Origin of the sequence: Meridianimarinicoccus zhengii, from assembly GCF_003254465.1 — a bacterium.
Taxonomy (GTDB): domain Bacteria; phylum Pseudomonadota; class Alphaproteobacteria; order Rhodobacterales; family Rhodobacteraceae; genus Meridianimarinicoccus; species Meridianimarinicoccus zhengii.
In genome coordinates this window covers 1-112,636 of sequence record NZ_QDFI01000003.1, presented here as the reverse complement: position 1 = coordinate 112,636, position 112,636 = coordinate 1, and the positions used below count along the sequence as shown (strand labels likewise).

Sequence of the window (112,636 nt, the reverse complement as noted above, 5' to 3'; positions counted from 1 at the left end):
AGGGGTTCTCGACCCAGCGGGCGACCACAGCCTCGTCGGACAGCCGGTAGGCATGCTGGAGATACAGCAGCCCCGCAACCAGCCGCGGCGACGTTGCGGGCCGCCCGCGGTGCGACGGGAAGAATCCGGCCCACTCCCGCTCGAAGAAGTCCCAGTCGATCAGCGCCGCCAGCTTCGCCAGCTCGTGGCGCATGTCGATCATGTCGGTCAGACGCGGGCGCAAGAGATCATCCTGCTCTTCCTGGCGGGGATGGGGCTTCATCGGGGGCTCCGGAAATCTGCAAGGTTTCGAATTCCATGATACGAAACCTTGCAATTCAGCACCAGCGCTCCAGCGTGATCTGCGCTGAGAATCAGTAGGTTAGGAATTGTTCAGGGCGAACTCTTTCGCCGACAGCGGCGTCGTCCCGCAGGTCGGGCGTTGCCCCGCTCAAAACTGGAAGGGCTGTGCGATCATCATCTGGACGCGGACGCCCTCGTCCGAAAAGGCGGTGTCGGCGCGCACGACGAAGCCCTTGACCCATGCGCGCAGGCCCGCCCCGGCGTTCCATTTCATGTCGGTATGGAGTTCCGCCAGATCGTAGCTGTCATGGACGCGGCCAACCTCCAGAAACGGGACCACCTGTATCCATTCCACCCCCAGCAAGTTCTGCGCCGCGGGCCATGCGTCGAACGGGTTCCAGCGCGGGGTCAGGCGCATCTCGGCGGAATAGTAGATGGCCGAGCGGTCGTTGAAGCGCTGCGCCGGGTAGCCGCGCATCCGCCACAGCCCGCCCAGCGTGGCGCCGGTATAGGCGGGGGCGCGGTTGCGGATCGTGCCGCCGTCGTCCGTCCAAGAAGGGGTGTCGGCGGTCCACAGATCGAAGGCGAGGATGCGGTTGCGGAAGCGCCCGGTGCTGCCGAAATCGTGGTAGGCGTCCACCTCGGCCTGGACGACCGTCCAGGAATCGGAGCTGTCGAAGAAGCCAAAATCGCGGGAGACCTGGAGCCGGACGCCGTTGCCATCGGACGGGTTGTAGGGGAAATCGCGGTTGTCCCAGAAGAAGATGAGATCGACGCCGTTGGTGCGGATGTCGCCGGTGAAGTCGTCGCTGTCGATGTCGAGGGACCGCTGGAAGGGGCGGATGGCGACGAAGCTGCGCCCGCTTTCGAGCGGGTTGAGCGACGTGCCCCCGGTGGCCCCGGACACGAGCAGGCCGTCGCGGACCTCGTATTCGGGGATGACCTGGTCGCGCCCGTGGCCGATGGGCAGCAGGTAGCGGAAGCGCACGCGGGAGAAGGTGTCGTCCACGTTGCCGGTGACGAAATTGTCGCTGTCGGAGGTGTTGGTGCCTGCGCGCTGGCCCGCGAAGGCGGGGTTGCCGTCGATATAGGCGTCGGCGGAGCCGTAGCGGCCGAGCGAGAGCATGGGGTCGATGAAGAGCCGGTCCATGCCGGGGATGCGCAGGTCCTGCGCCATCACGAAGCCGAGTTGCGAGCCTTCGGAGCCCGCCATGACGGTGCCGAGGATGCGGGCCTGCGGCTGGGGGTAGCCGACGCGGCCTTCCACCCAGCCCCCGGTGAGGCCGAAGGTTTCGTTGTAGAAGGCGTAGGGCAGGCTGAGGCGCAGGCCGCCATAGGGTTCGGCCCCGTCGGACTGGGCGTGCGGGGCGGCGGGCGGCAGGCACAGCAGCAGGCACAGCACGAGGCGGCGGGCGATGGCGGTGCAGGTGCGGGCCGCCAGTGGCTGGCCGGTGTGCGGCCTCACGAGATGTCCGTCCACATTCGTCCCGGTATCCTCCGGCGCGTCACCCCGCGGCAGGGCGACGGTAGCACCGGAATGCGCCGGTGCCAAAGGACAACGCGCCTGCCCCTGCGGCAGCCGGGGCCGCGTGGAGCCCGCTTCGGTCTTGCAGGGCGTGGCGCGGGACGGCGTGCTTCGTCCACGGCCCGCGGCGGTCGGTTGCGCGCTTGCGGGGCGCGGCGGGCGCGCGGGCATGGACAGGGCGGGCCGCCGTTCACGCCGCATTGATCCATGTCAGATATCGAGGGGCCGGTTTCGGCTAGAATCGGGATGGCAAGCGATCAGGCCCGGCCCGTGGAACCGAGCCGCACCCGAAGGAGGCTGACATGGCGACACCACCCGACCCGGATATCGATGCCGCCTTCTGGGCCGCGCTCGGGCTTGAACTGGAGGCCCGTGTGGAACGGGACGACCCCGTGATCGAATTCGTGGCCATGGAAGGTAGCGACCACGTGTTCCATGCCGCCCCGCCGGACCCGGACGCGGTGGACGAACCCGAACCCCTGCCGGTCTGGGGCGAGGTCTTCACCTGGTAGCCCGCACCCGGCGGGGCCGTCTCGGCCGCCCCGGTGGCATAATACGACGCCTGTGATACCGCGCGGGGGCCGTTGCAACGGTCCGGGTCCAGCGCCGCCCCCCTGCCCGACAAGTCGAAGTGCAGCACCGCCGAGACGCCCGACGGGTCGGGGCTGCCGGCCGGCTATTCGGCCGCGGGCTTCAGGCTTGCGATGAGGTGATGGAATTTCTCGCCCTGCACGGCCACGTGGTCGCGCAGCAGCGCCGCGGCGCGGTCCGGTGCGGCATCGGTCAGCGCCTGCACGATCGCCTCGTGTTCGGCCATGGACTGGGCCAGCCGCCCGCGCACCTGCAATTGCACCCGCCGGAAGGGTTTCAGCCGCCGGTGCAGGCGCGCGGTTTCGCCTTCGAGGAACGCGTTGCCGGACTGGCGGTAGATGATGTGGTGGAACCGCTCGTTCTCACGGTAATAACCGTCGGCGTCGCCTGCATCCACCGCTGCCCGGCAGCTTGTGTTCGCCGCGCGCAACTGGTCCAGCGCCGTGTCGCTGATCCGCGCGGCGGCGAGCCGCCCGCAGATGCTTTCGAACTCGGCCATCACCTCGAACATGTCCATCAGTTCGACCGGGCCGGGCTGGCGCACGAAGACGCCGCGGCGCGGGATAGCCTCCACCAGCCCCGACAGGGCGAGCCGGGCGAAGGCTTCGCGGATGGGCGTGCGCGACACGCCGAACCGTTCCGCCAACCGGATTTCGTCGAGCCGGTCGCCATCGCCGAAGGCGCCGCTGAAGATCAGCCCCTCAAGCTCTTCGGCAATCTGGTCGGCGCGGCGGGGTTCCATGCAAACTGTATATGGCTGCGCAAGACGCCATGCAAGCGCGCCGTTTCTGTATACAAAAACCTTGACATCCCATGCAAAGCGGGCTTTCGTGCCTGCAAGCGCCCGCCAGAGGCGCCGACATCATTCCAGGGAGGACGACCCAATGACCCATCGCTTTCTGTCCGCGGCCGCCGGGCTGGCCATCATCGCCGGTCTCGGCAGCGCCGAGGCCGCCGAACTGCGCCTGTCGCACCAGTTTTCCAACCAGGACGTGCGCAACGAAGTCGCGCAGATCGTCGCCGACGAGGTCGCGGCGGCAGACGTGGATCTGGAGATCCGCATCTTCGGCTCGCAGTCGCTGTTCAAGGCGCGCGAACAGTACACGCCGCTGTCGCGCGGGCAGCTCGACATGACGGTTCTGCCGCTCAGCTATGCCGGTGGCCAGCGGCCGGAATACAATCTCACGCTGATGCCGGGCCTCATCAAGAACCACGACCATGCCGCGCGCATGAACGAAAGCCCGTTCATGCAACGGATCGAGGACATCCTTGCCGAGGATGACGTGATGGTCCTGGTGCACGGCTATCTTGCGGGCGGTTTCGCGGCCACGGACGGCTGCATCACCGCGCCCGAGCACGTCAACGGCAAGCAGATGCGCGCCGCGGGCCGGGCGTTCGAGCAGATGCTGGCGGGGGCCGGCGCGTCGATCGCGTCGATGGCCAGTTCCGAGGTCTACAACGCCATGCAGAGCGGCGTTCTGGACGCGGTGAACACCTCGTCCTCGTCCTTCGTCAGCTTCCGGCTCTATGAACAGGTGGCGTGCTACACCCCGCCGGGCGATTACGCGCTGTGGTTCATGTACCAGCCGCTCTTGATGAACAAGTCGACCTTTGACGGGCTGACGGCGGAACAGCAGGAGGCGCTTCTGGCGGCCGCGGAAAAGGCCGAGGCCTATTACCTCGAAGAGGCCAAGATGGAAGACGCGGCCTCGCGGCAGGTGTTCACCGACAACGGCGTGGAGATCGCCGACATGACCGAGGCGGAGTTCGACGCCTGGCGCGCGCTGGCGCAAGAAACCTCCTATGCGTCCTTCGTGGACGAGGTGACAGGCGGGCAGGAGCTTCTGGATCTTGCCTTCGCGGTGGAATGATCCGCGCCGCGTGACCTGACCGACCGGCGGCGGGGGGCATGTTCCCCCGCCCTGCCGGACCCGATTTCCGACCTGACGAGAGGCCGCATCATGGCGACCCAATCTTCGGCCCGCGCCGCGGCGACCGGGCACAATCCCTTTCTGCGCGCGGTGGCGGCGATATCGACGCTTGCGGGCTGGTGTTCGGCGGCGATGATCGTGGCCGCGGTGGCGATCACCTGCCAGATGATCGTGATCCGCTTCGTGCTGAACGGATCCACCGTCTGGCAGACGGAGGCGGTGGTCTACCTGATGATCGCGGCGACGCTGGTGGGGCTGCCTTACGTCCAGCGCCTGCGCGGCCATGTGAATGTCGACCTTGTTCCGCTGATGCTGCCGCTGCCCGCGCGCCGCGTGCTGGCGGTGCTGACACTGGCGCTGTCCATCGCGATCATCGGCACGATGCTCTATTACGCCTACGAGGTCTGGCATGTCGCGTTCGAACGCGGCTGGCGGTCCGACACGGTCTGGGGGCCGCCGCTGTGGATCCCCTATCTGTCGCTGCCCCTCGGCCTTGGCCTGCTGTTGCTGCAACTGCTGGCCGACCTGATCGCGGTGGTGCTGCGCATCGATACGCCCTTCGGGCTGGAGGAAAGCTGATGGATCCGCTGACACTGGGCGGGCTGGTCGCGCTCGCCACGATCCTTGTGCTGTTTTCCGGCGTGTCCGTGGCCATCGGCCTGCTGATCGTGTCCGCCGGGTTCCTGCTGGTGTTCGACGGGATGCGGTCGCTGGAATTGATGCCCGAGATCCTGTTCGGCAAGCTCGACAATTTCGCGCTGCTGTCGATCCCGATGTTCATCATCATGGGCGCCTCCATCGCGTCCACCCGCGCGGGGGCGGACCTGTACGAGGCGCTGGAACGCTGGCTGACGCGCATTCCCGGCGGGCTGGTGATTTCCAACCTCGGGGCCTGCGCGCTGTTCTCGGCCATGTCGGGATCGAGCCCCGCGACCTGTGCCGCCATCGGCAAGATGGGCATCCCCGAGATGCGCAAGCGCGGCTATCCGGACGGGATCGCGGCGGGGTCCATCGCCGCGGGTGGCACGCTGGGCATCCTGATCCCGCCTTCGGTGACGATGATCGTCTACGGGATTGCCACGGAAACCTCCATCGGACGGCTGTTCCTGGCGGGTGTCGTGCCGGGGCTGCTGCTGGTGGGGCTGTTCATGGCATGGTCGCTGTACGCGACGTGGAAATCGGGCAATGCCGCCGTGCTGTCGCCGCGCAGCTATTCCTGGCGCGAACGGGTGGAGATCCTGCCGCGCGTGCTGCCCTTCCTCGTCATCATCATCGGGGTGCTCTACGCGATGTATGGCGGCATCGCCACGCCGTCGGAAACCGCAGCCGTGGGCGCGCTGATGTGCCTGCTGATCGCCATGGTGATCTACCGGCTGTGGTCGCCCGCCAAGCTGTGGGACGTGCTGCGCGACAGCACGCGCGAGTCGGTGATGATCCTGTTCATCATCGGGGCGGCGGGCGTGTTTTCCTACATGCTGTCGTCGCTTTTCATCACGCAGAGCATCGCGGCGTGGATCGGCGAGCTGGAGGCGAACCGCTGGGTCATCATGTTCGCCATCAACATCTTCCTGCTCGTGGCCGGGTTCTTCCTGCCCCCGGTGGCGGTGATCCTGATGGCGGCCCCCATCCTGCTGCCCATCATCACGTCGGTGGGGTTCGATCCGATCTGGTTCGCGGTGATCCTGACGATCAACATGGAGATCGGCTTGATTTCGCCGCCCGTGGGGTTGAACCTCTATGTCATCAACGGAATCGCACCGGACATCTCGTTGCGCACCATCCTTGTCGGGTCGCTCCCCTTCGTGGCCTGCATGGTGCTGGCGATCGTGATCCTGTGCGTGTTCCCGGGCATCGCCACTTGGCTGCCCGACCTGGTGATGGGGCCCGCGCTGTGACCATGTTCGCCGATATCCTGTCCTCGGTCTTCGAGCGGCGCCAGTGGATCTGGGATCGCGGCGCGCGCAGCGGGCAGCGGGCCGAGGATCTGGCCCGCGCGCTGCTGGGCAACCGGGGCGAGGCGACGGGCATGGCCATCGCGCGGGATCTGCTCCAGACCTATGCCGAGGCGGACGCGGGCGCGCGGCGGGCGTTCTTCGACCTGCTGGCGCGCGAGCTGGACATCGACGGCGACGCGGCGCGCGCGGCGCTGGAGGCCTATGTGACAGGGCGGGACCGGGCCAGCTATGCCGCCTATGTCGCCGCGACCGAACCGCGGCGGCAGGAGCTGATCCGGCGGCTCAACCAGGTGCCGGGGGGCACGGCGCGGCTGGTGGCGATGCGCGCCGACCTGCTGGGGCTGTTGCGCGAGGCCCCGGAACTGGCGCCGGTGGATCTGGATTTCCAGCATCTTTTCGCGTCGTGGTTCAACCGCGGGTTCCTTGTGCTGCGGCCGATCAACTGGGAAACGCCGGCGCATCTGCTTGAAAAGATCATCGAATACGAAGCCGTGCACGCCATCGGCAGCTGGGATGCCCTGCGCGCGCGGCTGAAGCCCGCCGACCGGCGCTGCTACGCGTTCTTCCACCCGGCGATGCCGGACGAGCCGCTGATCTTCGTGGAGGTCGCGCTGACCCGCGGCGTGGCCGGGTCGGTCGACGACCTGCTGTCGGGCGACCGCGCGGCCCTTGGCGCGGGCGACGCCGATACGGCGGTGTTCTATTCCATCTCGAATTGCCAGCCGGGGCTGCGCGGCGTGTCCTTCGGCCATTCGCTCATCAAGCAGGTGGTGGAGGATCTGTCGCGCGACCTGCCCGGTCTGAAGACCTTCGTGACGCTGTCGCCGGTGCCGGGGCTGGCGGGCTGGGCGCAGGAGACCGGCATCACGCTCGACCCCGATGCCCCCGACCCGCTGCGGCAGGCCACCGCGCGATACCTGCTGGAGGCGAAATCGGCGGGCGGCCAGCCGCGCGACCCGGTGGCGCGGTTCCATCTGGGCAACGGCGCGATCCTGCACGCGGTCCATGCCCGTGCCGACCTGTCCGCCAAGGGCCGCGCGCAATCCGGCGGCGCGATGGTGAATTACCTCTATGACCTGCGCCGGCTGGCCGAGAACCACGACCGCTTCGCCCGCGACGGCACCATCGCCGCCAGCAACGAGGTGCGCGCGCTCGCCCGCGCCGCCGCCCGCAAGACAGACGCCTGAGGTTTCCATGGCCAATCCCTTGTTCGACACCCTGTTCGGCGCCCATGCCGGGCGCGCCACGCCCTTCCTGCACCTTGCCGACGGGCGCACGATCACCCATGACGGCTTCCTGCGGCGCACGGCGCAATTCGCCAACCTGATCGCGGGCATGGACGTGGCCCCCGGCGACCGGCTGGCGGCACAGGTGGCGAAATCCCCCGATGCACTGGCGCTTTATGCCGCCTGCGTTCAGGCGGGCGTGGTGTTCCTGCCGCTCAACACCGCCTACACCCCGTCCGAGATCAGCTATTTCGTGGAAAATTCCGGCGCGGCGCTGTTCGTCTGCGACCCGGCGAAGGCCGGCGCGCTGACACCGGTGGCCCATGCGGCGGGCACGCGGCTGGAGACCCTGAACGACCGCCTGGGCGGCAGCCTGGGCGAGGAGGCCAACCACCAGCCCGAAACCTTCGCCACGGTCGCGCGCGACGAAGGCGACCTGGCCGCGTTCCTTTACACCTCGGGCACGACGGGGCGGTCCAAGGGCGCGATGCTGACGCAGGGCAATCTTCTGTCCAACGCGCAGGTGCTGACAGACCACTGGCACTTCACGGCCGATGACGTGCTGCTGCACGCGCTGCCGATCTTCCACACCCACGGGCTGTTCGTGGCGACCAACATCATGGCGCTGTCGGGCGGGGCGATGATCTTCCTGCCCGGTTTCGATCTGGATGCGATGATCGACCTGATGCCTGAGGCCACGGCGATGATGGGGGTGCCCACATTCTATACCCGCCTGCTGGACGATCCGCGGTTCACCCGTGAGCTGACCGCGCATATGCGGCTGTTCGTGTCGGGCTCCGCCCCGCTGCTGGCCGATACCCATGTGCAGTTCGAAGCGCGCACCGGGCACCGCATCCTCGAACGCTACGGGATGACGGAAACCAACATGAACACTTCCAACCCCTATGACGGGGACCGGCGCGCGGGCACCGTGGGTTTCCCGCTGCCGGGGGTGGAGGTGAAGGTCACCGACCCGGCCACGGGCGAAACGGTCCCGCCGGGGGATATCGGCCAGATCGAGGTGCGCGGCCCCAACGTGTTCAAGGGCTATTGGCAGATGCCGGACAAGACCGCGGCGGAACTGCGTGCCGACGGGTTCTTCATCACCGGCGACCTGGGGAAATTCGACGATGACGGCTATCTGCAGATTGTGGGGCGGAATAAGGATCTCATCATCTCGGGCGGCTACAACATCTATCCCAAGGAAATCGAGATGCTGCTCGACGACCAGCCCGGCGTGCGCGAAAGCGCCGTCGTCGGCGTGCCCCATCCCGATTTCGGCGAGGCGGTGGTGGCCGTGATCGTGCCCGATGGCGACGCGGCCCCCGATATCGACGCCCTGCGCGCCGCCTGCGCGCGCGACATGGCGCGCTACAAGCAGCCCAAGCGGTACGAAATCCGCGCCGAACTGCCGCGCAACACCATGGGCAAGGTGCAGAAGAACGTCCTGCGCGACGATTACGCGGACGCCTTCGCGCCCGCCTGACCCTTGACCGCCGCCACCAGCGCCCGGAACAGCGCGCGCTGGCGGCGGGCGTAGATCAGGTGTTCGGGGTGCCACTGGACGCCCAGCATGAACCGGCCCTCGGCCCGCTCCACCGCCTGCACCATGCCGCCCCGGTCGCGCGCGGCCACCCGCAGCCCGTCGCCCAGCCGGTCCACGGCCTGACTGTGCAGCGCGTTCACCCGCATGGGCGTCTCCCCCGCGATGGCGGCGAAGCGCGTGCCCGGTTCCACGCAGACGGTCTTGCGCGGCAGCACCGTGCGCTTGCGGTCGCTGTCGGTATAGACGCCGTAGGCATCTTGGTGCAGCGTACCGCCAAGGGCGATGTTGATCATCTGCGCGCCGCGGCACACGCCCAGCACCGGCATGTCGCGCGCGACCGCCCCTTCGACAAGCCGGCGTTCCATGGCATCGCGGTCCGGGTCCACCCGCGCGGTGGACACGAGTTCGCCGCCGTAGATCTCGGGCTGGATGTCGTCGCCGCCGCCGATCACCAGCCCCTCCACGTCATCGAGGTGATGGGGCCGCGCCGCCGTCCAGCGCACGGCGCGCCCGCCCGCCAGCCAAACATTGAGCGCGAACATCGGGAAGATGCGCCAGGACGACCGGCGCGACGTGGTGACCGCGATGCGCGGGCGGTCCGACCTGCGGCGGAACAGGATCACGAGAGGACCAGCCATTCGCTCGCGGCCAGTGGCCAGTCGCGGCCGCGCCCGGCATCGGCCATCGCCAGATAGGCTTCCGCCATCCGCCCCAGCAGCGCGCGGTCCGCCGCCAGCCGTTCCACCACCACCCAGCGGTTCCATTCCAGACACAGCGACCAGTCCTGTTCGCCCAGATTGGCGTCGGGCAGCCGGTAATGCCATGTCGGGCGCGCCTTGATCCGTCCGTCCTGCAGCACCGCGCGCACGCGGTCCGCATCCAGATGGGCAAAGAGCGGCAGGCAATCGAGTTCGCGGTTCCGCGTGGGGTTCGCGTCGAGATAGTCCTGGATCAGCTCCGCGCGGTCGGGCCAGTAATCCCCGGCCAGCACCCGGGCCACGTAGGGTTTCGGGAACGGATCGGCGAAGGCGACGGCGCGCCGCGTCAGGTCCAGCCCCATCACCCCGCGCAGCCAGCCCGACAGCAGCAGATACGCCTTAAGCGTCGCGGTCATCCCGTCCGTGTCGCCCGTGTCGGCCAGTTCCGGGTTCAGTTGCGCGCCGAAGGCATAGAACGGGCTGGCGCGCGTTCCCACCGCACCGGCATCGGTCAGCGCTTGCACCAGCCCGTCGATCCGCCCGATCGCGTCCCAGGGGATGGGGGGGCAGACGATCTCGCAGGGCATGACGAGCGAGCTGATCTCGCCGAACAGCCGCCGCATCTCGGCCTGGAAATCCGACATCTCGCCCGCGACGCCATAGGGCTTGTGCGCGTGCTGGGTGTCCAGTTCGCAGGTGAAATCGCCGAACGCGGTGCCCTCGATGTGAAAGCGGTGCGGGTCTTCCTGCGTGATCGTGCCGCCGAACAGGTCGCGCACGATCTGCGCGCCGTCCTCAGCGGTGACCGTGGCGAATTCGATCTCGATGCCGACGCGGCGGGTGTCTCCGTCGCGCGTCCGCTCTTCGGGCGGGGCCCGCAGGTCTGTCAGGAAATTCATCGCATCCTCCGGCTTTGGCCGCAGACTACCCGCGCGCGGCCGGGCTGCAAGCGGCTACCAGACAAGGCTCGTGCCCGGGGCTGCGGCGAAGGCCGGGTCGCAAGTGACGAGACCGAGATCGAGCACCCGCGCAGTGGCCGCGATGAGCCGGTCGAACGGGTCGCGGTGGTCCCAGTCAAGGCTTGCGGCATCGAGCGCGATGGCGGGCGTGAAGGGCGCGGCCACACCGCCCTGCCTCGCCAGCAGGTCGGGCAGATCCGACAGGTGCGGCGCCATCTCGGGCCATTTGCCCACGCGCACCTTCTGGCCGATCTCGAAGAAGCTGATCGGGCTGACCTGCACCGACGCGGCACCGGTGATGGCGCGCGCGGCGCGCGGCGACAGCCGGTCGGGATCGGCGAAGGACCAGACCCAGGCATGGGTATCGAGCAGGACCGGGCGGCTCACGCGCCTTCCCAGGCCTCCAGCTCGGCCGGGTCAATCGGGGCGGCGAAATCGGGCAGCGTGCCCAGCTGCCCCGCCATCAGCCCGAGCTGGAATCTCCCCTGCGGGATCGCCACCAGCCGCACCACCGGGCGCGCGCCCTTGGCGATGATGACCTCTTCGCCCGCAAGCGCGGCATCGATCAGCTTGGAAAGCTGGGTCTTGGCGGTATGCACATTGATCTGCATGGGCTGGCTCCGATGACATGGCCAACTTAGCCAACATGGCGCGCGAAATCAATCCCGCACCCGGCGCCATCGCCGATGACAGGCGCAGCAGGCTTGCCTATCGTATGCCCAGCCGCCCACCAGACGCGGCACACACAACAAGGGAGGAACGACCATGGCCGCTTACCTGATCGCCATCGTCAAGGTCACCGACGATGCTTGGGTGCCCGACTACGCCGCGACGGTCCACGACATCGCCGCGAAGCATGGCGGGGAATACCTGTCGCGCAGCGGCAATATCGACACGATCGAGGGCGACCCGCTGGAAGCCGACCTGATCGCGCTCATCAAGTTCCCGGACAAGGCAGCACTTCGGGCCTTCGTGGACGATCCGGACTATGCGCCCTTCGCCAAGGCGCGGCAGGACGGTGCGATCAACGGCTTTTACGCCATCGACGACACGGATCTCGCGGGCGGGGTGCCCTATCTGCCCGCGGGCTGACCGCACGCACGCAAAAGGGGCCGGACGGCGCCATGCCATCCGGCCCCCGATCATCGCGCCGTCAGGCCATCAGTTCGGTGCAAGCCGGTGGATCACGCCTTCGTCCACGGCGGTATAGAGCGCGCCGTCAGGACCCAGCACGACCGACCGGAACCGGGCCGAGTCCATCGGCAGGGTCATCTCGGTCACGTCCTCCACGGCGGTGCCCTCGTCGTTGAACTGGATGACATCGATGCGCTGCCCGATGGGCGTGCCGCCGAAGCCGATCCCCATGATACCCACGACCATCGCGCCGTCCCAGTCGCCCCAGGCTTCGCCCGTCAGGAACGCGGCCGATCCAGTCCCCTGGGACCAGCCGTTATTCGTCCAGACCGGCGGCATCGCGTCGGGATAGGTGTCGAAATCGGTCATCGGCATGAAGGACGCCCGCTCGTAGCGGTTCATGCCCTCCATCTGGTTCGGGCTGTAGCCGCAATAGTCGTCGGGGCAGTCGCCGCGTCCGGCCATGTTCGGGCGAGGATCCCACCCCGCATTGCCGCCGTTCTCCAGAATGGTGATCTCGTCGGAATGCCACGGGCCGTGTTCCGCCGTGATCGTCGCGCCGGTTTCGGGATGAAAGGCGATCCCCTGCACGTTGCGGTGCCCGTAGGTATAGGTGCGCGGGTCGAACCCCTCGGGCGGGGCGTTGTCGGGATGCGCGTTCCCGTCCGTGTCCAACCGCAGAACCTTGGACCCCATCATGGTCGGGCTTTGCGGGATTTCCTCGTTGTGGTTGTCGCCGGTGGTCAGCCAAAGCGCGCCATCCGGCCCGAACCGCACGCGCCCGCCGTTATGGGCGCCGGGGCCGCCGAACGGGTGATCCGACGCCGCCATCTTGTAGGGCACGTCGTCCACGATATCGGTCCGATCCGACACGCCGGTGAAATCCTCGTTCACGACAAGCCGCATCAGCCGGTTGGTATGCGGGTCCGACATGTTCGAGGTGGAATAGACATAGATCCGCCGGTTCTCGGCAAAGTCCGGGTCGATGGCCACGCCCTGCATGCCCGCCTACCCTTCGCAGAACAGATCGTCCGCCTGGCTGGCATAGCCGTCCACGCCGGTCATGCCCAGCAGCGCGTTGACCTCGCCCGAGGGCATCCGGACCGACAGGCCGCGGCATTTCTCGGTGAAGAACATGGTGCCATCATCGAGGAACGCCATGTCCCAAGGGTTTTCGAGACCGTCGAGCACGACGCTGTGCTGCAACGCGGTCGTGTTCATGCCCGATTGCGCGGCCGCGGGCATGGCCAGCGCCGCGGCAAGAAGTGCTGCCAGCGACAGCGTGGCAGGCCTGTAAAGGCTAGTGTTCATGGTTGGTCCTCCCTTTGTGATGGACGGACCTGGCCGATCTCGCGCCGGCCTGCCGTCCTGTCCGCGCCGCGGGGGGCATCCCCGTGGCGGTCTTGGTGGCGGGGCAGTCGCGTGGCACGCTTGGTGCCGTGCAGGCCCGCGCCGGTCCCTACAAGCTGGCGATGAAGGCCGCCAGGTTCGCAATGTCCGCATCCGACAGGTCCGCCGCGTTGGGCTGCATCAGCGCCGAATTCGGGCCGACGCGTTCGCCCGCGCGATACTGTTCCAGCCTGCCGGCCAGGTACGCGGCATCCTGCCCGGTCAGCTTGGGAAAACTGGCCATGCCTTGCGCGCGCGGCCCGTGGCAGTTGCGGCACGACTCGCCATACAACTCTTCGCCCGTCTCCAGGTCCTGCGCGCCTGCCGCCCCGCCAAGCGCCAGAGCGGCCCCCAGCACCACGATCCTGAATGATTGCATGCGTGTCGTCCCCTCCCCAAGGTTCCTTTAAAGATGCATCTAACCTCATCTTTTTCAAGCTCCTTCGCAGGCTGCAACCCACAAACGGAAACGGCCGCGCTGTTGCCAGCGCGGCCCTGTACCGGGGACGGGGAAGGCCCCGGACATGACGGCTCAGAAGAACCCGAGCTTGTTGGGGTTGTAGCTGACCAGCATGTTCTTGGTCTGCTGGTAGTGGTCCAGCATCATCTTGTGGTTCTCGCGCCCGATGCCCGACTGCTTGTAGCCTCCGAACGCCGCATGCGCGGGATAGAGGTGGTAGCAGTTGGTCCAGACCCGGCCCGCCTGAATACCGCGGCCGAAGCGGTAGCAGGTGTTGGCATCGCGCGACCACACCCCGGCACCAAGACCATAAAGCGTGTCGTTGGCGATCTCCATGGCTTCGGCCTGATCCTTGAAGGTGGTCACGGACACGACCGGGCCGAAGATCTCTTCCTGGAAGACCCGCATCTTGTTGTGGCCCTTCAGGACGGTCGGCTTGATGTAATAGCCGCCCGCCATGTCGCCCGACATGGTCGCCGCCTCGCCGCCCGTCAGCACCTCGGCGCCTTCCTGGCGGCCGATGTCGAAATAGGACAGGATCTTGTCGAACTGCTCGGACGACGCCTGTGCCCCGATCATCGTGGCCATGTCGCGAGGGTCGCCCTGCACGATGGCGTTCACGCGCTCGAGCGCGCGCTCCATGAAGGCGTCGTAGATGTCTTCCTGGATCAGGGCGCGCGACGGGCAGGTGCAGACCTCGCCCTGGTTCAGCGCGAACATCGCGAAACCTTCGAGGCACTTGTCGAAATAGGCGTCGTCCTCGCGCATCACGTCCGAGAAGAAGATGTTCGGCGACTTGCCGCCCAGTTCCAGTGTCACCGGGATGATCGATTCCGACGCGTATTGCGAAATCAGCCGGCCCGTCGTGGTCTCACCCGTGAAGGCGATCTTGGCGATGCGGCTCGACGACGCCAGCGGCTTGCCCGCTTCCAGCCCGAAGCCGTTGACGATATTCAGAACGCCCGCGGGCAGGATGTCGGCGATCATCTCGGCCAGCATCATGATCGTGGCGGGGGTCTGTTCGGCGGGCTTCAGAACCACGCAGTTGCCCGCGGCCAGCGCCGGGGCCAGCTTCCAGACCGCCATCAGCACGGGGAAGTTCCACGGGATGATCTGGCCCACGACGCCCAGCGGTTCGTGGAAGTGATAGGCGACGGTGTCGTTGTCCAGCTCGCCCATCGTGCCTTCCTGCGCGCGGATGACCGACGCGAAGTAGCGGAAATGGTCGATCCCCAGCGCCATGTCGGCAAGCGTCGTCTCGCGGATCGGCTTGCCGTTGTCCCATGTCTCGGCCAGCGCGAGCGTGCCGATATTGTCTTCCATGGTCTGCGCGATCTTCATCAGCATGTTCGCGCGGTCGGTGACGGAGGTCTTGCCCCATGCATCCTTGGCCGCGTGCGCCGCGTCCAGTGCATCCTCGATATCCGATGCGTCGGACCGTGCCACTTCGCCGATGGGCCCGCCTGTGATGGGCGAGATGTTCTCGAAATAGCGGCCCGCATTGGGCGCCTTGAACCGGCCGCCGATGAAGTTGTTGTAGCGGGCCTTCAGCGGGCAGCCGGCTGCGGCGGCGTCGCTGACGTCAAGCTGGTCTTTGGGCATGGTGTCCTCCTCGGAATGATGAAGTCCTCGCTTCGCGTGCCAGACTGTCGCCTTCGGCCCCGTCCGCACACCCGGACCTTAGTCGGAGAGCCGCCGTCCGCCACATCGCCCGCCCGCCGCTGGCCGCACGGAAAACGGCCCACCCCCGCCGGGATGGGCCGTCCAAGCGATCCGCCGGTGGCGCGGTGTCAGGCCGCGGTCTTCGCCTTGCGCCCGCGCAGCAGGCCAAGCCCGCCCAATGCGCCCGCCAGAAGCGGCAGCGCGGCTGGCACCGGGATCGGCGCGGTCACGACGCGCACCCAGTCGCCCGGTTCGGTCACGACCATGCCCAGGGTCAGCACGTTGCCCGCGACGCTGTAGCCTTCGCCGCCGATCCCCGTGCCGTTGTTGCTCTCCAGCCCCCGGGCGGTGAACGGCGCCGCCGCCCCCGTGCCCGCGCCCGGCGTCGTGTAGTTGGTGCCCGGAGCGCCGAGGAAGGACGAGGACGCGGCCTCGAGCGTTCCGCCGCTGTCGGACATCACGCCGAGGATCCTGCCCGAGAACGTCCAGTCCACATCGTAATGCGATATCCGCGTGGACCCGAGGCTGTTGAGAAAGATCATGTGGCTGTCCACGCGCGTTCCGGCGGCGATGGTGCCGCCATCCACCGACAGCGGCGCCGTCAGCAACACGTTCTGGGCCTCGTCGAAGCCTTCCATCCCGGTGTTGGTCACCAGGTCCTCAAGAATATCCGACGGGGCCCCGATAATCGCGGGCCCGGTCCCGCCGGAACTGGCCGGTCCGCTGACGGAAACGATCGCTGCCACGGCGGAAGAGGCGGAAAATGCGCCGATCACAGCGGCGCCGATAATGGTAAACATGTTCATGGCTACCTCCCTTGGAATGCCAAGGACATTATATCTCGTGAAGCGGGTACACGCTAAGGTTTTCTTAATCTTTGGGCGGTTCGTGAAAAATATTGTTGCGCCGCCGCCCGATGATGCAACCTTGAATTGATATCATGGGGTGACGCTAAACCCCTGCGTGCACGGCGCTCCGGGGCCGGACCCGTGGGCATGCCGCAGGGCGAATCATCCGGCATAGCCGGACTCGCCACTACCGCTCCGGCGGCAGATGCGTCAGCCCGTAGCGTTCATAGATGCCCGCGATGCGGCCGTCCTGCAGCGCGTAGCTGATCGCGTCGTCCACCATGTAGCCCAGCGGCTTGTAGGCGAAATGGATCGCCGTCCCCAGCGTCCATTCCGACCGGGCCAGCCCCACCAGCGGCGGGCGGTGGATCGCCACGCCGTCCGCCCGCCCGTGTTCGAGCTGCGCGAGCGGCCCCATCGCCGCCATCACCTCCCCCGCCGCAAGCGCCGCCATCGCGGCCCCCATGTCGGGAAAGCGGCGGACATTACCCACCATCTGCCCGCCCGCCATGCCCGACAGGTAGAAATCGGAAATCGAATCGTTCTCCACCGCCACGGTGTCATAGCGGAAATAGGCGGGGGTCGGCCCGCCATCGGGATAGTCAGCCACGCGATAGGCGATGGCCAGCGCCTCGGCCGCGTACTGCCCGGTGAATGTCACCTGATCGACCCGGCAGCGGAACTGGCTGTCATAAGGCACGCGCATCATCACGTTGGACACGGACCCGCCGATCAGCGGCCCCTGCCAGATGTTGAACCGCAGGTCCGAATCCAGGTTCTCGCCCGCCGCGACCCAGCGGAACCGCGGCTCCACGCCGATATCTTCGGCGATGATCCGCGCGATCTCGACATCCACACCGCGCGCCTCCGATCCCTCGCGCCAGCTATAGGGCGGGTTGTCGTCATAGACCGCGAAGGTCATGAAGCCCCGTTCCCAGATCTGGTCGATATCCTGCCCCACAATGTCGCGGCTGGCGTTCTGCGGCTTGGGCTGCGGCACCCAGTCCGCACAGGGATCGGCCGCATGCGCGGTCCCGCCCAGACCCACCACCAGCGCCAGCGTCGCCAGAAATCGCCCCTTCACGGCGCGCCTCGCTGCGCGGCCGAGACGCCGACGGTGAGGATGCTGCAGCGCCACGTCGCCATGGGCCAGCGCCGCGGCGGCACAGACCCCCGCAAGCACCAGGACGGACAGGAAGCGCGGGGTCGCAGCGCGGGGCGTGAACGGCATCGGGTGGCCTCCTCGGGGCGTGTCCTTGGCTTGCCGCGACAGTACCGGCGCGGCCCGACCGCGGCCTATGCGACTTTGGTTGGGGCCGCGCCGCGGGCCGCACCCCGCCGCGGCCCAGGGATTCAACGCCTGCCCGCTCACGGCGCCGCGCGCGGACCCGCACCTGCCCGACCTTGGTCCAATGGCGTGACCCGGACCCGCCGGTAACGTCGGCTGCGGGAGGACGGACATGCGACTTATCTTTTCCGGCGCGCTCGCGCTCGGCCTGACCGCCGCGGGAACGGCGCAGGCGAATATCGACATCCCCGTGACCTATCTGCGGGCCGAACAGGTCGCGCCGCCGGTCCTGTCGAACCTCGACCCGGACCCGGACGATCTCGGGATCGCCGGCGCGCGCACGGCACTGGCGGACAACCTGACCACCGGGCAGTTCATGGGCCACCGCTATGCGCTCGACGTGGTGTCGGTCGAACCCGATGGCGACGTGCTGTCGACCGCCCGCGCCGCGCTTGCCGCGTCGCCCTTCCTGATCCTCGACGCCCCCGCCGACACGCTTCTGGCCATCGCGGACCTGCCCGAAGCCGCGGGCGCGCTGATCTTCAACTCCACCGCACCCGACGTGACCCTGCGCGACGCCGACTGCCGCGCCAACGTGCTGCACACCATCGCCAGCACCGCCATGCGCACCGACGCGCTGATGCAGGTGCTGATGCAGAAACGCTGGACCGACATCGTCGCCATCGTGGGCACCCACCCGGACGATCTGGCCTATGAAGCCGCGCTCGACCGCTCCGCCACCAAGTTTGGGCTGGAGATCCGCGCCCGCGAGACATGGGCCTTCGACGCCGACATGCGCCGCTCCGCCGCGACCGAGGTGCCGCTCTTCACCCAAGGCTTCGGCGATTACGACGTGCTGGTCGTCGCTGACGAGATCGGGGATTTCGGCGAATACATCCTCTACAACACGTGGGAACCGCGCCCCGTTGCGGGCAGCGTCGGCATGTCGCCCCGCACATGGTCCCCCGTGCTCGAACAATGGGCCGCCGTGCAGTTGCAGAACCGGTTCGAGGATATGCAGGGCCGGTCCATGCGCGACGAAGACTACGGCGCCTGGACCGCCCTGCGCAGCATCGGCGAGGCCGTGACCCGCACCAACAGCGCCGACCCGGCGACCCTGCGCGCCTTCCTGCTGTCGGACGATTTCCGGCTCGACGGGTTCAAGGGCCGCGCGCTCAGCTTCCGCCACTGGAACGGCCAGTTGCGCCAGCCGGTCCCGGTGGTGCATCCCCGCGCGCTCGTCACCCTCGCCCCGGTCGAAGGCTTCCTGCACCGCGTGACCGAGCTTGACACGCTGGGCGTGGACGAACCGGAAACCGCCTGCACCGCCTTCGCCGACTGATCCCATCCCACAGGAGACCGCCCCATGACGATCCCCCTCAAGGGCCCACTGACCGCGCTCACCCTCATCCTCGCCGCCACCCCGTCGCTTGCGGCCGAGATCTGGGTGACCAACGAAAAGGACGACAGCATCAGCGTGATCGACGTGGACACGCTGGAGGTCACGCGCACCATCCCCACCGGCGAACGCCCGCGCGGCATCATCTTCAGCCACGATTACAGCGTGGTCTACATCTGCGCCTCCGACAGCGACGCGGTGCAGGTGATGGACCCCGACACCGGCGAAATCATGCACGACCTGCCCTCGGGCGAAGACCCGGAACAGTTCGCGCTCGCGCCCGACAACCGGCACCTCTACATCGCCAACGAAGACGACGCGATCACCACCGTGGTGGATACCGAAACCCGCACCGTGGTCGCGCAGATCAACGTCGGCATCGAACCCGAAGGCATGGCCGTCAGCCCCGATGGCAAGGTGGCGATCACCACGTCGGAAACCACCAACATGGCGCACTGGATCGACACCGAAACCCAGTCGCTCTTCGCCAACACGCTGGTGGACAGCCGCCCGCGCCACGCCGAATTCGTCAAGGACGGCACCGAGATGTGGGTCAGTTCCGAAATCGGCGGCACGATCACCGTGTTCGACGCCGCGACCCAGGCCGAGAAGGCCAAGATCGGGTTCGAGATCGACGGCATCCACCCCGACCGCGTGCAACCCGTGGGCTTCAAGTTCACCAAGGGCGACACCCATGCCTTCGTGGCGCTGGGGCCGGCCAACCACGTCGCCGTGGTCAACGCCGACACCTACGAGGTGGAGGACTACCTGCTCGTCGGCCGCCGCGTCTGGCACATGGCGTTCTCGCCCGACAAGGACCTGCTGTTCACCACCAACGGCGTGTCCGGCGACGTGACCGTCATCGACGTGGCGTCACGCGAACCCGTCAAGTCGATCAAGGTGGGCCGCTTCCCATGGGGCGCCGCGATGCGGCCGTGACGGGCCCCGATCTGCCCAAACGACTCATATGAAAGTCATATGATTTTCATATGCGATTCATACACGCCAAATACCGGAGAATACGATGAAAACGACCCTCGCCGCTGCCGCCCTGCTGGCCGCCCTCCCCGCCCTCGCGCTCGCCGACGGATCGCCCCGCGACACGTGGGGCCGGGCCGGGATCCTGTCCTCGGAAAACCGTGCCGAACTGCCCCCCATCACACTGTCGTCGGGCATGCCGCTTGCCGACGCGCCATGGGTGCTGACGTCAGGTACATATTATTCCTTTGAAATCCAAGGGGATGGCAGCGCGGAACTGGCGCTCGAAGGGGCCGGGTTCTTCCACGCCATCTGGATCAACGAGATCGTCGTGAACGATCTGGAAATCCGGCCCATCGGGCTGAACAGCATCGAATTCGACGACGCCGGGACCATGGAAGTCAGCTTCGTCGCCATCAAGCCGGGCGAGTATTTCCTGCGCATCCCGAACTCCACCGGCGAAACCCAGCGCATCGCCATCACCATCCAGTGACGGGCAATGCAGCCGGTCTAAGCGTCCGGAATCTCTCGTTTTCCTACGGACCCAGGCGGGCGTTGCAGGACGTATCCTTCACGCTTGCGGCGGGCAGCTTCGGGGCACTTCTGGGGCCGAACGGGGCTGGGAAATCTACGCTCTTCGGCCTGCTCACGCGGCTCTTCACCACCCGCGACGGGACCATCACCGTCGCGGGGCATGACCTCGCCCACACCCCCCGCGCGGCATTGGCGCAGATGGGCGTGGTGTTCCAGCAGACCACGCTGGACCTCGACCTCAGCGTGCGCCAGAACCTGCGCTATTTCAGCGCCTTGCACGGGATTTCGGGGCGCGATGCCGACGCCCGGATCGATGCGGCACTCGACCGGATGGCGATGCGGGAACGCGCCCATGAACGGGCGCGCAACCTCAACGGCGGGCACCGGCGCCGCACGGAAATCGCCCGCGCTTTGCTCCATAGCCCCCGCGTTCTGCTGCTCGATGAACCGACCGTGGGGCTGGATGCCGCGACCCGCGCGGGGATCACCGACCATGTCCATCGGCTCTGCGCCGACGACGGTCTGACGGTGCTCTGGGCCACGCACCTGACGGACGAAGTGCGGTCCGAGGACCGGCTCGTGATCCTGCACCAAGGCCGCATCCTTGGCGACGGTTTCGCACGCGAAACGATGGCGGGCGGCGATCTCAAGACCGCCTTCCTGACCCTGACCGGAGCGCCGCGCGATGCCGATCCCGCGCTCTGACGCCTATCTCATCGCGCTGCGCGCCATCGTCTGGCGCGAGGCGCTGCGCTTCGTGCACCAGCGCGAACGGTTCATCGCTGCCCTTGTCCGCCCGCTGGTGTGGCTGCTGGTCTTCGCCGCCGGGTTCCGCGCGGCGCTGGGGCTGTCGATCACGCCGCCCTACCAAACCTACATGACCTACGAGACGTATATCGTGCCAGGCCTTTGCGGCATGATCCTGCTGTTCAACGGCATGCAATCGTCGCTCAGCCTCGTCTATGACCGGGAAATGGGGTCCATGCGGCTTCTGCTCACGGCGCCCCTGCCACGCTGGTGGCTGCTCTTTTGCAAACTCGCCGGGTCCACCGTGATCTCGGTGCTGCAGGTCTATGCGTTCCTGATCATCGCGGGGCTGTTCGGGTTCCGCGTCGCGTGGCCGGGATACATCACGCTCCTGCCCGCGCTTGTGGTCGCGGGGCTGATGCTCGGCGCGCTCGGGCTGGCGCTGTCGAGCCTCATCAGGCAGCTGGAAAACTTCGCGGGCGTGATGAACTTCGTGATCTTTCCGATGTTCTTCCTGTCTTCCGCGCTCTACCCGCTGTGGAAGATGGCCGAAGCCTCGCGCCTGCTGCACGACATCTGCGCCGCGAACCCCTTCACCCACGCGGTCGAACTGATCCGCTTCGCGCTCTACCGCGAGTTCAACGGCCCTGCCTTGCTGTGGGTGCTGCTGGCCGGGATGGCGTTCATGGGCCTTGCCCTTTGGGGCTACGACCCCGCGCGCGGGCTGATCAGGCGCAAGGGGTGATCTACGACCATGGTCGGCCCCACGGCACGCAGCGATCTGCTAGACTGCACCGAACGGAGGACCGACATGCGACCCATCCTGATCCTTTGCGTGGCACTGACTGCCGTCCCGGCGCTCGCCGAAGACGACCCCCACGGCACGCTGAACCCCGACGAGATGACGTGGCAATCCATGCTCGACCGCGCCGAACGGGGCGAAACGGGCATGGTGCTGTGTTCGACCGGTTACATGCTGACCAAGTCCGGCGACCATGACAAGGCGCGGACGCTGTTCGAAAACTGCGCCGAGGCGGGCTGGACCGGAGCGATGACATGGATGAGCCAGCTCGACGCCAACGGGTTGGGGGGCGATTACAACCCCGATGCGGCCGCCGAATGGAACCGCCGCGCGGCGGAGCTTGGCGACCCGGTGGGCAAGTTCAACCGCGGGCTGGACCTGATCCGCGGCCACGGCGTGGCGCAGGACACCGCGGCAGGCCGCGCGCTGGTGGATGAGGCCGCCCGCGACGGGCTGCCTGTCGCGCAGCGGCTGCAATCGGCCGGCTACGACCTGGACGAGGTCACGCCGGATGCCGACACCTGGAAATACGCCCCGCTCTTCTGACCCCTGCCCGGCGGCTGGTTCGCCGGTCGCCGCGACAGCCGCCGCACCCGGCACCGACGGGGCAGGATCGACACGGTATGGACGCATGGCCGCTGCCGCTCCGTGGGGCGGCGGCTTCGCACGGCCATGACGGTCGCCGCCGGCGCCCTTCGATTCCGATTGAATGCCAAACCCTTGCGCGATCCGAGGACAGAAAATCGCGCCCGTCAACGACGCCATGGTCTTACGACCTTTGGCGCGTTGCGGGCTCGGCGCGGGCCTCCGTATGGTCAGCGGCATGAACCGGGCGTGGGTACGTTCACGCCGGAGCCATGTTCTGGGAGGAACATATGAACCGCTTTGTCGCCGCCGCCGTGCTGGGGCTTCTGGCCTCGTCCCCGGCCTTCGCCCAGGTCACCGAGGAAGACCTTGCCAACGACCAGATGACCACCCACCAGGTCGTCACCAACGGCATGGGCCGCCACCTGCAGCGCTACAGCCCGCTGGACATGCTGAACAAGGACAACGTGGCCAATCTCGTGCCCGCCTGGGCGTTCAGCCTCGGTGGTGAAAAGCAGCGCGGGCAGGAAACGCAGCCGCTGGTCTATGACGGGATCATGTACATCACCGGCTCCTACAGCCGCGTCTATGCCATCGACATCGCCACGGGCCGCGAAATCTGGCAATACGACGCCCGCCTGCCCGAAGGCATCCTGCCCTGCTGCGACGTGGTGAACCGGGGCGGCGCGATCTATGGCGACAAGTTCTTCTTCGGCACGCTCGACGCCCGCATCGTCGCGCTGGACCTTAAGACCGGCGACGTGGTGTGGCGCGACAAGATCGCCGAGTACAAGGAAGGCTACAGTTACACCGCCGCGCCCATCGTCGTGAACGGGCTGGTCATCACCGGCAACTCGGGCGGCGAATTCGGCATCGTGGGCGAAGTGCAGGCGCGTGACGCGGAAACGGGCGAACTGGTCTGGACCCGCCCGATGATCGAAGGCCACATGGGCACCTACAAGGGCGAGCCGTCCACGATGACCGGCACGCTGAACGCGACCTGGCCGGGTGACATGTGGAAGACCGGCGGCGGGGCGACCTGGCTCGGCGGTTCCTATGACGCCGACACGGACACGCTGATCTTCGGCGCGGGCAACCCGGCGCCCTGGAACAGCCACCTGCGTGGCGCGGGCGAACCGAAGCCGGACAATTCCGGCGACAACCTCTATGCCGCGTCGCGCGTGGCGCTCGACCCGGCGACGGGCGAGATCAAGTGGCATTTCCAGACGACCCCGCGCGAGGGCTGGGATTTCGACGGCGTGAACGAGGTCGTGGCCTTCACCGACCAAGACGGCAACCGCAAGTTCGCCACTGCCGACCGCAACGGTTTCTTCTACGTCCTGAACCGCGAAGACGGGGCCTTCATCGATGCCTGGCCTTTCGTGCGCGACATCACCTGGGCCGAAGGGATCGACGACACCGGCCGCCCGATCTTCATCGAGGAAGCCCGCCCGGGGAACCCCGCCGCGGCGGCCGATGGCGCCAAGGGCGAAACGGTCTGGTCCGCGCCGTCCTTCCTTGGCGGCAAGAACTGGCAGCCGATGGCCTTCAGCCAGCGCACGGGCCTGTTCTACGTGCCCTCGAACGAATGGGGCATGGATATCTGGAACGAGCCGATCACCTACAAGAAGGGCGCGGCTTATCTTGGCGCGGGTTTCACCATCAAGCCGGTGTTCGAAGACTTCATCGGCAGCCTGAAGGCAATCGATCCCGTCACCGGCGAATGGAAATGGGAGTACCAGAACCCCGCGCCACTCTGGGGTGGTGTGATGACCACGGCGGGGGGGCTGGTGTTCTTCGGCACGCCCGAGGGAGAGTTCGTCGCGCTCGACGACGAGACGGGCGAGAAGCTGTGGTCTTTCCAGACCGGCTCCGGCATCGTCGGCCAGCCCATCACCTGGGAACAGGACGGCGAGCAGTATGTCTCGGTCATCTCGGGCTGGGGCGGGGCCGTGCCGCTTTGGGGCGGGGAGGTCGCGTCGAAGGTGAACTACCTCAACCAGGGCGGCCTGCTGTGGACCTTCCGCCTGCCCAAGGAACTTGCCTCGGCGAACTGACAGAACGGCGTCAGACAAATCTGACAGGCGCCCCCGCACATGCGGGGGGCGTTTACGTGCCGAAAGGACGTGTAACTTTCCTTTGACAGCAGATGTCTAATAAATCTTACAAGCTCCTATTTTCGTTCACTTTTTAAGCGGAGTCGGTATAGGCTGGGCGCTGTCGGGTCCGGCTCGGCATACGATGGCGCACAAGGGCAGGAGGCCAAGGCCCGCGCCGACACCACCGCCGGGAAGTCACATGCGAACTGGGGAGCGCGCAATGGCATTCGAAAACACCGATAACCTGTTCGACACAAACGGCTTCGAGAGAATGAGCCGCGGCTTCGCCCAGCTTGGTGGGCGACTGCCGGAGAGCGCGCTGCAAGTGCTCGCCCGCGAGGTGATCGCGCGCATGGCGGAGCGCCGCAAGCTCTTGCGCGATTCGCTGCGGCCCCTGCCCGACCCGGTGATCGAACGGCTCTGCGTGACGCTGGCCGGAACAGACCCGACCGCCGCCGTGTCCGAGGTCATGGCGCTGCGCGCGCAGGGCATCGGGGTGGAGCAGATTTACCTCGGGGCGCTGGCGCCCGCGGCGCGGCGGCTGGGCGACTGGTGGGACGAGGATCGCGCCACCTTCGCCGAGGTCACGATCGCCATCGCGCGCGTCTACGGGATCATGTACGGCCTGCGCGCGGAGTTTCCCATCTCGCTCGATCCGCAGCGGAGGCACGCGGTCTTCGCGCCGGTACCGGGGGAGGACCACACGCTGGGCGTGTCCATGGCAGCGGACCTGTTCCGCACCCATGGCTGGGATATCGACCTCAAGATCGGTCTGAACCACGACGCACTGATCTCGGCGCTGGCCCATGCCGACGCGCCGATCATCGGGCTGTCGCTGGGCCAGGAGGAACAGCTTGAACCGATGGTGCGGCTGATCGTGGCGCTGCGGGTGACCAATCCACGGTCCTATATCCTGGTGGCGGGGCAGTTCGTCGGCCGCCATGCCGACACGCTGACCCTGACCGGCGCCGATGCCGCCGCGTCCGAAGTGCCCGAGGCGCTCGAAGCGATGGAAGCGCTTTGGGCGGCGGTACAGACCGACGCCACGGCGCTCGGCGTCAGCCGGTAGATACCCGCGGCTGACCGGCCCGGTCCGCGCCGCCGGCACAGCGGACCGCGGCAGGTTCCCGCGCGCACCGACCTAAGTCGCATGGGCGCACGGCGCGGTCCCGCGATAGGGTTCGGCCATGTGGAAACCCCGTTTCATCGCCTGTCTTCGGGCCATGCTGGCCGCCCTCAGCCTTGCCACGGTCGCGGGGGCGGAGCCGCTGCCACGCGACGCCATCGCGCGGATGGTCGCCGCCCCCTTCGCGCTCGGGGATCCCGTCAACGACCGCGGCGTCTATGCCCTGCTGAATTCGGGCGGCGGCCATGCCGGCTATGTGTTCGAGACCGAACCGATGGCCCCCCTGCCCGGCTTTTCCGGCGCACCGATCAACATGCTGGTGACGCTGGACCCGGACGGAACCTTCATCGATGTGCGCCTGATCTCGCACAATGAACCGATCTTCGTGTCCGGGCTGGGCGAAGGCCCGTTCCATGCGTTCGTCGAACAGTATGGCGGGCTGTCGATCTCGGACAGCCTCGTGGTGGGCACGCCCTATGGCAAGGGCGGCGCGGGCAGCGATCTTGTCTATCTCGACGGCGTGACCAAGGCGACGGCAAGCGTGCGCATCGCCCATGAAAGCCTGATGGCCGCCGCGTTGCAGGTCGCGCGGGAAAAGATGAACGGCATCGCCGCGGGGCCCGCCGCCGAACCGGACCCGACCGTGGACGAGCCGCTCGACTGGGCCGCACTGGTCGCGCAAGGGCTGGTTGGTCACCTGCGCCTGACCAATGCCGAGGCCGATGCGCTCTTCGCAGGTACCGTCTGGCACGACGACGACCCGGAGGCGCGCGCCGATCCCGACGGGCTTTTCCTCGACCTGTGGCTCGTGGATATCGGGCCGCCATCCATCGCCCGCGCCGTGCTGGACGCCGAGAGCCTTGGCGAGTTGCAACGGTTCCGCGCGGTGGCGCCCGATGACGAACCCTTTCTCGTGATCGACACAGCGCGGCACGGGCTGGTGTCGGATGAATTCGTGCGCAACACGGCCCCCGACCGTCTGAGCGCCGCGCAGGGCGGCTTTCCGGTCGCGCTGCGCGACGCGGACATGTTCGTGACGCTGGCCCAGGACACTCCGCGCGAGATCCGCAACGGCACGGCGATGGTCCTGCGCACCGACCGGCGGCTGGGGTTCGACCCGTCCGCCCCGTGGGAGCTGCACGCCCAGGTCGTGCGCGCGCATGGCATGTTCCAGCCCGAGATCGGCGTGCGGAACGCCACGCTGACCCATGCGACGGACGCGCGCTTCTTCACCCGGCCCGGCGTGGTTCAACCCCTGCCCGCCTGGCAGGAGGCCCTGCTGAACCGCCGGACGGATATGGCCGTTCTAGGCGGGGGGCTGGCCGCGCTGCTGCTGGTGCAGGGCGCGGGGTTGAAGCGCTTCGCGGCGATGCGCGGCTACGTTCCGGTCCGGCTCGCGGTGCTGGGCTTCATGCTGGTCTTCGTCGGCTGGTGGGGACAGGGGCAGTTGTCCATCGTCACCGTGCTCGGCGTCATCCGCACCGCATGGGAGGGCGGCAGCTTCGGCTTCCTGCTGTACGACCCGTTCTCGCTCGCGCTCTGGGGCGCGGCGATCATCGGGTTCGTGGCCTGGGGGCGGGGGCTTTTCTGCGGCTGGCTGTGCCCGTTCGGCGCGCTGCAGGAATTCGCCCATTACCTTGGCCGGCTGCTGCGCCTGCCGGGGATCGAGCCGTCGGACCGCTGGGACGCTCGGCTGAAATCGATGAAATATGTGCTGCTGGCGGGCCTCGTGGCCACCGTCTTCGTCGCCCCCGGCGCCGTGGACACCGCCGCTGAGGTGGAACCCTTCAAGACATCCATCACCACGTTCTTCGTGCGGGAATGGTATTATGTCGCCTATGCCGTGTTCTGGCTGGTGCTGGGCACGGTGCTGTTCAAGGGCTTCTGCCGCTATGTCTGCCCCTTGGGCGCGGTCATGGCCATCGGGGGGCTGCTGCGCGGGCGCGACTGGATCGCGCGGCGCGTGGAATGCGGCACGCCCTGCCAGCTCTGCCGGGTGAAGTGCAGCTATGGCGCCATCGACCGGGCCGGGCGTGTCAACTATTCCGAATGCTTCCAGTGTCTCGATTGCGTGACGATCTATGAGGACCCCAAGACCTGCGTGCCGCGGGTTCTGGCGGCGCGCCGGGCCGGGCGGTCCGCCGATCCAAGGATGCCGCGACCCGCCACTCCCGGCCCGGTGCCCGCCGAATGACCCAGACCCGCCGCCGTTTCCTTGCCATCCTGGGCGCTGCCGCCGCCCTGCCCGGCACCGCGCAGGCCACTGCCCCCGCCTGGACCGGAATCGCATTGGGCGCGGAAGCCACGATCACGCTGGACGGCCCCGCCGCCCTTACCGCCCCCGCCCTGGCCGAGGCCGTGGCGGCCCTGCGGCGGGTGGAGCGGTTGTTCAGCCTCTATGACGCGGGATCGGATCTGTCGCGGCTCAATGCCTCCGGCAGACTTGACCGTCCCGGCGCGGACTGGGCGGCGTTGCTGCGTATCGCGGACAGGGTGCACCACGCGACCGAAGGGCGCTTCGACCCGACCGTGCAACCGCTCTGGCGCGCGCTGGCGGCAGGCCGCGATCCCGGACCTGCCCGCGCGGCCATCGGCTGGCACCGCATCCGGCACGGTGCGGAGGCGATCACGCTCGATACGGGGCAGGCGCTGACGCTCAACGGGATCGCGCAGGGCTATGCGACCGACGCCGTACGCGCGGTCCTGCGCCGCCATGGCTTCACCCGGTCGCTGGTGAATATCGGCGAATTCGCGGGCGATGGCGGGCCGTGGCGCCTGGGCTTGGCCGATCCCGCGCAGGGCATCGTGCTGGAAAGGACCCTTGCCGACGGCGCCATGGCCACGTCGAGCCCCGGTGCCATGACGCTCGGGCCGCACGGACATATCCTGCCAACGGCCGGTCACGCGCCTGTCTGGTCCACTGTCAGCGTGGAGGCCGACAGCGCCACGCTGGCCGACGCCGCGTCCACCGCGCTGTGCATGGCGGACCGGGCGGTCATCGCAGGGATAGCGCGCGCGCTGCCGGGGCTGCGCCGGATCACCGTCATCGACACGGACGGCAACATCGCCACGTTCTGACCGTCCGGTTACCGCGCGATCCGCCGAGCCAGGGTCTCTGCCAGCTGACCCAGCGTGGCCGATTGTGCGGCGGCCAGCGTCTGCGGGCTGTCGTCGGCCAGCGGCACCGCGATGTCGAACCGCCCGTCGCGGTCGGCAAGGTCGCTTGCCACAGGGGCGATGGCATAGCTGCCGCGCAGCACGAAGCGGCCCGGCGTGCCCTCCGCCCCCGCCTGCCCCAGCGCATCGGTCACCCGCACGGTCACGCTGGCCGAGGGCGGTTCGGCGAAGGGCCACGGCTCCACCGCGACCCGCGCCCCGGTGATCCTTTCCAGCGCATCGGCCAGCCGCAGGGTCAAGGCGCGCTCGGGCGTATCGGCCCAGACGGTGCCGGGCAGCGTACCGATCCCCCCATCCAGCCCCGCCCGCGCCACATCGTCGGCAGCGGCATAGCGCGGCAGCGACAGGTCCCGCAGTTCAAGCGAGGCGATGACCGGGCGCAGACGCAGGTCGGTCTGCACGGGCGGCACGGCGACCTGGGTCACCGGCCCGGCACAGGCCACGAGCGCAAGGCAGGCCGCGGCCAGCGCCGCGCGAAGGGTCAATCGTTCCATCATCTTCCGATCAGCAAGGCGTTGGGTTTGCGTTCGATGGTCCGGGCGAGCGCCGTCACGGCACGGGCCGTGTCGCGCAGGTCGCGCAGGGTCGCCAGCGTCTGGGCGTTGAATTCCGACCGGCCGCCATAGGCGGCGATCAGCGCCTCGGACTGGGCGATCACGTCGTCCAGACGGGCGGCAAGCAGCGGCAGGCTTTCAGCCGCCGCCGCCACCGCATCCGCCGCCTGCGCCGCCGAGGCGAGCGTGGCGTTGGTGTTGTCGACCACGCCGCCCTCGCGCAATTCCGCAAGCGTTCCCTCGATCTCCGAAAGCGCTCCCGAAAGGGCCGCGGGAAGCTGCGCGGTGTCGGGCCCGCCGACCAGCGTTTCGGCGGACCGCACCAACGCCTCGGACGCCGCCACGAGATCGGCGAGCGGCAGCGATTCCGCCTGCTGCGCCACCGCGTCGATCCGTTCCAGCAGCGCGGGTAGCCCGGCGGCGGTCGCATCCACGGATTGCGCGATGCTGTCGGCGCGCGCCAGTGCCGATGTCAGTGCCGCCACCGCGTCGCTTTCGGCCAGCTGCCCGGTGATCGCCTCCACGTCCCGGACCGCGCCCGAGAGGTCGGTCAGAACCGCACCGGCGCGGGCGGGCAGCGCGCGGGTGTCCGGATCGGCAAGGATCGCGCCCGCCCCGTCCAGCACCGTGCCCGCCTGTACCGCAAGCTGGTCGAGCGGCAGCGTGTTCGCCTGCGCCACCAGCGCATCGATACGCGCCAGCAGGTCCGGCAGGTCCGCCGCCGCGCTGTCGACGCTTGCCGCGATGCTGCCGGTGCGTTCCAGCGCAGCCACCAGTTGCGGCACCGCGTCGCCATTGCGAAGCTGCCCGGTGACGGCCCGCACATCGCTGAGCGCCGCATCGAGGTCGGCCAGAACCGCCGACAGCGCATCCGGCGCACCCTGCACACCGTCGCTTTCGACGATGGCGCGCCCCGCGGCCAGAAGCCCGGCGGCCTCCGCCGTCAGTTGTTCGAGCGGCAGACCGGCGGCCTCGGCCGCAAGCGTCGTCATCCGTTCGGCCAGTCCGGGCAGATCCTCCGCCGTGGCCTGTATCGCGGCGGCGATGGCGTCGCTGCGTTCGAGGGCCGCCAGAAGATTGGCGATGGCATCGCCCTCTTCCACCCGCGTCAGGATCGCGTCGAGCGTATCGAGCCCCGCCGCGGCGCTGTCCACCGCCCCAGACAGTTCCGGCGAGCCGACGAAGCCGCGCAATTCGTCGATCAGCGCGACCAGCGCCGCAGGGGCCGCGCGCGCATCCTGCGAGGCGACGAGCGTGTTCACGTTGCCCAGCAGCGCCGCGACCTCGTCCACGATTTCCTCGATGGGCAGCCGTTCGAGACGCGCAAGCGCGTTGCGGGCCGTGTTGACCGGGTCCGAAATGTCCGGCGCCGCCGTCGGCAGCAGGAGCCGGTCTTCCGACAGCTGCAGCGCGGCCACGGGGGCGTCGGGCAATTCGGCCAGTTCCAGCTTGAGTGACGTACCCAGCAGCCCGTCGCTGACAAGCCGCACGCGGTAGCCTTCGGCAACGAGGCGTGCGAGCAGCGCGCGGGTATCTTCGCCGGCGTCCTCGCCCTCAAGACCCATGCGCGACGGCACAAGCCGTATGTCCGCCCGCAAGAGCAGCGCCTGCGCGGCCCCTTCCGGCGCGGGCTCGGCGCGGGTGGCGACCACGGTTCCGATGGAAAGACCGCGATATTCGACCGCAGCCCCCACCGACAGCCCGGTAAAGGACCCTTCGAACAGTGCCGACACCGGCAGCACTGGCCCGTCCTCTTCCGGGGGAACGGCGGATCCGGCGCTGTCGCGGTCCGCGTAGACGTCGAAGACATGCCCGTCCTGCACGGCATCGGCCCCGCCAAGGACCGTGTCGAAGGCGATACCGCCCTGCACCAGCGCACTCAGGTTCGCCACGTCCACGCGCAGGCCACTGGCCCCCACGCCCACCGTGAAACCCGACGCGTTCCAGAACCGCGCCCCCGAGGTCACCAGCCGGTCATAAGGCGCGCGCACGAAGGCCCGCGCGGTCACCCCGCTGCCATCGGGCAGCAATTCCGGCCGGTCGATCAGGCCCACATTGACGCCCTTGAAGATCACGGGCGCACCCGCCGACAGCATGCCCCCGCGCGGCGCGCGCAAGGTGAATTCCACCCCGGTCTGCGTCCCGGTGATGAGCGGGCGGGCGTCGAGTCCGAAGAACTGGGTCGCGGACGGTCCCGGCACCTGGTCCCATGCCCCTTCGAGATACACACCGCCCAGCAGCGTGCCCAGCCCGGTGACCCCCTGCGCCGAGATCTCGGGCTGGACGATCCAGAACCGCGCATCGGCATCGACATAGGACGCCACCGACTTGTCGATCCGCACGGCGACGATGACGTGGCGCAGGTCGTTGGAGAAGCGCACGTCCTCCACCCGACCCACGGTCACGTCCCGAAACCGCAGCTGTGTCTCGTTCTCCAGCACGCCCGCGGCGTTGTCGAAGCGGATCTCGATGAGCGGTCCGCGGTCGGCAAAGGTCTGCCACGCCATGGCCAGCGCCACGCCCAGCGCGATGACGGGCACGAGCCACACCCATGACGGCCTCCCGCCACGCGAAGTTTCGATGCGCATGTCCGCGGCATCGGGGGGCAGGCTGTTGGAATCCGTCATGTGGGATGCGTCCTTTGCCCCGCGCGGGGCGGCATGGGATGCGCCGGGTCATGCGCCGCCGCGGCGCGCGCACCCCCGGCGGGCAGGGGATCGGTCGCATCCCAGATAAGTCGGGGATCGAGGCTGATCGCCGACAACATCGTGAAGATCACCGAGGTACCGAAACAGATCGCGGCAAGGCCGGGCACGATCCCCGCCACCTGGCCCAGATGCACCAGCGCCGCGAGAATGGCTACCACGAACACGTCGATCATCGACCAGCGGCCGATGAATTCCACCGCCTCGTAAAGCTGGTGCAGCCGATGCGCATGCCCTTCGCGCGCACGGCGGATCGCCAGCATGACCCAGGCGATCGCGACGAACTTGCCCACCGGGATCGCGAGGGATGCCAGAAGCACGACGATCCCCACGAACGGGTCGCCATAGGATATCAGGTCTACCGCGCCGCCCACGATGGTGCTGGAATAGGTTTCCGTCACGGTTTCCGTAATCATCATAGGGTATAGGTTCGCAGGGACATAGGCCACCAGCCCCGCAAGCCACCACGCCCAGACCCGCTGGATGCTGTCGGGCAGCCGGCTGTGCAGGCGGGCGCCGCAGCGGGTGCACACGGCCCGTTCCTTCGGGAAGACACGCCCGCAGCGCAGGCAGCCCACTAGCCCCGCCGCGCGGGCCGTGATGCCGCCGTGACCGGTCTGCGCGGTCACCGCGCGGTCTCCAGCGCCCGCCAGAGGCTGCGCTCGCACAGGATCGTATCCTTTGCCGCGACCAGCACGACAAGCGCCACGAAGGCCCAGAAGGATGGGCCGAACCCCACCTGGGCCAGACTGGCGACCTTCACCAGCGCGACGGCGACCCCGATGATGAAGATTTCCGCCATCGCCCAGGGCCGCAGCCGCATCGCCAGGCGGAACGCCGCCGCCGCATGGGCGCGCGGGCGGCGGCCCGCGGCAAGCGGCCAGAGCGCGTAGATGAGCGCCACGAGCCGCGTCACCGGCAGCACCACGATCAGCGCCGCAACGATCACCGACAGCGGCGCCATCCGCCCCGACGCCTCGGCGAAGCTGAGCGCCGCATCGATGACCGATGCCTCGCTGTGCAGCCCGCTGGCGTCGATGGCGAGAAACGGGAAGCTGACCGCCACCACCATCAGCACAAGCGCCCCCATGGCAAGCGCGACGATGGTTGCCGCAGCACCCGCCCTTGGCGCCAGCAGGACCGTCCCGCACCGCGGGCACCGCGCCCGCGCACCGTCGGCAAGCTGCGGCACGCGGTTGAGCAGGTCGCATTGCGGGCAGGCGACGAGCCCGGACAGGTCCGCGTGGTGGGGTGCGCTGGAAGGGTCCTGTCCGGCAGGGGCCGCATGATCTGTCATGACGGCATGATGCGGCTTTGGGGCGGCGGGAACAAGCCTTGGGCGCGCGACGCCCTGTACCGCGTCAGTCCGGTGCGCCGCAGGTCACCAGCGCATCCACGATGTCGCGCAGGACAGCCCCGTAGAGCGCCGGCCCCGGCGCGTGGGTCGCGCCCAGCGGATCCACCTCGGCGATCGCCGCATCCGTGCCGTCGATCACCGTCGTGATGAGCGCCGTGTTCAATTGCGGCTCGGCGAAGGCGCATCGCACGCCGCGGTCGCGGACCACCGCGCGGATCTCGGCGATGCGTGCGGGGCTGGGGTCACTGCCATCGGCCAGAACGATGGCCCCTGCCGCGGGCAGATCGAAGGCGGATTCAAGATACTGGTAGCCGTCGTGGAAGACCACGAAGGGTGACGGCGGATCGGCGGCAAGCCGCGCCGCAAGCGCCTGCTCCAGCGTCAGCAGGTCCGCTTGCGCCGCGGCGGCGTTGGCGGCGTAGCGCGCGGCATTGTCCGGATCGATCCGCGACAGCGCCGCCGCGATCACATCCAGCCAAGCCCGCCCGTTCGCGGGATCGAGCCACATATGCGGATCGACGCCATCCCCTGCCCCATGATCGTGCCCGTGACCGTGGTCGCCTTCGTCAACATGGTCGTCATCGTGGTGGTGTTCTTCGTGGCCGTGTTCGTCGGCGTGGTCATCGTGCCCGTGGTCGTCGGCATGGTCATCCGCCTCTTCGTGACCCTCTGTGCCGACAGCCGCGAAATCGGCACTGTCGCGCATGGGCAGACGCCGCGTGGCGGGCGCCACGTCCAGCCTCAGGATCTCGGCGCCGGATGCGAGGCCCGGCAACGCGCTCTCCAGCCAAGGTGTCAGACCCGGCCCGACCCAGACCACCAGTTCGGCGTCCTGCAAAGTGCGCGCCTCCGACGGGCGCAGGGCGTAGCCATGGGGCGACGCACCGGGCGCCACGATCAGATCCGGTGCACCCACCCCTGCCATGACCTGCGCCACAAGCGCGTGCACGGGCGGGATATCGGCGGCCACACGCGGTGCATCGGCCCGCAGCGGCAGGGCGGACAGGCAGACCATGGCGAATCCGCCAAGAAACGGCGTACGGTTGAGCATCGGGACCTCATATGGTTACTATATAACATAACGGGAAGCTAGACCCATGCCGCCCGGTTTGCAAGGCACAACCCACGCACCGACCGGCGTGGCGGCTCGGAAGGAAGATTGACTTATGTCGCACACGGCTTTCGCGCCCCATGACCATTCCCGCTGCATCGCCGACACGATTGCCGCGGCAGAGACGCATTGCGCCGCGCACAAGCTGCGCCTGACGCCCGTGCGGCGGCGGGTGCTGGAAATCCTGCTCGGCGCACACCGGGCGATGGGGGCCTATGACATCCTTGCGCAGATCGGGTCCGAGGGGCTCGGCTCGCAGCCGCCCGTGATCTATCGCGCGCTCGATTTCCTGACAGGCATCGGCTTCGTCCACAGGATCGAGAAGCTGAACGCCTATGTGGCCTGCACCGACCCGCGGCCCGGCCATGCCCCGGCCTTCATGATCTGCCGTGCCTGCGACGCGGTGGCCGAGACACCGGGCGCGCCGGGGCGCGGGGCGCTTGACGCCGCCGCGGCACAGGCCGGGTTCCGGATCGAGCGCGCCGTGATCGAGGCCGAGGGGCTATGCCCCGACTGCGATGCCGCGACACGCGCGGACGCGCCAGACCTGCCGATGTGATTGTCCGACAGCCGACGCGCCCAGGCTTCGCCAGAAAATCCCGCGCCATGTGACCATGTCACCGACCGGGCCAGGAACCTTACGTATTCAATCTTTGCGATGTGCTTATCCCGGCGCATCCCGCAAACGAGGATACGACCGACCATGAAATCCCTCTTTCTTGCCGCCGCCACCGCCTGCACGCTTGCCGGCGCGGCCTTCGCCGACGATCACAAGGCGGACCTCGTCACCGTTATCGCGAGTGCCGATGCGCAAAGCCAGCTGATGGGCATGGTGCTGACCATGCAGGCGGTCCAGCAGGGCGCCACGGCGCATATCCTGCTGTGCGGCCCGGCAGCGGACATCGCCCTGAAGGACGCACCCGCAAGCGCGACCGCCCCCCAGCCGCCCCAGGGCATGAGCCCGCGCGGCCTGATGCAGGCGATCATCGAAAAGACCCCGACCAAGGCCGAAGTCTGCGCGATCTACCTGCCCGGCAAGGGACTGGACGCATCGGCGCTGATTGAAGGCGTGACCCCCGCCAAGCCGGACGAGATGGCCAAGCGGCTTCTGGGCGAGAATACCCGCATCCTGAGCTTCTGATTGCGCAAGGAACAGGCGGCCTGCCGGACTTTGCGGCGGCCCGCTGCCCCAACGGCAGACAAGATTCTGACAGGTGTGACAAAATTTCGTCACAATGGATGGTTAACAGACTCCTAATCGCACGGCGTTCTGCCCGCCCAACAGGAGTCTTCCATGTCCGATCTCGTCATTACCGGTGTCATCGACGGTCCGCTGAGCGGGGGCCTTCCGAAGGCCGTCGAAATCTACGTCCGCAACGATATCGCGGACCTGTCCGTCTATGGACTGGGCAGCGCCAACAATGGCGGCGGAACGGATGGCGAGGAGTTCACCTTCCCGGCGGTCGCGGCCACGGCTGGCAGCTTCATCTACGTCGCATCCGAATCGACTGGCTTCACGAGCTTCATGGGCTTCGCGCCCGACTACACGTCCGCCGCCCTGTCGATCAACGGTGACGACGCGATCGAGCTGTTCCAGGACGGCGCGGTCGTTGATCTGTTCGGCGACCAGAACACCGACGGCACCGGCGAAGCGTGGGATCACGTGGATGGCTGGGCCTATCGCAACGCGAATACAGGCCCCTCGGCCACGTTCGACGCGTCGGAATGGACGTTCTCGGGCCCGGACGCGCTGGACGGGGAAGCCAGCAACGCCACCGCAGCCGCGGCCTTTCCGACCGGCAGCTACAGCGCGGAACCCCAGCCCACGGTCATCAACGCGGTGCTGGGCAGCACCACTGGTGTGGATTCCGAATTCATCGAGTTGTACGGCGCCCCCGGCACGTCGCTCGACGGGCTCAGCATCATCATCGTCGAAAGCGACGACCAGTCCAGCAATGGCAACATCGACAGCCGCATCGACCTGACGGCCGCGGACGTGATCGGCGACAACGGCTTCTTCCTTCTGGCCAACGAATTGGCCGAGGAGACCTATGTCGTGACCGCCGACAAGGCGCTGGACAACAACTTCGTCGAGAACAGCAGCTACACCGTCGCGCTCGTGGAAACGGCCAGCCTGACCGGAAATGCGGTCGCGGGCGCCGAGGTCGTGCTGGACAGCGTCGGTGTCACCGATGGCGAGACTGCGGGCTTCTTCGCCTTCGGCGCGCCGGTCGTCGGTCCTGACGGCGCGTTCCTGCCCGCGGGCGTGCGCCGCAACGTGGACGGGGTCGATACCGACACGGCAGGCGACTTCACGATCCTCGATTTCAACAACGATCCGTCCATCAACAACCCGACGGCGGGCAGCGGCGACACCCCGCCGCCACCCCCGCCGGCAGAATTGACCGCGATCTACGACATTCAGGGTGCCGGCCATACATCGGCACTGGTGGGTGACCGCGTCACGACGTCGGGTATCGTGACGGCCGTGGACAGCAACGGCTTCTACCTCCAGGACGCCACCGGCGACGGCGATGCCGCAACATCCGACGCGCTCTTCGTCTTCACGGGCGGCGCACCGCTGGTGACCGTCGGCGACGCGATCGAGGTCGAGGGCACGGTGTCGGAATTCACCCCCGGCGGCGTCAGCACCGGCAACCTGTCCACCACGCAACTGTCCGGCAACCCGGTCATCACGCTGCTGTCGTCCGGCAACGCGCTGCCGACAGCCGAGATCATCGGCCAGGGCGGGCGTATCCCCGTCTCGGCGACCATCGACGATGACAGCTTCACCAGCTTCGACCCGACCGAGGACGGTATCGACTTCTTCGAGGCGCTCGAAGGGATGCTGGTGACGGCGAAGGACCTGATGGCCGTGTCCGGCACAAACGGCTTTGGCGAAATCTTCGCCGTCGTTGACCAGGGCGCGGATGCCACCGGCCTCAGCGCACGGGGCACACTCAACATCGCCCCCGACGATTTCAACCCCGAGAAGATCCAGATCAACGAGGATACCGGCATCCTTCCCGGCTTCTCGATCCCGCAGGTAGATGTGGGCGCGCTGCTGGGCGACGTCACGGGCGTGATCGGCTACAGCTTCGGCAACTACGAAATCCTGCCGACCGAAGGCTTCATCGCGACGCCCGGCACGGTGACACCCGAGGTCACGACCATCGCGGGCGACAGCGACACGCTGACCGTGGCCAGCTACAACGTGCTGAACCTTGACCCGAACGACGCGGACGGCGATGCCGATATCGCCGACGGACGGTTCGACGCCATCGCGGCGCAGATCGTGAACAACCTGAACGCGCCCGACGTGATCGGGCTTCAGGAAATCCAGGACAATACCGGCAGCATCAACGACGGGATCGTGTCGGCGGACATGACGCTGCAAATGCTGGTCGATGCCATCGTCGCGGCAGGCGGGCCGGAATACAGCTTCATCGACAACACGTTCATCGGCGACAACACCTCCGGCGGCCAGCCGGGAGCGAATATCCGCACCGCGTTCCTGTACAATGACGAGCGGGTGGACCTGGTGGTCGACAGCGTCCAGACCATCGGCGGACAGGGTTCGGGTGAGGCCTTCGTGGGCGCGCGCCTTCCCATCGCGGCGGATTTCACCTTCAATGGCGAAACGGTAACAGTCGTGAACAACCATTTCTCGTCCAAGGGCGGGTCTGCCCCGATCCTCGGCGTCGAACAGCCCTTCGACGGGCGGCAGGAAGACGTGACCGTCAACGGGTCGCTCGACGAGCGGCAGGCACAAAGCCAGGCCGTGCAGGACTTCCTGGCCGCGAAGCTGGCCGACAACCCGGCGGCGAAACTTGTGGCGCTTGGCGATTTCAACGAATTCGAATTCGTCTCGCCGGTCACGGGTCTGGAAAACGTCCTGAATGCCGATGGCGCGGGCGCGAACAATCTGACCAACACGCTCGACCCGCTGGAGCGTTATACATTCAACTTCCAGGGCAACAGCCAGTCGCTCGACCATATCGTCGTATCCGACAGCCTTGCCGAGACAGCGGAATTCGACATCGTGAACGTGAACAGCGAATTTGCCGACAGCGCGACAAGGGCGTCGGACCACGATCCGCTGGTCGCGTCCTTCACCATCCCCGCAGCGCCGACCGCATGGACGCTGGAGCTTCTGCACATCACCGACCAGGAGGCGTCGACCGGCCAGATCGGCGATATCGCGCGGGCATCGGGCGTGCTGAACGCGCTCGACGCGCAGGACCTCGGCGGCGACGGGATCGCCGACAACACCGTGCGCCTGTCCTCGGGAGACGCGCTCATCCCCGGCGTGTTCTATGCGGCCTCCGAGGCGGTGTTCGGATCGCGCGGGATCGCGGATATCCAGCTCGTGAACGAGATGGGCTTCCAGGCCGTGGCCTTGGGCAACCATGAATTCGACAACGGTACCGGCGAACTGGCCGCGCTGATCGACGGCTCCGCACCGGGCGATTTCTCTGCCCTGACCGGCACTGCGCTCGAGGGGCTGGACTTCACCGGGACGGCCTTCCCCTACCTGTCCACCAATCTCGACTTTTCCACCGACGCCAATCTGGCGCCGCTGGAGGTTGCAGGCGGGCAGGCACCCATTGGCAATGTCGTGTCGTCGTCCACCGTGCTCGACGTCAACGGCGAGAAGCTGGGCGTGGTCGGCGCGGTGACCCCGAACCTGGCCAGCATCTCCAGCACGGGCGGCGTGGGCATCTCGCCCGCGTGGGCCGGCGCCACCCCGACCGACGCCGAGCTTGATGCGCTGGCCGCTGAAATCCAGGCCGAGGTCGACGCGCTCCTGCTCGCCAACCCGGACATGAACAAGGTCGTGCTGCTGACGCACATGCAGCAGATCGAGATCGAGTACCAACTGGCCACGCGCCTGTCGAACGTGGATATCATCGTCGGCGGCGGGTCCAACACGCGGCTCTTTGACGACAACGACTACATCCGCCCGGGCGACAGCGACCAGGGCGACTATCCGCAGTTCTTCACCGATGCGGACGGCAACCCGATCGCGGTGGTCAACACGGACGGGTCCTACAAGTATGTCGGGCGGCTGGTGATCGATTTCGACGAAGAAGGCCGGATCATCCCCGAAACCTACGACGAAACCGTGTCGGGCGCCTATGCCACGGACGAAACGGGGCTGGCCAATGTCGGCGGCGAAGCCTTCATCGATCCGGAGGTACAGGCGATCACCGATGCGATCCAGGCCGAGATCATCGCGACCGAAGGCAACGTTTTCGGCATCTCGAACGTGTTCCTGAACGGCAACCGGTCCGGGTCGGACACGGACGGGGTTCGGACGCAGGAAACCAATCTCGGCAACCTGACCGCGGATGCGAACCTCGCCGTCGCCAAGGAAACCGACGACACGGTGATGGTGTCGATCAAGAATGGCGGGGGCATTCGCGCCTCCATCGGGGAAACGGTGGTGCCCGCCGGTGGCGGCACCTTCGAGCGCCTGCCCAACGGCGAGATCGTGGACAGCGACGGCAACGTGGTGAAGCCCGAAGGCGGCATCAGCCAGAACGACATCGCCACGGCGCTGGCTTTCAACAACGACCTGTCGCTGCTCACCCTGACGCACCAGGAACTGGTGGACGTGCTGGAACACGGCATCGGCGTGCTGCCCGGCGCGGCGGGCCAGTTCCCGCAGGTGTCCGGGCTCCAGTTCAGCTTCGACCCGGACCTGCCCGCGGGCAGCCGGATCGTGAATGCCGCGATCACCGACGAGGACGGCAACGACCTGGCCGTGCTGGTCCGCGACGGCGAGGTGCAGGACGCATCTGCGACGGTACGGATCGTGACGCTCGGGTTTCTTGCGGATGGCGGCGACGGTTACCCCTTCCCGACCGGCCCGGCAGCCGACCGGGTTGACCTGACCGATCTCGACGGCGACGGCACCGAGGACGGGCTGACCACCGGCGTGGCGACCTTCGCCGCGGACGGCACGGAACAGGATGCGCTGGCGGAATACCTTGCCGCGAATTTCGGCGATGCGGCCAATGCCTATGACGACACGGACGCCGCGATCTCGCTCGACACGCGCATTCAGAACCTCAACTTCCGCGCCGACGACGTGATCGACACGCCTGCCTTCAACCTGATCGAGGGCACGGATGGCCGTGACCGGCTGACCGGAACCGATGCCGACGACCTGTTCCTCAGCGGTGCCGGGATCGACACGATGGAAGGCGGCATGGGCGCGGATGCCTTCGTCTTCGGCGCGGAGACCTTCAACGGAATTCGCGACCGCGACATCATCACGGACTACGAGGTGGGTATCGACGTGATCGGCCTGACGGCCGGGGCCACGGTCGCGGACATCCGCGAGACGTCCTCGGCGGTCGTGGTCTACTTCGACGATCCGACCGGGGCGCAGGATGCGCTGTATGTGCGTGGCGACGGCGTCACCGCAGCCAACCTCACCTTCGAAACCTTCGACACGATCGCCTTCGCGTGATCCTGAACGGGAAACCAAGAACCATGAAAACACTTCTTTCCGCAGTTGCCATCGGTCTGGCCGCCTTCACCGCGGCCGACCGGGTCGAGGCCACTCAACTCAACTACGCCATTGATGCGCCGGTAATCGACCTGCCCTTCGCCACCGCCGACTATGCCGAATTCAGCGGTACGGGCGACCTGACCATGTTCTTCGCCGAAGGACTGGCGACGGGAACGCCGCAGTCGGGTGACCTGTTCGTGGACCTGGTCCTGGGCTTCGATCCGCTCGATCCTGCAGGCACCGCCTTCGGCAGCCTGTTCTCGGTGGATGATGACGGTGCGTTCCTTGATGGTGATGTGCTTCGGACAGGTTTCGATGGCGACGTGCTGCAGGTCGTGTTCGGCAACCTGACCGGAAAGGCCGCCGGAGATTTCGGCCGTTTCGCACTGTTGGAGCTTGTATTCATCTTCCCGTCCGCCGGAACCGACCCGCTGACGACGCTGATCGATGGCGAAGCCTATGATGTCGCGGGAACCATCTATGCGGCGACGCCCATTCCGGTGCCCGCGGCCCTGCCGCTTATGGCCGCCGCGCTTGGGGGGCTGGTGCTGCTGCGCCGCCGCCGCTGACGCGACCGGGGACGCGCCTTGCACCCGCGGCCCCGCGCCGCGGGCGTTCGCGTGCCTGCACGACCCGTCACGTTCCCGTTTGGGCGATGGACGCATGCGGGACAGCGCGGCATAACGGCAGGCGAAAGGACCGCCTATGCTCGATGCCGCAGCCCGCAAACTGATCGATCCGCCGCTGAACCGGCTTGGCCGGGTGCTGGCCGCGCGTGGCGTCGCCGCCGACCATGTCACGGTGGCCGGTCTGATGCTCGGCCTGACCGCGGCGGCGCTTGTCTGGGCGGGCGCGTTCTGGATCGCCCTTCTTGCGCTGCTGGCATCGCGTCTGGCCGATGGGCTGGATGGCGCTGTCGCACGGGCCTCTGCCCCGACGGATTTCGGCGGATACCTTGATATCGCTGCGGATTTCCTGTTCTACGGGGCGGTGCCGCTGGCCTTCGTGCTGCACGATCCGGCGGCCAACGGCGTAGCGGGCGCGTTCCTTCTGGCGTCCTTCTATTTCAACGGCACCAGCTTCCTCGGTTTCGCGATTCTCGCCGAAAAACGCGGGATGGAAACATCGGCGCAGGGGGCCAAATCGCTCTATTTCTCCAACGGGCTCCTTGAAGGGACCGAAACGATCCTTTTCTTCGTGGCGCTCTGCCTGCTGCCGGGGCTGTTCACGCCACTGGCCTTCGTGTTCGGCGCGCTGTGTTTCGTCACCGCCACGCTGCGCATCCATGCCGCGCGGCGCATCTTCACCGACCGAAAGGACCCGACCCGATGATCCGATCCATGCTGCTGACCGCAGGGCTGGCGCTTGCCGCTCTGCCGGCCCTGGCCGATCCCGATCCCGCCGACTGGGACGCCGTGCTGGAAGAGGCGCAGGGACAGACCGTGTTCTGGCATGCTTGGGGCGGATCCACGCCGACCAACGACTTCATCGCTTGGGCGGGAAGACGCGTGGCAGAGGACCATGGCGTCACCGTCGAACACGTGAAACTGACCGACACCGCCGACGCTGTCACCCGCGTGTTGAGCGAGAAGCAGGCCGGGCGCGACACCGGCGGTGCGGTGGACCTGATCTGGATCAACGGGCCGAACTTCGCGGCGATGAAGGACGCCGGGCTGCTGTTCGGGCCTTTCGCGGAACAGTTGCCGAACTGGCGGTACGTCGATGTGGACGGAAAGACGGTGCGCACCGATTTCACCGTCCCGACCGCAGGGTATGAATCCCCCTGGGCCATGGCGCAGGTCGTGTTCATGCACGATACCGCCGACCTGCCAGACCGGCTGGGCAGCATGGCTGCCATCCGCGACTGGGCCGCGGCGAACCCCGGTCGCTTCACCTATCCGCAGCCGCCCGATTTCCTGGGCGTGACGTTCCTCAAACAGGTGCTTCTGGACATCACCGCGGATGCGGCGGTGCTGGCGCAACCCGTGGACGACGCGAACTATGACCGGGCGGTCGATCCGCTCTGGGCCTATCTCGACAGCCTGACACCTGCGCTGTGGCGCGACGGGCGGGCATACCCGGCGAACGGCCCCGCGCAATTGCAACTGATCACGGATGACGAGATCGATCTCGCGATTTCCTTCAGCCCCGGCGAGGCGTCGACCGCCATCGAAACCGGGCAACTGCCGCCAACCGTCCGAACCTTCGTGCTGGATCGTGGCACGCTCGGCAATGCGTCTTTCGTGGCGATCCCTTATAATTCCGGGGCCAAAGCGGGCGCGATGGTGCTGGCCGATTTCCTGCTGTCGCCCGAGGCACAGTTGCGCGCGCAGGACCCCGCGATCCTTGGCTATGGCACCGTTCTCGACATGGACGCGTTGCCCGCGGCCGACCGCGAAGCCTTCGCCGCGCTCGATCTCGGTGTTGCGACCCTAAGCCCGGCAGAGCTGGGGCAGGTCCTGCCCGAACCGCATCCAAGCTGGATGACCCGCATCGCAGCGGACTGGCAGCGTCGCTACGGCACCGGCCAGTAAACCCGCGGCATGGCGCAGGCGGGGTTGCTCCGGGCGCTGCCTGCGCTGACGCTCGTGGCCATGCTGGGACCGGTGGCGGCTGGGCTGGCGGGTACATTGCTGCCGGCCTTCGGCCATATGCCGGCCATCGGCGCCCACGGTCCGAGCCTCGCGCCCTTCGCCGCCGTCCTTGCATGGCCGGGTCTGGGGGCCGCGGTCTGGACCTCGGTCTTCACCGGCCTGCTGGCCACCGCGGTGTCACTGGGCGCCGTCGTGCTGATCACCGCGGGCTGGTGGGGCACACGTCCGTTCCGCTGGCTCGAACGGGCGCTCTCGCCGCTGCTGGCGGTGCCCCATGCCGCCGCCGCCTTCGGGCTTGCCTTCCTGATCGCGCCGTCGGGCTGGCTGGCGCGGCTTGCGTCACCGGGACTGACAGGGTGGGAACGCCCGCCGGACTGGCTGATCGTGAACGATCCATGGGGCCTGTCACTGGTGGCCGGGCTAGCGGCGAAGGAGGTGCCCTTCCTGCTCCTGATGACACTCGCGGCGCTGGCGCAGGCGGATGTGGCGCGCAGCTTGCGCGTGGCACAGGCATTGGGTCATGGGCGCATCGCCGCGTGGCTTTTCTGCGTGTTTCCGCGCGTTTATGCCCAGATCCGGCTGGCCGTATTCGTCGTGCTGGTGTTCGGAATGACGGTGGTGGACGTGGCGCTGATCCTGGGGCCTTCCACCCCGCCGCCCCTGTCTGTGCAGATCCTGCGCTGGATGGGCGATCCCGACCTGTCACAACGCATGACCGCCGCGGCGGGGGCGCTGATGCAGCTCGCGCTGGTGCTTGGGGCGCTGGCGGTCTGGATCGCACTTGAACGTCTGGTGGCGCGCGCAGGCCGGGCATGGATCGCGTCAGGGTGGCGCGGGCGCGGCGACGGGGTGGCACGGGTTGCAGGGCTGTTACTGGGCGCCGGTTCGGCACTGGCCGTGCTGGGCGGGCTGGCCACCCTCGCGCTCTGGTCATTCGCGGGCTATTGGGGGTTTCCCGATCCTCTGCCCGCCTTTGCAGGGTCCAAGAACTGGATGCGCCATGGGCCGGGGCTTCGGGACGCGGCCGCCGATACGACGCTCGTGGCGGGGATCGCGGTCGCGCTGGCCGTGATCCTTGTTCTTGGGTGTCTGGAGGCGGAACACCGCACGGGCCGCCGCCTGCATGCGCGGGGGATGTGGCTGGTCTACCTGCCATTGCTGGTACCGCAGACCGCGTTCCTGCCGGGCTTGCAGACGCTGTTGTTGCAGATCGGCGCGGATACCGGGGTCGTGCCGGTGATCGCAGCGCATCTGGTATTCGTGTTGCCTTATGTCTTCCTGTCGCTGGGCGATCCGTGGCGGGCCTGGGATGCGCGGCACGCGGGGGTCGCGGTGGCGCTGGGGGCCGGACCGGGGGCGGTGTTCTGGCGGGTGCGGCTTCCCATGCTGCTGCGCCCGGTGCTGACGGCGGCGGCGGTCGGGTTCGCGGTCTCCGTCGGGCAGTACCTGCCGACGCTGCTGATCGGCGGCGGACGCGTGGCGACGCTCACGACTGAAGCCGTTGCGTTGGCCGCGGGCGGGGACCGGCGGGCCATCGGCGTGCATGCCATCGCCCAGACTGCCGCGGCGCTGCTGCCCTTCGCCGTGGCACTGGCGGTGCCTGCGATCCTCTGGCGCAACCGTCGGGGGCTGCATGGCTGAGGGGCTGAAGATGGACCAGCTGAAGATCACGCGGGACGGCGCGCCGCTGGTGGCGATCGACCGCGTGATCCCGCCGGGCAGGGTTCTGACGGTGATGGGGCCGTCGGGCGTCGGCAAGTCCACGCTGCTGGCGGCAATCACCGGGACCCTGGCGCCGGGCTTCGCCTGCACCGGGCGGATCATCCTGAACGGACGCGACATCACAGCCGCGCCGCCACATTCACGCCGGGTCGGCATCCTGTTCCAGGACGACCTGCTGTTCCCTCATCTGAGTGTGGGCGAAAATCTCGCCTTCGGTTTGCGTGGCGGCGGAGACCGGACCGCGCGGCGGAGCCGCATCGATGCGGCGCTTGCGGAGGTCGGGCTGGCCGGTTTCGCCGACCGCGACCCGGCCACGCTGTCGGGCGGGCAGAAGGCGCGCGTGGCCTTGATGCGGATGCTGCTGTCGGACCCGGCGGCGCTGCTGCTGGACGAAGCGTTCTCGGGCCTTGACGCGGACCGGCGCGCGCGGATGCGCAAGCTTGTCTTCGACCGGGCACGGGCGCGGGGCCTGCCCGTGCTGATGGTCACCCATGACCGCGACGATGCCGATGCCGCAGGCGATGACGTGATAGAATTGCGTCCCGGCGCGGGCTAGACCGCCGGGCTGTCAGATCGCGCAGCTCGCCACCGGCCCCTTCGGCGGATCGATCCCGAGCGCGCCCATCTCGGCCTCGGTAAACACGCGCGACCGCGACAGGAACCGCTTTTCCCGCCCGTTGTCGAGCGAGAACATGCCCCCCCGCCCCGGCACCACGTCGAGGATCAATTGCGTGTGTTTCCACACTTCGTATTGCGACCCCCCGATCCAGACCTTCACGCCATCGACCTCGCCAAGGCATACGTCGTTCTGTCCAATCTTGAAGTCCTCCGAGGGATAGCACATGGGCGACGACCCATCGCAGCAGCCCCCGGACTGGTGAAACAGAATCTCGCCATGATCGGCCTTGATCTCGGCGATCAATGCACTGGCTTCGGGCGTGGCAATCACGCGAGCGGGGGCTTTCACTGTGTCGGGCGCATCGGTCATGTCGGTCCTCCCTTACATGAAAATGGCCCCGTTCGAGGCCATTTTCCTATTGATATGCGACGGAGCCGCGACAAGACCAGTCGCCTATGGTCGTAGATCCCCGTGATACAGCGCCGCGCGGGCGGGCTTACCAGCTGTTGTAGCCAAGGAATTTGCCCGACATCTCGATCTTCACGCGGTCGCCCTTGGGGTTTTCCACGCGGGTGATCTGCATGTCGAAATCGATGGCCGACATGATGCCGTCGCCGAATTCCTCCTGGATAAGCGCCTTGATGGTCGGGCCATACACGCCGACAATTTCATACAGGCGATAGATGCAGGGGTCGGTGGGCACCGCCTGTTCCCATACCTTCGTGGGATATTCCGCCAGCACGTCCGCGGCCCCCGCGGGCAGGTTGAGAAGGTTCGACAGCGCCTCGGCCTTGTGCTTGGGCATGGCGTTCATGCCCATCGCCGCCGAATGGGTCCAGACGGGGGACATGCCGATGGCTTCGGCGATCCCTTCCCAAGTCATGCCAGCGGATTTCTTCGCGGCGATGATATGGGCGGTGACATCTTCCTTGGTGAGCATGTCGGGCATGGTCGCAGTGTCTTTCATGGTGGCCTCCTTTTGATCGTTCAGTGATTCACGGCGCGCAGGACCGGCGCCCCTTCGGCGGGGTCGTCGGCGGGGTCCGTCTTGTCGATGCGCACGGTTTCGGGCCGGTTCGGCCGCTCGCCGCCCTGCTGCCCCGCAAGTTCGCGCGAGCGTGTGCCGAGGAAATGCACGAGATGGTTGCGGATCGCGTAGAAGTTCGGATGCTCGATGATCTCGGTGCGCACGCGCGGGCGGGGAATCGTGATTTCCACCGATTCCGCGACACGGGCGAAGGGGCCGTTGGTCATCAGCAGGATGCGGTCGGCCAGCAGGATCGCCTCGTCGATGTCATGGGTGATCATGAACACCGTCTGTTCCGTGCCGCTCCAGATCTTCAGCAACTCGTCCTGGATCGTGCCGCGGGTGAGCGCGTCCAGCGCGCCGAAGGGTTCGTCCAGCAGCAGCAACTTGGGGTGGTTCGCGAAAGCCCGCGCGATGGATACGCGCTGCCGCATCCCCCCCGACAACTGGCTCGGCTTGCGGTGGATCACGTCGCCGGACAGGCCCACCATGTCGAGATACTTCACCGCGTGGTCGTGGACCTTCTCGCGGCTCCAGTCCGGGAAGCGTGCCTTGACCGCGAACGTCACGTTCTTGAGCGTGCTCAGCCACGGCAGGAGCGAGTAGTTCTGGAAAACAACGCCCCGGTCGAGGCTTGGCCCGGACACCTCGAACCCATCCATCTTGACGACGCCCGATGTCGGCTCGGCCAGCCCGGCGAGGATGTTCATGATCGTGGACTTGCCGCAGCCCGAATGGCCGAGGATGCAGACGAATTCGCCCTTCTCCACCCTGAAGTTGGCATTCTCGAAGACGGTCATCGTGCCGCCCTGCCCGTCCGGGAAACGCTGGGTCAGGTTTTCGATGCTGAGAAATGGCTTCATGGTCTGCTCCTATTCCACATATGCCACGGCGCGCTGGAGCACACCGAAGGCCGCGTCGAGGATCATGCCCACCACGCCGATCATCAGGATGGAGAAAATCACCGAAGTGAGATCGAGATTGTTCCACTCGTTCCAGACGTAATACCCGATGCCGGTCCCCCCCACGAGCATTTCGGCGGCCACGATCACCAACCATGCGATGCCGATGGAGATCCGCATGCCGGTCACGATGGTGGGCGCGGCCGCGGGCAGGATCACGGTGAACGCCGTCCTGAGCGATCCAAGCTCATGGGTGCGCGCGACATTTACCCAGTCGGCCCGAACCCCCGCCACGCCGAAGGCCGTGTTCAGCAGCATGGGCCATATCGAGCATATGAATATGACGAAGATCGCCGACGCCTCGCTGTCCTGGATGACGAACAGCGCCAGCGGCATCCACGCCAGGGGCGAAATCGGGCGCAGCACCTGTATGAACGGGTTCAAGGCCTTGTAGGCCACCGGTGACATGCCAATCAGGAACCCCAGCGGGATGGCGATGGCCGCCGCCAGCGCGTAACCCGTCAGCACGCGGTAGATCGAGTACCCGATCTGGATGCCGATCCCCTTGTCGTTCGGGCCCGCGTCGTAGAACGGCTTGGAAAGTTGTTCCCACGCCTTTTCGAAAACCTGGCTTGGGGGCGGAACGCCTGCGCGCTCCTGCCCCAGCCCCATCAGCCTTTCGTACTCGGTCAATTCCGTCGCGGCCTTCTGGGCGGGAATGGAGAATTCCCACACCAGAAGCCCCACGACGAGCAGCGCAAGCGACAGGATCGCGGCGCGCTGGTTCAGCGACAGGACCATGGATCACCCCCGCCCGATGGCAAAGCTGGCGACATAGCCTTCGGGGTCGGCCGGATCGAAGGTCTTGCCCATGATCGTGTGGGACTTGTAGGTGACGTCCGGTGCCTCGTAGCCGAGATCGTTCATCACCTTGCGCGCGTCGGCGGCAAGGTAGACCTGCTCGGCCACGGCGCGGTAATCGATGTCTTCCTCGATATAGCCCCAGCGTTTCATCTGGGTGAGGATCCACACGCCCATCGAATGCCACGGGAACGGGTCGAAATCGATCCGGTCGGGCACTTGCTGGACGTTGCCCAGACCGTCCGCGAAGGTGCCGGTCAGCACCTGTTCGATCACCGGCACCGGCTGGTTGAGGTAGTTGGTCGGCGCGATGGCCTCCGAGATCTCCTTGCGGTTCTCGGGGTTCGACGCGTATTGGGTGGCATCGATGATCGCCTTCAGAAGCGCGCCGTAGGTGTTGGGCAGTTCGGTGGCGAAGGACAAGGGTGCCGCGAAGGCGCAGCAGGGGTGCCCCTCCCAGATCTCCTTCGTCAGGATGTGGATGAAACCGATCCCCTCCCACACCGCGCGTTGGTTGAACGGATCGGGCGACAGATACCCGTCAAGGTTCCCGGCGCGCAGGTTGGCCACCATCTCGGGCGGCGGAACCACGCGGATCTGAATATCCACGTCCGGGTCCAGCCCGAACTCGGCCACGTAGTACCGCAACAGGAAGTTGTGCATCGAGTATTCGAAAGGCACGCCGAAGGTGAAGCCCTTCCACTGGGCTGGATCGCGCTTGTCGAGATGCTCGTTCGACAGCACGATGGCCTGCCCGTTGATGTTCTCGACGGCGGGCATGATGTAGGGCACGGCGCTCGACCCTGCCCCGAGCGTCATCGCCAGCGGCATGGGTGTCAGCATGTGGCTCGCGTCGTATTCGCCATTGAGCGACTTGTCCCGCGCCACGGCCCAGCCGGCGGTCTTGATGACCTGCGCGTTCAGACCGTAGCGTTCGTAGAACCCCATGGGCTGCGCCATGATGATCGGCGTGGCGCAGGTGATCGGCACGAAACCGATGTTCAGGTCGGTCTTTTCCGGCGGGCCGAGTTCGTCGAGGATCGCGGCCTTCGCCTTGTCCAGCGGGAAGACCGAGGCGAGTGCTGCGGCTACGGTGCTGCCCCCCAGCATCCCCATGAAGGACCGCCGCCCGATATCGCTCTGCCCGAAGACGGAGCGCACGATGGCGCTTTCGACGGCGCGGTCCAGCATCGCCTCGCGGTCCATGGGCGCATCGTGGGCGTGGCCGGCACCGCCGCAGGCGGAACAGCCGCAATCTGCACCGTGCCGCAGATCTGTCTTCGCGGAGTACGGGTCTCCAAGGCTCTTGATGGTCATGGCGCTTCCCTGTTGTGCTTGTTTCCAACAGCTTCGGCGGCGCCCCTGCGAAGCTGAAGCCCAAATTCACAGCACCCAAAAATTACATTTTTTATATTATTTACAATACTCTGACCACACCATCCGGGCAGGCATGCGTTACGATTTTCCGTGTTTTACGAAATTTCGTGTTGCGCAGATCGCGTTGCCGCGCTTTGCTCGCCCTCATGGAAGATATGTCGCACCCCGATGATTCCCGTGCGCGCGCCACGCTCGCGCCGGTGCTGCTGCTCGACCCGCGGCGGGACCTGATCCTCGACGCGAATGACGATGCGGCGCGCCTGCTCGACCTGACCGAACCCGCAGGATCACAGTTCTCGCGGCACCTGCCGGACGGCCCCGCGCAGATGATCGTGTTCTGCGACGAGGTCGCCCATCGCGGTACGGCTTGGACACGGCGGGTGCGGCTGGCCGCACGCGATGGCACCGCGCTCGACACCGAATTGCGCGGCCGGATTGCCGACGGACCGGACGGGCCACTGATCTGGCTGACCATCGTCGATCTGCACGAGATCGAACTGCGCTCGGAAATCGCGGAGGCCGCCGAGATACAGCGCGCAGGTCTTTTCGAATGGCACCGCGCGCAGACATTCTTCGCCGAGCTGGAGCGGCAGAACCAGCTGATCCTGAACGCGGCGGGCGAAGGCATCTACGGGGTCAATGCCGATGGCAAGACGACGTTCGTGAACCGTGCTGCACAGGAAATGCTTGGCTGGACCGCCGCGGACCTTCTGGGCCGCGACATCCATTCGATGATCCACCACCACCATCTGTCGGGCGAGGTATATCCCCATCACGACTGCCCGATCTATCGCAGTTTCCGCCACGAACAGGTGCACCGGATCGAGGACGAGGTGTTCTGGCGCAAGGATGGCCGCCCGATCCGGGTCGAATACGTCTCGACACCGATCTACGATTCGCAGGTGCTGGCGGGGGCCGTGGTGATCTTCCGCGACATCACGGAGCGCAAGGAAAACGAACGCCGCCTGCGTGAAGCGCTGGACGAGGTCGCGGCGCTGCGCGACCGGCTGGAACAGGAAAACGCCTATCTGCAGGAGGCGATCACCAGCGAACGGGCCCATCACGACATCATCGGCACCTCCCCCGCGATCCGGCAGGTTCTGGCCCGGATCGAAATGGTGTCGCGCACGACCGCGAACGTTCTGGTCACCGGCGAGCCCGGCACCGGCAAGGCGCTGGTTGCCGCGGCCATCCACAAGGACAGCGACCGGCGGCGGCGCCCCTTGATCCACTTCAAATGCGGGCCGGCCGCGCCCGACACGCTGGAAAGCGAATTGTTCGGCTACATGCGCGGGGCGTTCCCCGGGGCGCTGCGGGACATGCCGGGCAAGCTGGAACTTGCCCATGGCGGCACGCTGCATCTGGATGACGTGGCCGAGCTGCCGCTGGAATTGCAGGGCCAGTTGCTGGCGACCTTGCAGGCCGGCGAGGTGCGGCGACTTGGCGACACGCGCGCGCGGGCCATCGACATCCGGGTCATCGCCTCCACCAGCCGCGATCTCGCGCGCGAGGCCGCAGCGGGGCGGTTCCGCGAGGACCTGTTCTTCCATCTCAACGTGTTCCCGATCCATTGCGTGCCGCTGCGCGACCGGACAGACGACATCCCGCCGCTGGCGGGGCACCTGCTGAAGCTGGCCTGCAAGCGGCTGAACCGCCGGCCACCCGTCATCACCGAAGGCACGATGCGGATGCTGCGGGCCTATCCGTGGCCGGGGAACGTGCGCGAACTGGCCAACGTGATCGAACGGGGCGCGATCCTGTCGAGCGGCGGCAAGCTGATCGTGGAACTGCATTCGCGCCCGGGCACCGAGCGCCGCAACACGTCGAGCGGCGTCATGACGGAAGCCGAGATCGAGGCCTTGCGCCGCCGCAACCTGATCGCGGGCCTGCGCGAATGCGGGGGCCGGGTGGCCGGTCCGGACGGTGCAGCAGCACGATTGGGGATGAAATCCACGACGCTCTATTCGCGGATCAAGGCGCTTGGCCTGACGGAAAGCGACTGGCGCTAGCATCGGCGTGACGCCAGGTCGGGTAACAACAACCAGAGCCGGACACGCGCTGTCCGATCTGATCATCGTCCCTGATCGGACGTCCCCGTGGCACCGATGGAGCGGTCCAGATGGACATAGCCGCCATCCGGGAACAGCCACTGTCCCGTCATATGGCTTGCCCGGTCCGACAGAAGAAAGGCACAGCAATCCGCGATCTCGCGCGCCGTGGTCATCCGCTGCCCCAAGGGGATGCGCGCCGTGATCTCCGCCAATGCCGCGTCGCCATCGTCCATTCCGTCCAGCCAGCGGCGGTAGAGCGGCGTCATAACCTCGGCCACCACGATGGCATTCACGCGGACTCCGTCCGGCAGGAAGGCGACGGCCCATTCACGCGTCAGCCCCAGCTGTGCCGCCTTGGCCGCGACATAGGCCGAGGTGCCCCCCTGCCCCGTCAGCGCCGTCTTGGAACTGATGTTGACGATGGCGCCCCGCGCCGCGCGCAGATCGTCGTGCAGCAAATGGACCATCGAGTAGTAATGCACGAGGTTCTGTTCGAGACTTGCCCGGAACGCATCAGGCCCGGCATCGAGCCCCACGCCGTCATTCGCGCCCGCGTTGTTCACCAGCCCGTCGATCCGGCCATGCCGGTCGCGCACCGTCTGCACCGCGACGCGGCAGGCCGCGTCATCCGACAACTCGACCCGGACGAAATCCGCGCGCTGCGCCTGCAGCCAATCGGGATCGGGGTCGCTGCGAGCCAGAACGACGGGGCGGGCGCCTTCGGCCGCCAGGCATTCGGTGATGCCCGCGCCGATCCCCGATGCGCCGCCGGTCACGATCACGACCTTCTCCGCCAGGTGCAGATCCATCAGACCGCCCCGAAGCGGTAGCGCCGCAGGCTTTCGGGTTTCATCTCGATCGAGAATCCGGGTCGCGCGGGCGGCATGTAAGCGGCGTTCCGGATCACGCAAGGATCGACGAAATGCTCGTGAAGGTGGTCCACATACTCGATCACGCGCCCCTCGCGGGTGCCCGCAATGCACAGGTAGTCGATCATCGACATGTGCTGCACGTATTCGCACAGGCCGACCCCCCCGGCATGGGGGCAGACCTTGAGCCCGTGCTTTGCGGCCATCAGCATCACCGCCAGAACCTCGTTCAACCCGCCAAGGCGGCAGGCATCGACCTGCACGATATCGATCGCGCCTTCCATGATGAACTGCTTGAACATGATGCGGTTCTGGCACATCTCGCCGGTCGCCACCTGCACCGGGGCCACGGCCGCGCGGATGCGCCGGTGGCCTGCCACGTCGTCTGGGCTGGTGGGTTCCTCGATGAACCACGGATCGACGAAGGCGAGCCGCCGCACCCAGTCGATGGCGGCGTCCACCTCCCAGACCTGATTGGCATCGATCATAAGGCGTACGTCCGGGCCGACCGTGTCGCGCGCGATGGTCAGGCGGCGGATGTCGTCGGCAAGGTCTCGCCCGACCTTCATCTTGATGTGCCGGAACCCCGCATCGACGGCCTCGCGGCAGAGCCGCCGCAGCTTGTCGTCGTCATACCCGAGCCAGCCGGCAGACGTGGTGTAACACGGATAGCCCTCTGCCATGAGCGTGGCAGTGCGCGCCTGCTTGCCCGCTTCCTGCGCGGTCAGGAACTCCAGCGCCCAGTCGGGCGTGATGCAGTCCGTCAGGTAGCGAAAATCGATGCAGCGGACAAACTCCGCCGGGCTCATGTCGGCCACAAGCTGCCATACCGGCTTGCCCGCGGCCTTCGCCCACAGGTCCCACGCGGCATTCACCACCGCGCCGGTGGCCAGGTGCATCGCCCCCTTGTCCGGGCCGATCCAGCGCAACTGGCTGTCGCCGGTGACATGGCGCCAGAAGCGGCCCATGTCTTCGGCGATCCAAGACAATTCCAATCCCACGACAAGCGGTCGCAGCGCCTCGATCGCCGCCACGCAGACCTCGTTGCCGCGCCCGATGGTGAAGGTCAGCCCGTGCCCCTCAAGCGGGCCATCGGTTTCCAGCACGACATAGGCCGCGGAATAATCCGGGTCGGGGTTCATCGCGTCCGACCCGTCCAGTGCGTCGGAGGTCGGAAAGCGCACGTCAGCGGTGCGCAGCCCGGTGATCCTGCAGGCGACCGTCATGCGCGCACCACCTTCTGGACCTGCTCGCCAAGCCCGTCGATGCCCAGCCGCATCGTTTCGCCGCCCCTCAGGTAGATCGGCGGCTTCTGACCCAGACCCACGCCCGGCGGGGTGCCGGTCGAGATCACGTCGCCGGGCTGAAGCGACAGGAAGCGAGACAGGTAGCTGACGATCACCGGCACGGAGAAGATCATCGTCGCCGTCGATCCGTCCTGGTACCGGTGGCCGTCCACCTCCAGCCACATCCGCAGGTCGGCGGTATCGGGCAATTCGTCGGGCGTGACCAGCCATGGGCCGATCGGCCCGAAGGTATCGCAGCCCTTGCCCTTGTCCCAGGTCCCGCCGCGTTCGAGCTGCCATTCGCGTTCCGACACGTCGTTGATGACGCAGTAGCCCGCGATGTGATCCAGCGCGCGGGATTCGTCGATGTATCGCCCGCCCTCGCCGATGACGACGCCCAGTTCGACCTCCCAGTCGGTTTTGGCGGAGCCGCGCGGGATCTCGATATCGTCGTTCGGCCCGCAGATGGCCGAGGTCCATTTGGCGAAGACGATCGGTTCGTCGGGGATGGCGGCGCCGGTTTCGGCGGCGTGGTCGGCATAGTTCAGCCCGATGCAGATGAACTTGCCCACATGCCCGACGCAGGCGCCGATGCGTGCCGTGCCCGGCACTAGGGGAAGCGACAGCGGATCGATGGCCGCCAGCCGCGCCAGCCCGTCATGCCCGAGCGTCGCGCCCGCGATATCGTCGATATGGTCCGACAGGTCGCGGATCGCGCCGGCATCGTCCAGGATGCCGGGCTTTTCCTGCCCCTTCGGGCCGTGGCGTAGCAGTTTCATCGGGGCCTCTTGCGTGCTGGTCAGGGGACCGGGGACCGCACGAGGCCCCCGGCCGATCATGCGCCGGTCAGTTGTAAAGAACCGCGGCGATCTGCGGGTCGTCGATATTCGTGGCGTCGTACCAGAAGAAGCCGGTATCGATGGCGGCGGGCACCTCTTCGCCCCGCGCGGCCGCGACCGCCGCGCGCACCGTTTCATAGCCCATCCCCACCGGGTTCTGGGTGATCGCCCCGGCCATCAGACCGTCGCGGATCGCGTCGATCTGCGCCTGCCCGCTGTCGTAGCCGACGATGGTCAAGCCTTCGACCCCGGCTTCGCGGACGCCGTTGACGACCCCGATGGCGGAGCCTTCGTTGGTGCCGAAGATGCCCGACAGGTCGGGATGGGCGGCCAGCAGGGCGCGGGTGATCTCGGTGGATTCGAGGTGATCGCCGCCGCCGTATTCGATGGCCACGATTTCGACGTCCGGATGCTCCGCCTCGATGCGGTTCACGAACCCGTCGCGCCGGTCGATACCGGTGCGCGAGGTCTGGTCATGGGCGACGACCGCGACCTTGCCCGATCCGCCGATCATCTCGGCCATCTTGTCGGCGGCCATCGCCGCCGCGGCCACGTTGTCCGTCGCAGCGGTCGTGACGGGGATGTCGCTGTCCACGCCGGAATCGAACGCGACCACGGGGATGCCCGCCTCGGACGCCTGGCGCAGCACCGGGATCGCGGCCTGGCTGTCGAGCGCGGCAAAGCCGATCGCCGCTGGCTTGTTGGCCAGTGCCGCCGACAGCATGTCGATCTGCCGGTCTACCTGGGATTCGTTGTCCGGCCCCTCGAAGGTGACGCGCACGCCCAGGTCCTCGGCGGCCTGTTGCGCGCCGGTGTTCACGGCTTGCCAGAACTGGTGCTGGAACCCCTTGGAGATGATCGGGATGAAGATCTCCTCCTGGGCGAAGGCGCCTGGTGCTGCGCCGGACAGCGACAGGGCCATGGCGGCGGTGATGACGGTTCTTCTGGTGAACATCTGGTTTCCTCCCTTGGTTCACGTCTTGCTTTGGTCACGGTCAGCCGACGGCACGCCGCCGCAACTGGTCCGCGTAGACGGCGGCGATGATGATCGCCCCGGTCACGACGGTCTGCCATTCTGGCGCGACCGACATCACGCGCAGGCCGTTGGTCAGCACGGCCATGATCAGCGCCCCGATCAGCGTGCCAAGGATCGTACCGCGCCCGCCCGCCAGGCTGGTGCCGCCGATGACGACCGCGGCGATGGCCTCCAGCTCATAGCCAAGCCCGAGCGCGGGCTGCGCGGAGTTCAGGCGGCTGGCGATCAGCAACCCGCCGATCCCGACGATCCCGCCCGCCGTGGCATAGATCGCCATCTTCCACGCATCGGTGTTCACCCCGGACAGGCGCACCGCTTCCTCGTTCGAGCCGATGGCGAAGGTGTAGCGGCCCAGCACCGTGCGGCTTAGTATCCAGGCGGTCACGGCGGCGACCCCGAACAGGATAAGCACGCCGTTGGGCACGGGGAAGGCCGGGAACACCGCCCCCACCAGCGACCCGCGGGAAATCAGGTCGAAGCCGGGCGTGTCGTTGAAATAAATCGGCCGCGTTCCGGTCACGATCAGCGACAGCCCCTTGAGGATCAGCATCATGCCGAGCGTGGCGATGAAGGGCGGTATCTTCATCTTGGCGACCAGCGTGCCCGACACCAGCCCCGCAAGCGCCCCGGTGGCCACCGCCGTCAGCACCCCCAGCAGAAGCGGCGCGCCCAGCCATGTCAGCACCACCCCGGTCATGACGGCACAGAAGGTCATCAGCGTGCCGATGGACAGGTCGATCCCGCCGGTGATGATGATGAGCGTCACGCCGATGGCCAGCACCCCGTTGACGGAGGTCGCCTGAAGCACCGCCATGATGTTGGACACCTGGAAGAAATTCGGACTGGCCAGCGAGAACCCCAGCACCAGCAGGATCAAACCGGCAAAGGCCAGAAGCTTCTGCGGCGCGGCCCGGGGCGGGCGGGCGCGCGGTGGCGTCGTCGTGTCTGCATCGGTCATTGCGCGATCACTCCTTCGCGTTGCGTCGCCAGCGCCATGATCTCTTCCTGTGCGGCACCGCCGGGCAGGATGCCGGTCAGCCGCCCCTCGCACATCACGGCGATGCGGTGGGACAGGCGCAGCACCTCGGGCAGTTCGCTGGAGATCACGATGACCGCCTTTCCGGCCGCGGCGAGATCATTGAGCAACCGGTAGATCTCCGCCTTGGCACCGACGTCGATGCCGCGGGTCGGCTCGTCGAAGATCAGGATGTCGCAATCGCGCAGCAGCCATTTGGCGATGACGACCTTCTGCTGGTTGCCGCCGGACAGAAGGCGGAGCTCCTGCCGGTCATGGGGCGTGCGGATGCGCAGAGTGTCGATATGGTCGCGCGCGACGGCGGCCACGCGGGTCTCGTCGATCCGGCCGAGCCGGTCGGAAAAGCGCGCCATGCTGGCCAGCGCGATATTGGCCCGCACGTCGAGCCCGAGCGCGAGCCCGAAATGCTTGCGATCCTCGGACAGGTAGCCGATGCCTGCGCGTACCGCGTCGGCGGGGCTGCGGATGGTCCTGTGGCGGTCGTGAACGATGATCTCGCCCGTGTCGGGCGGCTCCGCACCGAATATCGCGCGCGCCAGTTCCGTGCGCCCCGCCCCCATCAGCCCGGCAAAGCCGAGGATCTCGCCCTTCTTCACGGCGAAGCTGACATCGTGCAGATCCCGCCCGCGGGACAGGTGCCGAACCTCCAGCGCGGTGTCGGCCCGCGACAGGTCGGGGATCGTGACGGTCTGGTCCGCGATCTCGCGCCCGACCATCATCGCGATGATCTGCGCGATCGGCGTGTCGGCGGCTGCGACCGTGGCGACATGGGCACCGTCGCGCATCACGGTCACCCGGTCCGAGATCCGGCGGATCTCGTCCATCTTGTGACTGATGTAGACGATGCCGACCCCTTCGGCCTTCAGCCCGCGGATGATCGTGAACAGTTCTGCGATTTCCGCGTCGTTCAGTGCCGCGGTAGGTTCGTCCATGATCAGGATGCGCGACCGGAAGGACAGCGCCTTCGCGATCTCGACCATCTGCTGGCGCGCGACGGTCAGCGCCCCCACGGGCTGGCGCACATCGATGCCCACGCGCATGCCACGGAATATGTCGGCGGCAGCGGCCTCCAGCGCGGCCTCATCGATCCGCCCGAAGGACCGCCGCGGCTCGCGCCCGATCCAGATGTTCTGCGCCACGGTCAGGTCGCGCATCAGTTCCAGTTCCTGGTGGATGATGCCGATGCCCACGTCCTGCGCCGCCTTCGGTGTCGGCAGCCGGACCGGCGCACCATCGACGAGGATGCGGCCGTCATCCGGCTGGTAGATGCCGGACAGGCATTTCATCAGGGTCGACTTGCCCGCCCCATTCTCGCCCATCAGGGCATGCACCTCTCCCGCGCGCAGGTCGAAATCGACGGCCCGCAGCGCGTGAACGCCGGGAAAGCGCTTGTCGATCCGTTCCATGCGCACGACCGCGGTCATGGCGCCAACCCATAGAACCGCGCGGCATTGCCGCCCATGATCGCGGCGTGGTCCGAAAGGCCGAGATCCGCCAGCAGCGCATCGGTCAGGTCGCGCCATCTCTCCCACGTCGCGGCGAGTGTCAGCACCGGCCAGTCGCTGCCCCAGATCAGCCGCTCGGGGCCGAACCAGTCGATCAGCGGCGCAACGATGTCGCGCAGGGCGGGCAGCGGGTCGGCGCGTGCGGCGGGCGCAAACTCGGTCAGAAGACCCGACAGCTTGCACTGCACATGCGGCAGGCGGGCCAGCGCCTGCATTCCCGTGGCCCAGTCGTCGCGCGCGCCGGGTTGCGGCTTGGCGGCATGGTCGATGACCAGCGGCAGGTCGGGATGCCGCGCCGCGACCTCCCGCAGCATCGGCAGATGCCGTTCAGTCACCAGCGCATCGAAACACAGACCCGCATCGGCAAGCGCCCGCAATGCCTCGGGCCGCGCGGCGTCCAGCAGCCAGTCGGTCGCGGCGATGTCCTGAAGCATGGGGCGCACGCCCCGGAACACCGGGTCCCGTGCAAGCTGGTTCAGCATGGCGCGGGCATCATCGGCTGCGAGGTCCACCCAGCCGACCACCCCGCAGATCCGCGAGTCCTGCCGGGCAAGATCCAGCAGAAATTCCGTCTCCGCCACCGATGGCGCTGCCTGCACAACGATCAGCCGCGCATCCCCCGGATAGTCCTTGGGCAACACATCCCGCCGTATGGGGTCAAGCGCAGGGTCCGCGCCCGCCAGCCAGCCATAGTCGCCGCGGTCCAGCCGCCAGAAATGGCAATGGGCATCGACGATCGTCATGGCGCACGCCTCCTCCCCCGGTCAGATCGTCACGCCACCATCCGCCAGCATGGCCTGGCCCGTCACGAAACGGCTTTCATCCGACAAGAGATAGACGATCAGCGGGATCACGTCGTCCACCGTCGCAAGGCGCCCCATGGGCTGCCGCGCGATGAAATCCTTTTCGGCCTTTACCGGATCCGGCGCCGCCGCGATCCGCCCCCGCAGCGAAGGCGTATCGACCGTGCCCGGGCAGACAGCGTTGCAACGCAGGCCTGTCGTCACGAAATCGGCGGCGATGGCCTTGGTCAGGCCGATCACCGCCGCCTTGGTGGCACCATAGGCGGCGCGGTTCGGGAATCCCTTGATGGAGGATGCCATGGACGCCATGTTCACGATGCTCGCGGTTCCGGTGTCGGCGGCACGCGCCAGAAGCCCCGGCAGGCACGCGCGCGACAGGCGCACCATCGACGTGATGTTGGTGTCGACGCTGTGCGCCCAGTCCGCATCCGACAGATCGAGGATTGTGCCGTGATGCACGATGCCCGCGCAGTTGAACAAGCCGTCAAGCGCGCCGACCCTGCTTGCGATGTCGCGAATTCCGTCGGGGTCGGTCACATCCAGTTGCGCAGTCTCGATCCCGTGCTCCGCCAACCCGTCGAGCAAACCGGGATCACGGTCGGTCGCCAAGACCTGCGCCCCTTCGGATGCGCAGGCGATGACGGCAGCGCGCCCCATCCCCTGCCCGGCCGCCGTCACGAGCAGCCTCTTGCCAGTCAGCCGCATGATCCCTCCCCGATCCTACGTGCTTCATATTTGAATTATCAGTCCATATATAAATCCATGGCGCAAGCAGAATCTTGCGTGCCGATGGCGAACGACCTACGAGGCCGGGGTTGGGAAAGGACCCATGCAGATGCTTGAACGGCGCGACACCGAGCCTTCTGACCCGAAATACCGCGCGCCCGCGCTGGACCGGGGACTCGACATCCTGGAAGTCCTGGCCGGGCAGGCTGACGGGCTGACGCGGACGGAACTCATGCGCGAACTTGGGCTGGGCGCGTCACAGATCTACCGCATGCTCGAACGGCTCGTCGCCCGCGGCTACGTCACGCGACTGGCGGGCGGCGACCGCTACGCGTTGTCGATGAAACTGTTCCTGCTGGCGACCGGCCACCCGCCGGTCCGCAGGCTGACGGCCCAGGCCCAGCCCGAGATGGACAGGTTCGCCCGCGAGATGAACCAGTCCTGCCATCTCGTGATGCCCGAGCACGGCGCCGGGATTGTCGTGGCACAGGCCAGCCCGGCCTCCCACTGGGAATTCCGTGCACGGGTCGGCGCGTCGATGGACCTGTTCCATACGGGTTCGGGGATCACGCTGCTCGCCTTCCAGCGGCCTGACCGGATCGGCGCGACGATGGGCCACTGGGGACTGCACGACGCCGCGGAGCGGCTGGCGCAACGTGCGTCCGATCTGGCCGCGATCCGTGCGGCAGGATACCGGGCGGAGCCGTCACGGCAGGTCGTGGGGATCACCGATCTCAGCGTGCCGGTCCTTGGCCCGTCGGGGGAGGCGGTCGCGGCGATCACCTGCGCATACCTGGAACGTCCGGGACACGAAGAGGCGCCCACGCGGGCGGCGACCCTTGCACGGCTCATCGCGCTCGGCCGGACACTGTCGCTGGACGCCGCGCCGGGCTGATCGCGCCGCACCCTGTCCGAACGACCGGCAACCGGATCACACCATCTTCCATGCGCCGACGGACGTGCCGTTGGGCCGACCGCCGGACACTGCCCCACCTCACCGCGCCCCTGCCGGCCGGCAGTGGCGGGCCGTTCATGCCCGCACGGCCCCCGCCTCACTGCGCGGCCGAGAGGCCGACGGTGAGGATCTCTGCGGCGTCCTTGTGGGCGGTGGGGTCCGCCTCCAGCACCAGCGCCGCGCGCAGGGCGATGCTGTCGGCCACCGGCGCACCCGACAGCGTCTCGATCTGCCCCGCGATGTCGTGCAGCCGCGCCGCCATCGCCGCCTCGTCCGTGCCCGCCCCGTCCAGCAGCGCGTCGCGCATCGCCTTCAGTTCGTCCGACACCGCCTCCACCGCCACGTCGTCGGGCCGCGTCTCGATATAGGTGCGGATCGCCCATGCGGCTTCCTGGTTCATCACCTCCTCGAAGGCCGGCATCTTGGTCGTGCCGCCCTGCGTGTAGCCGTAGCGGAAGCGTTCCACGTACCATTCGTCGTCGTATCCCGACGCCTCGAGGAAGCGCAGGTCCGGCGCGAGCCCGCCCGAGATCCCCTCCAGCCCGTGGCAGCGCGCGCAGTTCTGGGTGTAGCCCGACGCGCCCACCGTGATCGCCCGGCGCCAGACATCCGCACCGGCGGTCTCGGCGCGGTAGGGGTTCTCGGACAGCCAGTCGCCGCCCAGTTCGGGCAGGCCGGCCGTGTCCACGGGCTGCGGCGCCACGTCGCCATGGGCCAGCGCCGCGGCGGCACAGACCCCCGCAAGTGCCAGGACGGACAGGAAGGTCGGGGTCGAAAACGCGATCGGGGTCGGCATCGGGGGCTCCTCCTCGGGCATGATGTCACCTTCGGGGATACCGCCACGACAGCGGGCGCACCATTCGACCATCGTTGCGGGTTCTGCAGCGCAGAAGACAGGTTCAACCAGATGAATCCACGTGATTTTTGATGGATGTCTTGCAGCGGCGTTCCCTGAACGGCGGGATCGGGCCGCCCGTCACCGACCTTCGTCGCAGTCCGGGTCAGACCCGGGCGGCCGCCAACGGGTCGGGCACGTCGTCGAGGGCGCGCAGCAGGAACTGCTCCAGCTTGGCTGCATCGATGGGCTTGGAAATCATCGGCAGTCCCGTCTCGGCACAGCGGATGCGCAGTTCGGCGGAACGGTTCGCGGACAGGATGCAGACCGGGATACGCCCATACCGGTCGAAGAGTCGCTGCGCCAGCGTCACCCCGTCGGCCCCGCCATCGAGCTGGTAGTCGATCAGCACGGCGTCCGGCGTGATCTCGATCTCGTCCAGCAGCGCCAGCGCGGCCGCAGCCCCGTCAGCATCGAGAACACTGACATCCCACTTGCCCAGCAGCACGGTCATCGCCCGGCGCAGGTCTGCATCGTCTTCGACCAGCAGGACGATCATGCCGCGGTTCTTGAGCCGCCATGACGTGGATACCTGCGGCGCCCGCACGGTCCCGGCCCCACCCGCGCCATGGGCCAGCGGGAGGTTGACGAAGAACCCGCTGCCCTTGCCCGGCACGCTCCAAAGGCCCAGCGGATGCCCCAGCCGCGCGCACGCCCGTTCCACGATGGCCAGTCCAAGGCCCAAACCCTCGGACGCGCTGGCCGACGCATCCAGCCGCTGGAATTCCTGGAAGATCGTTTCGTGATCCTCCTCGGCAATGCCGCAGCCGGTATCCCATACCTCCAGCCTCACCGCGTCCTTCATGCGGCGCACGCCGACCAGAACCTTGCCCGAGCGGGTATACCGCAGCGCGTTGCCCATAAGGTTCTGCAGGATGCGGCGCAGATAGGACGGATCCGAACGCACGGAAAGCCGGCTCGGCACCACCCGCAGGCTGAGATTCTTGGCCGCGGCCACGGGCGCGAATTCGTCGCGCAGGGGCTCCAGCACCTCCGTCAGTGCGACGGTGCGGATATCGAACTGCGCCGAGCCGCTGTCGAGCTTGGAGATATCCAGCAACGCCTCGATGATCAGTTCCACGCTTTCCAGCGCGCGGCCCGCCTTGACCAGAAGCGGGTCGTCTCCGCCATCCGCGGCCGAGGCCAGGTAGAGCTTCGCCGCAGACAGGGGTTGCAGCAGGTCATGGCTGGCCGCGGCCAAGAAGCGCGACTTGGACGCGTTGGCACGTTCCGCCGCGTCGAGCGCGTCTTCCAGTTCGAGCGTGCGCTCCGTGACCCGCGCCTCCAGCGTTTCGTTGGCCATGGACAGCGCCCGCGTGGCTTCGCGTTCGGCGGTCACATCCGTCACCGAGATCACGAAGCCGCCATCGGGCATCTGGCTGGCAAAGGTCGCAAGGGTCAGACGGTTCGGCCCCAGCAGTTCGAAGGACATGGGCGTCCGCTGCACCACGTCGCCGCGCCAGTCCTCGAGCCGCCGCAGGAGGGCATCGTCGGACACGGCGAAACGTTCGCGCAGATCCTGGCTGATCGGGTCGAACCGCACACCCATGTGCAGCCGCGACCGCGGCAACGCCAGAAGCGTGGCGAAACGCCGGTTCCAGCCCACCAGCCGCGCACCGCGGTCGAAGATCGCCACCCCCTGGTTGAGATGTTCCAGCGTCGCGCGAATCATCCGCGCCTGTTCGTCCAGCAGCTTGTCGCGTTCCTCGCGGCCGATGCGGATCACGTCGGTGATGTCGGTATGCAGCATCACGGTCCCGCCCTTGAGCGTGCGATGTTCGCTGACCTGAAGCCAATGGTCGTCCTTCAACTCGACGTTGAACATGACATGGTGATCGGCATGGCGCTGCAACCGCCGCGCCGCCCATTCCTCGGGCGTCAGCCCCGCAGGCAGGGCGAGAAACCGCGACCGGCTGACCATCAGCACGTAGTCGCGGAAATGCAGACCCGGCTTCATGCTGGGCTGCACGTCGCGCAGCTGCAGGCAGAAGCGGCTGTTGCACATCACCATGACATCGTCGGCATCGAACAGCGCGAAACCCTCGCGGACGGCCTCGATCGCGTTGGCAAGGTCGCTCCGCGCGGCATCGGCGGCGCGGCTCGCTTCGGCCAGTTGCGCGTTGGAACGGTTGAGCAGCGTCAGCGCGTGCTCCAGTTCCGCGGTGCGCTGCTTCACCTCGTCTTCCAGGATCACGGCGCGTTCGAACTGGGCATACGCCTCGCCCGCGCCGTCCATGTCCTGCTCCACCCGGCGCATCAGCGCGTCGGTGATGGTCAGAAGCCGTGCATGCTGTTCTTCAAGCGTCTCGCTGGGATCAAGAAGATGGCTGTCCAAATCTTAGCCCGTCCCCGGCGGATAGATCGCCACGCCGGTCATCGTGTGGTTGACATGCTTCGCGCCCACCTGTTCGCCATAGGTATTGAACCCCACCACGTTATGGGCACTCAGCAGATCGGACACGCGCCGCGCGGCCTGCTTCTGCGTCGCTTCGATGCGGCGCAGGATACAGTCGCAGGCGAGGATCGTGTCGATGGGGCCATCCGCCGCAAGCTCGTCCAGCGCCTGTTCCAGATGCCCGGCGATGTCGCCCACCCTCGCCAGTGTCAGAACCAGCCCTTCGTCTATGGCCGAGAAGAACACCAGCGCCCCGTCCTCGGTCACGCGCTGGATCGCGCGGACATGATGGCGCCCGCCCACGCGCACCACCAGCGGATGGGCGGCAAAGGTGAACTGGCTCAGGTAATCGGGGTTCTTGCCGAGGATGCGGGCGTATTCACGGGCGGCAGGCCGGGCGTTGATCTCGCACACGATGCGCTGCCCGGGGTCCGCGCGGGTCACGACCATGCGCACATCCCCTGGTTCGAGATGGTCGAGGCTGAAGACGCGCACGGGACAGGCAGTGCGCACGAAGGTGATGACGGCGGCGTTGCGATAGCTCGTCCCGTCAAATGCCACGCGCGTCCGGTCGAACCGCACGCCATCGCCCGCCGATCCGCCGAAGACCGGCATGGACGACATGCCCGACGCCAGCGTCGCCATCAGGTAGTCCTCGCAGCGCGACAGCCCGTCGACCACGAGAAAGGCGAAGGCGTGGGCGAAGTCCATCGCACGGGTATCGAGCGCCATTCGCGTGCGAATCACTTCCCCCACGAATTCGGATGCATCGAGTCGGTCGAGATCGGTCACCAACATCGGCGAGGTGGCGAAATGCGCGGAGGGGAAGGCTGCCGCCACGATATCGCCCTCGGTATAGCCATTGCCGGAGATCTCGCCGGCGGTCGTGCAGGCCACGACATGCGCAGGGGCGAAGGCAAGCTGCGCCTCGGCGATGATCCCGTCGAAATCGGCTTCCGCATCGATGAACAGGAACACCTGCGCAAGCCCCGGTCCCAGTTCCGCCGCAAGCCGCCCGATCCCACCCGGCTCGTTCGCGGGAACGGTCGCGCGGCGCACATAGCCCTGCGCAACTCCGGATGTGACCGATACTCTGTCCGGTGACATGGTCATTCCGTCATCCTCATGCTGCGGCGCCGCGGACCGGTGTCAGGCGTCCGGCAGCAGATGCGCGTATTTCGCCTGCTGCGCGATCAGCACCGCCTGCGTGCGACTCTGCACACCCAGCTTGCGCATAATCGCGGTCACATGGGCCTTCACCGTGGTTTCCGCGATGGACAGATCGAAAGCAATCTGCTTGTTCAGCTTGCCGTCGCAGATCAACCGCAGGATGCGCGCCTGCTGCGGCGTGAGCGAAGACAACCGCAGCACGGCATCGTCGTCATGGTCGCGGGACCGGGTTCCCGGATCGATGTAGCTGTCGGGGGTATAAACATCACCGGCCTCGATCGCGGAGAACGCGCGCTGGAACACGTCGCGCTGGCTGTGCTTGGGCACGAAACCCGACGCCCCCGCCTGCAACGTGGCCGAGATCATCCGGTTGTCGGACATGGACGACACCACGACAATGGGCAGCCGCGGCGCCCGCGCCCGGAGCCGCATCAGCCCGTCGAGGCCGTTGACATCCGGCAGGTTGAGGTCGAGCAGGATGACATCCGGCACGCGCCCCTGGGCCAGATGATCCAGCGCCGCGCCCAGCGTTTCCGCGGTATCCACCGTGCCAATCCCCGCCACCATTTTCAGCACGATGGACAGCGCGTCGCAGAACAGCGGATGATCGTCGATGATCATCGCAGTCCTGAACTTGGTGCGCGGCTGGGCCTGGGCCTGATCGGATACTGTAAGAGGCATGGGCAAGTCCTGCATTACGAGATGCTTCGAGCGTAGCACGCGCGCCGCATGGCCCCAAATGAGGCTAAGGTCGTACCGTGTCGCGGGTCTTTCGCAAAAATCTGTACGCAGTCCCTTGGCCGAGCCGAGGTTTCGTGCAATTCTGCCGGAGATTGCATGGGTTGAATCGGCCCGTTACCAGGAGATCTCGTCATGAAGAAACTTGCCATTGCCGCCATTCTTGTCGCATTCACCGGGGCATCCGGCGCAGTCGCGCAGCAGGCCGGAGGAGGCGCAGCGGCTTCTGGCGGCGGCGCAGGAGCAGGTACTGGTCTTGGAACCGGGCTTGGGCTGGGTGCCGGTGTCGGTACCGGGCTGGGTATTGCCGGCGCAAGCGTGCTGATCGGTGCCGCTGTCGTGCAGAACGGTCAGGATTCCGGCAACACGACCGCGACGGCCACCAGCACCAACTGAGCCGCACAAGAATAACGAAAAAGGGCCCGCTGAAACTCCGGCGGGCCTTTCGCATCTCAGCGAAGGTGGTTGATGGTCAGATACCCGTTCAAGGGCCCGTGCCACTGCACCGACAGGACAACCCGCCCGCCGTCGACCTGATAGACATTGCGAAATTCCAGCTCGGCTGTGCCGCAATATTCGATGAAGTTGGAGTTTGCCGGGTCCGTCGGGCGCAGGTTGCAATCCAGCCGGATGGAAGTCGTTCGATCCTCGCCATCGAGATACCGCAGAACTCGCGAGTAGCTGCCGCCTTGCCGCGCCGCCAGAAGCTCTGGCAAAACGTCCACATCCGCCGACATGATGTCGTCGCCGAAGCCGCGGGTCGCCACCATGACCGGGCCATCCAGTGCGATCGTCGTCTGGCTGTCCGAGCCGTAGGTCACGATGCTGCCATTCCGCCCGGCTACGCTGAAGAACTCGGCCCGGTCGGCATCCGGCTGCTCCACCAGAACCAGCCCCCCTTCTACCCGCTCCAGCGCGGTCGGGATGAAGCTGCGGACCTCTGCGATCGTCAAAGGTTCGGGTGCGCGCGGATCGAGTGCCTCCAGTCCCGACAGGAACAGGTCCCGGCGCGCGTTCACGTCGCCGGTCGACCCGCAGCCCGCCAGCAGACACAGCAACAAGGCTGTTCCCTTCCGCGTCATCGCCAGAACCTTCCGAAGCTGTCGTCCACGCGCGCGCGATGGAAATCCCGGACCTTGGGATAGAGCCGGTCGCGCACGTTCAGGCGGGCGCCGCCATTGCGCTGGATCGGCCGCAGGTCGAGGTTGAAACTCGACCGGTCCGCCTGCCCTGCGACCCAGCTTGTGGGAATGCGCAGCAGGATGCCCTTGTCGAAGCTGCCTTCGCCGAAATCCTCGGCCGAGGCGTCGGTGAAGGTGGCGAAGGCGCTGACCTGCCAGCCATTGTTGAATTCCCGCGCCAGCGTGAAGGTCGCGCCTTCATCCCCGGCGAGGTATCGGCCCGCATCGATCTGCCCGTAAATCCCGGTGCCGAAATCGTAATAGGCCGAAAGGTGGCCGGTCGTGACCTCGTAGTCCTGGAAGCCGAAGCGGCGGTCGAAATCCCGCTGGCGCACGCGGTTCAGCTCCAGCCCGATGCCGAGGCGGCTGTCCACGGGTTTCCAGAGCACCTCGGCCGAAACACCACCGAACATGCTTTCCAGATAGCCGACTGTCCCGCGGGCATAGATATCGGGCGCCGGACGCGAGAAGACCGCCGCGGTCAGGTATTCCATACCCGGATCGCCATCGGTCAGGTAGCTCGGGAAATTCGTGCGCACGGGCGGAAGATCGCCGGAATTGTCCGCGGGCGTGTCCGCAAGGTTCCCCGCGATGCGCTTGACCACGGCGCCCGCGATCTTCGTGTTCGCCGTGGGACGGAAGGCCGCGCGCGCCCGCACACCCAGATCCAGCCGGATGGGCCGGTCCGGATCGAAGAAGCCCGTTTGCACATAGGGTTCCAGCGACCACGAAAACGCCGGATAGCGGGTTTCGGCGATGGGCCGGGCCGTGGCGGCCGCGTCCTGAACGGCAACACGCGCGTTCATGGCGTCCGCGTCGCGGAATTCGAAATCCTCTACATCGCTGCGCCGCAGGGTAACCGTGGACAGTGCCAGCCCGTCGGACACGGGCACCAGTTCGAACACCTCTACCGACGCGGGCAGCACCCGTGCCATGCTGCGCGCGGCCCGGCCAAGCGCCTGCGCCGGGGCGCCGAAGCGCGGATTCTCGAACCGCAGCGTCGCCTTTCGCGGGGACAGGTCCAGCCCTTCGAACACCAGTCCGTCGCGCCCAAGCGCCGCCGCGAGCGCGTCGGCGATGCCGGGCGCCGGGGCCTCGGTCCAGCTTGTATCCGCGATGGCCTCGGGCGTCCGGCGGATGACGGGCAGCGGCGCCTCCTCCCGTCCGCCAGCCAACGGGGCGGCTTTGGGGTTGGTCACGAAGGTCAATTGTGCCGCGACCTTGTCGCCGTGCAGGGCCATGACGGAAAGCCGCGTGCCGCCATCGAAACGGTATTCCAGCCCGGCGTTCCATGGTGTGCGCCGGTCAAGCTCCCCGCCCGCGACGGCATCGGCATAGGCGTCCGAGGAATATTCAAGCTCCGCCCTGACCCGCTCGGACAGTTGCAGGCCGATCCCGCCGAACAGCGCGACGTCGCCGCGAAACCACTGGTCATAGCTCGGCACGCCGCCTTCACCCAAGGTGTCCTGCGACCTTGTGCCCGTGGACCCGATGCTGTTGTAGCTGCCGAGCCGCCCCCAGCCGAGCCCGACAGTGACATCCATCACGCGGGTCAGTTGCTTGCTGGCGACGATGTATTCGCTGCTGAGCTTGCCCGTCCCCGCGAGATCCTGAAGCCCGACCGTGATTGCCGGCCGCAGCTCCGTTTCGGGCAGCACGAGCAGACGCAAGTCGAAGCTGCGGTCGAAGACCAGACGGTCAGAGGGCCGCCCGAGTGTCGGGGTATAGGTGTTCTCGTCCAGACCGGCGTAGCGGTAGCTGCCCGAGATGCGCGGTGTGACCTGAAAGGTCAGCGTCGTGCGCAGATCGCCGCGGAACCCGCCGATCGTGGTGGCGAGATCCGCGTCCGGCGCGGCGAAACCCGTGGGCATGTCCACAAGACCCGGCGTGCCGTAAAGTGAATAGCCCGGGCCGCGTTCCTGCGCGTGGACCGGCCACGCGACCAGTACGGCACCGACCAGGAGCACCCTGCGCGGCCAGCCATCAGCCCCCATGGTGGCGCGGCATTCTCAGCATGACATGAAACCGATCTCGCCGGGTGCAATGCGCGCCGCGGTCAGGCGGCCCGTGAACCAGGCCCCGGTATCCACCGCGACACGGCCCGCGGTGACGGCCGGGGCGTCCACGACCGTGTGACCGTGTACCACGAATTGCCCGTCCTCGCGCGGCGTCGCGGCAAAGGCCGGATGCCCCCACAACAACGTGCGCGGCTCCTGCGCGGCCATCGGTAGCGACGGATCGGCGGCGGCATGGACGAAATGCACGTTGCCGCTGGCGTGTTGCAGCGGCAGCCCGCCCAGCCATGCGATCAGGTCACCGCCCATGGCACCGCGCAGGCGGTCGGCCGCGTCGCGGGCATCGTCGGGTGTCGGCTGGTCGGTGATGCAACCCACGGAAAAACTTGCAAGCGTCTGCAACCCGCCGTTGCGCAACCAGCGGCCTGCGCTGTCCTCCGGCGTGTCGATGAAATCGAGCATCATGCGTTCATGGTTGCCCATCAGCGCGATCACGGGTCCGGACCACTGGTCCGCAAGCCCGGCCACCCGGCGCAGCACCGCTGCGCTGTGTTCGCCGCGATCCACGTAATCGCCCAGGAACACCAGCGGCACGCCGGGATCGTCTGCTGCTATCCGGTCCAGCAACCGCGCGAGCAGATCGTCGCGCCCGTGTATGTCCCCGACCGCAAGTACCTTGGCATCGGGTTCCGGCTGCGCGTCGAATGTCGTGGTCGTGCGCTTCTTGTCGGCACTTCGACCGAAGAGTTTCGCGAACATCATCCTGTCCTCTGGTCAGCCCTGTCGCGGTCAGTTCTGGTGATATCCACCGTAATACTGACCATAGCCGCCATACTGGCCATACCCATAGCGCTTCAGCCCCTTGGGGTCGACCTGTCCGAGAACGAGTCCCGTCACCTTGATCCCGACGCTCGAGAACATCTCGAGCGCGGCGCGCACCTGCGCCTTGTGGGTATGGTCCCAGCGCACGGACATGACCACCGCATCGACGTGGCGGGCGGCGACGCGCGCATCTGGCACCACGAGAACCGGTGGCGTGTCGACGATGATCACGTCGTACCTGTGGCGCATGTCGTCGAGCATCGCCGCGAACCGGTCGGACGAATACAGGTCCGCCGCGTTCGCGTTGGGCTTCTCGCTGTGCAGCACATCGATTCCCAAGGCGGCGTTATGCGTGACCGCCTGGTCGAGCGGCACTTCGCCCGTGAGCACACCCACAAGGCCAACTTCCTTGTCGATATCGAAATAGCTGCTGAACACGCGCCGCCGCATGTCGCCTTCGATCAGCAACACGCGTTTGCCCAGGGCGGCGAGATTGTGCGCAAGCAGGATGGACAGGGTCGTCTTGCCCTCGCTCGGCACCGAGGACGTGGACAGGATGACCTGCGGCGGCGCGTCCACGTTCGACAGCATGAGCGACGTGCGCAGGTTCCGGATCGCTTCCGCCGCGTTCGAGGCAGGCTTGGACAGGATGTAGTCCACGACCATGCGCCGCTTGCGCGCCGGGATGCGGGGGATGGTTCCCAGCACACGCATGCCCGAGCTTTCGGCCAGTTCCTCGGAACTGCGGAACGTGTTCTGCATCGCCTCGCGGCCAAGGACAAGCGCCGAACCGGCCATCAGGCCCAGCATCATGGACAGCGCCAGCACCAAGGGCTTGCGCGGCGCGGATGCCGCGGTCGGCACCACGGCTTCGGACAGAACGCAGCTGTCCGGCTGCTGGATGCCGCGCTGGACCTCGGTTTCCTTGAGGCGATTGAGGAAGAAGGTATAGATCGTCGCCGTCGCCTCGGCCTCCCGCCGCAGCTGCTGGAGCTGCACGAGGTCTTCGGACTGGGCTTCGATACGGGTGTTCAGGCTTTCAAGGGACGCTTCCAGCGCGCGGCGCTGCGCCTCCGCCCGGTCCCGGTCCAGCGCCGCGCGCTGGATCAGCGTGTCCATGCGCGCGTCGAAAGCCGCGTCGCCGTCGGGCAGATCCACCAGGCGGGTCAGTGTGGGATCGTCGGCCGTTTGTGCCATGACGACCCGGTCACCGGTATCCCGCACCGCCGTCAGCGTGATGCGCCGGTCCTGCGCCGCCAGCCGCGCGAGTTCGGCTTCGTCGATGCGGGCGCGGATGTCCTTGGACTGGCGGTTGAGCGCCTCCAGCGCCTCGGGGCTGATGAGATCGGTACTGGCGTTGAAGTTCTTGACCGCCTGCTCGGCCTCTTCCACCTCGATCTTCAATTCGCTCACACGGTTGGCGAGCCATTCCACCGCGCCGTCGGTGGCGGCGTATTTCACCGCCAACTGGTCCTCGATGTATACTTCGGCCAGCGTGTTCGCCATCAGCGCGGACTTGCGCGCCGATTCCGTCACCATGGTCACCCGGAACACGTAGCTCTGCCGGACATTGGACACGGAGGTCGCCGCCAGGACATTGTCGATCGTCTTGTCGAGGGTCTGCTGCGGGTCCAGTTCGGACGGGGACGACAGGCCGAGAAACGAGAGCACTGTTCCAAGCGAGAACCGCGCGGTTGGCCGCAGCGCCGCGTTGAATTCGGGATCGTCGAGAAGGGACAGTTCGTCCACAAGCTTTCGCGCCAGCCCGCGCGATTGCAGCACCTCGACCTCGGTATTCACCGTCGCCTGATCGCCCGACAGACCGGACATGACGTTCTGAAGATCGACGACCTGCTCTTCGCGGTTGTCGAGCACGACCGTGGCACTGGCGGTATACAGCGGCGTTGCCGCGATAAAGGCGTAGTAACCGCCGACACCCATGGCCAGAAACGTGACGAGCGCGATCCACCACTTCCCCCGCCAGAGGGTCGCCAGAAGCGCCAGCAGGTCGATTTCGTCATCCTTGTCCGCCGCGGGGGCCGGCCTGACTTGATCCTGCCCGGACGGCACCGCCGTAATCGGCGACGGACGAGGACTGAGAGAGCGCGTCTGGTTCACGTGACTGGGTTTCCGATGGGCTGGCTGTGCGTCTTGGCGGCGGCACGGTATCGTGTTCGCTTACCCGGTATGATGGTCACACGCAAATGCAGCGGGCCTGTGGTTTGGGCGCACTTGCATTCCGGCCACATCACGTCAGGCCACATCGGCGCGTTCCCGTTCGGCGTGACCGGTCAAGTCGGCGATCGCGTCGCGCGGATCGTAGAACGTGGGTGCCATGCGCAGGGCCGTGCGCAGGGCATCCAGATCGTTGGCATCGCAGGCCCGCGCCACAGCGTCGAGATGGACCGAAAGCTGCACCGGGGTCAGACTGCGCTCGCGGGCCGTCAGGATGCGCGGATGCAAGGTCTCTGCGCAATCACGGTCGATCAGCAATTCCTCGTAAAGCTTCTCGCCGGGTCGCAAGGACGTGAACACGATGGGCACGCTGCCATCCGTTGCCGGTTCCGCATCACCGAACACCGGCACCAGCCCGGACAGCCGAATCATCCGCGCCGCGAGATCGACGATGCGCACAGGATCACCCATGTCGAGCAGGAACACATCCCCACCGCGCGCCATGGCCCCGGCCTGGATCACCAGTTGCGCCGCCTCGGGGATGGTCATGAAATACCGGGTGATGTCGGGATGGGTCACCGTGACCGGCCCGCCCGCCGCGATCTGCCGGGTAAAGAGCGGGATCACCGACCCGGAGGACCCCAGCACGTTCCCGAAGCGCACCATGGAGAACAGTGTCGGCCCATCGACCCGTGACTGGCAGACGAGTTCGGCCAGCCGTTTCGACGCGCCCATCACGTTGGTCGGGCGCACCGCCTTGTCGGTCGACACAAGGATGAAGGCCCCCACACCCGCAGCCTGCGCCGCGTCCGCCATGGCCATTGTGCCGAACACGTTGTTGCGCACGCCCGCGATCATGTTCTGTTCCACCAGCGGCACATGCTTGTATGCGGCAGCGTGGAACACCGTGTCGACGCCGAACCGGCGCATGAGCCATTCCGCGCGCGCCCGGTCCTGTGCATTGGCGATCAATGCCACGAGGTCCACGCCCGCGGCCGCCGCGCGCGGGGCCAGTTCATGTTCGATGGCATAGAGCGCGTATTCGCTGATATCGAGAAGCACCAGCCGGGCCGGGGCCTGGTTGAGGATCTGACGGCACAACTCGCTGCCGATGGACCCGCCCGCGCCCGACACCAGCACCGACTTGCCGGCGATGTTCGCGGCCATCAGGTCGGCTTGCGGGGGCACCGGGTCGCGGCCGAGCACATCCTCCACCGACACCGCGCGGATCTCGCCGATGGATGCCTTGCCCGAGATCAGGTCCAGAAGGCCCGGAATGGTCTGGACGCGCACCGGAAGCGGTTCCAGAAAGGCGATCAGTTCCGCCCGCTCGTCCCGCGACGCGCTGGGAATGGCCAGCAGCACGACCTGCACGTCCAGTTCGTCGATCAAATGGGCGATGTCGCCGCGTCCGAACACGGACAGACCACCGACGACGGCATTGCGCAGGGCCGGGTCGTCATCGACGAACCCGACCGGCCGGTATTCGCGGCTGTGGTGCAGCGAATGGAACAACTGCCGCCCCGAATCCCCCGCGCCGTAGATCAGGACATTGGGCCGCCCGCGTCCGTTATGGGACCGGTAGATCCCGCGCATCACGAAGCGGATCGCGCCGACGCTGACAAGCGCGAGGAGCGCGTAGAGGAAGGGGACGGACCGCGGCAGCCAGAGACCCAGAAGCTGGCTCGACAGGAACATCACCAGCGCCGACAGGCCGACGCCGATGGCGATCACCCGGAACGCGCGGGCGCTGATGTACCGGATGACGGCACGGTAGAACCCGAGCCGCACGAACACCGCGAGCGAGAAAGGCAGGGAAATCCCGAAGACCACCCAGGCCGACGGCGTCAGCGCGCTGCTCCAGCTTTCCAGTCGCAGGAACAATGCAAGCAGGAAACACGCGGCCAGGATCAGGACGTCCGCGCAAAGCTGGATGGCCCGCTTCTGGGGCCGGGGACGGGCCAGAAGCCACACAAGGGCCGTCTGCAAATGCCTGTCGAGACTCGAAAAAGTCATGTCCGTCCCCTGAATGCCGGACAAGCCTAGCAGCGCCGGGATGGCACGTCCACCCGCCGCAGCGCAGCGGACGACCGCCCGTCAAGCGGACACCGTGCGGCGGATCAGCCCGCCGCGAGCATCTCGAACAGGCGCGCGACGGCTTCGGCGCCCGGATCGTTGTGGCCCGCAAGCTTGTCCGCCCCGACATAGCTGGCGCGCCCGGCCTTGGCCCGGGTGATCGTGGCGGTGCGATCCGCCCCCGCGCGCGCCGCCGCCGCTGCCGGCCCGTAGCCATCGTCGAGCGCATCGAGCGCGGGCATGAGCGCATCCACCATGGTCCGGTCGCCGGGATTTGCACCACCCACCTGCTGCACACGGTCGAGCCCCGCACGCAGCGCCGCCACGGGGCCGTGCCCGCTGGCGGCAGCGTCCCCCGCGGCGGTGAAGAAGATCGCCAGCAGCACGCCGGACGAGCCGCCCATGGTCTGGCTCAGCTCCAGCCCGATGGCGCGGTAGAGCTGCGTGAGATCCGCCAGCGGCAGCCGGTCGAGTGCCGCGTCGAGCGCCCGCGCGGCGCCCGCCAGCGTCGAACCCGTATCGCCATCGCCGGATTTCGCGTCGAGCGCGTTCAGGTCGGATTCCATGCCCATGAACAGCGAGCAGCATTTCGCCAGATACGCCCGGCGGGCCGGATCGGCCGACGGCATCGGCTTGATCGGCACCAGCCCGTCGGGCAGCGGCCGCACGTCCACGGCACTCACCGGGTTGCAGCCGGGCCAGGCGGCGGGCGCCACCGGGGCGGCCAGCGCCGCACGGCGGGCGTCGTCGAGCGGCAGGAGCGACACGGAAAACCCGCGCATGTCGAGCGAGGTCATGAGCGCCCCCGGCCCCACGAGGCTTTCGATCTGCGTCCCGATGCCGGAGGCCAGCAGTTCCTCGGCCAGTACCGACATTTCCAGCGGCGTCGCCCCGCCGAGATTGTTCAGAAGCGCCACATGCGGCCCGGCGTCCAGGTGCCCGGCCAAGCGGTCGGCGACCATGCCCATCGCGCCGCGCGCATCGGCGAAGGGGACCTGTTCCACCCCGGCCTCGCCATGGATGCCCAAGCCCAGTTCGGCCATGCCCGCGGGGATGCGATCCTCGCGTGCCGCGCCCGGCAGGGTGCAGGTCGACAGCGACATGCCCAGCGACACGACCCCGTCGATCACGCCCTGCGCGGCGGCGGCGACGGTGTCGAGATCCGCGCCGTCCTCGGCCAGCGCGCCCGCGATCTTGTGCACCAGCAGCGTGCCTGCCACCCCGCGCGGCTGCGGCAGGTCGGGCAGGGCCACGTCGTCATCGACGATGACCATGGCGACCTTCAGCCCGAAGGCGCGTGCCCGTTCCGCCGCCAGCCCGAAGTTCAGCCGGTCGCCGGTGTAGTTCTTGACGATCAACAGGCAGCCCGCCGGGCCGGTCACCGCGAGGATCCCCGCAAGAACCGCATCCACGGAGGGCGAGGCGAACACGTCGCCACAGACCGCCGCCGCCAGCATCCCCTGCCCCACGAAGCCCGCATGGGCCGGTTCGTGGCCGGACCCGCCGCCCGATACCAGCGCCACGCGGTCCCGGTTCCAGTCTGTGCGCAGCACGACCTTGATGTGCGGGTACCCGTCCAGCCGCCCCAGCCTGCCGCCTGCGGCACGCAGCAGCCCGTCGATCGCCTCGGTCACGACCGTGTCGCGGGTGTTGATGAACTGGGTCATGGTCGGTCCTTTCGGGTCAGGCGATGCGGGCGCCGTCGGCGGCGAAATAGAGCGGGTTTCGGGGCGCGATGGCGAGGCTGTCGCCCAACGCAAGGTCGGTGTGCGGGTCGGTCAGGGTGACGATGTCATGCCCGGCAAGGGACAGGTGCAGGCGCGTCTGGTCGCCCAGATGTTCGACGCGTGTGACCTGCGCCGCCTGTCCCTCGCCATGAACGATGTGTTCCGGGCGAAGCCCGATTGTCGCCGCCCCAGCGGGCGCGCCGGGAAAGAGGTCCGCGGGCAGCGCGTTGATCCGCGGCAGGCCGAGTCGCCCGGCCACGGTCAGGTTCACCGGGTTCTCGTAGATCTCGCGCGGGGGGCCGAACTGTACCAGCCGCCCGCGATCCAGCACGCCCACATGCGTCGCCATGGTCATTGCCTCGATCTGGTCGTGGGTCACGTAAAGGAGCGTTGCGCCGAGGGCGGCGTGGATGCGTTTCAGCTCCACCCGCAGATCTGAGCGGAGTTTCGCATCGAGCGATGACAGCGGTTCGTCCATCAGAAACAGCTGCGGGTCGCGCACCAGTGCCCGTCCGATCGACACCCGCTGCATCTCGCCGCCCGACAGGGCCGTCGCCTTGTTGTCGAGTTTGTGGGCGATGTGCAGGACCTCGGCCACTTCGGCGATCTTGCGGGTGATTTCATCCTCGGGCGTGCGCAGGACGGGGGAGCGGAGCGGGAAGGCGAGATTCTCGCGCACGGTCATGTGCGGGTAGAGCGAGTATTGCTGGAACACCATCGCCACGTCGCGCTGTGCGGGCGTCAGATCCAGCACCGACGCGCCGCCGATGGTGATGTCGCCCGCGTCGGGCCGGTCGAGCCCAGCGATGAGGCGCAGAGTCGTGGTCTTGCCCGCGCCGGTGGGGCCGAGCAGCACGACGAAACTGCCATCGGGGATCGTCAGCGAAACGTCGGACAAGGCCGTTTCGCGCACGAAACGCTTGGTGATGTGGGACAGCGTGACTTCAGCCATGGGCGAGCACCCTTTCGTTGCCGGCCGAGCGCAGCGCACGGCCCGTGGCGGTGTCGAAGAGGCTCAGCCGCCGCGGGTCGAGCGCGATGCCGGTGCGTGCACCCGCCTGCACGGGCTGGTCGGAGGGCGTGCGCGCCTTGATCTCGCCATGCGGCGTGTCCAGCGTCACGATCTGGGTTGTGCCAAGGTATTCAACGGCTTCCACCACCCCGCGATAGGGGGCGGCGTCGTCGAGCCGGATGTGTTCGGGCCGCACGCCCAGCCCGAGCGTGCCGTTGGCCCCTTCGCGCAGGGCGGGGATGTCGAAGCGGGCGTCGCCCAGCGTGACGGCCCCGTCACCCGGCGAGACGGCCCCGTCGAAGCGCAGCACGTTCATGGGCGGCGAGCCGATGAAATCGGCGACGAACAGCGACGCGGGCCAGTCATAGATGTCCTGGGGGACGCCGAACTGTTCCACAACCCCATGATTCATCACGACGATCTTGTCGCCCATCTGCATCGCCTCGAGCTGGTCATGGGTGACGTAGACGGTGGTGGCGCCCATGCGGTCGTGGAGCGCGCGCAACTCCTCGGCCATGCGTTCGCGGAATTCGGCGTCGAGCGCGCCCAAGGGTTCGTCCATCAGGAAGGCCTTGGGGTCGCGGACGATGGCGCGGCCAAGGGCGACGCGCTGCCGGTCGCCGCCGGACAGGCCACCGACGGGGCGGTTGAGGATGTCCTCGATCCCGAGGATGCGGGCGACCTCGGCCACCTTCGCCGTGACCTGCGCGTTGGGAAGCCCTTGGGAAACAAGCGGATAGGCGATATTGCGGCGGACGTTCATATGGGGGTAGAGCGCGAACATCTGGAAGACGAAGGCGATGTCGCGCTGGGAAGCGGGGCGCTGGCTGACCTCCTCGCCGTCGATCAGGATCTCGCCCGAGGTGGGCAGCTCCAGCCCCGCGATCATCCGCAGCGTGGTGGTCTTGCCGCAGCCGGACGGGCCGAGCAGCATGAAGAATTCGCCGTCCTCGATCACGAAGCTGGAGGATTTCACGGCGTTGAAACTGCCGAAATCCTTGCGCAAGTTCCTGATTTCAATACGGGCCATGGGTCACTCGGGAAAGTGGGACACGATGAGGAACATCACCGTCCCGGTCAGCGTCACGATGAAGGAATAGGTGTAGGCGACCATCACGAAGGGCTGCATGAGCATCACCACGCCGAGCCCGATCAGTGCGGAGGCGACGGCTTCCCACGGGCCGCGGCGGAGGCGGGCGAGGCCGCTGAGGAAGTCACGCATGGGGGCCTCCGGCGGCGGAAAACGGGTGTATGAATCGCGTATGACTCGCATATGACTCGCATATGACTCTGGTCGGCGCGGGATCGGTCATGGGGCCCGTCATTTCCGCACCGCCCCGAAGGACGAAGACCGACTTGGAAACGCTCCGGAGGCGCGTTTCAGGTCGGAACGGGCAGAGCCCAGGGATGCCGCGTGTTGCGATCATTTCCGCACCGCCCCGAAGGTGATCCCCCGCAGCAGGTGCTTGCGCAGCAGGATCGTGAACACCATCACCGGCACGAGGAAGATCGTCGCCCCGGCGGCGACGGCGGGCCAGTCCTGCCCGCCCACGCCGATGATGGTCGGGATGAAGGGCGGCGCGGTCTGCGCATTGCCCGAGGTCAGCAGCACCGCGAAGGCGTATTCGTTCCACGCGAAGATCAGGCAGAAGATCGCGGTGGAGGCGATGCCCGTCGCGGCCTGCGGCAGCACGACCTTGTAGAACGCCTGGAAGCGCGTGTAGCCGTCGATCAGCGCGGCCTCTTCGTATTCGCGGGGAATCTCGTCGATGAAGCCTTTCAGCAGCCAGACGGCGAGCGACAGGTTCACCGCCGTGTAGAGCAGGATCATGCCCGCATGGGTGTCGGACAGCCCGAGCGTGCGGAACATCAGGAAGATCGGGATGGCGACGGCGATGGGCGGCATCATCCGGGTGGACAACACGAAGAACAGCAGGTCGTCCTTGAGCGGCACCTTGAAGCGCGAGAATGCATAGGCCGCGAGTGTGCCGAGGAAGACCGACAGGAAGGTCGAGCCGAAGCCGATGATGACCGAGTTGAGGAAGCGTTCCCCGAAGCGGGACGGCCCGGCGATGACCATGTCGTACTGGCGCACGATGCGGTCGTACCACGTGGTCGGTTCGCCCAGTTGTTCCAGCGTTTCCGGGGTCACGCGGGTGCGGGTGGTGAAGAGGTTGACGTAACCTTCCAGCGTCGGTTCGAACGTGACTTTCGGCGGATAGGCGATGGCGTCGGAGGGCGACTTGAACCCGGTGGCGATGATCCACAGAAGCGGCATGATCGTGATGAGCGCGTAGGCGATGACCAGCGTGCCGGCGAGCCATTTCTGCGCGGGGCTGGCAGCAGTGACGGAATAGCTGCTCATGACAGCCTCCGCGCCTGCGCGCGTGCGGTCACTGGGCGTCCTGTCCACATGTCGCGAAAGCCGTGACGTGCTATGCTGGCGTCATGACCGACGGCGTCGGCGACGGGGAGGAAGCCATGATACTTCGACTGTTCCAGGTGACGACCCATCCCGGAAAGGAGGCGGCCTTCGCCGCGTTCTTTCACGGTACCGCGATTCCCTTGATGCGCACCGTGGACGGTCTGCTGGCCGTGCTTCCTGGCGCCGCGCGAATGGATACGCCGAACGCATTTGTCTTCGTCATGGTCTGGCGGGATCTCGACGCGCTCAAGGCATTTGCCGGTGAGGATTACGCGGCCGCACATATTCACCCCGACGAGGCTGAACTGGTCGCCACGCGATCGGTCGCGCATTACGACCTCGTTTCTCCGGGCAGCAAGGGTTTGCTGTCGGAAATCGTCCATGGACATACGACACACACCCATTGACCTCACCGCTCCTTCACCTTGTTGAGCGCCTTGACGTAGATGGACGCCAGCCCGAACACGGTCACGAAGAGGATCACCGCATAGGCGGAGGCATAGCCGGTGCGCCATTTCTCGAACGCCTCGCGCTTGAGGTTGATGGAGGTGAGTTCCGTCACTGACCCCGGCCCGCCCCCGGTGAGCTGCACCACGAGATCGAACATCTTGAAATTCTCGATGCCCCGGAACAGCACGGCGAGCATCAGGAACGGCAGCGCCATGGGCACCGTGATGGTCCAGAACTGCCGCCACGGCGAGGCGCGGTCGACCTCGGCCGCCTCGTAGATGTAATCGGGGATGGACCTGAGCCCCGCAAGGCAGATCAGCATGATGAAGGGCGTCCACATCCAGGTGTCCACGATGACGATGGCCCAGGGCGCGAGGTTCACCTGCCCGATCATGGAGAACGAGGACGGGTCGGCGCCGGTGAAGAAGGACACGACGTAATTGAACAGGCCGATCTGCGGCTGGTAGAGGAAGGTCCAGAAATTGCCCACGACGGCGGGCGACAGCATCATGGGCAGCACGATGATCGTGGTCCACAGGTCGTTGCCGCGGAATTTCCGGTTGATGAGCCACGCGAGCGTGAAGCCGATCAGAACCTGGATGAGGATGGTCCAGAACAGGAAATGCGCCGTGGCCTGCATGGTCAGCCAGATGTCGCTGTCCGTCAGGATGCGCTCGTAGTTCCGGAACCCGATGTATTCGACCTCGCGGTTGCGGTTGGCGCGGAAGTTGGTGAACGAGAGGTTGATCGTCCAGATCAGCGGGAAGATGTTGACCGCCAGCAGCAGGAAGATCGTGGGTGCCACGAAGATCCACGCGATGGCCCGGTCCGACAGGCCGCGGATCTTGCGGGCAACCCTTGGCGGGGTCGCGCGGGCGAGCCTGTCGGCCGGAGTTGCAGCGGGCGTGTCGGTCATGGCGACCCCTCGGGCGCGGTTCTGCCGATGTCCCGGGCTTGACCCGGGACCTCTGGCCGGTGTGCGTGCGATGGCAGGCGGCAGGCGGCCCCGGGTCAGGCCCGGGGCGTCCCGTCGCGGGCTGTCAGAGCTTGCCTTCGTCCTCGAAGGTTTCGGTCCAGTCCTCGATCAGCATGTCGAGCGCTTCCTGCGCGGTGCCCTGCCCGGCAATCACGTATGTGTGTACGCGATCCTGCATGGCCAGCAGCAGTTCGGCATAGGCTGGCTCAGCCCAGAAATCCTTCACGATTGCCATCGAATCGAGAAAGGTCTGGGCATAGGGCTGGCTTGTGGCAAAATCGGGATCCTCGACCACTGCGCGCAGGGCTGAATATCCGCCGAGATTCCACCACTTGGACTGCACGTCAGGCTGGGCGAACCATTTGATGTATTGAAGCGCCGCGTCCTGACTGTCCGAGTAGGAAACCACGGAAATACCCTGGCCGCCAAGCTGTGCATAGTGACCGGCGGGCCCCTGCGGATTCGGGAAGTAGCCAGACTTGTCGCCGCCGACATTGGGATCGGCGTGGACGCCGGGCCAGATGAATGCGAAGTTCATCTGCATCGCGACCTGCCCGGACTTGTAGGCGTCGACACTTTCGGACATGTACCAGTTCGACGACCCCGGCGGTGTGCAGCAGTCGTAGAGCGACTTGTAGAATTCAAGCCCCGCGACGGCGCCCGGCGAGTTGACGTATCCTTCCAACTCGTATGGGGCGTCGGGATTTTCGTACTGGAAGCCGAAATTGTACAGCGCGTTGGTCACACCCATTGTGACCCCCTCGGAGCCGCGCTCTGTATAGATCGAGGCGCCATATACCGTGGTGCCGTCGATCTCGCGGCCCTGAAAGAACTCGGCGATGTCCTTCAGTTCCGCGAGGCTTTGCGGAACGGCGAGATCACGCCCATAAGCCTCCGCGAACGCCGCCTGAAGTTCGGGGCGTTCGAACCAGTCCTTGCGATAGGTCCAGCCGACAACATCGCCGAATGCCGGAAGAGCCCAGTAGTTCGGCGTCCCCTTCGGCCATTCGGCGTAACCGGTGACAGTGGCCGGGATGAAATCGTCCATGCTGATGCCTTCGGCGTCGAAGAAATCGTTGAGCTTGACGTAATGGCCGTTTTCCGCGCCGCCGCCGATCCACTGGCTGTCGCCGATCAGGAGGTCGCAGAGCTGCCCGCGCGAGTTCAGTTCGTTCAGCATGCGGTCGGCGAAATTCGGCCAGGGCACGAATTCGAAGCGCATGGTGTGGCCAGACTCGGCCTCGAATTCCTTGCTGAGTTCGACGAGCGCGTTGGCCGGATCCCATGCGGCCCAGCAGAGCGTCAGTTCCTCGGCCATTGCTGCGGGTGCCGCAAGCGCCGTGAGGGCGGTCGCCGCCCAGAGTGCGTTCCGTGTCATGTCTCTCCTCCCTAACGGTGCCTGAGCGGCGCGTTGTCCCGCCATCGTTCCAGGTCGCGTTCAGCATAGATGAGGGACGTACCTCAGACCAAGCGAAAACTTTGCGCCGGCGCACGGAAATCCGCTGAACGCCGGCGCCGAGGCGCCATTCCGAAGGTCCAAGTGCCTAGAGCGCCAGCGAAACCCACGCGCCGTTGCGCGACGAGGATCGCAAGCAGGCGTCGATGAAGGCCATGCCCTCCACCCCGTCCGCGATGCCCGGCAGAAGGCCCATCGCGGCCGTGCCTGCGGCATGGGCGCGAATCGCGTCCGCGGCCTCGGCGTAGAGCGCGGCGAAGGCTTCGAGATAGCCTTCGGGGTGACCCGCCGGGATACGGCTGACCGCCCCCGCCCCCGCCCCGGCCCCCGCGCCGGGGCCTGCGCGCGTGATCCGGCGCGGCGGTTCGCCGAAGGGCGCGAAGGTCAGCGCGTTGGGGTTTTCCTGCGCCCAGTCGATCCCGCCGCGGTCGCCATAGACCCGCAGACGCAGGCCGTTTTCGTGGCCGACCGCGACCTGGCTGGCCCAGAGCATGCCCCGCGCGCCGCCGTCGAAGCGCAGCATGACGGCGACGTTGTCATCGACACGGCGGCCTTCGACGAAGGTGGTGAGTTCCGCCGACAGCTGTTCCAGCCCCAGCCCGGTCACGAACCGCGCGAGGTTGTAGGCATGGGTGCCAATGTCGCCCACGCAGCCCCCTGCCCCGGAGCGTTCGGGGTCCGTGCGCCACGACGCCTGCTTCTGGCCCGTGGCTTCGATGGCCTCGGTCAGCCAGTCCTGTGGGTATTCCACCTGCACGACGCGGATGCGCCCCAGATCGCCCGCCGCCACCATCTCGCGCGCCTGCCGGATCATCGGATAGGCGGTATAGTTGTGGGTCAGGATGAACAGCGCGTCGGATTTCGCAGCGGTCGCCGCCAGTTTCTTCGCCTCGGGCAGCGAGGCGGTCAGGGGCTTGTCGCAGATCACGTGGATCCCCCGGCGCAGGAATTCGCGCGCGGCAGGGGCGTGCATGTGGTTGGGGGTGACGATGGCAACGGCATCGATCCCGTCCTTCAGCCGCGCCTCGCGCTTCGCCATCGCGGTGAAATCGTCATAGACGCGGGATGGGTCGATCCCCAGCGCCGCGCCCGAGCGGTTCGACCGGTCGGCGTCGGAACTGAACGCGCCCGCGACCAGCGCGAAACGGTCGTCGAGCCGCGCGGCCATGCGGTGCACGCCGCCGATGAAGGCGCCTTCGCCGCCACCGACCATGCCAAGCCGGATGCGGGGCTGTCCCTGTCGTTCCATCTCTGTCTCCTCCCGGTGCGTGGCCTGCGTCTGCGGCAGGCGTTGCGCGCAGGATGAGCCGAGCCGGACGCGGGGGGCAAGGGGTTTGGCGCGCCGTGGCACACGGCGCGCGATCCCATTCCTGCGCAATCCGCAGGCATATCGCCCGAAATCGTGGCATCCACCGGCCCGGCCCGCGCGACCGCATCGTCATTTTGTTTCTTGCGAAGAATTTTTATTTCTCCGAATGTCGCGCCATGCCAATCGGCAACCATAACAACGGAGACGATCACCCATGTGCGGGATTGTGGGCCTCTTTCTCAAGAACGACGACTTGCAGCCGCGGTTGGGCGCGATGCTGACCGACATGCTCGTGACCATGACCGACCGCGGCCCGGACAGCGCCGGGATCGCGATTTACGGAACGCCGGGGGCGGCGGTGAAGATCACCGTGCAGGCGGCGGACCCGGCGGCCGACTTCGACGGGCTGGAGGCGGCACTCGGGGCCGAACTGGGGGCGCCGGTCGGTGTGCGGGTGGTGGACACGCATGCGGTACTCGCCGTGCCGCCGGAGCACGCAGAAGCCGCGCAGGACTGGCTGGAGGCGCGGGGCCTGCGGCTGATGGGCAGCGGCACGGCGATGGAGATCTACAAGGAGGTCGGCCTGCCGCGCGACGTCGCTGCACGGTTCGGGCTGCGGGACATGGGCGGCACCCACGGGATCGGGCACACGCGGATGGCCACGGAAAGCGCCGTGACGACGCTGGGCGCGCATCCGTTCTCCACCGGGGCGGACCAGTGTCTGGTGCATAACGGGTCGCTGTCGAACCACAACGACATGCGCCGGCGGCTGGCGCGCAAGGGCGTGGTGACGCGCACCGAGAACGATACGGAGGTGGGGGCGGCATATATCTCCAGCAAGCTGGCCGAAGGGGCGACATTGGGGGAGGCGCTAGAGGGCACGCTGCAGGATCTCGACGGGTTCTTCACCTTCGTTGCGGGCACGCGCACGGGGTTCGGCGTGGTCCGCGACCCCATCGCCTGCAAGCCCGCCGTGATGGCGGAGACCGCCGACTATGTCGCCTTCGCCAGCGAATACCGCGCCTTCGCCGATCTGCCGGGGATCGACGCCGCGCGGGTGTGGGAACCGGAACCGGCCAGGGTCTATATCTGGGAGCGCGCGGCATGACGGTTCTGGACATGGCACAGATGCGCCTGCGGGAGGTGAACGCGACCTTGCAGGCGGCGGCGAAGGCGCGCGGGAATGACGGGTTCGAGGTCATCAATCCGCGCGGGTCGCACGCGGTCGCCGTGGGGCTGGACGGCCCGTTGTCGGTCACGGTGCGGGGCTCCACGGGCTATTACTGCGCGGGCATGAACAAGGCGGCGACCGTGACGGTGGCGGGGTCCGCAGGGCCCGGCGTGGCCGAAAACATGATGTCGGGGATGGTCGTCGTCGAAGGCGACGCGAGTCAGTATGCGGGGGCCACGGGGCGCGGCGGGATGCTGGTGGTGCGCGGCAACGCGGCGTCGCGCTGCGGGATTTCCATGAAGGGCATCGACATCGTGGTGCAGGGCAACATCGGGCACATGTCCGCCTTCATGGCGCAGAAGGGGAATTTGGTCGTGCTGGGGGACGCGGGCGACGCGCTGGGGGACAGTCTTTACGAGGCGCGGCTGTTCGTGCGCGGCTGCGTGGCATCGCTGGGCACCGACTGCGTCGAGAAGGAGATGCGGGCGGAGCATCTGGATTTGCTGTCGGGACTGCTGGCCAAGGCGGGGGTGGACGCCGATCCGGCGTCGTTCCGCCGCTACGGGTCGGCCCGGAAGCTTTACCATTTCGATATCGACAACGCCGCGGCGTATTGAGGGCAGGACGATGAGCGAACGACCGAAGACCCTGCCCCGCCAGAGCGCGACCTTCAGCGCGGAGGTGAACGCCGAGATCCGGCGCGCAGCGGCGACCGGCATCTATGACATTCGCGGCGGCGGGGCGAAGCGGCGCGTGCCGCATTTCGACGATCTGCTGTTCCTGGGCGCGTCGATCTCGCGCTACCCGCTCGAAGGGTACCGGGAGGCCTGCGGGACGAGCGTGACGCTGGGGGGTCGGCACGCATCGCGGCCAATCGAGCTGGCGATCCCGATCACCATCGCGGGGATGTCGTTCGGGTCGCTGTCGGGTCAGGCGAAGGAGGCGCTGGGGCGCGGGGCGACGCTGGCGGGGACGTCCACCACCACGGGCGACGGCGGCATGACGGAGGAAGAGCGCGGCCATTCGGAACGGCTGGTCTATCAGTACCTGCCCTCGCGCTATGGCATGAACCCGGACGATTTGCGTCGCGCCGATGCGATCGAGATCGTGGTGGGGCAAGGGGCGAAGCCCGGCGGCGGCGGCATGCTGCTGGGCCAGAAGATCAACGAACGGGTCGCGGGGATGCGGGATCTGCCGCAGGGGATCGACCAGCGGTCGGCCTGCCGGCACCCGGACTGGACCGGGCCGGACGATCTGGAGATCAAGATCCTGGAGCTGCGCGAGGTCACTGGCTGGGAAAAGCCGATCTACGTCAAGATCGGCGGCGCGCGGCCCTATTACGACACGGCGCTGGCGGTGAAGGCGGGTGCGGACGTGGTCGTGCTGGACGGGATGCAGGGCGGCACGGCGGCGACGCAGGACGTGTTCATCGAACATGTGGGCCAGCCGACTCTGGCCTGCATCCGTCCCGCCGTGCGGGCCTTGCAGGAACTGGGCCTGCACCGGGAGGTGCAACTGGTCGTGTCCGGCGGCATCCGCACCGGGGCGGACGTGGCCAAGGCGCTGGCGCTGGGGGCGGATGCGGTATCCATCGGGACCGCCGCGCTGATCGCGCTGGGGGACAACGACCCGAAATGGGAAGCCGAGTACCAGGCGATGGGCACCACGGCGGGCGCCTATGACGACTGGCACGAGGGACGCGACCCGGCGGGGATCACGACGCAGGACCCGGCGCTCGCCGCGCGGCTGGACCCGGTGGCGGCGGGGCGGCGGCTGCGGAATTACCTGAACGTGCTGACGCTGGAATGCCAGACCATCGCGCGGGCCTGCGGCAAGAGCCATGTGCATAACCTTGAACCCGAAGACCTGTGCGCGCTGACGGTGGAGGCCGCCGCGATGGCGGGCGTGCCGCTGGCGGGCACCGACTGGATCCCCGGCCGGGGTGGATACTGAAAGGAAGACGATGACACGTGACCTTGCAGCCTTCGCCCGGGAAAAGGGCATCCGGTACTTCATGATCTCCTTCACGGACCTTGCGGGCGGGCAGCGCGCCAAGCTGGTCCCGGCGCAGGCGATCGCGGACATGCAGACCGATGGCGCGGGGTTCGCGGGCTTCGCCACGTGGCTCGACATGACGCCGGCGCATCCCGACATGCTGGCGGTGCCGGACCCGGACGGGGTGGTGCAACTGCCGTGGAAACCGGATGTGGCGTGGGTGCCCGCTAACCCGGTGATGGAAGACACTGAGGTCGCGCAGGCCCCGCGCAATGTGCTGCGCAAGCAAGTGGCCAAGGCCGCGGCGCTGGGGCTGCGGGTCAAGACCGGGATCGAGGCGGAGTTCTTCCTGCTGCAGCCCGACGGGCGGGCCATTTCCGACCCGCAGGACGTGGCGGAAAAGCCGTGCTACGACCAGCAGGCGGTGATGCGCCGCTATGACGTGATCGCCGACATCTGCGACCACATGCTGGAACTGGGCTGGGGCCCCTACCAGAACGACCACGAGGACGCGAACGGCCAGTTCGAGATGAACTGGGATTTCGCCGATGCGCTGGTGACGGCGGACAGGCACAGTTTCTTCAAGTTCATGGTGAAGTCGGTGGCCGAAAAGCACGGGCTGCGGGCGAGCTTCATGCCGAAACCCATCCCGTCTCTGACCGGCAACGGCTGCCACGCCCATGTGTCGGTCTGGGATACGGACGGCGCCGTGAACGCCTTTGCCGACCCGGCGGCGGAGTTGGGCCTGTCGGCGCGGGGGCGTCATTTCCTGGGCGGGATCATGGCCCATGCGCAGGCGATGTGCGCGATCACCAACCCTACGGTGAACAGTTACAAGCGGATCAACGCGCCGCGCACGCTGTCGGGGGCGACATGGGCACCCAACACGGTGACATGGACCGGCAACAACCGGACCCACATGGTGCGGGTGCCGGGGCCGGGGCGGTTCGAGCTGCGCCTGCCCGACGGGGCGGCGAACCCGTACCTGTTGCAAGCGGCGATCATCGCGGCGGGGCTCGACGGGCTGGCGACAGAGGCCGACCCGGGACCGCGGCGCGACATCGACATGTATGCCGAGGGTCACACGGTGACGGACGCGGCTCGGCTGCCGCTCAACCTGCTCGATGCGCTGCGCGCTCTGGAGGGCGACACGGGGTTCTGTGACGCGATGGGGGCGGAGTTCACAGGCGCCTTCCTGAAGATCAAGCACGCGGAGTGGCTGTCCTACACAGCGCATTTCACGGAATGGGAGCGGGTGCACACGCTGGACGTGTGAACCCCTGCCCTTTCGCCATGCGCAGAATGTGACGCTTTTGCGCGGCAGAGCGTGGCGCGTTCATTCGAATTCACGCGACGCGCTCTGACCTTTCAAACATCGCATGTTCGAGAGGGGCAAACCCGGAACCCACGTTTGCGCGCCATGCTTTACAGCCCGAGCATCTTCCGGTTGGCCGCGTCGTCGGTCCCTGCCCCCGCGAAGTCGTCGAAGGCTTTCTCCGTCACGCGGATGATATGGTCGCGCACGAAGGCGGCCCCTTCGCGCGCGCCGTCCTCGGGGTGTTTCAGGCAGCATTCCCATTCCACCACGGCCCAGCCGTCGAAGCCGTATTGCGTGAGTTTAGAGAACACCGCGCCGAAATCCACCTGCCCGTCGCCGGGGCTGCGGAAGCGCCCTGCCCGGCTCACCCATGACTGGTAACCGCCATAGACACCCTGCCGCCCGGTTGGTTTCAGTTCGGCATCCTTGACGTGGAACATGCCGATCCGGTCGTGGTAGATGTCGATATTGTCGAGGTAGTCCATCGCCTGCAGCACGTAGTGGCTGGGATCGTAGAGCATCCGCGCGCGGGGATGGGCGTTCACGCGGTCGAGGAACATCTCGAAGCTGATGCCATCGTGCAGGTCTTCGCCGGGGTGGATTTCATAGCAGATGTCCACGCCGCAATCCTCGGCATGGTCGAGGATCGGCTTCCAGCGCCGGGCGAGCTCGTCGAAGGCGAGATCCACCAGCCCCGCCGGGCGCTGCGGCCACGGGTAGACGTAAGGCCATGTCAGCGCGCCCGAGAAGCTGGCCATGGCCGTGAGGCCAAGGTTCCGCGACGCGCTCAATGCCTTCTTCACCTGATCCACGGCCCATGCCTGCCGGGCCTTGGGGTCGCCATGCACGGACGGCGCGGCGATCCCTTCGAAGGCCACGTCATAGGCGGGATGGACGGCGACAAGCTGCCCCTGCAGATGGGTGCTGAGTTCGGTGACGGTGATCCCGTGTTCCGCCGCCTGCCCCAGAAACGTGTCGCAATAGTCGCGGGACTGCGCGGCGGTGTCGAGATCGAACAGCCGCGCATCCCAACTGGGCACCTGCACGCCCTTGTAGCCGCATTCCGCGGCCCATGCGGTGATCGCGGGCCATGAATTGAACGGGGCGGCATCGCCCGCGAATTGCGCCAGGAACAGCGCCGGGCCCTGGATGGTCTTCATGGTGTCCTCCCTTGAGGTGATGCGCGCCCCGCCCTTCACGGCAGGTTTTCGCGCAGGATGATTTCGATGCGGATGCGTTCCTGCGACGCGACGATGTCGCGCCCGTCGCAGCGGGCCTGCAGCACGCGGATGGCGCTGCGCACGAGATGCCCGGTGTCCTGCGTGATGACGGCGTCGAGCCGGCCGTCCAGCAGCGCCCCGCGGGTCAGCGGCGTCAGTTCATGGGCGATGACGACGCGCCGCCCCGGATGCCGCGCCAGCGCCCCTAGCAGGGCGCCGTTGCCCGAGGACAGGGAATAGACACCGGCGATGTCAGGGCGCGCGGCAAAGGCGGTGTCGATGATGCGGACCATGCGCGCGGGGTCGTCATGAGCCTCCAGCGTCGGGAGCACCTCCAGCGCGGGAAAATCGGCAGCGCGCAGGCTGTCGAATCCGAACCGGCGTTCGAGACTGTCGCGCGCGCGGATCGAGCTTGTCACCAGAAGCACGGGCCCGGTGTCATGGCCAAGGAACCTGCCCATCAATCGGGCCGCCGTCCGGCCCGCCGCATCGTTGTCGATGCCCACGAAATGATCGCGTACTTCGGCGGGCTGGTCGGACACGAGCGCCACGACGGGCAGGCCCGCACGGCGCAGGCGTGCGGCGGCGTCGCGCAGCTCGGGGCTTTGGGGGGCCATCACGGCCAGACCGGCGAGGTCGCCGGGATCAAGCGCGGCCAGGGCGGCGGCCAACGCGTGCGGATCGCGGACCGGCACCCGCTGCACGGCGATCTGCACACGGTCGCCAACGAAGATGCGCCGTGCCTCGTCGAGATCCGCGGCGATACCGTCCACGAAGCGGCTGTCGCCGTCAGGCAGCAGGAACAGGAACCGGTAGAGCCTGCGCCGTGCAAGATTGGCCGCGCCGATATCGCGGACATAGCCGATATCGCGGATCGCGGCCTCGACCCTCGCGACGGTCTGCGCCCGCACGCCGGGGCGGGCGTTCAGGACACGGTCCACCGTCGCGAGACTGACCCCCGCCGTGCGCGCAATGTCATGCACCGTGGGTCTGCCCATGTCCCCTCCCCCGTGATAACGAAGGTTAGGCCCTGGGTTTGAGGCACGTCAATCATTCTGCGCCCCTGCAAGGTTCTGTCATGTTTTCGGGGCAGGCTGTGGGGCGGAGGTCGTTTTATCGGAGGTCCCGCCATGCGCACCCTGCCCCTTGCCTGCGCCCTTAGCTGGCTTGCCGCCGCGGCGCTGTCTGATGCGCCCGACATGCCTGCGCGGCTGGCAGGTCACGCGGTGCTTCCGGCGCTGGTGCTTGTGCCGCCGCCAACGGACGCGCCGCGCGATGCCGCCGTCATCGGGAAGTTCCGCGGTGCGGGGCGACACATGGAGCCGGGGACATTGCCGGGCTTCGGCGGCCTGCGCCCGCCCTTTGCCGGGCAACCGGTGCAGGGCCTGTCGGGCTTCGCCGCGACTCGTGCGGAGGATGGATCGATCCTTGCCATTTCGGACAACGGGTTCGGGCGCAAGGCCACGAGTCCAGACGTGTTGCTGGCGGTTCATCGCATCCTTCCCCGTTTCGGGTCGGGCCAGGTTGACGTTAGGGAAACCGTTTTCCTGTCCGACCCCGATTTTCGCGTGCCGTTCCGCATCGCCCATGAAGGGACGGAGGCGCGCTATCTCACAGGCGCGGATTTCGATCCCGAAAGCGTGCAGATCGTGGACGGCTCGATCTGGTTCGGAGACGAGTTCGGGCCGTGGCTCGTGCGGGCCGACATGGCCGGGCGGATCGAGGCGGTCTATCCCGTGATGCTGGACGGCGCCCCGCTGCGCAGCCCGGACCATCCGCAGGTCGATGCGCTGTCCGTGAAGGGACGTGACTGGCAGGTCGGCCGCAGCAAGGGGTTCGAGGGCCTCGCGCTGCAGCCGGACACCGGGATGCTCTGGGCGATGCTGGAAAGCCCCCTCCCCCGGCCTGACGATACACCGGGATCGGATGTTCTGGCGCTGGCGTTCGATCCGGTTTCAGGCGACTGGACGGGCGACCGCATGACCTTTCAACTGGGACAGGGTGCCATTGCGGTTGGCGACTTCACCTTTATCGACGCCCGTTTGGCGCTGGTGATCGAGCGCGACAACGGTAACGGGCTGGCGTCCGCCGCCTGCGACGCGGGCAAGTCGCCGCCCTGCCACCGCAGCCCGGCGCGGGTGAAGCGCGTTGTACTGGTCGACACCGCCCCGCCGCGGGACACGGGCGCCATGGAGCGGGTCGGCGTGGTCAATCTCATGGCGATCTCCGATCCCGAACGGTTGGCGCGGCGGGGCGTGCCGGGCCCAAATGCGGCCTTCGCGTTCCCGTTCGTCACGGTGGAATCCGTGATGATGTGGGATGACGGCGACATCCTCGTGGCCAATGACAACAACCTGCCGTCGCAGGACGCGCGCGACCCGGCGACCGCAACACCGACCGAGATCATCCGGCTGGACCTCGGAAGCGCCTTGCAAGACCTGATCGACGCACGGCGCTAAGGCACTGTTTTATATCATCATTCGAGACCATCGAGGAACCGCGCGACGGCATCTTCAAGCCGCTTCCGGTCCAAAGCGGAAAAATCCTTGTCCCCCCGCAGTTCAAGCCGGCCTTGCGATGCCGTGCATTTGACGGCTCCGGAACGGCTTTCGACCTGAAAGGTCGTGCGGGCGGGCCGCGGTGCCTTGGCGGGCTTCGGCTTGCCGTTCCCCGCGGGGAACCCCTGCGGCGCGTCGAAGCCGCAGAAGACCCGCAGGATCTGCAACTCGGCCTCGGCATCCCGGTCCGGGTGCGCGGCAAGTTGCGCGCGCAGCCGCGAGAGCGCGGCCGGATCGGCATCCAGTTCTTTGCGCAACGCGAGGCCAAGCGCACGGGGCAGCGCCTGGGCATGGCGCAGGTTGTCACCCACCATGGACAACAGGCGCGCAAAACCGCGAATGTAGCTTCGCTTCTGCTTGCCCGCGGACCCGAACAGGATGTCCACCGCAGCGTCGGAATCCGCAGCGGCCGTATCGGGATCGGCGGCATACGCTTCGGCCAGTTGCGCCATCTCGGCAAAACTCACGTCGGCGCGAATGAGGTTCTCGTCAACCATCCTGCGATAGAGCATGTCGAGCGTCTCGCCCGGCTCCATCACCACGGCAGGAATGGCGTCATAGCCGCTTTCAGGTTGAACCGCGTCGAGATGGCGGAATGCGGACAGGCGCCGCAGCCCCTGCACCAACTCGAACCCGTCTTCACCCCGCTCCACACGAATGGGGTTGGACAGGCCGATCGCCGTGATGCTGTCGCAAAGCTCCTGAAGGTCGCCGGGATCGAGATCGCGCCGGTCGCGCGTCAGCTTGCCGGTGCGCACGGCATCCAGCGGGACGCGCTGCATCACGAGGCCCTGCCCCTGCGCCTTCACGTATTCATGGGCCAATGCATCGTTTTCTGCGCGAATGCGCTGCTCGACCTCCGCCCGCTGGCGGAGCGAATCCGCATTCTCGCGCACCGCGCTCGCCATGGGTCCGCGGCGCGCATCACCCGGCCGAGCGGGTTCGACCGGCGCGGGGTCTTCGGGCATTTCGATATCGAACATCCGTCGCTTGCGGGTCATATCAGTCCTCCATCCGTTCCCAGGCCGCGATCAGCGTTCCGCGAAACTCGCCATAGGCCCGATCGAACGTGGCCCGCGCGCGCCGCCATGTCTCGCGCGTCATGTTGCGATAATCGATCTCGTACACCGAGCTCAGGAAGCGGCCCGATTGCTCGACCGCCCGCGTCAGCTCGATCGGGTGCTCGGCCAGCCGGTCGCCGAAGACCTTGCCGAACGCGTCATACATGGCACGGTGCAGTTCGTTGCCCGGCTCGAAGCGAGTCAGCAGGAACCGCACATCGAGGAATGCCTTGGGTGAGCCCGCGTTCCCCGCGGGGAACGGCACGTCGCTGAACCCGGCATCGAGATCCTCCAGCGCCTCGCTCAACTGACCGATGAAGCTCGTGGTGCTGTCGTACTCCCAGTAGCCAGGGCCCGACGGGACATAGAGCACGTCTGCCGCAAACACGGCGTTCATGGACTGGTACCCGATGGCTGGCGGGCAGTCGAAGATGATCAGGTCATAGCTGTCGTCCGGCACGGCATCGAGATAGCGCGCCACGGCTGCGAAGAAGGACCAGTCGGGATTCAGGTGCCGATACTGGGCCGAGGCGAACTCGACGAAGGCTGCGTTGGCACAGGACGGAATGATGTCGATGGTCGGCCAGCTTGTGGATTGGATGAAATCGGCCACCCGCAAATCCTCCAGCCCGATATCGCGCACGGAGGCGGGCAGCTTGCGCTGGGGCAGGGCGGCGCCGCTGGCCGCCCCGGTGACGGCGGCGTTCATCCGGTCGGTTTCCCGGATCAGATCGCGGGCCATGATACCCCAGACTGTGTGATCCTCGCTCACGTCGCTCAGGCCCATCGAATGGCTCAGCGTGGCCTGCGGGTCGAAATCGATGCACAGCACCCGGTAGCCATCGAGAGCCGCCGCATGGGCGAAGTGCAGCGCGACAGTGGACTTGCCCGCGCCGCCCTTGAAATTGGCGATGGCCGCGCGGATCGCGCGCTTGCCCTGCGGGCGCGGCGGCATCAGGGTCTTGCGATTGATCTTCATCCGCCGCCGCAGTTCGTTGATCTCTTCGAGCGAGAACCAGCGTTGGCGGCCGTCTTCTTCAACTTCGCCCGCGGGCAGCGACGGATCGGCCGCCAGCCGACCCCGGAACGTGGATTGATTGACCTGGAAAATCAGTTCGGAAACCTCCCAGCTTGAGAACCGGCGCAATGTCTTGACCAGTTCCGGCGAATAGGTCTGCCGCCGGATCCAGCCCTGCAACTTCAGTGATTGCGCCTGAAGCGCCTGCAGATCGCGATAGGTGTACATCCTGCCTCTCTAGACGTTATTTCCCTGATGATCGTGAAATACGCTTATTGGACAGATTACGCAAAAGAGAATATCGTGAAAAGCGAGCAAAACGTGGCTTTCCCATGACGCCTTTGAAAATGGAACGATGTCCGCGAATCATTAGCGGCTCGCCCCAGCCACACCAGATGCTGCGTTAGGCGCAAGTTACGGGGACGAAATGGCACCGGAGCACCGATTTGGGGGGACATCAGCATACCAAGAGGGGACAGCCTGCATGGCCCCCATTACCTATTTAACCGGATTTTCTTTTCCGATTGGGGATCGCTTCCCCGACCAAACGCCAAATCATTGACTCGGGCGCTGTTCGGACGTTAAATCCTCGCACAATCAGAAAAGCGTCCGGCAATGATCGGGCGCAGGGGCAAAGACCCCACGAGGCAGAGCAGGAGCGGCCGATGCTGGCCAAACGTCCAACGGGGCAGGGGGCTGCCGCACGCAAGTATGACCTGCTCACGGCACTTGGGGTGCATGCGTGTGGGGGGACGAAATTCGAACAGCGGCTGGTGCTGCGGTTCATGACGGCGATCACGGCGCGGTACAATTGGCAGCGAGACGAACTGACCATGGGCCGGGTCGAACTTGCGCGGCTCTGGCAGGTCAACGAGCGCACGGTGAAGCGGGAGCTTGCCAAGCTGAAGGCTTGCAACTGGTTGATAGTAAAGCGTCCCGCGGCGCGGGGGCGGGTGACGGTCTATGGGATCGACTGGGGGCAGGTGCTGCGAGACACCGAAAGGGCCTGGGCGCATGTCGGGCCGGATTTCGTGCTGCGGGCGGCGGAGCTTGCGGGCCACCCGGAGGCCGCCACCGAGGACCGGAAGGTCGTTGCGTTCCCGTCGGCACCGGCGGGCGATACGGAATGGGACCGGGCCATCGGCCAGTTGTCACTGGAAGACTCTGCATTCTATGCCAACTGGTTAGCGTCGGTGAAGCGGGTCGGGCTGGGGTCCGGTGTGCTGGAGTTGGAGGCGCCGAGCGCGTTCCATGCGCAGTACCTGAACACCCAGGCCGGGGCCCGGTTGCTGGGGGCGATTCGGCGGGTGGCGCCGCATGTGCACAGGGTCGTTGTGCGTCCACCGTCCGGGTGAGGTGCGAAATCATCGTGTTTTGCACATTGAAATCCGTGCATGTTGACACTGCGGCGCCGATCCTTGTTGCAGGCGGTCCTGTCTCACGCAGCGTCGGAGTGTATGACTCTCGTATGACTTCTGTAGGATTCTTGTAGGACTCCGCGCGACAGCAATCGTTCAGGCGCTGCCGCCAACGGCGGCCGTCAGGTTTCTAGCCGCATCGGCTACCGCAGCCCCGAGACGGGCAGGATCGCTGGCCAGGACGCGCGCGGTCGGACCCGAAACTGACAAACCCGCCACGGGGTCGCCGTGCAGGTCGAACACCGCCGCCGCGACGCATGTCATGCCCATGGTCCGTTCCTCGCCATCGAGCGCCCAGCCGCGGGCGCGGACCTGTGCCAGGTCGTCGGCCAGGGCGCGCGGATCGGTTAGGGTGTGCGGCGTAAAGGCCGTCAGTGGATGGGCCGCCAGCACGCGCGCCACGCGGCCTGCATCCATCTGCGCGAGAAGCGCCTTGCCGATGCCGGACGCGTGCATGGGCGAAAGCGTTCCCGGTGGGAAGAAGGCGCGAATCGAGGCATGGGTTTCAACCTGGCTGACGAACAGGATCTGCCCGTCGGTTTCGACGCCGAGATTCGCGGTCTCCCCCGTCGCTTCCATCAAGTCCCGCAACACGGGGCGTGCCCGGTCCACCAGCGCCGTGCGGCGCAGGTAGCGCGCGCCGATCAGGAATGCGCCCGCGCCGATGGCCCATGTCTGGGCGGCGCTGTCGAATTCCACCAGACGCCGCCGTTCCAGCGTCACGAGCACGCGGTAAACCGTGGCGGGCGATTGCCCGAGATCGGCGGCGAGTGCGGACAGGGTCGCGCCCCCCGCATTGCCCAGCCGTTCCAGAACGTCGATGGCGCGGTCGAGCGACTTGATGGTGTTCTGCGCGCTCTTGTCGGCCCAGTCGCGCGGGCGGCCCCGCGCGCGGCGTTCTGGACTGGTGTCGGGGGCGGGGTCGCGGGCCATGGCATCGCCTTAATGAAAGACGCTTTCAGCCTATGAAAAACGCAAGGCGCTGACAAGGCGCGTAAAATCCATGCAAAGGCAAATCTGAAAAACGATTTCAAAAAAATTGCAGTCAGGATGCGCGCAGCCTAGGGTGCGCCAACCCACGGAGGATAAGGTCATGAGCTTTCAGAACCCGGTGTTCATTCCCGGCCCCACGAACATACCCGAGGCGATCCGCAAGGCCTGCGACATGCCGACGATCGATCATCGCTCGGCCCTGTTCGGCACCATCCTGCACCCGGCGCGGGCCGGCGTGAAGCAGGTGCTGAAATCCGACGATGCGGAGGTCTATATCTTTCCGTCCACCGGCACGGGCGGCTGGGAAACGGCGATCACCAATACGCTGTCGGCGGGCGACAAGGTGCTGGTGGCGCGTAACGGCATGTTCTCGCACCGCTGGATCGACATGTGCCAGCGCCATGGGCTGGACGTGCAGGTCGTGGATGTGCCGTGGGGCGAGGGCATCCCGGCGGATCGTTTCGCCGAGATCCTGACGGCCGACACCGGCCATGCCATCCGCGCGGTGCTGGCGACCCATAACGAGACGGCGACCGGCGTGGTGTCGGACATCGCGGCGGTGCGCGCGGCGATGGACAGTACAGGACACCCGGCGCTGCTCATGGTGGATGGCGTGTCGTCCATCGGGTCTATGGATTTCCGCATGGATGAGTGGAAGGTCGATGTGGCGGTGACCGGCAGCCAGAAGGGGTTCATGCTGCCCGCGGGGCTGGCCATTGTGGGGTTCTCGCCCAAGGCGCGTGCCGCGGTGGAGCAGGCGAAACTACCGCGCACCTTCTTCGACATCCGCGACATGGAAAAGGGGTATGCCGCAAGCGCGTTCCCCTACACGCCCCCCGTGGGTTTGCTGAACGGGCTGAAGCTTGCGTGCGACATGCTGCTGGCCGAGGGGTTGGAGAACGTCTTCGCCCGGCATCGCCGCATCGCGGACGGGGTGCGCGCGGCGGCGGCGGCGTGGGACATGCCGCTCTGTGCCGCGCGGCCCGCGTTGCAGTCGGACAGCGTCAGCGCGATCCGAACGCCCGAGGGGTTCAACGCGACGACCATCGTGACCCATGCCGCCGACCGCTATGGCGTGGCCTTCGGCGTCGGGCTGGGCGAGGTGGCGGGCAAGGTGTTCCGCATCGGGCATCTGGGCAGTCTGACCGACGTGATGGCCCTGTCGGGGATCGCCACGGCGGAGATGGTCATGGCCGATCTCGGCCTGCCAGTGAAGCTGGGCAGCGGTGTGGCCGCGGCACAGGAAGTGTATCGCGCCACGGCGGCGCAACAGGCTGCGGAGGCCGCGTGATGAAGGACGTGAACGGGCTCGACCTGCCCACCTACGACGATGTCGCGGCGGCGCATGAACGGATCGCGCCCCATATCCGGCGCACCGAGATTCTGACCAACCAGTTCCTCGACGAACAGACCGGCGCGACGCTGTTCTTCAAGTGCGAGAACCTGCAGCCGCCGGGTGCCTTTAAGGTGCGCGGGGCGTGCAACGCGGTGTTTTCGCTGAGCGACGAGGCGGCGGCGCGCGGCGTGGCGACCCATTCGTCGGGCAACCACGCGCTGTCGCTGGCTTACGCCGCCATGCGCCGGGGCATCCCGTGCAACGTGGTCATGCCGCGCACGGCGCCGCAGGCGAAGAAGGACACGGTGATCGCCTATGGCGGCACGATCACGGAATGCGAGCCGTCCACCACGTCGCGCGAAGCCGTGTTCGCCGAGGTGCAGGCGAAGACGGGGGCCGATTTCGTGCATCCCTACAACGATCCGCGGGTGATCGCGGGGCAGGGGACCTGTTCCAAGGAATTCATCGAACAGGTTGCGGATCTGGACGCGGTGATCGCGCCCATCGGGGGCGGGGGCATGATTTCGGGCACCTGCCTGACGCTGTCGGAACTGGCACCTCATGTGCAGATCTATGCTGCCGAGCCGGAACAGGCGGACGACGCGTATCGGTCCTTCAAGGCGGGCCACATCATCGCCGACGACGCACCCGAGACCATCGCGGACGGGTTGAAGGTGCCGCTGAAGGAGCGGACATGGCATTTCGTGTCCAACTACGTCACCGATATCCTGACGGCGAGCGAGCAGGAGATCATCGACGCGATGAAGCTGAGCTGGAAGCGGCTGAAGCAGGTGATCGAGCCGAGCTGCGCCGTGCCGCTGGCGGTGATCCTGAAGAACCCTGAAGTCTTTGCCGGCAAGCGTGTCGGCGTCATCATCACGGGCGGGAATGTCGATCTCGACCGCCTGCCGTGGATCAAGTGAGAAGGAGAAGGCCATGAATGCGCCTGTGAAACTGGACGGTCTTGAGGTTGGGTACGACATCCCGGCACTGCCGGGGATGGATGCGAAGGATGTGCAGACGCCCTGTCTGATCCTCGATCTCGATGCGCTGGAGCGGAACATCGTCAAGATGGGCGAGTTCGCCAAGAGCCACGGCATGCGCCACCGGGTGCATGGGAAGATGCACAAGTCGGTGGACGTGGCGCTGCTGCAGGAGAAGCTGGGCGGGTCCTGCGGCGTGTGCTGCCAGAAGGTGTCGGAGGCGGAGGTCTTCGCGCGCGGCGGCATCAAGGACGTGCTGGTGAGCAACCAGGTGACGCAGCCGGAAAAGATAGACCGGCTGGCGCGGCTGCCGAAGCTGGGGGCGCGGGCGATCTGCTGTGTGGACGATCTGGCGAATGTGGCGGACCTGTCGGCAGCGGCGGTCAAGCACGGCACGCAGATCGAGTGCCTGGTGGAGATCGACTGCGGGGCAGGGCGCTGCGGCGTGACGACGACGCCCGCCGTGGTGGAACTCGCCAAGGCGATCGACGCCGCCGAGGGGCTGAAATTCGCCGGCATCCAGGCCTACCAGGGTGCGATGCAGCATCTCGACAGCTATGACGAGCGCAAGGCCAAGACCGACATCGCCATCGCGATGGTCAAGGACGCGGTGGACACGCTGAAGGCCGAGGGTCTGGACTGCGACATCGTCGGTGGCGGCGGCACGGGCAGCTATTACTTCGAGGGCAACTCGGGCGTGTATAACGAGCTGCAGTGCGGCTCGTATGCCTTCATGGATGCCGATTATGGCCGCATCCTCGACAAGGACGGCAACCGCATCGACCAGGGCGAATGGGAAAACGCGCTCTTCATCCTGACCAGCGTCATGTCCCACGCCAAGCCCGACAAGGCGATCTGCGACGCGGGGCTCAAGGCGCAGTCGGTGGATAGCGGCTTGCCGGTGATCTATGGTCGCACGGATGTGAAATACGTCAAGTGCAGCGACGAGCATGGCGTGATCGCGGACCCGGACGGCGTTCTGAAGGTCAATGAAAAGCTGCGGCTGGTGCCGGGGCATTGCGACCCGACCTGCAACGTGCACGACTGGTATGTCGGCATCCGGGGCGACAAGGTGGAGGTCGTCTGGCCCGTCTCCGCCCGCGGCAAGGCCTACTGACCCACGCAAGACGATGCCGGAAAGGGGCGGGCGCGGCCTGCCCCTTTTCCATGCAACCGACAAGGAACACCCGACATGATCATCGTGCCCGAAGCGGCGATTGCCGATCTGATGACCCGCGCGCAGGCCTTCGACGCCGTGGAGAAGGTCTTCGCCTCCATGGCGACGCGCCGTGCCTACAACTTCCCCGTGATCCGCGAGGCGATCGGCCATGCCGACGCGCTTTACGGTTTCAAGTCGGGCTTCGACCGCGACAGTCTTGCGCTCGGCCTCAAGTCGGGCGGCTACTGGCCGGGCAATGCGGACAAGGGCCTGACCAACCACCAGTCCACGGTGTTTCTGTTCGATGCCGATACCGGGCGCTGCAAGGCTGTCGTGGGCGGCAACCTGCTGACGGCGCTGCGCACCGCTGCGGCGTCCGCCGTGTCGATCAAGCATCTGGCGCCCGAAGGCGCCAAGGTGCTCGGCATGATCGGCGCGGGCCACCAGTCGGCGTTCCAGATGCGCGCGGCGGTGGAGCAGCGCGCCTTCGAGAAGGTGATCGCCTGGAACTATCACCCCGAAATGCTGTCACGGCTTGCCGATGTGGCGGCCGAACTGGGGCTGCCATTCGAGGAAGCGTCGCTGGAGCGGATCGGGGCGGAGGCGGACGTCATCATCTCGATCACGTCGTCGAACGCGCCGATCCTGCTGGATGCCCATGTGACCGGCGGCACGCATGTCGCCTGCATGGGCACGGACACCAAGGGCAAGCAGGAGGTGGAGGCCGCACTGGTGGCCCGTGCCAAGGTCTTCACCGACGAGATCGCGCAGTCGGTCAGCATCGGCGAATGCCAGCACGCGGTGGCAGCGGGCCTGATCGCGGACAGCGACATCACCGAGATCGGCGCCGTCATCAACGGCACGGCACCGGGGCGCACCGGGTCGGACGACCTGACCCTGTTCGACGGGACGGGCGTGGGATTGCAGGATCTGGCAGTCGCGGCGTCGGTGGTGGACCTTGCCGTGGATAAGGGCGTCGCCATCGAAGTCGATTTCTAGGCGGTTGCCCTGCCGCAGGTCCCCTGACGTCCCGGGCTTGACCCGGGACCTCGTGGGATGCGCGCGAGGGGCGCGGACCGGAGGCCCCGGGTCAAGCCCCGGGCGCCAGTGCCCCTTGGCGCGCCGTTGCGGATTCCCGGTGGCCCGCCCCCCGTATTCCGGGCTATGCAGCAGGCATGGCTGCCCACGTGATCGACGATTTCACCCGCCCCCATCCCAGTGCCGCGACCGGCACCGACTGGGAATTCCTGTCCGACCGGGTCATGGGCGGGGTGTCCGGGGGCGGGCTGTCCCGCGAGACCGTGGCCGGGCGCACGGCGCTGCGGCTGACCGGTGATGTGCGGCTCGACAACAATGGCGGCTTCGTGCAGGCGGCGCTGGACTTGGCCCCCGGCGGAGCCGCCATCGACGCGCGTGGCTTCGCTGGGATCACGCTCGATGTGTTGGGGCAGGCGGAAGACTACAACCTGCACCTGCGCACTGCCGATGTCACGCGGCCCTGGCAGAGTTACCGTGCTGCCTTCGCCGCGCCGCCGACATGGACGCGGATCGACCTGCCATTTTCCGATTTCACCCCGCATCGGCTGGACGCACCCTTCGACCTGTCCACCCTGCGGCGGATCGGGCTGGTGGCCATTGGCCGGGCGTTCCGGGCGGACCTGTCGGTGGCGCGGATCGGGTTCCTGCCGCGCGAGGGTTAAATTGCGAATAATTCGCAAACAGCTTGACAGTTGCGAATGGTTCGCACATTTCTCGGGGCGTGCGGGGCGCGATCCCGTGCGCCGATCCGTTCCACCTGGCCGAGGACCCGCCCGATGCTGCCGACCCGCCGCCTGTTCCTGTCCATACTCGCCGCGCTGAGCGCGGTGGCGACGCTGCCGGGCGCGGCGCCCGTGCGGGCGGATAGCCCGGTGAGCGTGGTCGCCACGACCGGCATGATCGCCGATGCGGCGCGGCATGTCGGCGGCGTGCACGTGGATGTGCGTGCGTTGATGGGGCCGGGGGTGGACCCGCATGCCTATCGCCAGACCCGCACCGACATCGTCGCGCTGGCGCAGGCCGATCTGGTGCTGTGGCACGGGCTGTACCTGGAAGCGCAGATGGAGGCGTTTCTTCTGGATCTCGCGCGCGACCGCGCCGTGGTTGCGGTGGCCGAGGAACTGCCCGCCGACCGGCTGTTGGTGAACCCCGATTACCCCGACCGTGCCGACCCCCATGTGTGGATGGACCCGCAGCTTTGGGCCGGGGTGGTGGAGCGGGTGCGCGGCGCGCTCACCGAGGTGGCACCGCAACATGCCGACGCCTTCGCCGCGAATGCGGAGGCCCATCTTGCGGAAGTGGCGGCGCTCGACGCTTACGGGCGGTCCGTGCTCGGCTCGGTGCCCGAGGATCGCCGCGTCCTGGTAACCGCCCATGACGCCTTCGCCTATTTCGGGCGCGCCTACGGGTTCGAGGTGCTGGGCATCCAGGGGATCTCCACGGAAAGCGAGGCGGGGCTGCGGCGCATCGCGGATCTGGTGGACCTGATCGTGGAACGCGGAATCGGGGCCGTTTTCGTGGAAACCTCCGTGTCCGACCGCAACATCCGCGCGCTGGTCGAAGGGGCCGCGGCGCGGGGGCACGAAGTCGTCATCGGGGGCGAGCTGTATTCGGACGCGATGGGACCGGAGGGCAGTTACGAGGGCACGTATGTCGGCATGATCGATCACAATTTCAGCACCATCGCCCGCGCGCTTGGCGGCGAGGTGCCCGCACGCGGCATGCAGGAGCGGTTGAATTGAGCGGTCGGACCGCAACACCGGACCTGGCACTGGTCCAACCCGGCGGTGCCGCTGCCGACGACGCGCTGGCGCGCGGGGCGGCGCTGGCCGTGCGGGGGCTGACCGTGTCCTATGGCGCGGCCCCGGCGGTGTTTTCCGTGGATGCGAGCTTCCCGAGCGCAGCCATGTCGGCGATCATCGGGCCGAACGGCGCGGGCAAGTCCACGCTGCTGAAGGCGGCGCTGGGGGTGATCCCGCGCCTGTCGGGCACCGTGCAGGTGGCGGGCGTGCCGCTGGACCGCGCGCGCGACCGCATCGCCTATGTGCCCCAGCGCGCGAGCGTGGACTGGGATTTCCCCGCCACCGTGCGCGACGTGGTGCAGATGGGGTTCTATCGGCGGCTGGGGCTTTTCGGGCGGCTGACCGGGGCGGACCGGGCGCGCACCGTCGCGTGTCTTGACCGGGTGGGGATGGCAGATTTCGCGGATCGCCAGATCGGGCAGTTGTCGGGCGGGCAGCAGCAGCGCGTGTTCCTCGCCCGTGCGCTGGCGCAGGAAGCGGAGCTGTATCTGCTGGACGAACCCTTCGCGGGCGTGGACGCCGCGACCGAACGCGCGATCATCGACGTGCTGCGGGGCCTGCGCGATGACGGCCGGGCGGTGGTGGCGGTGCATCACGATCTTGCCACGGTGCGGGACTATTTCGACCATGTCTTCCTGATGAACACCCGCGCCATTGCCGAGGGGCCGGTGGCGCGGGCCTTTACCGCCGCGGCGCTGGAGGCGGCCTATGGCGGACGGCTGGGGGCCACGCATCTTGCGGGTCTGGCGGGCTGATCCGGTGGGCGCTTTCTGGCAGGCGCTGACGCTGGGGGCGGGCTACAATGCCGCGCTGGTGACGCTCGGGGCGGCGGCACTGGGGTTCGCGGCCGGATCGGGGGGCAGTTTCCTCGTGTTGCGGGGCCGGGCGCTCGTGTCAGACGCGATGGCCCATGCGACGCTGCCGGGCGTGGCGCTCGCGTTCATGGTCATGGTGGCCATGGGCGGCGACGGGCGCTGGTTGCCGGGGCTGCTGCTCGGTTCGGCGCTGTCGGCGCTGGTCGGGCTTTGGGTCGTGGGCTGGATCGCGCGGGCCACGCGCCTGCCCGAGGATGCGGCCATCGGCGCGGTGCTGGGGTCGTTCTTTGGCTTGGGCGTCGTGCTGCTGACCGTGATCCAGACGATGGGACAGGGGCGTGCCGCGGGGCTGGAAGGGTTTCTTCTGGGGTCGACCGCCGGGATGCTGCGCCAGGACGCGCTCATCATCGCCGTGGGCGGGGCGCTGGTCGTGGCCGCCGTCTGGGCGCTGCGGCGGCCCATGACGCTGGTGGCCTTCGATCCGGGCTTCGCCGCCGCGACGGGCTGGAACGTGGGGCGGATCGACATGGCGGTGATGGCCATCGTCACCGCCGTCGCCGTGATCGGGCTGAAGATCGTGGGGCTGGTGCTGACCGTGGCGCTTCTGGTGATCCCTGCGGTCACGGCGCGCTTCTGGACCGACCGCAGCGGGCGGCTGGTGTGGATCGCGGGCGGGCTTGGCGCGCTGTCGGGTTATGTCGGGGCGGCGCTTTCGGCCTCCGCCCCCGACCTGCCAACAGGGCCGATCATCGTGCTGGTGGCGGCGGGGCTGTTCACCGTGTCGCTGCTGGCCGCACCCGCCCGCGGCGTGCTGGCGGCGGCGGCGCGGCATCACCGCTACCAGGCGCAGGTGCATCGGCGGCAGGGGCTGCTGGCGCTGGCCCGCGGCGATGCAATCGCCGAACGCTACACCCTGCGGCTGATGGTGCGCGCCGGATTCGCACGGCCCGATGGCGTGGCGACCGAGGCGGGGCGCGGTGCCGCGGCGCGGCTCTTGCGGGATGAACAGCGCCGGGCCGTCGCGCGCGACATGTTCCGCGCCGGTCCGCCTGCCGATGACGGTTTGATGCCGGTGGAACGGCTGTTCACCCCCGACCAGCTCCGCGCCATCGATGCGCGGCTGGCGCCGCGGGCGGTACCGTGACGGTGGAGGGCGCGTGATGGGTGCGGAATTCGTGCAGTTCTCGCTGACGCCGATCCTGATCGGCGTGCTGGCGGCGATTGCCTGCGCGCTGCCAGGCAATTTCCTGATCCTGCGGCGGCAGGCGCTGGTGGGCGACGCGATCAGCCACGTGGTCCTGCCGGGGATCGTCGTCGCTTTCCTGCTGACCGGCAGCGTGACAGCCTGGCCGATGCTGCTGGGGGCAGGGGCCGCGGCGCTGGTGGCTGTTGTCCTGATCGAGGCGGTTCAGCGGCTGGGCCGGGTCGAACCGGGCGCGGCCATGGGCGTCGTGTTCACCACGCTTTTCGCGGCCGGTGTCCTGCTGCTGGAACGCAGCGACACGTCGTCGGTGCATCTCGATGTCGAACACGCGCTGATGGGCAGCCTCGAATCCCTCGTCTGGTTCCGGGCGACCGGCTGGGGGTCGCTCATCGACCCCGCCGCATGGGACAGTCTGCCGCCGGAGCTGCCGCGCATGGCGCTGGTCTGCGCCGTGCTGGCCGCGTTGACGGCGGTGTTCTGGCGCTGGCTGCGCATCGCCACCTTCGACGAGGGCTTCGCGCGCGCCATGGGCATCCCCGTGCGCGCCGTGGGGCTTGGCCTTGTGGGGGCCGCTGCGGTCGCTGCGGTCGCGGCGTTCGACGCGGTGGGCTCGATCCTCGTGATCGCCATGTTCATCTGCCCGCCCGCCGCGGCGCGGCTTATGACCGACCGGCTGGGCGTGCAGGTCGCATGGTCCGTGGGTTTCGCGGTCCTGTCAGCGGTGCTTGGCTTCGTGCTGGCGGGGTACGGCCCGCTGTGGCTTGGCGGACAGGACGCGGTGAGCGCTGCGGGCATGATCGCGGTCACAGGCGGAGTCATCCTTGGGCTTGCCTGCCGGTTCGGTCCCGCGCGGGTGGGATCCGTGCCGCGCCCTTGACGGTGCCGGCATGGCGCGTCACGACCATGCGCCGACGATCCAGGGCGGGTCGGTCGACGCGTCCACCCGGTCGGTTCGGCGGCGTGCAGGCTGGCTTCGGTGAAACGGCTTCCCGGAACCTTCGACCGCGGGACAAGGCGCGCGCCCGGCCCTATGCCGTGACGCCGCGCTGTTCGCTGCCGAGGCGCCGCGCGATCAGCCAGCACAGCGCCGACAATCCGATGCACCATGCGCCAAGAAACAGGCTTTGCGCCGGGAAGTCGATGCCCGCGTCGATCAGCACGCCCGTGAGCCCCGGCCCGATGGCGGTCGAGATCACCATGACCGTGGTGGCCAGCGACCGGATCGACCCGAGGTTCCGGGTGCCGTAGATCGCGGGCAGCAACGCCCCCCAGAGCGCACTGGCCATGCCCTGCGTCACCCCGATCACGCCAAGCGCGACATACCAGGCCGCGACGCTTTCGGCGGGGCCGATCAGCGCGGTGCCGATCCCCATGGGCACCAGCAGGACCGGCAGCAGCCGCGCCGGCCCGAACCGGTCCGCCGCCCAGCCCGCCGCGAAGGCGGCGAGCACCGTGGTCGTGGCGAAGGCGGTGTAGCCGGGCGCCATGTCTACCAGCGCCCAGCCCTTGACCTGCGCCGTGTGCACCTGCTGGAAGAACACCACCGTGCCGATGAAGCCCGGCGTCAGCAGGACCGGCAGGAGCGCGGGAAACAGCCAATGGCGCAGCGCATCGGCGCGGGTCCAGTGGTGGCCGTGCAGGCCGGGGCTGGAGGTCGCCTCGACGCTGCCCTGCGGTGCGCGGTCGTTGCGCAGCAGCAGCCACAGGGCGGGCGCCACGCCCAGGGCGATGACGGCGGCTGTCAGCGCCCAGGTGGGGCGCCAGCCGAGGGATGCGATGGCCAGCACGGTGAGGATGGACAGCGTCATCTCGCCCGCCGGGTGGCCCAGCCCGCTGATCGCCACCGCTCGGCCGCGCGTGGCCGCGAACCAGCGCCCCATGGCGGTCATGGCGATATGGCTGAACATGCCCTGCCCGCAGAAGCGCAGCGCGAACAGACAGATGCCAAGGATCACCACGCTGTGGGTCAGCGCTATCCCCAGGGCCGCGGCGGCGAAGACCAGCGCCGACAGCGGTGCGAGCCTTGAGAGCGGTACGGTATCGGCCAGCGAGCCACGCCAGAACATGAGCGCCGCGGCGGACAGGGTGGCGAGGGTATAGAGCCCGCCCCAGTCCCCCGCGCTCAGCCCGTGTTCGGCCTGGATCGCCCCGGCGAAGAGCGCGATGAACCAGGTCTGCCCGAAGCCGGAGGCATAGGTGAGCAGGACACCCGCGCCAAGCCAGCGGCGGTTTTCGGACAGGAAACGGAACATGCGGGTGCCCCCGGAAGCAGGTCGGCACGCGAAAGCGGCTATCCGGAGCCCGCGGGTCCGGACGCGCCCGCGCGGCGGACGGAATGTCGGATAGTGTCAAGGATGTGACGGGCCGAAGAAGTGCCCCAAGGACGGCGCCGCGTCAACGGGGTGGACCGATATTGCCCGTCGCATGGCCGCTGCGGCGGTGCACGGCGGACAAGGCTTGCGCCGCGCGGCGGCGCGGTGGACGATGGCGGGTGTTCGTGTTGGCCCCGGGGAGGGCCGCATCGTCTGGAGGTCTTCCGTGTCGCATCATCCGTGCCGGTCCTTGCATGTGCATCCCGCGCCGCCCGGCGGCGCGGCATGAAGATGGCCGTGCCGCCGGGCGTGATCCTTGCGGGCGGGCGGGCCACGCGCATGGGCGGCGGCGATAAGGCGCTGCTGCGGCTGGGCGGGGCGACGCTGCTGGACCGGGTGATCGCGCGGCTCGGTCCGCAGGTCGGGGCGTTGGCGCTTAATGCCAACGGCGATCCGGCGCGCTTCGCGGGCTGCGGGCTGCCCGTGCTGCCGGACAGCGTGCCCGACAGGCCCGGCCCGCTGGCGGGCATCCTGGCCGCGCTCGACTGGGCGGCAAGGCTGGGGGCCGGGCGCGTCGTGACGGTGCCTGCCGACACGCCGTTCCTGCCTGCGGACCTGGTGGCGCGGCTGCTGGCTGCGGCGGACGGGACGGCCCCCGTGCTGGCGGCGACGGCCGGGGCTGGGTCTGCAACCCGGTCCATGGCGGACGGGCTGGTCCGGCACCCGGCCTGCGGCCTCTGGCCCGTGGCACTGCGCGGCGATCTGCGTGCCGCGCTGGCGGGCGGGACGCGCAAGGTGGCGGACTGGGCCGACGGGCACGGGGCGCGGATGGCGCTTTTCGACGGCGACCCGTTCTTCAACGTCAACACGCCCGATGACCTGCGCGCGGCGGAGGCGTTGCTGTGATGGCGCGGGATGCCGTGGCCTTCGACCGGGTGGCAGTCCTTGACTGGTCCTCGGCGGGAGTGCCGACGCGGGGCAGGGATTCCATCTGGCTCGGGGTCGCGGATGCGGCGGGCATCGCCGCGCGGAACCTGCCGACCCGCGCGGCGGCGGAAGCCGCGCTTCACGACCTGGTGCGCGACAGCGTGGATGGCGGGGCGCGGCTGCTGCTCGGGGTCGATTTCCCGCTGGGCTACCCGGACGGGTTCGCGCGCGCGCTGACCGGATCGGACGATCCGCTCGCCGTCTGGGACTGGCTGGCGGCGCGGATCACCGACGGGGCTGACAATCGCCACAACCTGCGCGACGTGGCGGCCATGGCCAACGCGGTCTTTCCGGGGGCGGGGCCGTTCTGGGGAAACGGCGCGAAGGCGGAGGTGCCGGGCCTGAGCCGGACAAAGCCAGCGCTGCCGCCCGGCCTGGCCGCCCATCGCACGACCGAAGCCGCGGCCCGGGCGGCAGGTGCGAGGCCCAAGACCGTCTGGCAACTGGCCGGGGCGGGGTCGGTGGGCGCGCAGGCGCTGGTGGGCCTGCCGGTGCTGCACCGGCTGCGGCGGGCCCATGGCGCGCAGTTGACGGTGTGGCCATTCGCTCCGCCGACCGCCCCGGTCGTGATGGCCGAGGTCTATCCGTCCCTGCTGGCCGATACCGTCGCTGCCGCATGTGCGCGTGACCCTGCCCTCGTGCGGGACGCGGCACAGGTGCGGTTGCTGGCGGCGGCGCTGCTGCGGCTGTCGCGGTCGGGCGGGTTGGGGCTGCTCTTCGACCAGCACCACGGGCAGGCGCCGCGCGAGGGCTGGATCCTCGGCGTCGGCGCGGAGGCCACGTTGCGCGGCGCGGTCCCGGCGCTCGACGCGGATGACGGGACCATACCGGTCGACGCGGCGCACGGGCGCATGCGCACGGCGCTGCGGCCCGTGACGGGGGTGGAAGATTACGCCACCCAAGCGGCGACGGGCCGTGTGCTTGCCCGGACCGTGACCGCGCGTCGCGCCCATCCCGCGCAGGACAACGCGGCGGTCGATGGCTACGGCTTCGGCCATGCCGCGACCGGGGCGGGGGCGCAGCGCCTGCCGCTGGTGGCGGGGCGCGCGGCGGCGGGGCGACCCTTCGCCGAGATCGTGCCGCAGGGTGCCGCGTTGCGGGTGCTGACCGGCGCCCTACTGCCAGGTGGCGTGGACACGGTCCTGCCGGACGAGGACGTCGCGGTCGATGGCGCAGAAGTGGCCTTCGACGGGCCGGTGACGCGCGGTGCCAACATCCGGCAGGCGGGGGAGGACATGGCAGCGGGTGCGCCCGCCCTGCCCGAAGGGCACCAGCTGCGCGCACCGGACCTGGCACTGTTGACCGCGCTGGGGGTGGCCACGGTGCCGGTGCGGCGGCGGCTGCGGGTGGGCGTGCTGTCCACGGGCGACGAAGTCGTGCCGGACCCGGACCGCCCCGCCGTCCCGCACGCGGTCTGGGATGCGAACCGCCCCATGCTGCTGTCGCTCGTGGCGGGCTGGGGGCATGCGGCAGTGGATCTCGGCCATGCGGCCGACGATGCGTCGGAAATCGCCGCGCGGCTCGACGACGGTGCGGCGCGCTGCGACGCGATCCTGACATCGGGCGGGGCGTCGGCGGGGGACGAGGATCACCTTGCCGCCATCCTGCGCGCGCGGGGGCGGCTGTCGGTCCGGCGGGTCGCGCTGAAGCCGGGCCGACCCTTCCTGTTCGGCGCGTGGCGCGACGTGCCAGTGCTGGGCCTGCCGGGAAACCCGGTCGCCGCCTTGGTCTGCGCGCTGGTCTTCGGACACCCGGCGCTGTCCATGCTGGCAGGGTCGGGCTGGCCGGAGCCTGCGGGGTTCGCTGTCCCCGCCGCTTTCGCGCGCGACAAGGCGGCGGGACGGCGCGAGTTTCTGCGCGCGCGGCTGAACGCGGGCGGTGCGGCAGAGGTGTTCGCGGGCGAAGGATCGGGCCGGATCAGCGGGCTGGCCTGGGCCACGGGGCTGGTCGATCTGCCCGAGGGCGCTTGCCGTATCCGCCCCGGCGACCCGGTGCGTTTCCTGCCCTATGCATCCTTCGGGGTCTGAACGGCGTCAGCCCCGGCGGATCAGGTAGACCCGGCCATCGCCATCCGGTGTGGCCGACAGAAGGTCATGCCCGGCCTCGGCGCAGAAATGCGCCATGTCCACCACGGCCGCCGGGTCGGTCGCCCGCACGCGCAGGACGGCCCCGGGCACCATCGCGTTCAGGCGTTTGCGCGCGCGCAGCACGGGAAGCGGGCAGAGCAGGCCCGAGGTGTCGATGTCCGCGTCGAATGGGGTGTCGGTCATCCTCGGGGTATACGGCGCGCCGCATGGCGGGCGCAACGGCGCGCAACGAAACCGGGCCGGGGAATACTCCCCGGCCCATTACTCGTCACTGAACAGGCGCTGACGTCAATCGTCGTCGTCATCCCCGTCATCGTCATCCCCGTCATCGTCGTCGTCGCCACCACGGTCGTCGTCATCATCATCATCGTCGTCGTCGTCGCGGTCATCGTCGTCATTATCATCCCGGTCGTCGCGGTCGCCGCGTGCTTCGTTGCGCCAGCCGCGTGCCTCGGCGGTGTCGATGCTGTCGCGCACCTCCTGTGCCGCGCGGGACAGGAAGTTGCGCACCGGGTCATCCGCCAGCGCCAGCGTCGGGGCGCAAAGCGTGGTGGTGGCGAGCAGGCAAAGGGTCAGTCGGGTCATTGCTCCATCTCCTTGATCGGCGGCGCGCCCGTGTGCGGTGCGCCGATGCAAGGGTAACGGACCCGAGGGCGGTCTATTCCGTCCGGGTGGAATTTTCCGGGGGCGGGGTCGGCGCCGGGCTGTCGCCCGGCGCGCCCGCGGTCCAGACCTGCGGGGACGGTGCGCAATGCCCGGCGGCGGACAGCAGCCCGTGGCCGAACACGGGGTCCCGCCCCGGTGTGCCGAGGTCGCGCGCCGTTTCGACAAGCCGCGCGCGCAGGTCGTCCGCGTCGAGGTCGGGCGCGCCCGCCTTCAGCCGGGCCAGGGCGGCGGTCACGAAGGGCACGGCGAAGGAGGTGCCGGTCTTGGGGCGCAGGCCGCTGATCGAGGCGGCGGTCCAGACCTCCACGCCGGGCGCGGCGATATCGACATGGTCGCCCTGCTGTGCCCGGCGATAGATGCGGGCGTCGGCATCCACCGCCGTCACCGCGATCACCGGGTCGTAGGCGCCGGGATAGGCCGGTGGCGCGCCCGGACCGTCATTGCCGACCGCCGCCGCGAGCACCATGCCGCGCCCGGCCAGCCGGGACACCGCGTCCTCCAAAAGCGCGTTGGGCGGCCCCGCGATGCTGAGATTGACCACGTCGACCCGCGCGTCCGCCAGTTCCGATAGGCCGCGCAGCACCGCCACCACATCGGCGCGTTCGTCGCGGCCTGCCTGGTGGAACGCGTCGACGGCGATCAGCGCGGTGCCCGGCAGCAGCCCCGCAAGCCCGGTCGCGGGATCGCCCACCAGAAGCGCCGCGACGGCGGTGCCGTGGGCCGGAGTCGCTGGGGGGCTGTCTTCCGCGGCGGTGCGCAGCGTGGCGATGGGCGTCGCGGCCAGCGCGGGGTGGTCCACGTTCACCGCCGTGTCGATCATGCCGATGCGGGCAACGGGTGCGCAGGATGCGGGCGCCGGCCAGTCCACCTGCCGCAGCGCCACGCAGCCGTCGCCGCGGCAAGGCGCAGGGGTGTCCGCGGCCTCGGGCCGGTAGAAATGGTTGAAATCTGCGCCTGCGCCGCTGGGCAGGGCGGCCACCCGTGCCCGCGCCGTGGCGAGATCGAGACCGGGCGCGATCCCGAGCCGGTGCAGGGTGACGCCGAGCCCCCCGAGCGTGGCGGTCTCGCGCGCCGTGAAGCCTTCGGCGATCAGGCTGGAAAGGTCGTCCGGGGCGAGATCGAAGGCCACGATCTCGTCCGGTGCCGCGTCGGCGAGCACGGGACGCTGCGGCGGTCTTGGTGCGGATTGCGGCGCGCGGGGCGTGCGCGGCGCAATCCGCGTCGGCGAGCACGGGACGCTGCGGCGGTCTTGGTGCGGATTGCGGCGCGCGGGGCGT

At 67.7% G+C, this 112,636-nt stretch carries 103 protein-coding genes; 46 read left to right on the top strand and 57 right to left on the bottom strand.

Annotated elements, in window-relative coordinates; translation table 11 throughout:
- Both DDE13_RS01880 and DDE13_RS01875 read right to left on the bottom strand, forming a co-directional pair.
- A partial coding sequence (locus DDE13_RS01880; protein ID WP_162630825.1) for a transposase occupies positions 1 to 262 on the bottom strand: 262 nt, incomplete at its 3' end.
- A gap of 168 nt (positions 263 to 430) precedes the next feature.
- The gene (locus tag DDE13_RS01875) at positions 431 to 1,747 is read right to left on the bottom strand and encodes a BamA/TamA family outer membrane protein (RefSeq protein ID WP_162630824.1); all 1,317 of its coding nucleotides are present in this window, start codon (positions 1,745 to 1,747) and stop codon (positions 431 to 433) included.
- A 362-nt stretch (positions 1,748 to 2,109) separates the two neighbouring features.
- Between DDE13_RS01875 and DDE13_RS01870 the strand changes: the two genes are divergently transcribed.
- On the top strand, positions 2,110 to 2,319 hold the full coding sequence (locus tag DDE13_RS01870; RefSeq protein WP_111401047.1) for a hypothetical protein: 210 nt from the start codon (positions 2,110 to 2,112) through the stop codon (positions 2,317 to 2,319).
- A 164-nt stretch (positions 2,320 to 2,483) separates the two neighbouring features.
- Here the strand turns inward: DDE13_RS01870 and DDE13_RS01865 are convergent, their stop codons facing one another.
- Positions 2,484 to 3,140, bottom strand: coding sequence for a GntR family transcriptional regulator (locus DDE13_RS01865; RefSeq protein ID WP_111401046.1), 657 nt, complete (start codon positions 3,138 to 3,140; stop codon positions 2,484 to 2,486).
- Positions 3,141 to 3,282: 142 nt separating this feature from the next.
- On the opposite strand from DDE13_RS01865, the gene dctP reads away from it, so the two are divergent.
- From dctP to DDE13_RS01840, 5 genes are all read left to right on the top strand, one after another.
- Positions 3,283 to 4,269, top strand: a complete 987-nt coding sequence (gene dctP / locus DDE13_RS01860) for a TRAP transporter substrate-binding protein DctP (protein WP_111401045.1) — start codon at positions 3,283 to 3,285, stop codon at positions 4,267 to 4,269.
- Positions 4,270 to 4,359: 90 nt separating this feature from the next.
- On the top strand, positions 4,360 to 4,908 hold the full coding sequence (locus DDE13_RS01855; protein WP_111401044.1) for a TRAP transporter small permease: 549 nt from the start codon (positions 4,360 to 4,362) through the stop codon (positions 4,906 to 4,908).
- Complete coding sequence (locus DDE13_RS01850) at positions 4,908 to 6,224, top strand: TRAP transporter large permease (protein ID WP_111401043.1); 1,317 nt, start codon at positions 4,908 to 4,910, stop codon at positions 6,222 to 6,224. The genes DDE13_RS01855 and DDE13_RS01850 overlap by 1 nt, the downstream gene beginning before the upstream one ends.
- Positions 6,221 to 7,471, top strand: coding sequence for a malonyl-CoA decarboxylase (locus DDE13_RS01845; protein ID WP_111401042.1), 1,251 nt, complete (start codon positions 6,221 to 6,223; stop codon positions 7,469 to 7,471). Before DDE13_RS01850 ends, DDE13_RS01845 begins: the two co-directional genes overlap by 4 nt.
- Before the next feature lie 7 nt (positions 7,472 to 7,478).
- Positions 7,479 to 8,996 (top strand): malonate--CoA ligase, encoded by a 1,518-nt coding sequence (locus DDE13_RS01840; protein WP_111401041.1) that lies wholly within the window; start codon positions 7,479 to 7,481, stop codon positions 8,994 to 8,996.
- Here the strand turns inward: DDE13_RS01840 and DDE13_RS01835 are convergent.
- Genes DDE13_RS01835 through DDE13_RS01820 form a run of 4 tightly spaced genes read right to left on the bottom strand, consistent with a single transcriptional unit; the run spans position 8,969 to position 11,324 of the window.
- Positions 8,969 to 9,694, bottom strand: coding sequence for a gamma-glutamyl-gamma-aminobutyrate hydrolase family protein (locus tag DDE13_RS01835; protein WP_111401040.1), 726 nt, complete (start codon positions 9,692 to 9,694; stop codon positions 8,969 to 8,971). The genes DDE13_RS01840 and DDE13_RS01835 overlap by 28 nt on opposite strands.
- Positions 9,676 to 10,653 (bottom strand): amidoligase family protein, encoded by a 978-nt coding sequence (locus tag DDE13_RS01830; protein WP_111401039.1) that lies wholly within the window; start codon positions 10,651 to 10,653, stop codon positions 9,676 to 9,678. The genes DDE13_RS01835 and DDE13_RS01830 overlap by 19 nt, the downstream gene beginning before the upstream one ends.
- 54 nt (positions 10,654 to 10,707) lie before the next feature.
- Entirely contained in the window at positions 10,708 to 11,100 is a 393-nt protein-coding gene (locus tag DDE13_RS01825) for a type II toxin-antitoxin system VapC family toxin (RefSeq protein WP_111401038.1), read from the bottom strand.
- Positions 11,097 to 11,324 carry a type II toxin-antitoxin system Phd/YefM family antitoxin gene (locus DDE13_RS01820; protein ID WP_111401037.1) on the bottom strand — a complete coding sequence of 76 codons (228 nt, stop codon included), beginning with the start codon at positions 11,322 to 11,324 and terminating at the stop codon, positions 11,097 to 11,099. The genes DDE13_RS01825 and DDE13_RS01820 overlap by 4 nt, the downstream gene beginning before the upstream one ends.
- Positions 11,325 to 11,478: 154 nt before the next feature.
- On the opposite strand from DDE13_RS01820, the gene DDE13_RS01815 reads away from it, so the two are divergent.
- Positions 11,479 to 11,805, top strand: a complete 327-nt coding sequence (locus DDE13_RS01815; protein WP_111401036.1) for a DUF1330 domain-containing protein — start codon at positions 11,479 to 11,481, stop codon at positions 11,803 to 11,805.
- Positions 11,806 to 11,874: 69 nt separating this feature from the next.
- On the opposite strand, the gene DDE13_RS01810 is transcribed toward DDE13_RS01815, so the two are convergent.
- The 6 genes from DDE13_RS01810 to DDE13_RS01790 all read right to left on the bottom strand — a co-directional run bounded on the left by DDE13_RS01810 (position 11,875) and on the right by DDE13_RS01790 (position 17,266).
- Complete coding sequence (locus DDE13_RS01810; RefSeq protein WP_235868547.1) at positions 11,875 to 12,849, bottom strand: PQQ-dependent sugar dehydrogenase; 975 nt, start codon at positions 12,847 to 12,849, stop codon at positions 11,875 to 11,877.
- Between the two features lie 6 nt (positions 12,850 to 12,855).
- Positions 12,856 to 13,158: a PQQ-dependent sugar dehydrogenase gene (locus DDE13_RS23340; RefSeq protein WP_235868546.1), complete on the bottom strand. Its 303-nt coding sequence runs from the start codon at positions 13,156 to 13,158 to the stop codon at positions 12,856 to 12,858.
- A 148-nt stretch (positions 13,159 to 13,306) separates the two neighbouring features.
- Complete coding sequence (locus tag DDE13_RS01805; RefSeq protein WP_111401035.1) at positions 13,307 to 13,615, bottom strand: c-type cytochrome; 309 nt, start codon at positions 13,613 to 13,615, stop codon at positions 13,307 to 13,309.
- A 153-nt stretch (positions 13,616 to 13,768) separates the two neighbouring features.
- Positions 13,769 to 15,298, bottom strand: coding sequence for an aldehyde dehydrogenase (gene adh / locus DDE13_RS01800; protein ID WP_111401034.1), 1,530 nt, complete (start codon positions 15,296 to 15,298; stop codon positions 13,769 to 13,771).
- 188 nt (positions 15,299 to 15,486) lie between these two features.
- Positions 15,487 to 16,164, bottom strand: coding sequence for a hypothetical protein (locus tag DDE13_RS01795; RefSeq protein ID WP_111401033.1), 678 nt, complete (start codon positions 16,162 to 16,164; stop codon positions 15,487 to 15,489).
- Between the two features lie 229 nt (positions 16,165 to 16,393).
- A complete protein-coding gene (locus DDE13_RS01790) occupies positions 16,394 to 17,266 on the bottom strand; it encodes a substrate-binding periplasmic protein (RefSeq protein WP_394340276.1) in 873 nt (290 codons plus the stop codon).
- 400 nt (positions 17,267 to 17,666) lie between these two features.
- Between DDE13_RS01790 and DDE13_RS01785 the strand changes: the two genes are divergently transcribed.
- The 10 genes from DDE13_RS01785 (at position 17,667) to DDE13_RS01740 (ending at position 28,842) form a co-directional block, all read left to right on the top strand.
- Positions 17,667 to 18,836 (top strand): ABC transporter substrate-binding protein, encoded by a 1,170-nt coding sequence (locus DDE13_RS01785; protein ID WP_111401031.1) that lies wholly within the window; start codon positions 17,667 to 17,669, stop codon positions 18,834 to 18,836.
- 24 nt (positions 18,837 to 18,860) lie between these two features.
- Entirely contained in the window at positions 18,861 to 19,832 is a 972-nt protein-coding gene (locus DDE13_RS01780) for a YVTN family beta-propeller repeat protein (RefSeq protein WP_111401030.1), read from the top strand.
- An 85-nt stretch (positions 19,833 to 19,917) separates the two neighbouring features.
- The gene (locus DDE13_RS01775) at positions 19,918 to 20,364 is read left to right on the top strand and encodes a hypothetical protein (RefSeq protein ID WP_111401029.1); all 447 of its coding nucleotides are present in this window, start codon (positions 19,918 to 19,920) and stop codon (positions 20,362 to 20,364) included.
- 62 nt (positions 20,365 to 20,426) lie between these two features.
- Positions 20,427 to 21,110, top strand: a complete 684-nt coding sequence (locus tag DDE13_RS01770; protein ID WP_235868545.1) for an ABC transporter ATP-binding protein — start codon at positions 20,427 to 20,429, stop codon at positions 21,108 to 21,110.
- Complete coding sequence (locus DDE13_RS01765; protein ID WP_111401027.1) at positions 21,091 to 21,897, top strand: ABC transporter permease; 807 nt, start codon at positions 21,091 to 21,093, stop codon at positions 21,895 to 21,897. The genes DDE13_RS01770 and DDE13_RS01765 overlap by 20 nt, the downstream gene beginning before the upstream one ends.
- A gap of 66 nt (positions 21,898 to 21,963) precedes the next feature.
- Positions 21,964 to 22,500, top strand: coding sequence for a tetratricopeptide repeat protein (locus tag DDE13_RS01760; protein ID WP_111401059.1), 537 nt, complete (start codon positions 21,964 to 21,966; stop codon positions 22,498 to 22,500).
- A 329-nt stretch (positions 22,501 to 22,829) separates the two neighbouring features.
- On the top strand, positions 22,830 to 24,596 hold the full coding sequence (locus DDE13_RS01755; protein WP_111401058.1) for a PQQ-dependent methanol/ethanol family dehydrogenase: 1,767 nt from the start codon (positions 22,830 to 22,832) through the stop codon (positions 24,594 to 24,596).
- A 262-nt stretch (positions 24,597 to 24,858) separates the two neighbouring features.
- Complete coding sequence (locus DDE13_RS01750) at positions 24,859 to 25,707, top strand: cobalamin B12-binding domain-containing protein (protein ID WP_111401026.1); 849 nt, start codon at positions 24,859 to 24,861, stop codon at positions 25,705 to 25,707.
- 118 nt (positions 25,708 to 25,825) lie between these two features.
- On the top strand, positions 25,826 to 27,958 hold the full coding sequence (locus DDE13_RS01745) for a 4Fe-4S binding protein (RefSeq protein WP_111401025.1): 2,133 nt from the start codon (positions 25,826 to 25,828) through the stop codon (positions 27,956 to 27,958).
- On the top strand, positions 27,955 to 28,842 hold the full coding sequence (locus tag DDE13_RS01740; protein ID WP_111401024.1) for an FAD:protein FMN transferase: 888 nt from the start codon (positions 27,955 to 27,957) through the stop codon (positions 28,840 to 28,842). The genes DDE13_RS01745 and DDE13_RS01740 overlap by 4 nt, the downstream gene beginning before the upstream one ends.
- Positions 28,843 to 28,850: 8 nt before the next feature.
- Here the strand turns inward: DDE13_RS01740 and DDE13_RS01735 are convergent, their stop codons facing one another.
- From DDE13_RS01735 to DDE13_RS01715, 5 genes are all read right to left on the bottom strand, one after another.
- Positions 28,851 to 29,438, bottom strand: a complete 588-nt coding sequence (locus tag DDE13_RS01735) for a PqiC family protein (protein WP_111401023.1) — start codon at positions 29,436 to 29,438, stop codon at positions 28,851 to 28,853.
- Positions 29,435 to 32,122: a PqiB family protein gene (locus tag DDE13_RS01730; protein WP_111401022.1), complete on the bottom strand. Its 2,688-nt coding sequence runs from the start codon at positions 32,120 to 32,122 to the stop codon at positions 29,435 to 29,437. Before DDE13_RS01730 ends, DDE13_RS01735 begins: the two co-directional genes overlap by 4 nt.
- The gene (locus DDE13_RS01725) at positions 32,119 to 32,829 is read right to left on the bottom strand and encodes a paraquat-inducible protein A (RefSeq protein WP_235868544.1); all 711 of its coding nucleotides are present in this window, start codon (positions 32,827 to 32,829) and stop codon (positions 32,119 to 32,121) included. The genes DDE13_RS01730 and DDE13_RS01725 overlap by 4 nt, the downstream gene beginning before the upstream one ends.
- Positions 32,826 to 33,497 carry a paraquat-inducible protein A gene (locus tag DDE13_RS01720; RefSeq protein ID WP_111401021.1) on the bottom strand — a complete coding sequence of 224 codons (672 nt, stop codon included), beginning with the start codon at positions 33,495 to 33,497 and terminating at the stop codon, positions 32,826 to 32,828. The genes DDE13_RS01725 and DDE13_RS01720 overlap by 4 nt, the downstream gene beginning before the upstream one ends.
- Positions 33,498 to 33,561: 64 nt before the next feature.
- Positions 33,562 to 34,608 carry a zinc ABC transporter substrate-binding protein gene (locus DDE13_RS01715; protein WP_235868543.1) on the bottom strand — a complete coding sequence of 349 codons (1,047 nt, stop codon included), beginning with the start codon at positions 34,606 to 34,608 and terminating at the stop codon, positions 33,562 to 33,564.
- Positions 34,609 to 34,723: 115 nt separating this feature from the next.
- Between DDE13_RS01715 and DDE13_RS01710 the strand changes: the two genes are divergently transcribed.
- The 8 genes from DDE13_RS01710 (at position 34,724) to DDE13_RS01675 (ending at position 46,060) form a co-directional block, all read left to right on the top strand.
- Complete coding sequence (locus tag DDE13_RS01710) at positions 34,724 to 35,227, top strand: Fur family transcriptional regulator (RefSeq protein ID WP_111401020.1); 504 nt, start codon at positions 34,724 to 34,726, stop codon at positions 35,225 to 35,227.
- 144 nt (positions 35,228 to 35,371) lie between these two features.
- Positions 35,372 to 35,809: a hypothetical protein gene (locus DDE13_RS01705; protein WP_111401019.1), complete on the top strand. Its 438-nt coding sequence runs from the start codon at positions 35,372 to 35,374 to the stop codon at positions 35,807 to 35,809.
- Positions 35,810 to 35,962: 153 nt separating this feature from the next.
- On the top strand, positions 35,963 to 41,146 hold the full coding sequence (locus DDE13_RS23160) for a 5'-nucleotidase C-terminal domain-containing protein (protein ID WP_222626006.1): 5,184 nt from the start codon (positions 35,963 to 35,965) through the stop codon (positions 41,144 to 41,146).
- A 23-nt stretch (positions 41,147 to 41,169) separates the two neighbouring features.
- Entirely contained in the window at positions 41,170 to 41,757 is a 588-nt protein-coding gene (locus tag DDE13_RS01695; protein ID WP_111401018.1) for a PEP-CTERM sorting domain-containing protein, read from the top strand.
- A 136-nt stretch (positions 41,758 to 41,893) separates the two neighbouring features.
- Positions 41,894 to 42,520 (top strand): CDP-alcohol phosphatidyltransferase family protein, encoded by a 627-nt coding sequence (locus DDE13_RS01690; protein WP_111401017.1) that lies wholly within the window; start codon positions 41,894 to 41,896, stop codon positions 42,518 to 42,520.
- A complete protein-coding gene (locus DDE13_RS01685; RefSeq protein WP_222626005.1) occupies positions 42,517 to 43,722 on the top strand; it encodes an ABC transporter substrate-binding protein in 1,206 nt (401 codons plus the stop codon). The genes DDE13_RS01690 and DDE13_RS01685 overlap by 4 nt, the downstream gene beginning before the upstream one ends.
- A gap of 9 nt (positions 43,723 to 43,731) precedes the next feature.
- The gene (locus tag DDE13_RS01680; protein WP_111401016.1) at positions 43,732 to 45,423 is read left to right on the top strand and encodes an ABC transporter permease; all 1,692 of its coding nucleotides are present in this window, start codon (positions 43,732 to 43,734) and stop codon (positions 45,421 to 45,423) included.
- A complete protein-coding gene (locus tag DDE13_RS01675; protein WP_111401015.1) occupies positions 45,416 to 46,060 on the top strand; it encodes an ATP-binding cassette domain-containing protein in 645 nt (214 codons plus the stop codon). The genes DDE13_RS01680 and DDE13_RS01675 overlap by 8 nt, the downstream gene beginning before the upstream one ends.
- Positions 46,061 to 46,072: 12 nt before the next feature.
- On the opposite strand, the gene DDE13_RS01670 is transcribed toward DDE13_RS01675, so the two are convergent.
- The 5 genes from DDE13_RS01670 to DDE13_RS01650 all read right to left on the bottom strand — a co-directional run bounded on the left by DDE13_RS01670 (position 46,073) and on the right by DDE13_RS01650 (position 50,230).
- A complete protein-coding gene (locus tag DDE13_RS01670) occupies positions 46,073 to 46,492 on the bottom strand; it encodes a DUF779 domain-containing protein (protein ID WP_111401014.1) in 420 nt (139 codons plus the stop codon).
- 127 nt (positions 46,493 to 46,619) lie between these two features.
- Positions 46,620 to 47,090: a cyanase gene (gene cynS / locus DDE13_RS01665; protein WP_235868542.1), complete on the bottom strand. Its 471-nt coding sequence runs from the start codon at positions 47,088 to 47,090 to the stop codon at positions 46,620 to 46,622.
- A 20-nt stretch (positions 47,091 to 47,110) separates the two neighbouring features.
- Positions 47,111 to 48,013, bottom strand: a complete 903-nt coding sequence (locus tag DDE13_RS01660; protein ID WP_111401012.1) for an ABC transporter ATP-binding protein — start codon at positions 48,011 to 48,013, stop codon at positions 47,111 to 47,113.
- 9 nt (positions 48,014 to 48,022) lie between these two features.
- Positions 48,023 to 48,853 (bottom strand): nitrate ABC transporter permease, encoded by an 831-nt coding sequence (ntrB, locus tag DDE13_RS01655; RefSeq protein ID WP_111401011.1) that lies wholly within the window; start codon positions 48,851 to 48,853, stop codon positions 48,023 to 48,025.
- Between the two features lie 3 nt (positions 48,854 to 48,856).
- Entirely contained in the window at positions 48,857 to 50,230 is a 1,374-nt protein-coding gene (locus tag DDE13_RS01650) for a CmpA/NrtA family ABC transporter substrate-binding protein (RefSeq protein ID WP_111401010.1), read from the bottom strand.
- Positions 50,231 to 50,445: 215 nt separating this feature from the next.
- Here DDE13_RS01650 and DDE13_RS01645 point away from each other — a divergent pair, with 215 nt between their 5' ends.
- Positions 50,446 to 52,299 carry a sigma-54 interaction domain-containing protein gene (locus DDE13_RS01645; RefSeq protein ID WP_235868541.1) on the top strand — a complete coding sequence of 618 codons (1,854 nt, stop codon included), beginning with the start codon at positions 50,446 to 50,448 and terminating at the stop codon, positions 52,297 to 52,299.
- A 62-nt stretch (positions 52,300 to 52,361) separates the two neighbouring features.
- Here the strand turns inward: DDE13_RS01645 and DDE13_RS01640 are convergent, their stop codons facing one another.
- From DDE13_RS01640 to DDE13_RS01605, 8 genes are all read right to left on the bottom strand, one after another.
- Positions 52,362 to 53,150 carry an SDR family oxidoreductase gene (locus DDE13_RS01640; RefSeq protein WP_111401009.1) on the bottom strand — a complete coding sequence of 263 codons (789 nt, stop codon included), beginning with the start codon at positions 53,148 to 53,150 and terminating at the stop codon, positions 52,362 to 52,364.
- Positions 53,150 to 54,436 carry an L-fuconate dehydratase gene (locus DDE13_RS01635; protein WP_111401008.1) on the bottom strand — a complete coding sequence of 429 codons (1,287 nt, stop codon included), beginning with the start codon at positions 54,434 to 54,436 and terminating at the stop codon, positions 53,150 to 53,152. The genes DDE13_RS01640 and DDE13_RS01635 overlap by 1 nt, the downstream gene beginning before the upstream one ends.
- Positions 54,433 to 55,275 (bottom strand): fumarylacetoacetate hydrolase family protein, encoded by an 843-nt coding sequence (locus DDE13_RS01630; RefSeq protein ID WP_111401007.1) that lies wholly within the window; start codon positions 55,273 to 55,275, stop codon positions 54,433 to 54,435. Before DDE13_RS01630 ends, DDE13_RS01635 begins: the two co-directional genes overlap by 4 nt.
- A 67-nt stretch (positions 55,276 to 55,342) precedes the next feature.
- The gene (locus tag DDE13_RS01625) at positions 55,343 to 56,290 is read right to left on the bottom strand and encodes an ABC transporter substrate-binding protein (protein ID WP_111401006.1); all 948 of its coding nucleotides are present in this window, start codon (positions 56,288 to 56,290) and stop codon (positions 55,343 to 55,345) included.
- 40 nt (positions 56,291 to 56,330) lie between these two features.
- Entirely contained in the window at positions 56,331 to 57,329 is a 999-nt protein-coding gene (locus DDE13_RS01620; protein ID WP_111401005.1) for an ABC transporter permease, read from the bottom strand.
- A complete protein-coding gene (locus tag DDE13_RS01615; protein WP_111401004.1) occupies positions 57,326 to 58,831 on the bottom strand; it encodes a sugar ABC transporter ATP-binding protein in 1,506 nt (501 codons plus the stop codon). Before DDE13_RS01615 ends, DDE13_RS01620 begins: the two co-directional genes overlap by 4 nt.
- Entirely contained in the window at positions 58,828 to 59,655 is an 828-nt protein-coding gene (locus tag DDE13_RS01610) for an amidohydrolase family protein (protein ID WP_111401003.1), read from the bottom strand. Before DDE13_RS01610 ends, DDE13_RS01615 begins: the two co-directional genes overlap by 4 nt.
- 21 nt (positions 59,656 to 59,676) lie before the next feature.
- Positions 59,677 to 60,420, bottom strand: coding sequence for an SDR family oxidoreductase (locus DDE13_RS01605; protein WP_111401002.1), 744 nt, complete (start codon positions 60,418 to 60,420; stop codon positions 59,677 to 59,679).
- A 124-nt stretch (positions 60,421 to 60,544) separates the two neighbouring features.
- On the opposite strand from DDE13_RS01605, the gene DDE13_RS01600 reads away from it, so the two are divergent.
- Positions 60,545 to 61,336: an IclR family transcriptional regulator gene (locus DDE13_RS01600; protein ID WP_111401001.1), complete on the top strand. Its 792-nt coding sequence runs from the start codon at positions 60,545 to 60,547 to the stop codon at positions 61,334 to 61,336.
- A 157-nt stretch (positions 61,337 to 61,493) separates the two neighbouring features.
- On the opposite strand, the gene pedF is transcribed toward DDE13_RS01600, so the two are convergent.
- From pedF to DDE13_RS01580, 4 genes are all read right to left on the bottom strand, one after another.
- On the bottom strand, positions 61,494 to 62,192 hold the full coding sequence (gene pedF, locus DDE13_RS01595; RefSeq protein ID WP_111401000.1) for a cytochrome c-550 PedF: 699 nt from the start codon (positions 62,190 to 62,192) through the stop codon (positions 61,494 to 61,496).
- A 205-nt stretch (positions 62,193 to 62,397) separates the two neighbouring features.
- Positions 62,398 to 64,626, bottom strand: a complete 2,229-nt coding sequence (locus tag DDE13_RS01590) for a hybrid sensor histidine kinase/response regulator (RefSeq protein WP_111400999.1) — start codon at positions 64,624 to 64,626, stop codon at positions 62,398 to 62,400.
- Positions 64,627 to 64,629: 3 nt separating this feature from the next.
- Positions 64,630 to 65,799 carry an FIST N-terminal domain-containing protein gene (locus tag DDE13_RS01585; protein WP_235868540.1) on the bottom strand — a complete coding sequence of 390 codons (1,170 nt, stop codon included), beginning with the start codon at positions 65,797 to 65,799 and terminating at the stop codon, positions 64,630 to 64,632.
- Between the two features lie 36 nt (positions 65,800 to 65,835).
- Positions 65,836 to 66,537 carry a response regulator gene (locus DDE13_RS01580; RefSeq protein ID WP_111400998.1) on the bottom strand — a complete coding sequence of 234 codons (702 nt, stop codon included), beginning with the start codon at positions 66,535 to 66,537 and terminating at the stop codon, positions 65,836 to 65,838.
- Between the two features lie 192 nt (positions 66,538 to 66,729).
- Here DDE13_RS01580 and DDE13_RS01575 point away from each other — a divergent pair, with 192 nt between their 5' ends.
- Positions 66,730 to 66,990, top strand: coding sequence for a hypothetical protein (locus DDE13_RS01575; RefSeq protein WP_111400997.1), 261 nt, complete (start codon positions 66,730 to 66,732; stop codon positions 66,988 to 66,990).
- Positions 66,991 to 67,046: 56 nt separating this feature from the next.
- On the opposite strand, the gene DDE13_RS01570 is transcribed toward DDE13_RS01575, so the two are convergent.
- From DDE13_RS01570 to DDE13_RS01525, 10 genes are all read right to left on the bottom strand, one after another.
- The gene (locus tag DDE13_RS01570; protein ID WP_111400996.1) at positions 67,047 to 67,676 is read right to left on the bottom strand and encodes a YjbF family lipoprotein; all 630 of its coding nucleotides are present in this window, start codon (positions 67,674 to 67,676) and stop codon (positions 67,047 to 67,049) included.
- A complete protein-coding gene (locus DDE13_RS01565; RefSeq protein ID WP_162630823.1) occupies positions 67,673 to 69,742 on the bottom strand; it encodes a YjbH domain-containing protein in 2,070 nt (689 codons plus the stop codon). Before DDE13_RS01565 ends, DDE13_RS01570 begins: the two co-directional genes overlap by 4 nt.
- A 42-nt stretch (positions 69,743 to 69,784) precedes the next feature.
- Positions 69,785 to 70,549 carry a metallophosphoesterase gene (locus DDE13_RS01560; RefSeq protein ID WP_111400994.1) on the bottom strand — a complete coding sequence of 255 codons (765 nt, stop codon included), beginning with the start codon at positions 70,547 to 70,549 and terminating at the stop codon, positions 69,785 to 69,787.
- A 30-nt stretch (positions 70,550 to 70,579) separates the two neighbouring features.
- Positions 70,580 to 72,730 (bottom strand): GumC family protein, encoded by a 2,151-nt coding sequence (locus DDE13_RS01555; RefSeq protein ID WP_235868539.1) that lies wholly within the window; start codon positions 72,728 to 72,730, stop codon positions 70,580 to 70,582.
- Between the two features lie 135 nt (positions 72,731 to 72,865).
- Complete coding sequence (locus DDE13_RS01550; protein ID WP_111400992.1) at positions 72,866 to 74,803, bottom strand: nucleoside-diphosphate sugar epimerase/dehydratase; 1,938 nt, start codon at positions 74,801 to 74,803, stop codon at positions 72,866 to 72,868.
- A 104-nt stretch (positions 74,804 to 74,907) separates the two neighbouring features.
- Complete coding sequence (locus DDE13_RS01545; RefSeq protein ID WP_111400991.1) at positions 74,908 to 76,530, bottom strand: dihydroxyacetone kinase subunit DhaK; 1,623 nt, start codon at positions 76,528 to 76,530, stop codon at positions 74,908 to 74,910.
- A gap of 16 nt (positions 76,531 to 76,546) precedes the next feature.
- Positions 76,547 to 77,542 (bottom strand): ABC transporter ATP-binding protein, encoded by a 996-nt coding sequence (locus DDE13_RS01540; RefSeq protein WP_111400990.1) that lies wholly within the window; start codon positions 77,540 to 77,542, stop codon positions 76,547 to 76,549.
- Positions 77,535 to 78,632 (bottom strand): ABC transporter ATP-binding protein, encoded by a 1,098-nt coding sequence (locus DDE13_RS01535; RefSeq protein WP_111400989.1) that lies wholly within the window; start codon positions 78,630 to 78,632, stop codon positions 77,535 to 77,537. Before DDE13_RS01535 ends, DDE13_RS01540 begins: the two co-directional genes overlap by 8 nt.
- Positions 78,633 to 78,635: 3 nt before the next feature.
- Entirely contained in the window at positions 78,636 to 78,824 is a 189-nt protein-coding gene (locus DDE13_RS01530; protein ID WP_111400988.1) for a hypothetical protein, read from the bottom strand.
- A 201-nt stretch (positions 78,825 to 79,025) separates the two neighbouring features.
- Positions 79,026 to 79,967, bottom strand: a complete 942-nt coding sequence (locus DDE13_RS01525) for a carbohydrate ABC transporter permease (protein ID WP_111400987.1) — start codon at positions 79,965 to 79,967, stop codon at positions 79,026 to 79,028.
- 83 nt (positions 79,968 to 80,050) lie between these two features.
- Here DDE13_RS01525 and DDE13_RS01520 point away from each other — a divergent pair, with 83 nt between their 5' ends.
- Positions 80,051 to 80,434, top strand: a complete 384-nt coding sequence (locus tag DDE13_RS01520) for an antibiotic biosynthesis monooxygenase family protein (RefSeq protein WP_328587830.1) — start codon at positions 80,051 to 80,053, stop codon at positions 80,432 to 80,434.
- 2 nt (positions 80,435 to 80,436) lie between these two features.
- Here the strand turns inward: DDE13_RS01520 and DDE13_RS01515 are convergent, their stop codons facing one another.
- The 3 genes from DDE13_RS01515 to DDE13_RS01505 all read right to left on the bottom strand — a co-directional run bounded on the left by DDE13_RS01515 (position 80,437) and on the right by DDE13_RS01505 (position 84,158).
- Positions 80,437 to 81,393, bottom strand: a complete 957-nt coding sequence (locus DDE13_RS01515) for a carbohydrate ABC transporter permease (protein WP_111400986.1) — start codon at positions 81,391 to 81,393, stop codon at positions 80,437 to 80,439.
- 124 nt (positions 81,394 to 81,517) lie between these two features.
- Positions 81,518 to 82,831, bottom strand: coding sequence for an ABC transporter substrate-binding protein (locus tag DDE13_RS01510; protein ID WP_111400985.1), 1,314 nt, complete (start codon positions 82,829 to 82,831; stop codon positions 81,518 to 81,520).
- Positions 82,832 to 82,997: 166 nt separating this feature from the next.
- The gene (locus DDE13_RS01505; RefSeq protein ID WP_235868538.1) at positions 82,998 to 84,158 is read right to left on the bottom strand and encodes a Gfo/Idh/MocA family protein; all 1,161 of its coding nucleotides are present in this window, start codon (positions 84,156 to 84,158) and stop codon (positions 82,998 to 83,000) included.
- 274 nt (positions 84,159 to 84,432) lie between these two features.
- Between DDE13_RS01505 and DDE13_RS01500 the strand changes: the two genes are divergently transcribed.
- The 4 genes from DDE13_RS01500 to glnT are packed head-to-tail and all read left to right on the top strand — an operon-like array spanning position 84,433 to position 88,660.
- Positions 84,433 to 85,326, top strand: coding sequence for a class II glutamine amidotransferase (locus DDE13_RS01500; RefSeq protein WP_111400984.1), 894 nt, complete (start codon positions 84,433 to 84,435; stop codon positions 85,324 to 85,326).
- Positions 85,323 to 86,006 (top strand): GltB/FmdC/FwdC-like GXGXG domain-containing protein, encoded by a 684-nt coding sequence (locus DDE13_RS01495; protein ID WP_111400983.1) that lies wholly within the window; start codon positions 85,323 to 85,325, stop codon positions 86,004 to 86,006. Before DDE13_RS01500 ends, DDE13_RS01495 begins: the two co-directional genes overlap by 4 nt.
- Before the next feature lie 10 nt (positions 86,007 to 86,016).
- A complete protein-coding gene (locus DDE13_RS01490) occupies positions 86,017 to 87,342 on the top strand; it encodes an FMN-binding glutamate synthase family protein (protein WP_111400982.1) in 1,326 nt (441 codons plus the stop codon).
- 10 nt (positions 87,343 to 87,352) lie between these two features.
- Positions 87,353 to 88,660: a type III glutamate--ammonia ligase gene (gene glnT / locus DDE13_RS01485; RefSeq protein WP_111400981.1), complete on the top strand. Its 1,308-nt coding sequence runs from the start codon at positions 87,353 to 87,355 to the stop codon at positions 88,658 to 88,660.
- Positions 88,661 to 88,809: 149 nt separating this feature from the next.
- Here glnT and DDE13_RS01480 read toward each other — a convergent pair whose 3' ends face one another.
- Positions 88,810 to 89,862 carry a sugar phosphate isomerase/epimerase family protein gene (locus tag DDE13_RS01480; protein ID WP_111400980.1) on the bottom strand — a complete coding sequence of 351 codons (1,053 nt, stop codon included), beginning with the start codon at positions 89,860 to 89,862 and terminating at the stop codon, positions 88,810 to 88,812.
- A gap of 35 nt (positions 89,863 to 89,897) precedes the next feature.
- Positions 89,898 to 90,920 (bottom strand): LacI family DNA-binding transcriptional regulator, encoded by a 1,023-nt coding sequence (locus tag DDE13_RS01475; RefSeq protein WP_111400979.1) that lies wholly within the window; start codon positions 90,918 to 90,920, stop codon positions 89,898 to 89,900.
- Between the two features lie 132 nt (positions 90,921 to 91,052).
- On the opposite strand from DDE13_RS01475, the gene DDE13_RS01470 reads away from it, so the two are divergent.
- Entirely contained in the window at positions 91,053 to 92,381 is a 1,329-nt protein-coding gene (locus tag DDE13_RS01470) for an esterase-like activity of phytase family protein (RefSeq protein ID WP_111400978.1), read from the top strand.
- 17 nt (positions 92,382 to 92,398) lie between these two features.
- Here DDE13_RS01470 and DDE13_RS01465 read toward each other — a convergent pair whose 3' ends face one another.
- Both DDE13_RS01465 and DDE13_RS01460 read right to left on the bottom strand, forming a co-directional pair.
- Positions 92,399 to 93,481: a ParB/RepB/Spo0J family partition protein gene (locus tag DDE13_RS01465; protein WP_111400977.1), complete on the bottom strand. Its 1,083-nt coding sequence runs from the start codon at positions 93,479 to 93,481 to the stop codon at positions 92,399 to 92,401.
- A 1-nt stretch (position 93,482) separates the two neighbouring features.
- Positions 93,483 to 94,787 carry an AAA family ATPase gene (locus DDE13_RS01460; protein ID WP_111400976.1) on the bottom strand — a complete coding sequence of 435 codons (1,305 nt, stop codon included), beginning with the start codon at positions 94,785 to 94,787 and terminating at the stop codon, positions 93,483 to 93,485.
- A gap of 437 nt (positions 94,788 to 95,224) precedes the next feature.
- Here DDE13_RS01460 and DDE13_RS01455 point away from each other — a divergent pair, with 437 nt between their 5' ends.
- Positions 95,225 to 95,914: a hypothetical protein gene (locus tag DDE13_RS01455; RefSeq protein ID WP_111400975.1), complete on the top strand. Its 690-nt coding sequence runs from the start codon at positions 95,225 to 95,227 to the stop codon at positions 95,912 to 95,914.
- Between the two features lie 159 nt (positions 95,915 to 96,073).
- Here the strand turns inward: DDE13_RS01455 and bhcR are convergent, their stop codons facing one another.
- Positions 96,074 to 96,910, bottom strand: coding sequence for an HTH-type transcriptional regulator BhcR (gene bhcR / locus DDE13_RS01450; protein ID WP_111400974.1), 837 nt, complete (start codon positions 96,908 to 96,910; stop codon positions 96,074 to 96,076).
- A 160-nt stretch (positions 96,911 to 97,070) separates the two neighbouring features.
- Between bhcR and bhcA the strand changes: the two genes are divergently transcribed.
- From bhcA to DDE13_RS01405, 9 genes are all read left to right on the top strand, one after another.
- Positions 97,071 to 98,261, top strand: a complete 1,191-nt coding sequence (gene bhcA, locus DDE13_RS01445; protein WP_111400973.1) for an L-aspartate--glyoxylate aminotransferase BhcA — start codon at positions 97,071 to 97,073, stop codon at positions 98,259 to 98,261.
- Positions 98,261 to 99,229, top strand: a complete 969-nt coding sequence (gene bhcB / locus DDE13_RS01440; RefSeq protein WP_111400972.1) for a beta-hydroxyaspartate dehydratase BhcB — start codon at positions 98,261 to 98,263, stop codon at positions 99,227 to 99,229. Before bhcA ends, bhcB begins: the two co-directional genes overlap by 1 nt.
- Before the next feature lie 13 nt (positions 99,230 to 99,242).
- Entirely contained in the window at positions 99,243 to 100,406 is a 1,164-nt protein-coding gene (gene bhcC / locus DDE13_RS01435; protein WP_111400971.1) for a 3-hydroxy-D-aspartate aldolase BhcC, read from the top strand.
- Positions 100,407 to 100,481: 75 nt separating this feature from the next.
- A complete protein-coding gene (bhcD, locus tag DDE13_RS01430) occupies positions 100,482 to 101,447 on the top strand; it encodes an iminosuccinate reductase BhcD (protein WP_111400970.1) in 966 nt (321 codons plus the stop codon).
- Between the two features lie 176 nt (positions 101,448 to 101,623).
- Positions 101,624 to 102,148, top strand: coding sequence for a CIA30 family protein (locus DDE13_RS01425; RefSeq protein ID WP_111400969.1), 525 nt, complete (start codon positions 101,624 to 101,626; stop codon positions 102,146 to 102,148).
- Between the two features lie 114 nt (positions 102,149 to 102,262).
- Positions 102,263 to 103,228 (top strand): metal ABC transporter solute-binding protein, Zn/Mn family, encoded by a 966-nt coding sequence (locus DDE13_RS01420; RefSeq protein WP_111400968.1) that lies wholly within the window; start codon positions 102,263 to 102,265, stop codon positions 103,226 to 103,228.
- Between the two features lie 29 nt (positions 103,229 to 103,257).
- Entirely contained in the window at positions 103,258 to 104,043 is a 786-nt protein-coding gene (locus DDE13_RS01415) for a metal ABC transporter ATP-binding protein (protein ID WP_235868548.1), read from the top strand.
- On the top strand, positions 103,997 to 105,247 hold the full coding sequence (locus DDE13_RS01410) for a metal ABC transporter permease (protein ID WP_111400967.1): 1,251 nt from the start codon (positions 103,997 to 103,999) through the stop codon (positions 105,245 to 105,247). Before DDE13_RS01415 ends, DDE13_RS01410 begins: the two co-directional genes overlap by 47 nt.
- A gap of 16 nt (positions 105,248 to 105,263) precedes the next feature.
- Positions 105,264 to 106,184, top strand: coding sequence for a metal ABC transporter permease (locus DDE13_RS01405; RefSeq protein ID WP_111401049.1), 921 nt, complete (start codon positions 105,264 to 105,266; stop codon positions 106,182 to 106,184).
- A gap of 151 nt (positions 106,185 to 106,335) precedes the next feature.
- On the opposite strand, the gene DDE13_RS01400 is transcribed toward DDE13_RS01405, so the two are convergent.
- Entirely contained in the window at positions 106,336 to 107,559 is a 1,224-nt protein-coding gene (locus DDE13_RS01400) for an MFS transporter (RefSeq protein WP_111400966.1), read from the bottom strand.
- Between the two features lie 351 nt (positions 107,560 to 107,910).
- Between DDE13_RS01400 and mobA the strand changes: the two genes are divergently transcribed.
- Positions 107,911 to 108,525 (top strand): molybdenum cofactor guanylyltransferase MobA, encoded by a 615-nt coding sequence (gene mobA / locus DDE13_RS01395; protein WP_111400965.1) that lies wholly within the window; start codon positions 107,911 to 107,913, stop codon positions 108,523 to 108,525.
- The gene (locus tag DDE13_RS01390) at positions 108,525 to 110,633 is read left to right on the top strand and encodes a molybdopterin-binding protein (RefSeq protein WP_111400964.1); all 2,109 of its coding nucleotides are present in this window, start codon (positions 108,525 to 108,527) and stop codon (positions 110,631 to 110,633) included. The genes mobA and DDE13_RS01390 overlap by 1 nt, the downstream gene beginning before the upstream one ends.
- A gap of 6 nt (positions 110,634 to 110,639) precedes the next feature.
- On the opposite strand, the gene DDE13_RS01385 is transcribed toward DDE13_RS01390, so the two are convergent.
- From DDE13_RS01385 to DDE13_RS01375, 3 genes are all read right to left on the bottom strand, one after another.
- Positions 110,640 to 110,876: a sulfurtransferase TusA family protein gene (locus DDE13_RS01385; RefSeq protein WP_111400963.1), complete on the bottom strand. Its 237-nt coding sequence runs from the start codon at positions 110,874 to 110,876 to the stop codon at positions 110,640 to 110,642.
- A 105-nt stretch (positions 110,877 to 110,981) separates the two neighbouring features.
- A complete protein-coding gene (locus DDE13_RS23155) occupies positions 110,982 to 111,278 on the bottom strand; it encodes a hypothetical protein (protein ID WP_222626004.1) in 297 nt (98 codons plus the stop codon).
- Between the two features lie 73 nt (positions 111,279 to 111,351).
- Positions 111,352 to 112,636 (bottom strand): S8 family serine peptidase (locus DDE13_RS01375; protein ID WP_222626003.1); only part of this gene is annotated, 1,285 nt, incomplete at its 5' end.

Coding starts and splice junctions, on each gene's coding strand:
- DDE13_RS01870 (WP_111401047.1), top strand. CDS start 2,110: ATGGCGACACCACCCGACCCGGATATCGATGCCGCCTTCTGGGCCGCG.
- DDE13_RS01865 (WP_111401046.1), bottom strand. CDS start 3,140: ATGGAACCCCGCCGCGCCGACCAGATTGCCGAAGAGCTTGAGGGGCTG.
- dctP (WP_111401045.1), top strand. CDS start 3,283: ATGACCCATCGCTTTCTGTCCGCGGCCGCCGGGCTGGCCATCATCGCC.
- DDE13_RS01855 (WP_111401044.1), top strand. CDS start 4,360: ATGGCGACCCAATCTTCGGCCCGCGCCGCGGCGACCGGGCACAATCCC.
- DDE13_RS01850 (WP_111401043.1), top strand. CDS start 4,908: ATGGATCCGCTGACACTGGGCGGGCTGGTCGCGCTCGCCACGATCCTT.
- DDE13_RS01840 (WP_111401041.1), top strand. CDS start 7,479: ATGGCCAATCCCTTGTTCGACACCCTGTTCGGCGCCCATGCCGGGCGC.
- DDE13_RS01835 (WP_111401040.1), bottom strand. CDS start 9,694: ATGGCTGGTCCTCTCGTGATCCTGTTCCGCCGCAGGTCGGACCGCCCG.
- DDE13_RS01830 (WP_111401039.1), bottom strand. CDS start 10,653: ATGAATTTCCTGACAGACCTGCGGGCCCCGCCCGAAGAGCGGACGCGC.
- DDE13_RS01820 (WP_111401037.1), bottom strand. CDS start 11,324: ATGCAGATCAATGTGCATACCGCCAAGACCCAGCTTTCCAAGCTGATC.
- DDE13_RS01815 (WP_111401036.1), top strand. CDS start 11,479: ATGGCCGCTTACCTGATCGCCATCGTCAAGGTCACCGACGATGCTTGG.
- DDE13_RS01810 (WP_235868547.1), bottom strand. CDS start 12,849: ATGCAGGGCGTGGCCATCGACCCGGACTTTGCCGAGAACCGGCGGATC.
- DDE13_RS23340 (WP_235868546.1), bottom strand. CDS start 13,158: ATGAACACTAGCCTTTACAGGCCTGCCACGCTGTCGCTGGCAGCACTT.
- DDE13_RS01805 (WP_111401035.1), bottom strand. CDS start 13,615: ATGCAATCATTCAGGATCGTGGTGCTGGGGGCCGCTCTGGCGCTTGGC.
- adh (WP_111401034.1), bottom strand. CDS start 15,298: ATGCCCAAAGACCAGCTTGACGTCAGCGACGCCGCCGCAGCCGGCTGC.
- DDE13_RS01795 (WP_111401033.1), bottom strand. CDS start 16,164: ATGAACATGTTTACCATTATCGGCGCCGCTGTGATCGGCGCATTTTCC.
- DDE13_RS01785 (WP_111401031.1), top strand. CDS start 17,667: ATGCGACTTATCTTTTCCGGCGCGCTCGCGCTCGGCCTGACCGCCGCG.
- DDE13_RS01780 (WP_111401030.1), top strand. CDS start 18,861: ATGACGATCCCCCTCAAGGGCCCACTGACCGCGCTCACCCTCATCCTC.
- DDE13_RS01775 (WP_111401029.1), top strand. CDS start 19,918: ATGAAAACGACCCTCGCCGCTGCCGCCCTGCTGGCCGCCCTCCCCGCC.
- DDE13_RS01765 (WP_111401027.1), top strand. CDS start 21,091: ATGCCGATCCCGCGCTCTGACGCCTATCTCATCGCGCTGCGCGCCATC.
- DDE13_RS01760 (WP_111401059.1), top strand. CDS start 21,964: ATGCGACCCATCCTGATCCTTTGCGTGGCACTGACTGCCGTCCCGGCG.
- DDE13_RS01755 (WP_111401058.1), top strand. CDS start 22,830: ATGAACCGCTTTGTCGCCGCCGCCGTGCTGGGGCTTCTGGCCTCGTCC.
- DDE13_RS01750 (WP_111401026.1), top strand. CDS start 24,859: ATGGCATTCGAAAACACCGATAACCTGTTCGACACAAACGGCTTCGAG.
- DDE13_RS01745 (WP_111401025.1), top strand. CDS start 25,826: ATGTGGAAACCCCGTTTCATCGCCTGTCTTCGGGCCATGCTGGCCGCC.
- DDE13_RS01740 (WP_111401024.1), top strand. CDS start 27,955: ATGACCCAGACCCGCCGCCGTTTCCTTGCCATCCTGGGCGCTGCCGCC.
- DDE13_RS01735 (WP_111401023.1), bottom strand. CDS start 29,438: ATGATGGAACGATTGACCCTTCGCGCGGCGCTGGCCGCGGCCTGCCTT.
- DDE13_RS01730 (WP_111401022.1), bottom strand. CDS start 32,122: ATGACGGATTCCAACAGCCTGCCCCCCGATGCCGCGGACATGCGCATC.
- DDE13_RS01720 (WP_111401021.1), bottom strand. CDS start 33,497: ATGACAGATCATGCGGCCCCTGCCGGACAGGACCCTTCCAGCGCACCC.
- DDE13_RS01715 (WP_235868543.1), bottom strand. CDS start 34,608: ATGCTCAACCGTACGCCGTTTCTTGGCGGATTCGCCATGGTCTGCCTG.
- DDE13_RS01710 (WP_111401020.1), top strand. CDS start 34,724: ATGTCGCACACGGCTTTCGCGCCCCATGACCATTCCCGCTGCATCGCC.
- DDE13_RS01705 (WP_111401019.1), top strand. CDS start 35,372: ATGAAATCCCTCTTTCTTGCCGCCGCCACCGCCTGCACGCTTGCCGGC.
- DDE13_RS23160 (WP_222626006.1), top strand. CDS start 35,963: ATGTCCGATCTCGTCATTACCGGTGTCATCGACGGTCCGCTGAGCGGG.
- DDE13_RS01695 (WP_111401018.1), top strand. CDS start 41,170: ATGAAAACACTTCTTTCCGCAGTTGCCATCGGTCTGGCCGCCTTCACC.
- DDE13_RS01690 (WP_111401017.1), top strand. CDS start 41,894: ATGCTCGATGCCGCAGCCCGCAAACTGATCGATCCGCCGCTGAACCGG.
- DDE13_RS01685 (WP_222626005.1), top strand. CDS start 42,517: ATGATCCGATCCATGCTGCTGACCGCAGGGCTGGCGCTTGCCGCTCTG.
- DDE13_RS01680 (WP_111401016.1), top strand. CDS start 43,732: ATGGCGCAGGCGGGGTTGCTCCGGGCGCTGCCTGCGCTGACGCTCGTG.
- DDE13_RS01675 (WP_111401015.1), top strand. CDS start 45,416: ATGGCTGAGGGGCTGAAGATGGACCAGCTGAAGATCACGCGGGACGGC.
- DDE13_RS01670 (WP_111401014.1), bottom strand. CDS start 46,492: ATGACCGATGCGCCCGACACAGTGAAAGCCCCCGCTCGCGTGATTGCC.
- cynS (WP_235868542.1), bottom strand. CDS start 47,090: ATGAAAGACACTGCGACCATGCCCGACATGCTCACCAAGGAAGATGTC.
- DDE13_RS01660 (WP_111401012.1), bottom strand. CDS start 48,013: ATGAAGCCATTTCTCAGCATCGAAAACCTGACCCAGCGTTTCCCGGAC.
- ntrB (WP_111401011.1), bottom strand. CDS start 48,853: ATGGTCCTGTCGCTGAACCAGCGCGCCGCGATCCTGTCGCTTGCGCTG.
- DDE13_RS01650 (WP_111401010.1), bottom strand. CDS start 50,230: ATGACCATCAAGAGCCTTGGAGACCCGTACTCCGCGAAGACAGATCTG.
- DDE13_RS01645 (WP_235868541.1), top strand. CDS start 50,446: ATGTCGCACCCCGATGATTCCCGTGCGCGCGCCACGCTCGCGCCGGTG.
- DDE13_RS01640 (WP_111401009.1), bottom strand. CDS start 53,150: ATGGATCTGCACCTGGCGGAGAAGGTCGTGATCGTGACCGGCGGCGCA.
- DDE13_RS01635 (WP_111401008.1), bottom strand. CDS start 54,436: ATGACGGTCGCCTGCAGGATCACCGGGCTGCGCACCGCTGACGTGCGC.
- DDE13_RS01630 (WP_111401007.1), bottom strand. CDS start 55,275: ATGAAACTGCTACGCCACGGCCCGAAGGGGCAGGAAAAGCCCGGCATC.
- DDE13_RS01625 (WP_111401006.1), bottom strand. CDS start 56,290: ATGTTCACCAGAAGAACCGTCATCACCGCCGCCATGGCCCTGTCGCTG.
- DDE13_RS01620 (WP_111401005.1), bottom strand. CDS start 57,329: ATGACCGATGCAGACACGACGACGCCACCGCGCGCCCGCCCGCCCCGG.
- DDE13_RS01615 (WP_111401004.1), bottom strand. CDS start 58,831: ATGACCGCGGTCGTGCGCATGGAACGGATCGACAAGCGCTTTCCCGGC.
- DDE13_RS01610 (WP_111401003.1), bottom strand. CDS start 59,655: ATGACGATCGTCGATGCCCATTGCCATTTCTGGCGGCTGGACCGCGGC.
- DDE13_RS01605 (WP_111401002.1), bottom strand. CDS start 60,420: ATGCGGCTGACTGGCAAGAGGCTGCTCGTGACGGCGGCCGGGCAGGGG.
- DDE13_RS01600 (WP_111401001.1), top strand. CDS start 60,545: ATGCAGATGCTTGAACGGCGCGACACCGAGCCTTCTGACCCGAAATAC.
- pedF (WP_111401000.1), bottom strand. CDS start 62,192: ATGCCGACCCCGATCGCGTTTTCGACCCCGACCTTCCTGTCCGTCCTG.
- DDE13_RS01585 (WP_235868540.1), bottom strand. CDS start 65,799: ATGACCATGTCACCGGACAGAGTATCGGTCACATCCGGAGTTGCGCAG.
- DDE13_RS01580 (WP_111400998.1), bottom strand. CDS start 66,537: ATGCCTCTTACAGTATCCGATCAGGCCCAGGCCCAGCCGCGCACCAAG.
- DDE13_RS01575 (WP_111400997.1), top strand. CDS start 66,730: ATGAAGAAACTTGCCATTGCCGCCATTCTTGTCGCATTCACCGGGGCA.
- DDE13_RS01570 (WP_111400996.1), bottom strand. CDS start 67,676: ATGACGCGGAAGGGAACAGCCTTGTTGCTGTGTCTGCTGGCGGGCTGC.
- DDE13_RS01560 (WP_111400994.1), bottom strand. CDS start 70,549: ATGTTCGCGAAACTCTTCGGTCGAAGTGCCGACAAGAAGCGCACGACC.
- DDE13_RS01550 (WP_111400992.1), bottom strand. CDS start 74,803: ATGACTTTTTCGAGTCTCGACAGGCATTTGCAGACGGCCCTTGTGTGG.
- DDE13_RS01545 (WP_111400991.1), bottom strand. CDS start 76,530: ATGACCCAGTTCATCAACACCCGCGACACGGTCGTGACCGAGGCGATC.
- DDE13_RS01540 (WP_111400990.1), bottom strand. CDS start 77,542: ATGGCTGAAGTCACGCTGTCCCACATCACCAAGCGTTTCGTGCGCGAA.
- DDE13_RS01535 (WP_111400989.1), bottom strand. CDS start 78,632: ATGGCCCGTATTGAAATCAGGAACTTGCGCAAGGATTTCGGCAGTTTC.
- DDE13_RS01530 (WP_111400988.1), bottom strand. CDS start 78,824: ATGCGTGACTTCCTCAGCGGCCTCGCCCGCCTCCGCCGCGGCCCGTGG.
- DDE13_RS01525 (WP_111400987.1), bottom strand. CDS start 79,967: ATGAGCAGCTATTCCGTCACTGCTGCCAGCCCCGCGCAGAAATGGCTC.
- DDE13_RS01520 (WP_328587830.1), top strand. CDS start 80,051: ATGACCGACGGCGTCGGCGACGGGGAGGAAGCCATGATACTTCGACTG.
- DDE13_RS01515 (WP_111400986.1), bottom strand. CDS start 81,393: ATGACCGACACGCCCGCTGCAACTCCGGCCGACAGGCTCGCCCGCGCG.
- DDE13_RS01510 (WP_111400985.1), bottom strand. CDS start 82,831: ATGACACGGAACGCACTCTGGGCGGCGACCGCCCTCACGGCGCTTGCG.
- DDE13_RS01505 (WP_235868538.1), bottom strand. CDS start 84,158: ATGGAACGACAGGGACAGCCCCGCATCCGGCTTGGCATGGTCGGTGGC.
- DDE13_RS01500 (WP_111400984.1), top strand. CDS start 84,433: ATGTGCGGGATTGTGGGCCTCTTTCTCAAGAACGACGACTTGCAGCCG.
- DDE13_RS01495 (WP_111400983.1), top strand. CDS start 85,323: ATGACGGTTCTGGACATGGCACAGATGCGCCTGCGGGAGGTGAACGCG.
- DDE13_RS01490 (WP_111400982.1), top strand. CDS start 86,017: ATGAGCGAACGACCGAAGACCCTGCCCCGCCAGAGCGCGACCTTCAGC.
- glnT (WP_111400981.1), top strand. CDS start 87,353: ATGACACGTGACCTTGCAGCCTTCGCCCGGGAAAAGGGCATCCGGTAC.
- DDE13_RS01480 (WP_111400980.1), bottom strand. CDS start 89,862: ATGAAGACCATCCAGGGCCCGGCGCTGTTCCTGGCGCAATTCGCGGGC.
- DDE13_RS01475 (WP_111400979.1), bottom strand. CDS start 90,920: ATGGGCAGACCCACGGTGCATGACATTGCGCGCACGGCGGGGGTCAGT.
- DDE13_RS01470 (WP_111400978.1), top strand. CDS start 91,053: ATGCGCACCCTGCCCCTTGCCTGCGCCCTTAGCTGGCTTGCCGCCGCG.
- DDE13_RS01465 (WP_111400977.1), bottom strand. CDS start 93,481: ATGACCCGCAAGCGACGGATGTTCGATATCGAAATGCCCGAAGACCCC.
- DDE13_RS01460 (WP_111400976.1), bottom strand. CDS start 94,787: ATGTACACCTATCGCGATCTGCAGGCGCTTCAGGCGCAATCACTGAAG.
- DDE13_RS01455 (WP_111400975.1), top strand. CDS start 95,225: ATGCTGGCCAAACGTCCAACGGGGCAGGGGGCTGCCGCACGCAAGTAT.
- bhcR (WP_111400974.1), bottom strand. CDS start 96,910: ATGGCCCGCGACCCCGCCCCCGACACCAGTCCAGAACGCCGCGCGCGG.
- bhcA (WP_111400973.1), top strand. CDS start 97,071: ATGAGCTTTCAGAACCCGGTGTTCATTCCCGGCCCCACGAACATACCC.
- bhcB (WP_111400972.1), top strand. CDS start 98,261: ATGAAGGACGTGAACGGGCTCGACCTGCCCACCTACGACGATGTCGCG.
- bhcC (WP_111400971.1), top strand. CDS start 99,243: ATGAATGCGCCTGTGAAACTGGACGGTCTTGAGGTTGGGTACGACATC.
- bhcD (WP_111400970.1), top strand. CDS start 100,482: ATGATCATCGTGCCCGAAGCGGCGATTGCCGATCTGATGACCCGCGCG.
- DDE13_RS01425 (WP_111400969.1), top strand. CDS start 101,624: ATGGCTGCCCACGTGATCGACGATTTCACCCGCCCCCATCCCAGTGCC.
- DDE13_RS01420 (WP_111400968.1), top strand. CDS start 102,263: ATGCTGCCGACCCGCCGCCTGTTCCTGTCCATACTCGCCGCGCTGAGC.
- DDE13_RS01410 (WP_111400967.1), top strand. CDS start 103,997: ATGGCGGACGGCTGGGGGCCACGCATCTTGCGGGTCTGGCGGGCTGAT.
- DDE13_RS01405 (WP_111401049.1), top strand. CDS start 105,264: ATGGGTGCGGAATTCGTGCAGTTCTCGCTGACGCCGATCCTGATCGGC.
- DDE13_RS01400 (WP_111400966.1), bottom strand. CDS start 107,559: ATGTTCCGTTTCCTGTCCGAAAACCGCCGCTGGCTTGGCGCGGGTGTC.
- mobA (WP_111400965.1), top strand. CDS start 107,911: ATGGCCGTGCCGCCGGGCGTGATCCTTGCGGGCGGGCGGGCCACGCGC.
- DDE13_RS01390 (WP_111400964.1), top strand. CDS start 108,525: ATGGCGCGGGATGCCGTGGCCTTCGACCGGGTGGCAGTCCTTGACTGG.
- DDE13_RS01385 (WP_111400963.1), bottom strand. CDS start 110,876: ATGACCGACACCCCATTCGACGCGGACATCGACACCTCGGGCCTGCTC.
- DDE13_RS23155 (WP_222626004.1), bottom strand. CDS start 111,278: ATGACCCGACTGACCCTTTGCCTGCTCGCCACCACCACGCTTTGCGCC.